105 protein-coding genes, 1 tRNA gene and 1 riboswitch (1 of these 107 only partly in view) are annotated in these 113,298 nt (G+C 57.7%); of the genes, 61 read left to right on the top strand and 45 right to left on the bottom strand.

The features are described 5' to 3' along the window. A protein-coding gene (locus ACP7AJ_RS11755; protein ID WP_426060397.1) for a M16 family metallopeptidase crosses the window boundary here: on the top strand, window positions 1-23 show its end. The gene continues 1,213 nt to the left of window position 1, outside the view; only the last 23 of its 1,236 coding nucleotides appear in the window; its start codon lies off the left edge, out of view; the stop codon is at window positions 21-23. A 98-nt stretch (window positions 24-121) separates the two neighbouring features. On the opposite strand, the gene ACP7AJ_RS11750 is transcribed toward ACP7AJ_RS11755, so the two are convergent. The 3 genes from ACP7AJ_RS11750 to ACP7AJ_RS11740 form a co-directional block, all read right to left on the bottom strand. Beyond that, window positions 122-475 carry a hypothetical protein gene (locus ACP7AJ_RS11750; protein ID WP_426060396.1) on the bottom strand — a complete coding sequence of 118 codons (354 nt, stop codon included), beginning with the start codon at window positions 473-475 and terminating at the stop codon, window positions 122-124. A 202-nt stretch (window positions 476-677) separates the two neighbouring features. Next, window positions 678-1,115, bottom strand: a complete 438-nt coding sequence (locus ACP7AJ_RS11745; RefSeq protein WP_426060395.1) for a hypothetical protein — start codon at window positions 1,113-1,115, stop codon at window positions 678-680. Window positions 1,116-1,282: 167 nt separating this feature from the next. Further along, a complete protein-coding gene (locus ACP7AJ_RS11740) occupies window positions 1,283-1,975 on the bottom strand; it encodes a hypothetical protein (RefSeq protein ID WP_426060394.1) in 693 nt (230 codons plus the stop codon). A 124-nt stretch (window positions 1,976-2,099) separates the two neighbouring features. Here ACP7AJ_RS11740 and pheS point away from each other — a divergent pair, with 124 nt between their 5' ends. From pheS to ACP7AJ_RS11700, 8 genes are all read left to right on the top strand, one after another. Beyond that, entirely contained in the window at window positions 2,100-3,149 is a 1,050-nt protein-coding gene (gene pheS / locus ACP7AJ_RS11735) for a phenylalanine--tRNA ligase subunit alpha (protein WP_426060393.1), read from the top strand. A gap of 236 nt (window positions 3,150-3,385) precedes the next feature. Beyond that, window positions 3,386-3,598, top strand: a complete 213-nt coding sequence (locus tag ACP7AJ_RS11730) for a hypothetical protein (protein WP_426060392.1) — start codon at window positions 3,386-3,388, stop codon at window positions 3,596-3,598. Window positions 3,599-3,728: 130 nt separating this feature from the next. Beyond that, window positions 3,729-5,042, top strand: coding sequence for a 30S ribosomal protein S12 methylthiotransferase RimO (rimO, locus tag ACP7AJ_RS11725; RefSeq protein ID WP_092670507.1), 1,314 nt, complete (start codon window positions 3,729-3,731; stop codon window positions 5,040-5,042). A 223-nt stretch (window positions 5,043-5,265) separates the two neighbouring features. After that, window positions 5,266-6,852 carry a bacillithiol biosynthesis cysteine-adding enzyme BshC gene (gene bshC, locus ACP7AJ_RS11720; RefSeq protein WP_426060391.1) on the top strand — a complete coding sequence of 529 codons (1,587 nt, stop codon included), beginning with the start codon at window positions 5,266-5,268 and terminating at the stop codon, window positions 6,850-6,852. Window positions 6,853-6,872: 20 nt separating this feature from the next. Then, window positions 6,873-7,289 carry an Imm50 family immunity protein gene (locus ACP7AJ_RS11715; protein ID WP_426060390.1) on the top strand — a complete coding sequence of 139 codons (417 nt, stop codon included), beginning with the start codon at window positions 6,873-6,875 and terminating at the stop codon, window positions 7,287-7,289. Next, window positions 7,286-7,879: a 5-formyltetrahydrofolate cyclo-ligase gene (locus ACP7AJ_RS11710; RefSeq protein WP_426060389.1), complete on the top strand. Its 594-nt coding sequence runs from the start codon at window positions 7,286-7,288 to the stop codon at window positions 7,877-7,879. The genes ACP7AJ_RS11715 and ACP7AJ_RS11710 overlap by 4 nt, the downstream gene beginning before the upstream one ends. Before the next feature lie 127 nt (window positions 7,880-8,006). Beyond that, entirely contained in the window at window positions 8,007-8,534 is a 528-nt protein-coding gene (locus tag ACP7AJ_RS11705; protein ID WP_426060388.1) for an ExbD/TolR family protein, read from the top strand. Continuing rightward, window positions 8,531-9,370: an energy transducer TonB gene (locus tag ACP7AJ_RS11700; protein ID WP_426060387.1), complete on the top strand. Its 840-nt coding sequence runs from the start codon at window positions 8,531-8,533 to the stop codon at window positions 9,368-9,370. Before ACP7AJ_RS11705 ends, ACP7AJ_RS11700 begins: the two co-directional genes overlap by 4 nt. A gap of 175 nt (window positions 9,371-9,545) precedes the next feature. Here the strand turns inward: ACP7AJ_RS11700 and ACP7AJ_RS11695 are convergent, their stop codons facing one another. The 3 genes from ACP7AJ_RS11695 to mnmD form a co-directional block, all read right to left on the bottom strand. Beyond that, window positions 9,546-10,118: a GDYXXLXY domain-containing protein gene (locus ACP7AJ_RS11695; RefSeq protein ID WP_426060386.1), complete on the bottom strand. Its 573-nt coding sequence runs from the start codon at window positions 10,116-10,118 to the stop codon at window positions 9,546-9,548. Between the two features lie 16 nt (window positions 10,119-10,134). Continuing rightward, complete coding sequence (locus tag ACP7AJ_RS11690; RefSeq protein WP_426060385.1) at window positions 10,135-11,397, bottom strand: DUF2157 domain-containing protein; 1,263 nt, start codon at window positions 11,395-11,397, stop codon at window positions 10,135-10,137. Window positions 11,398-11,614: 217 nt separating this feature from the next. Next, entirely contained in the window at window positions 11,615-12,337 is a 723-nt protein-coding gene (gene mnmD, locus ACP7AJ_RS11685; protein WP_426060384.1) for a tRNA (5-methylaminomethyl-2-thiouridine)(34)-methyltransferase MnmD, read from the bottom strand. Between the two features lie 11 nt (window positions 12,338-12,348). Between mnmD and ACP7AJ_RS11680 the strand changes: the two genes are divergently transcribed. The 3 genes from ACP7AJ_RS11680 (at window position 12,349) to rlmN (ending at window position 14,407) form a co-directional block, all read left to right on the top strand. Continuing rightward, a complete protein-coding gene (locus ACP7AJ_RS11680) occupies window positions 12,349-12,774 on the top strand; it encodes a thioesterase family protein (protein WP_426060383.1) in 426 nt (141 codons plus the stop codon). A gap of 53 nt (window positions 12,775-12,827) precedes the next feature. Beyond that, window positions 12,828-13,253: an energy transducer TonB gene (locus ACP7AJ_RS11675; protein ID WP_426060382.1), complete on the top strand. Its 426-nt coding sequence runs from the start codon at window positions 12,828-12,830 to the stop codon at window positions 13,251-13,253. A 71-nt stretch (window positions 13,254-13,324) separates the two neighbouring features. After that, the gene (gene rlmN, locus ACP7AJ_RS11670; protein ID WP_426060381.1) at window positions 13,325-14,407 is read left to right on the top strand and encodes a 23S rRNA (adenine(2503)-C(2))-methyltransferase RlmN; all 1,083 of its coding nucleotides are present in this window, start codon (window positions 13,325-13,327) and stop codon (window positions 14,405-14,407) included. A 106-nt stretch (window positions 14,408-14,513) separates the two neighbouring features. Here the strand turns inward: rlmN and ACP7AJ_RS11665 are convergent, their stop codons facing one another. Both ACP7AJ_RS11665 and ACP7AJ_RS11660 read right to left on the bottom strand, forming a co-directional pair. Next, on the bottom strand, window positions 14,514-15,494 hold the full coding sequence (locus tag ACP7AJ_RS11665; protein WP_426060380.1) for a hypothetical protein: 981 nt from the start codon (window positions 15,492-15,494) through the stop codon (window positions 14,514-14,516). A 219-nt stretch (window positions 15,495-15,713) separates the two neighbouring features. Then, the gene (locus ACP7AJ_RS11660) at window positions 15,714-16,682 is read right to left on the bottom strand and encodes a YihY/virulence factor BrkB family protein (RefSeq protein ID WP_426060379.1); all 969 of its coding nucleotides are present in this window, start codon (window positions 16,680-16,682) and stop codon (window positions 15,714-15,716) included. A 222-nt stretch (window positions 16,683-16,904) separates the two neighbouring features. Between ACP7AJ_RS11660 and ACP7AJ_RS11655 the strand changes: the two genes are divergently transcribed. After that, window positions 16,905-17,726 (top strand): DUF6503 family protein, encoded by an 822-nt coding sequence (locus tag ACP7AJ_RS11655; RefSeq protein ID WP_426060378.1) that lies wholly within the window; start codon window positions 16,905-16,907, stop codon window positions 17,724-17,726. Window positions 17,727-17,896: 170 nt separating this feature from the next. Here ACP7AJ_RS11655 and ACP7AJ_RS11650 read toward each other — a convergent pair whose 3' ends face one another. Further along, window positions 17,897-18,649, bottom strand: a complete 753-nt coding sequence (locus ACP7AJ_RS11650; RefSeq protein ID WP_426060377.1) for a DUF3891 family protein — start codon at window positions 18,647-18,649, stop codon at window positions 17,897-17,899. Between the two features lie 169 nt (window positions 18,650-18,818). On the opposite strand from ACP7AJ_RS11650, the gene ACP7AJ_RS11645 reads away from it, so the two are divergent. Continuing rightward, window positions 18,819-19,775, top strand: a complete 957-nt coding sequence (locus ACP7AJ_RS11645) for an alpha/beta fold hydrolase (RefSeq protein ID WP_426060376.1) — start codon at window positions 18,819-18,821, stop codon at window positions 19,773-19,775. Between the two features lie 59 nt (window positions 19,776-19,834). Here ACP7AJ_RS11645 and ACP7AJ_RS11640 read toward each other — a convergent pair whose 3' ends face one another. Beyond that, window positions 19,835-20,827: an NAD-dependent epimerase/dehydratase family protein gene (locus ACP7AJ_RS11640; protein WP_426060375.1), complete on the bottom strand. Its 993-nt coding sequence runs from the start codon at window positions 20,825-20,827 to the stop codon at window positions 19,835-19,837. 116 nt (window positions 20,828-20,943) lie between these two features. Here ACP7AJ_RS11640 and ACP7AJ_RS11635 point away from each other — a divergent pair, with 116 nt between their 5' ends. Together ACP7AJ_RS11635 and kbl are read left to right on the top strand one after the other, a co-directional pair. Next, on the top strand, window positions 20,944-22,032 hold the full coding sequence (locus ACP7AJ_RS11635; RefSeq protein ID WP_426060374.1) for a patatin-like phospholipase family protein: 1,089 nt from the start codon (window positions 20,944-20,946) through the stop codon (window positions 22,030-22,032). Between the two features lie 116 nt (window positions 22,033-22,148). After that, window positions 22,149-23,396, top strand: coding sequence for a glycine C-acetyltransferase (gene kbl, locus ACP7AJ_RS11630; protein ID WP_426060373.1), 1,248 nt, complete (start codon window positions 22,149-22,151; stop codon window positions 23,394-23,396). Window positions 23,397-23,491: 95 nt separating this feature from the next. Here kbl and ACP7AJ_RS11625 read toward each other — a convergent pair whose 3' ends face one another. The 3 genes from ACP7AJ_RS11625 to folP form a co-directional block, all read right to left on the bottom strand. Then, entirely contained in the window at window positions 23,492-23,854 is a 363-nt protein-coding gene (locus tag ACP7AJ_RS11625) for a hypothetical protein (protein WP_426060372.1), read from the bottom strand. 109 nt (window positions 23,855-23,963) lie between these two features. Then, window positions 23,964-24,797: a diadenylate cyclase CdaA gene (cdaA, locus tag ACP7AJ_RS11620; protein ID WP_426060371.1), complete on the bottom strand. Its 834-nt coding sequence runs from the start codon at window positions 24,795-24,797 to the stop codon at window positions 23,964-23,966. A gap of 105 nt (window positions 24,798-24,902) precedes the next feature. Continuing rightward, window positions 24,903-25,805 carry a dihydropteroate synthase gene (gene folP / locus ACP7AJ_RS11615; RefSeq protein ID WP_426060370.1) on the bottom strand — a complete coding sequence of 301 codons (903 nt, stop codon included), beginning with the start codon at window positions 25,803-25,805 and terminating at the stop codon, window positions 24,903-24,905. Window positions 25,806-25,921: 116 nt separating this feature from the next. Between folP and ACP7AJ_RS11610 the strand changes: the two genes are divergently transcribed. The 5 genes from ACP7AJ_RS11610 to ACP7AJ_RS11590 all read left to right on the top strand — a co-directional run bounded on the left by ACP7AJ_RS11610 (window position 25,922) and on the right by ACP7AJ_RS11590 (window position 30,302). Further along, window positions 25,922-26,458 carry a DUF1599 domain-containing protein gene (locus ACP7AJ_RS11610; protein WP_426060369.1) on the top strand — a complete coding sequence of 179 codons (537 nt, stop codon included), beginning with the start codon at window positions 25,922-25,924 and terminating at the stop codon, window positions 26,456-26,458. Window positions 26,459-26,586: 128 nt separating this feature from the next. Next, the gene (locus tag ACP7AJ_RS11605) at window positions 26,587-27,765 is read left to right on the top strand and encodes a BT_3928 family protein (RefSeq protein ID WP_426060368.1); all 1,179 of its coding nucleotides are present in this window, start codon (window positions 26,587-26,589) and stop codon (window positions 27,763-27,765) included. Between the two features lie 54 nt (window positions 27,766-27,819). Next, window positions 27,820-28,959 (top strand): ABC transporter permease, encoded by a 1,140-nt coding sequence (locus tag ACP7AJ_RS11600; RefSeq protein ID WP_426060367.1) that lies wholly within the window; start codon window positions 27,820-27,822, stop codon window positions 28,957-28,959. Window positions 28,960-29,048: 89 nt separating this feature from the next. Beyond that, on the top strand, window positions 29,049-29,597 hold the full coding sequence (locus ACP7AJ_RS11595) for a shikimate kinase (protein ID WP_426060366.1): 549 nt from the start codon (window positions 29,049-29,051) through the stop codon (window positions 29,595-29,597). A gap of 36 nt (window positions 29,598-29,633) precedes the next feature. Beyond that, complete coding sequence (locus ACP7AJ_RS11590) at window positions 29,634-30,302, top strand: sterol desaturase family protein (RefSeq protein WP_426060365.1); 669 nt, start codon at window positions 29,634-29,636, stop codon at window positions 30,300-30,302. A 78-nt stretch (window positions 30,303-30,380) separates the two neighbouring features. On the opposite strand, the gene ACP7AJ_RS11585 is transcribed toward ACP7AJ_RS11590, so the two are convergent. Then, the gene (locus ACP7AJ_RS11585; protein WP_426060364.1) at window positions 30,381-30,560 is read right to left on the bottom strand and encodes a hypothetical protein; all 180 of its coding nucleotides are present in this window, start codon (window positions 30,558-30,560) and stop codon (window positions 30,381-30,383) included. 150 nt (window positions 30,561-30,710) lie between these two features. Here ACP7AJ_RS11585 and ACP7AJ_RS11580 point away from each other — a divergent pair, with 150 nt between their 5' ends. Further along, complete coding sequence (locus tag ACP7AJ_RS11580; protein ID WP_426060363.1) at window positions 30,711-31,343, top strand: DUF1684 domain-containing protein; 633 nt, start codon at window positions 30,711-30,713, stop codon at window positions 31,341-31,343. Window positions 31,344-31,527: 184 nt separating this feature from the next. Here ACP7AJ_RS11580 and ACP7AJ_RS11575 read toward each other — a convergent pair whose 3' ends face one another. From ACP7AJ_RS11575 to ACP7AJ_RS11565, 3 genes are all read right to left on the bottom strand, one after another. After that, window positions 31,528-32,391 (bottom strand): TPM domain-containing protein, encoded by an 864-nt coding sequence (locus tag ACP7AJ_RS11575; RefSeq protein WP_426060362.1) that lies wholly within the window; start codon window positions 32,389-32,391, stop codon window positions 31,528-31,530. Next, window positions 32,388-32,846 carry a TPM domain-containing protein gene (locus tag ACP7AJ_RS11570; protein ID WP_426060361.1) on the bottom strand — a complete coding sequence of 153 codons (459 nt, stop codon included), beginning with the start codon at window positions 32,844-32,846 and terminating at the stop codon, window positions 32,388-32,390. Before ACP7AJ_RS11570 ends, ACP7AJ_RS11575 begins: the two co-directional genes overlap by 4 nt. 102 nt (window positions 32,847-32,948) lie before the next feature. Beyond that, a complete protein-coding gene (locus tag ACP7AJ_RS11565; protein ID WP_426060360.1) occupies window positions 32,949-33,527 on the bottom strand; it encodes a LemA family protein in 579 nt (192 codons plus the stop codon). 185 nt (window positions 33,528-33,712) lie between these two features. On the opposite strand from ACP7AJ_RS11565, the gene ACP7AJ_RS11560 reads away from it, so the two are divergent. The 5 genes from ACP7AJ_RS11560 to ACP7AJ_RS11540 all read left to right on the top strand — a co-directional run bounded on the left by ACP7AJ_RS11560 (window position 33,713) and on the right by ACP7AJ_RS11540 (window position 39,904). Next, window positions 33,713-34,720, top strand: coding sequence for a sugar phosphate nucleotidyltransferase (locus ACP7AJ_RS11560; RefSeq protein WP_426060359.1), 1,008 nt, complete (start codon window positions 33,713-33,715; stop codon window positions 34,718-34,720). Window positions 34,721-34,779: 59 nt separating this feature from the next. Beyond that, entirely contained in the window at window positions 34,780-35,847 is a 1,068-nt protein-coding gene (locus ACP7AJ_RS11555) for a hypothetical protein (protein WP_426060358.1), read from the top strand. Between the two features lie 126 nt (window positions 35,848-35,973). Then, the gene (locus tag ACP7AJ_RS11550) at window positions 35,974-38,205 is read left to right on the top strand and encodes a prolyl oligopeptidase family serine peptidase (protein WP_426060357.1); all 2,232 of its coding nucleotides are present in this window, start codon (window positions 35,974-35,976) and stop codon (window positions 38,203-38,205) included. Window positions 38,206-38,279: 74 nt separating this feature from the next. Next, complete coding sequence (locus ACP7AJ_RS11545) at window positions 38,280-39,359, top strand: LLM class flavin-dependent oxidoreductase (protein ID WP_426060356.1); 1,080 nt, start codon at window positions 38,280-38,282, stop codon at window positions 39,357-39,359. A 32-nt stretch (window positions 39,360-39,391) separates the two neighbouring features. Beyond that, window positions 39,392-39,904: a hypothetical protein gene (locus ACP7AJ_RS11540; protein ID WP_426060355.1), complete on the top strand. Its 513-nt coding sequence runs from the start codon at window positions 39,392-39,394 to the stop codon at window positions 39,902-39,904. A gap of 143 nt (window positions 39,905-40,047) precedes the next feature. Here the strand turns inward: ACP7AJ_RS11540 and ahcY are convergent, their stop codons facing one another. Together ahcY and ACP7AJ_RS11530 are read right to left on the bottom strand one after the other, a co-directional pair. Then, complete coding sequence (gene ahcY / locus ACP7AJ_RS11535; protein WP_426060354.1) at window positions 40,048-41,367, bottom strand: adenosylhomocysteinase; 1,320 nt, start codon at window positions 41,365-41,367, stop codon at window positions 40,048-40,050. A gap of 136 nt (window positions 41,368-41,503) precedes the next feature. Beyond that, complete coding sequence (locus ACP7AJ_RS11530) at window positions 41,504-42,265, bottom strand: DUF4397 domain-containing protein (RefSeq protein WP_426060353.1); 762 nt, start codon at window positions 42,263-42,265, stop codon at window positions 41,504-41,506. A 155-nt stretch (window positions 42,266-42,420) separates the two neighbouring features. Here ACP7AJ_RS11530 and ACP7AJ_RS11525 point away from each other — a divergent pair, with 155 nt between their 5' ends. From ACP7AJ_RS11525 to metK, 4 genes are all read left to right on the top strand, one after another. Then, complete coding sequence (locus ACP7AJ_RS11525; protein WP_426060352.1) at window positions 42,421-43,032, top strand: hypothetical protein; 612 nt, start codon at window positions 42,421-42,423, stop codon at window positions 43,030-43,032. Between the two features lie 29 nt (window positions 43,033-43,061). After that, window positions 43,062-44,273, top strand: coding sequence for a class I SAM-dependent methyltransferase (locus tag ACP7AJ_RS11520; protein ID WP_426060351.1), 1,212 nt, complete (start codon window positions 43,062-43,064; stop codon window positions 44,271-44,273). A 74-nt stretch (window positions 44,274-44,347) separates the two neighbouring features. Further along, on the top strand, window positions 44,348-45,082 hold the full coding sequence (locus tag ACP7AJ_RS11515) for an SDR family NAD(P)-dependent oxidoreductase (protein ID WP_426060350.1): 735 nt from the start codon (window positions 44,348-44,350) through the stop codon (window positions 45,080-45,082). Window positions 45,083-45,284: 202 nt separating this feature from the next. After that, window positions 45,285-46,547: a methionine adenosyltransferase gene (gene metK / locus ACP7AJ_RS11510; RefSeq protein ID WP_426060349.1), complete on the top strand. Its 1,263-nt coding sequence runs from the start codon at window positions 45,285-45,287 to the stop codon at window positions 46,545-46,547. Window positions 46,548-46,649: 102 nt separating this feature from the next. Here metK and hpf read toward each other — a convergent pair whose 3' ends face one another. The 4 genes from hpf to ACP7AJ_RS11490 form a co-directional block, all read right to left on the bottom strand. Then, entirely contained in the window at window positions 46,650-46,955 is a 306-nt protein-coding gene (hpf, locus tag ACP7AJ_RS11505; RefSeq protein ID WP_426060348.1) for a ribosome hibernation-promoting factor, HPF/YfiA family, read from the bottom strand. Window positions 46,956-46,991: 36 nt separating this feature from the next. Further along, complete coding sequence (locus ACP7AJ_RS11500) at window positions 46,992-47,870, bottom strand: tyrosine-type recombinase/integrase (protein ID WP_426060347.1); 879 nt, start codon at window positions 47,868-47,870, stop codon at window positions 46,992-46,994. A gap of 165 nt (window positions 47,871-48,035) precedes the next feature. Continuing rightward, window positions 48,036-48,230 (bottom strand): 30S ribosomal protein S21, encoded by a 195-nt coding sequence (gene rpsU, locus ACP7AJ_RS11495; protein ID WP_035564799.1) that lies wholly within the window; start codon window positions 48,228-48,230, stop codon window positions 48,036-48,038. A 237-nt stretch (window positions 48,231-48,467) separates the two neighbouring features. Continuing rightward, on the bottom strand, window positions 48,468-49,613 hold the full coding sequence (locus tag ACP7AJ_RS11490; protein WP_426060346.1) for an acyl-CoA dehydrogenase family protein: 1,146 nt from the start codon (window positions 49,611-49,613) through the stop codon (window positions 48,468-48,470). A gap of 249 nt (window positions 49,614-49,862) precedes the next feature. On the opposite strand from ACP7AJ_RS11490, the gene ACP7AJ_RS11485 reads away from it, so the two are divergent. The 6 genes from ACP7AJ_RS11485 to ACP7AJ_RS11460 all read left to right on the top strand — a co-directional run bounded on the left by ACP7AJ_RS11485 (window position 49,863) and on the right by ACP7AJ_RS11460 (window position 57,786). Then, on the top strand, window positions 49,863-50,789 hold the full coding sequence (locus tag ACP7AJ_RS11485) for a polysaccharide biosynthesis/export family protein (protein WP_426060345.1): 927 nt from the start codon (window positions 49,863-49,865) through the stop codon (window positions 50,787-50,789). Window positions 50,790-50,854: 65 nt separating this feature from the next. Next, on the top strand, window positions 50,855-53,362 hold the full coding sequence (locus tag ACP7AJ_RS11480) for a polysaccharide biosynthesis tyrosine autokinase (protein ID WP_426060344.1): 2,508 nt from the start codon (window positions 50,855-50,857) through the stop codon (window positions 53,360-53,362). 7 nt (window positions 53,363-53,369) lie between these two features. Next, on the top strand, window positions 53,370-54,140 hold the full coding sequence (locus ACP7AJ_RS11475; protein WP_426060343.1) for a tyrosine-protein phosphatase: 771 nt from the start codon (window positions 53,370-53,372) through the stop codon (window positions 54,138-54,140). A 13-nt stretch (window positions 54,141-54,153) separates the two neighbouring features. Next, window positions 54,154-55,176 (top strand): NAD-dependent epimerase/dehydratase family protein, encoded by a 1,023-nt coding sequence (locus ACP7AJ_RS11470; RefSeq protein ID WP_426060342.1) that lies wholly within the window; start codon window positions 54,154-54,156, stop codon window positions 55,174-55,176. Between the two features lie 168 nt (window positions 55,177-55,344). After that, window positions 55,345-56,742, top strand: a complete 1,398-nt coding sequence (locus ACP7AJ_RS11465; protein WP_426060341.1) for a tetratricopeptide repeat protein — start codon at window positions 55,345-55,347, stop codon at window positions 56,740-56,742. Window positions 56,743-56,955: 213 nt separating this feature from the next. Next, window positions 56,956-57,786 carry a phosphosulfolactate synthase gene (locus ACP7AJ_RS11460; RefSeq protein WP_426060340.1) on the top strand — a complete coding sequence of 277 codons (831 nt, stop codon included), beginning with the start codon at window positions 56,956-56,958 and terminating at the stop codon, window positions 57,784-57,786. Between the two features lie 83 nt (window positions 57,787-57,869). Here ACP7AJ_RS11460 and ACP7AJ_RS11455 read toward each other — a convergent pair whose 3' ends face one another. After that, window positions 57,870-60,203: a T9SS type A sorting domain-containing protein gene (locus tag ACP7AJ_RS11455; protein WP_426060339.1), complete on the bottom strand. Its 2,334-nt coding sequence runs from the start codon at window positions 60,201-60,203 to the stop codon at window positions 57,870-57,872. Between the two features lie 445 nt (window positions 60,204-60,648). Continuing rightward, window positions 60,649-60,909 (bottom strand): hypothetical protein, encoded by a 261-nt coding sequence (locus tag ACP7AJ_RS11450; protein WP_426060338.1) that lies wholly within the window; start codon window positions 60,907-60,909, stop codon window positions 60,649-60,651. 618 nt (window positions 60,910-61,527) lie between these two features. Here ACP7AJ_RS11450 and ACP7AJ_RS11445 point away from each other — a divergent pair. Both ACP7AJ_RS11445 and ACP7AJ_RS11440 read left to right on the top strand, forming a co-directional pair. After that, complete coding sequence (locus tag ACP7AJ_RS11445) at window positions 61,528-62,205, top strand: DedA family protein (protein ID WP_426060337.1); 678 nt, start codon at window positions 61,528-61,530, stop codon at window positions 62,203-62,205. A gap of 213 nt (window positions 62,206-62,418) precedes the next feature. Continuing rightward, the gene (locus ACP7AJ_RS11440; protein WP_426060336.1) at window positions 62,419-63,162 is read left to right on the top strand and encodes a shikimate dehydrogenase family protein; all 744 of its coding nucleotides are present in this window, start codon (window positions 62,419-62,421) and stop codon (window positions 63,160-63,162) included. A 98-nt stretch (window positions 63,163-63,260) separates the two neighbouring features. Here the strand turns inward: ACP7AJ_RS11440 and wrbA are convergent, their stop codons facing one another. Continuing rightward, window positions 63,261-63,875 (bottom strand): NAD(P)H:quinone oxidoreductase, encoded by a 615-nt coding sequence (wrbA, locus tag ACP7AJ_RS11435; RefSeq protein WP_426060335.1) that lies wholly within the window; start codon window positions 63,873-63,875, stop codon window positions 63,261-63,263. Between the two features lie 360 nt (window positions 63,876-64,235). Here wrbA and ACP7AJ_RS11430 point away from each other — a divergent pair, with 360 nt between their 5' ends. The 5 genes from ACP7AJ_RS11430 to ACP7AJ_RS11410 all read left to right on the top strand — a co-directional run bounded on the left by ACP7AJ_RS11430 (window position 64,236) and on the right by ACP7AJ_RS11410 (window position 70,094). After that, window positions 64,236-64,892: an RNA polymerase sigma factor gene (locus ACP7AJ_RS11430; protein WP_426060334.1), complete on the top strand. Its 657-nt coding sequence runs from the start codon at window positions 64,236-64,238 to the stop codon at window positions 64,890-64,892. Continuing rightward, the gene (locus tag ACP7AJ_RS11425; protein WP_426060333.1) at window positions 64,882-66,546 is read left to right on the top strand and encodes a hypothetical protein; all 1,665 of its coding nucleotides are present in this window, start codon (window positions 64,882-64,884) and stop codon (window positions 66,544-66,546) included. The genes ACP7AJ_RS11430 and ACP7AJ_RS11425 overlap by 11 nt, the downstream gene beginning before the upstream one ends. Before the next feature lie 169 nt (window positions 66,547-66,715). After that, the gene (gene uvrB, locus ACP7AJ_RS11420) at window positions 66,716-68,761 is read left to right on the top strand and encodes an excinuclease ABC subunit UvrB (RefSeq protein WP_426060332.1); all 2,046 of its coding nucleotides are present in this window, start codon (window positions 66,716-66,718) and stop codon (window positions 68,759-68,761) included. Window positions 68,762-68,791: 30 nt separating this feature from the next. Beyond that, window positions 68,792-69,319: a hypothetical protein gene (locus ACP7AJ_RS11415; RefSeq protein WP_426060331.1), complete on the top strand. Its 528-nt coding sequence runs from the start codon at window positions 68,792-68,794 to the stop codon at window positions 69,317-69,319. Window positions 69,320-69,386: 67 nt separating this feature from the next. After that, a complete protein-coding gene (locus tag ACP7AJ_RS11410; RefSeq protein ID WP_426060330.1) occupies window positions 69,387-70,094 on the top strand; it encodes a head GIN domain-containing protein in 708 nt (235 codons plus the stop codon). A gap of 124 nt (window positions 70,095-70,218) precedes the next feature. Here ACP7AJ_RS11410 and ACP7AJ_RS11405 read toward each other — a convergent pair whose 3' ends face one another. Beyond that, entirely contained in the window at window positions 70,219-71,469 is a 1,251-nt protein-coding gene (locus tag ACP7AJ_RS11405) for an amidohydrolase family protein (RefSeq protein WP_426060329.1), read from the bottom strand. Between the two features lie 505 nt (window positions 71,470-71,974). Between ACP7AJ_RS11405 and ACP7AJ_RS11400 the strand changes: the two genes are divergently transcribed. Further along, window positions 71,975-73,093, top strand: coding sequence for a mandelate racemase/muconate lactonizing enzyme family protein (locus ACP7AJ_RS11400; RefSeq protein ID WP_426060328.1), 1,119 nt, complete (start codon window positions 71,975-71,977; stop codon window positions 73,091-73,093). A 127-nt stretch (window positions 73,094-73,220) separates the two neighbouring features. Here ACP7AJ_RS11400 and ACP7AJ_RS11395 read toward each other — a convergent pair whose 3' ends face one another. Beyond that, window positions 73,221-75,932, bottom strand: a complete 2,712-nt coding sequence (locus tag ACP7AJ_RS11395) for a T9SS type A sorting domain-containing protein (RefSeq protein ID WP_426060327.1) — start codon at window positions 75,930-75,932, stop codon at window positions 73,221-73,223. 1,439 nt (window positions 75,933-77,371) lie between these two features. Here ACP7AJ_RS11395 and ACP7AJ_RS11390 point away from each other — a divergent pair. After that, window positions 77,372-77,617, top strand: coding sequence for a hypothetical protein (locus ACP7AJ_RS11390; RefSeq protein ID WP_426060326.1), 246 nt, complete (start codon window positions 77,372-77,374; stop codon window positions 77,615-77,617). Here ACP7AJ_RS11390 and ACP7AJ_RS11385 read toward each other — a convergent pair. Further along, complete coding sequence (locus ACP7AJ_RS11385; protein ID WP_426060325.1) at window positions 77,586-78,500, bottom strand: ATP-binding response regulator; 915 nt, start codon at window positions 78,498-78,500, stop codon at window positions 77,586-77,588. The genes ACP7AJ_RS11390 and ACP7AJ_RS11385 overlap by 32 nt on opposite strands. 228 nt (window positions 78,501-78,728) lie before the next feature. On the opposite strand from ACP7AJ_RS11385, the gene ACP7AJ_RS11380 reads away from it, so the two are divergent. Together ACP7AJ_RS11380 and ACP7AJ_RS11375 are read left to right on the top strand one after the other, a co-directional pair. Next, window positions 78,729-79,244 (top strand): SgcJ/EcaC family oxidoreductase, encoded by a 516-nt coding sequence (locus tag ACP7AJ_RS11380; RefSeq protein WP_426060324.1) that lies wholly within the window; start codon window positions 78,729-78,731, stop codon window positions 79,242-79,244. 62 nt (window positions 79,245-79,306) lie between these two features. After that, complete coding sequence (locus ACP7AJ_RS11375) at window positions 79,307-81,811, top strand: TonB-dependent receptor domain-containing protein (RefSeq protein WP_426060323.1); 2,505 nt, start codon at window positions 79,307-79,309, stop codon at window positions 81,809-81,811. A 119-nt stretch (window positions 81,812-81,930) separates the two neighbouring features. Here the strand turns inward: ACP7AJ_RS11375 and ACP7AJ_RS11370 are convergent, their stop codons facing one another. After that, window positions 81,931-83,259: a cation:proton antiporter gene (locus ACP7AJ_RS11370; protein WP_426060322.1), complete on the bottom strand. Its 1,329-nt coding sequence runs from the start codon at window positions 83,257-83,259 to the stop codon at window positions 81,931-81,933. 180 nt (window positions 83,260-83,439) lie between these two features. Next, window positions 83,440-84,414, bottom strand: coding sequence for a YitT family protein (locus tag ACP7AJ_RS11365; protein WP_426060321.1), 975 nt, complete (start codon window positions 84,412-84,414; stop codon window positions 83,440-83,442). A 431-nt stretch (window positions 84,415-84,845) separates the two neighbouring features. Here ACP7AJ_RS11365 and ACP7AJ_RS11360 point away from each other — a divergent pair, with 431 nt between their 5' ends. The 6 genes from ACP7AJ_RS11360 (at window position 84,846) to ACP7AJ_RS11335 (ending at window position 89,814) form a co-directional block, all read left to right on the top strand. Further along, entirely contained in the window at window positions 84,846-85,148 is a 303-nt protein-coding gene (locus ACP7AJ_RS11360; protein ID WP_426060320.1) for a hypothetical protein, read from the top strand. A 400-nt stretch (window positions 85,149-85,548) separates the two neighbouring features. Beyond that, on the top strand, window positions 85,549-86,916 hold the full coding sequence (locus ACP7AJ_RS11355) for a site-specific integrase (RefSeq protein WP_426060319.1): 1,368 nt from the start codon (window positions 85,549-85,551) through the stop codon (window positions 86,914-86,916). 23 nt (window positions 86,917-86,939) lie between these two features. Continuing rightward, window positions 86,940-87,938 carry a hypothetical protein gene (locus ACP7AJ_RS11350; protein WP_426060318.1) on the top strand — a complete coding sequence of 333 codons (999 nt, stop codon included), beginning with the start codon at window positions 86,940-86,942 and terminating at the stop codon, window positions 87,936-87,938. A gap of 67 nt (window positions 87,939-88,005) precedes the next feature. Then, window positions 88,006-88,296 carry a helix-turn-helix domain-containing protein gene (locus tag ACP7AJ_RS11345; RefSeq protein WP_426060317.1) on the top strand — a complete coding sequence of 97 codons (291 nt, stop codon included), beginning with the start codon at window positions 88,006-88,008 and terminating at the stop codon, window positions 88,294-88,296. 197 nt (window positions 88,297-88,493) lie between these two features. Continuing rightward, window positions 88,494-89,219, top strand: a complete 726-nt coding sequence (locus ACP7AJ_RS11340) for a hypothetical protein (RefSeq protein ID WP_426060316.1) — start codon at window positions 88,494-88,496, stop codon at window positions 89,217-89,219. A gap of 94 nt (window positions 89,220-89,313) precedes the next feature. Next, window positions 89,314-89,814 carry an HNH endonuclease gene (locus tag ACP7AJ_RS11335; protein WP_426060315.1) on the top strand — a complete coding sequence of 167 codons (501 nt, stop codon included), beginning with the start codon at window positions 89,314-89,316 and terminating at the stop codon, window positions 89,812-89,814. 381 nt (window positions 89,815-90,195) lie between these two features. Here ACP7AJ_RS11335 and ACP7AJ_RS11330 read toward each other — a convergent pair whose 3' ends face one another. Together ACP7AJ_RS11330 and ACP7AJ_RS11325 are read right to left on the bottom strand one after the other, a co-directional pair. Beyond that, complete coding sequence (locus ACP7AJ_RS11330; protein ID WP_426060314.1) at window positions 90,196-90,393, bottom strand: hypothetical protein; 198 nt, start codon at window positions 90,391-90,393, stop codon at window positions 90,196-90,198. A 97-nt stretch (window positions 90,394-90,490) separates the two neighbouring features. Beyond that, window positions 90,491-91,237 carry a DUF2806 domain-containing protein gene (locus ACP7AJ_RS11325; protein ID WP_426060313.1) on the bottom strand — a complete coding sequence of 249 codons (747 nt, stop codon included), beginning with the start codon at window positions 91,235-91,237 and terminating at the stop codon, window positions 90,491-90,493. A gap of 1,429 nt (window positions 91,238-92,666) precedes the next feature. Between ACP7AJ_RS11325 and ACP7AJ_RS11320 the strand changes: the two genes are divergently transcribed. Continuing rightward, on the top strand, window positions 92,667-93,083 hold the full coding sequence (locus ACP7AJ_RS11320) for a hypothetical protein (protein WP_426060312.1): 417 nt from the start codon (window positions 92,667-92,669) through the stop codon (window positions 93,081-93,083). A gap of 335 nt (window positions 93,084-93,418) precedes the next feature. Beyond that, window positions 93,419-94,492: an acyltransferase gene (locus ACP7AJ_RS11315; protein WP_426060311.1), complete on the top strand. Its 1,074-nt coding sequence runs from the start codon at window positions 93,419-93,421 to the stop codon at window positions 94,490-94,492. A 440-nt stretch (window positions 94,493-94,932) separates the two neighbouring features. Here the strand turns inward: ACP7AJ_RS11315 and ACP7AJ_RS11310 are convergent. After that, window positions 94,933-95,005, bottom strand: a tRNA-Gly gene (locus tag ACP7AJ_RS11310). A 103-nt stretch (window positions 95,006-95,108) separates the two neighbouring features. On the opposite strand from ACP7AJ_RS11310, the gene ACP7AJ_RS11305 reads away from it, so the two are divergent. The 3 genes from ACP7AJ_RS11305 to ACP7AJ_RS11295 all read left to right on the top strand — a co-directional run bounded on the left by ACP7AJ_RS11305 (window position 95,109) and on the right by ACP7AJ_RS11295 (window position 97,047). Beyond that, complete coding sequence (locus ACP7AJ_RS11305) at window positions 95,109-95,378, top strand: hypothetical protein (protein ID WP_426060310.1); 270 nt, start codon at window positions 95,109-95,111, stop codon at window positions 95,376-95,378. 29 nt (window positions 95,379-95,407) lie between these two features. Continuing rightward, a complete protein-coding gene (locus ACP7AJ_RS11300) occupies window positions 95,408-95,953 on the top strand; it encodes a GNAT family N-acetyltransferase (RefSeq protein WP_426060309.1) in 546 nt (181 codons plus the stop codon). Between the two features lie 158 nt (window positions 95,954-96,111). Further along, window positions 96,112-97,047 carry a hypothetical protein gene (locus ACP7AJ_RS11295; RefSeq protein WP_426060308.1) on the top strand — a complete coding sequence of 312 codons (936 nt, stop codon included), beginning with the start codon at window positions 96,112-96,114 and terminating at the stop codon, window positions 97,045-97,047. A 55-nt stretch (window positions 97,048-97,102) separates the two neighbouring features. Here ACP7AJ_RS11295 and ACP7AJ_RS11290 read toward each other — a convergent pair whose 3' ends face one another. The 4 genes from ACP7AJ_RS11290 to ACP7AJ_RS11275 form a co-directional block, all read right to left on the bottom strand. Then, window positions 97,103-99,511 (bottom strand): B12-binding domain-containing radical SAM protein, encoded by a 2,409-nt coding sequence (locus ACP7AJ_RS11290; RefSeq protein WP_426060307.1) that lies wholly within the window; start codon window positions 99,509-99,511, stop codon window positions 97,103-97,105. Between the two features lie 248 nt (window positions 99,512-99,759). Beyond that, the gene (locus ACP7AJ_RS11285) at window positions 99,760-100,332 is read right to left on the bottom strand and encodes a helix-turn-helix domain-containing protein (RefSeq protein ID WP_426060306.1); all 573 of its coding nucleotides are present in this window, start codon (window positions 100,330-100,332) and stop codon (window positions 99,760-99,762) included. Window positions 100,333-100,337: 5 nt separating this feature from the next. Then, window positions 100,338-100,697, bottom strand: coding sequence for a hypothetical protein (locus ACP7AJ_RS11280; RefSeq protein WP_426060305.1), 360 nt, complete (start codon window positions 100,695-100,697; stop codon window positions 100,338-100,340). Window positions 100,698-100,740: 43 nt separating this feature from the next. Continuing rightward, window positions 100,741-101,355: a thioredoxin family protein gene (locus tag ACP7AJ_RS11275; RefSeq protein ID WP_426060304.1), complete on the bottom strand. Its 615-nt coding sequence runs from the start codon at window positions 101,353-101,355 to the stop codon at window positions 100,741-100,743. 168 nt (window positions 101,356-101,523) lie between these two features. On the opposite strand from ACP7AJ_RS11275, the gene ACP7AJ_RS11270 reads away from it, so the two are divergent. Further along, the gene (locus ACP7AJ_RS11270; RefSeq protein WP_426060303.1) at window positions 101,524-101,802 is read left to right on the top strand and encodes a hypothetical protein; all 279 of its coding nucleotides are present in this window, start codon (window positions 101,524-101,526) and stop codon (window positions 101,800-101,802) included. Window positions 101,803-102,023: 221 nt separating this feature from the next. Here ACP7AJ_RS11270 and ACP7AJ_RS11265 read toward each other — a convergent pair whose 3' ends face one another. From ACP7AJ_RS11265 to ACP7AJ_RS11240, 6 genes are all read right to left on the bottom strand, one after another. Then, window positions 102,024-103,100: a YncE family protein gene (locus tag ACP7AJ_RS11265; protein WP_426060302.1), complete on the bottom strand. Its 1,077-nt coding sequence runs from the start codon at window positions 103,098-103,100 to the stop codon at window positions 102,024-102,026. Between the two features lie 82 nt (window positions 103,101-103,182). Next, a complete protein-coding gene (locus ACP7AJ_RS11260) occupies window positions 103,183-105,192 on the bottom strand; it encodes a TonB-dependent receptor (protein ID WP_426060301.1) in 2,010 nt (669 codons plus the stop codon). Between the two features lie 161 nt (window positions 105,193-105,353). Beyond that, a riboswitch (cobalamin riboswitch) is annotated at window positions 105,354-105,579 on the bottom strand. Between the two features lie 33 nt (window positions 105,580-105,612). Then, window positions 105,613-106,449 (bottom strand): transporter, encoded by an 837-nt coding sequence (locus ACP7AJ_RS11255; RefSeq protein WP_426060300.1) that lies wholly within the window; start codon window positions 106,447-106,449, stop codon window positions 105,613-105,615. A 167-nt stretch (window positions 106,450-106,616) separates the two neighbouring features. Then, complete coding sequence (locus tag ACP7AJ_RS11250; RefSeq protein WP_426060299.1) at window positions 106,617-107,114, bottom strand: thioredoxin family protein; 498 nt, start codon at window positions 107,112-107,114, stop codon at window positions 106,617-106,619. Window positions 107,115-107,155: 41 nt separating this feature from the next. Then, on the bottom strand, window positions 107,156-109,450 hold the full coding sequence (locus tag ACP7AJ_RS11245) for a TonB-dependent receptor (protein ID WP_426060298.1): 2,295 nt from the start codon (window positions 109,448-109,450) through the stop codon (window positions 107,156-107,158). 43 nt (window positions 109,451-109,493) lie between these two features. Continuing rightward, entirely contained in the window at window positions 109,494-110,861 is a 1,368-nt protein-coding gene (locus tag ACP7AJ_RS11240) for an Nramp family divalent metal transporter (protein WP_426060297.1), read from the bottom strand. 241 nt (window positions 110,862-111,102) lie between these two features. Between ACP7AJ_RS11240 and ACP7AJ_RS11235 the strand changes: the two genes are divergently transcribed. Beyond that, window positions 111,103-112,110 carry a cation diffusion facilitator family transporter gene (locus ACP7AJ_RS11235; protein WP_426060296.1) on the top strand — a complete coding sequence of 336 codons (1,008 nt, stop codon included), beginning with the start codon at window positions 111,103-111,105 and terminating at the stop codon, window positions 112,108-112,110. Window positions 112,111-112,747: 637 nt separating this feature from the next. Here ACP7AJ_RS11235 and ACP7AJ_RS11230 read toward each other — a convergent pair. Then, the gene (locus ACP7AJ_RS11230) at window positions 112,748-113,161 is read right to left on the bottom strand and encodes a hypothetical protein (protein WP_426060295.1); all 414 of its coding nucleotides are present in this window, start codon (window positions 113,159-113,161) and stop codon (window positions 112,748-112,750) included. Window positions 113,162-113,298: the final 137 nt, after the last annotated feature.

The following is a 113,298-nucleotide window of genomic DNA, read 5'->3' as shown; positions in this document are numbered from 1 at the left end:
CCTTATACTACGAAGCAGTATAGCTGCTGCCTAAGCCGGGCCTGAACCAAGCCCGTCCGAGCAGCAAAAAGCCCGTTGTGCTGAGCACAACGGGCTTTTTGCTGCTCGGACGGGCCGCTGCTTACTTGCGCTTGGCGGGAGCCTGGCTATCGCGGCTCAGCGAGCTATTGACGGACTTAGGCGTGGCGGGGCGACGGGCACGGTTGTCGTTGTAGCCGCCGTTGGCGCGGTAGCCTTCCTGCTTGCGCATGGGTACGCCGGGAGCCAGGTATGCGGTGCCATCCTTCATGTCCTGCGGTACGCCGGCACCGTAGGGCTTGCCCGTGTGCGGATTGATTTTTACCGCAGGCTTGGGGGCCATGCGGCTCGAGTACGGCGCGATTTTTTTGCGCGCGGCACGGGGCTTGGTTTGCGCATTAGCATCAGCCAAGGTCAGGCTGAACAGTACAAGGGAAGCAAAGAAGTAACGTATCATAGCATAGGTTTTTGAAGAACAGGACAAAACCCTGTATTGTGAATGGTGAAAAAGACAGCCACAGCTTGTTTAAACCGGGCCAAAATCTCATCGGCTTTTATCATACGCGCATTCACCAGTGGGGGTGGTCGAGCTTATAATAAAAGCCGATGAAAAGGGGTAGATACTCGTTGAGCCCGGTGCACGGCCGGACCGGTATTGACTAATTGCCGAGGGTAGTTTGGGCGCTGGTAGCGGCGGGCTTGCGGGGCGGGCGCACGCTGTAGGGCACGGGCACCTTGCTGGTGCGGATGTGCACGGGCATGCCAGGCGCAGCATAAACATTGGCGTTGTCGAGCTCGCCGCGCGAAGTAGACGCCCCGGCGTTTCCGTAGTTCCAGCCCTCATCGGCAGTTGTGGCGGTGGAGGCAACAGCCGTTTGCGATTCTTCCAGGGCCGGCCAGCCATCGTTGATAACGGGCGTAGTGGGGGCCGATTTCACAGCTACTTTCCGAGCCTTCTTGGCGGCGCGCGCCGAAGCGTTGGCCGACTTAACGGTGGTTTTAGCGGTCGATTTGGTGGTGGCTGCAGGAGCGGTCTGGGCACTGGCTTCAGCTACCAAAAACACCGATAGGGCGAGGGTAATTACGGAACGAAACATAGCTGGAAAACGGATAAGTGAGTGGATACTTATCCCAAAAACGAAAACCGTGCCGAAACCCTCTTAGCCCTCTAAAAACACGCAAAACGGCCCGGAAACCCACTTTTATCTGGGGTTTCCGGGCCGTGTAGGCACCTAGCAGCTGTTGGTAGCTCGGGGCAGTTAGCTTACCAGCCCGAGGGGGCGGCAGGAGCTTTTTTCTTGGTTTTGGCAGGAGCCGTTTTGTTGCTGGTGCCGGCGGCGGGAGCCGTGGGGGCCGCGCTCGGAGCAGCAGCACCGGCGGCAGGAGCACTCATCGCATCGGCACCAGTAGCCCCTGTGCGGGGCGCAACAGCGCCGTTGCCGGCACCAGTAGCTTGGCTAGCACCCGTCATGTCGCCACCATTTACTTGGGTCGGAACCGCGGCGGGACGGTTGAGTTTATTCATGCGGTTGAGGCGACGCTCGCGGGCAGCTGCGGCGTCGTTGGCCATTACGCTACGGCCGCTTTGCAGCATCACCGGCATGCCGGGAGCGGCCGACATGCCAGCCCGGTCATTGCCGCCATTGCCGTTTCCGCCGCTGGTAGGGCCGGGCACGAAGCTATTGTCGGGGGGCGTAGAAGCCGTATTGCCGGGGTTCACATCGGGCTGGGCCGGGGCGCTGGGGTAGGGCGACACGGTGCGGCCGTCGTTTTGCGGAGTGGCCTGATTGCCGGGGGCGCGGGTCTGGCCGCTGGTAGCAGCTTTGGTAGTAGTGGTTTTCTTGGTAGAGCTCTTTTTGGGAGCCCCCCAGGAATCGTCGGAACCCCAACCGGCTTGGGCTGAGGCACCAGTAGCCACGGCTACGGTTAAGAACAACGAAAGCAGCGTGCGTTTCATAATATCAGAGTAATTTATGCCGAGGTAGGTTAGAGTCCGTTGAAGACGAAGCGTGGCAGATAAGTTCCGAATGCATACGCTAAACGTTCGGGCAGGGTACGCCTAGTGCCCTAACTTTGTGCCTATGATGCAGGAATCTATTGCAAGCCTCGCGGCCGAAATTACGACGGCTGACTTAAGCAGCGCCGCCCACCTCGATGCGTTTCGCATCAGCTACCTTGGCCGCAAAGGTCGCTTGGCCGACTTGTTCGACCAACTCAAAACCGTGCCCGCCGACGAAAAGCGCGCCGTGGGCCAGCAGCTCAATGCCCTGAAGCAGCAGGCCCAGGCCCGCTTCGACGTAGCCCAGCAAGCCGCCGAGTCGGCTGCCGAAAACGCGCCCGCCAACCCCGATTTCGACTACACCCTCCCGCCCGTACCCAACGCCTTGGGCACCCGCCACCCGCTGAGTTTGGTGCGCGAAGAAATGATGCGCGTGTTCGCCCGCATTGGCTTTGCCATTGCCGAGGGCCCAGAGATTGAGGACGACTGGCACAATTTCACGGCCCTCAACTTCCCCGAAAACCACCCGGCCCGCGACATGCAGGACACGTTTTTTGTAGCTCCTGCTGCAGGCGCCGAAGCCGGCACCCAGCCCCACTTGCTGCGCACCCACACCAGCACCGTGCAGGTGCGCGTGATGGAAACGGAGCCCTTGCCCATCCGGAAGGTGATGCCGGGCCGCGTGTTCCGAAACGAGGCCATTTCGGCCCGGGCCCACATGATGTTTCACCAGGTGGAAGGCATTTTCATTGACGAAGGCGTGAGCTTCGCCGACCTCAAGCAAACGGTGTACTACTTCGTGCAGGAGCTGTTTGGGCAGGACATTGACATCCGCTTCCGGCCCAGCTTCTTCCCCTTCACCGAGCCCAGCGCCGAAATCGACATCACCTGCCTCATCTGCAAGGGCTCGGGCTGCAACATCTGTAAAGGCGCGGGCTGGGTTGAAATCGGCGGCTGCGGCATGGTGGACCCCGCCGTGCTCGAAAACGCTAAGATTGATTCTGATAAATATTCGGGCTACGCCTGGGGCATGGGCATCGAGCGCATTGCCATGCTCAAGTACCAAATAAAGGACCTGCGGCTGTTCACCGAGAACGATATGCGGTTCCTAAGGCAGTTTGAGGCGCTGTAGGGCCTGCAGGCTACTTTACGCCCCTTAATTATTAACGCCGCCTGTCATGCTGAGCGGAGCAGCGCATCTTGTCACGCCACAACGATTTGTTTGGCAGTAATAAGATGCTTCGCTCCGCTCAGCATGACAGGCGTCTATTTTGTTTTGCATGAGTACCGGCCTGGTATGCGCTCAACGAACTGGTGCGAGGGTTTATGGCCTGGGGGTAGTTTCGCTGACTCACGGGCTTTTCGTTTATGATTTACATGCTGCACGTGCCGTTTGTGAACTATGCCACTGAACTGGTGTTGCGCTACGGACATGGAGTTCCTCACCTTCATTTGCTTACCTACCTCGGCCTGCCGCTGTTGGTGATTATGGTGAGTGTAGCCACAGCGGCGCTGCTGCGGTGGGCGGTACCCGGCGTTTATGCCACGCTCACTGGTGGGCGGGGACTGGCTACTTCGTAATTTTGTAATCCAAAAAGAACTGCCCGCCCCCGGCGCATTTTATCCAGGCTTTTATTTCAGCCCTCCCCGGCTGCCCGCTACCCCTACGAAATCTGCCCAACGAGCGCGGATTTCGACAAAAACGTGATTCATGAAGGTTAGAAATCAAACCACCAATAAAGTAAACGTCATCACCCTGGGCTGTTCCAAGAACATCGTGGACAGCGAAGTCTTGATGGGCCAGCTCCAGGCCAACGACTTCGATGTGACCCACGAAGCGGAAAAGTCGGACGCCAACATCGTTATTATCAATACCTGTGGCTTCATCGACAACGCCAAGCAGGAAAGCATCGACACCATCCTGCGCTACGCGGATGAGAAAGAAGCCGGCCGCCTCGACAAGCTCTACGTGACGGGTTGCCTTTCGCAGCGCTACAAAGACGAGCTGGAAGTAGAAATCCCGCAGGTAGATGCCTACTTCGGCACCCTGGAGCTGCCCCAGATGCTGAAGGTGCTCAACGCCGACTACAAGCACGAGCTCATCGGCGAGCGCCTCATCACCACGCCGCGCCACTACGCTTACTTTAAAATAGCTGAGGGCTGCAACCGCCCCTGCTCGTTCTGCGCCATCCCGCTGATGCGCGGCAAGCACGTAGACCGCCCCATCGAGGACTTGGTGAAGGAAGCCAAGCGCCTGGCCGGCATGGGCACCAAGGAGCTTATCCTCATTGCCCAGGACCTGACGTACTACGGCCTACAGGCCTATGGTGAGCGCAAGCTGGCCGATTTGCTCCGTAACCTGTCCGACGTGAACGGCATCGACTGGATTCGCCTGCAGTACGCCTACCCTTCGCAGTTTCCACTGGATGCACTGGATGTGATGGCCGAGCGCGATAACATCTGCAAGTACCTCGACATGCCCCTGCAGCACGGTTCCGACAACATGCTCAAGTCCATGCGCCGCGGCATCACCAAGCGCCGCACCATCGAGTTGGTGGATACCATTCGGCAGCGCGTGCCGGGCATTGCGCTGCGCACCACGCTCATCAGCGGCCACCCCGGCGAAACCGAGCAGGACTTCCGCGAGATGTACGATTTCGTGGAGCAAACCCGCTTCGAGCGCCTGGGCATCTTCACGTACTCGCACGAGGAAAACACGCATTCGCATACCCTCGTCGACGACGTACCGGCCGAGTTGAAGCAGGAGCGCGCCGACGCCATCATGGAGCTGCAGCAGGGCATTTCGATGGAGCTGAACGAAGCCCGCGTGGGCCAGACCTACAAGGTATTGTTCGACCGCAAGGAAAGCGGCCATTTCGTGGGCCGCACGGAGTTTGACTCCCCGGAAGTTGACAACGAAGTGCTGGTGCCTGTGGAGCGCGATACGTTTGTGCGACTGGGCGATTTCGCGAATGTGAAGATTACCGCAGCGACGGACTTCGACCTGTACGGCAAGCTTGTCTAGACCGCGGATTTTCCGAATTGGTCGGATTTATCGGATTTTGTGGATGCCGCTAATTGGCATTATCACTGATGCTTATCGTCCTTTTCACAATATTTAAGTTCTCAAAAGGCAGCCGAGTGGCTGCCTTTTTTGTTAAAGCCCGACCTTCGTCCTATCAATGCCGAAACACGCGGTTTTGCGCCCTCAACAAAATCCGTGAAATCCGCTTAATCCGAATGAATCCGTGGTTCAGACAATTTCTTACGCCGAAACCGGCTCCTTCTCCGGCCTCCTAACCGATTACATTGCCCAGAAGCCAGCCCTGGCACCTTTCTACAACCGCTGGCCCTCACTGGAAAACTTTGCTGCTCAAATCGAGGAGAAGAAAGCCGCTTATACGCCCGAGGCCCGCAAGCGCCTGGTAGCCGCCCTGCGCGACCAATACGGCCTAGCGCCCGAGCCGGCCATAGAGGAAAGCCTGCTGCTGCTAGCCGAGCCCACTACGTTTACCGTGACCACCGGGCACCAGCTCAACTTGCTCACCGGGCCGCTATACTTTATTTATAAGATTGTCTCGGCCATCAAATTGGCCCGCCAGCTCAAGGAGGCTTATCCAGAGTACGACTTCGTGCCGGTATACTGGATGGCCACCGAGGACCATGACTTCGCCGAAATCAATCACTTCTCGCTGTTCGGCAAAACCTACTCCTGGGACGCGGCTAACCCTGGCGGGCCCGTGGGCCGGCTGCCCCTGGATGGATTTGCGGAGCAGCTGCTGAGTCAGTTGCCACCCGAAGTGCCGGCGGCCTTTCACAAGGCTTACACCGACTCGAAAAACTTAGCCGAAGCCACCCGCAAGCTGGCCGACGCACTGTTTGGGGAGTTTGGCTTGGTGACCCTGGACGCTGACCGGCCCGGTCTGAAGCAGGCGCTGGTGCCACTGCTGGAAAAGGAAATTACCGAGCACGTTTCCAACGGCGCCGTGCAGGCCACCAATGCGCAGCTCACGGCCGCGGGCTACAAGCCGCAGGTGTATTCGCGGCCTATCAACCTGTTTTTCATCACGGATGAAGGCAAGCGCGAGCGACTGGAGCCCGACACTAGCGGCGCCGACTGCGTGGAAGTGACCATCCGCAACACGGCCCGCTGCCACAGCCAGACCGAGCTATTGGCCTTGGCCAAGCAGCATCCCGAGCAGTTCAGCCCCAACGTGGTGCTGCGGCCGGTGTACCAGGAAATCCTGTTGCCCAACCTCGTGTACATCGGCGGCGCGGCCGAGGTAGCGTACTGGTTTCAGTTGAAGGAGGTGTTTGTGGCCTTTGGCGTGCCCATGCCCATTGTGCTCCCCCGCAACTCGGCCGAGTATATCAGCCGCGCCAATGCCGGCAAGCTTAAGAAGCTGGGTCTGACCTGGCGCGAGATTTTCAAGCCCCTGCCGGAGCTAAAGAAGCAGGTAGGTGCCGCCCTTGGCCAGGAAGAAATCAGCTTTAAGGCGCAGCAGCAGGCGCTGGCCGCCGCTTTCCAGCAGGTGCAGGAAGTGGCCCAGCGCCTCGACCCTACTTTGGTGAAAACGGTGGCCGCCGAAGCCCAAAAAGCCGCCGCTGGTCTCGCCGGCCTAGAAAAGCGCCTGAGCAAAGCGGCCGAAACCAAGCACGAAACGGCTTACACCCAGCTCACGGCACTTAAGGAGAAGCTGTTTCCGGGAGGTGGCCTGCAGGAGCGCAGCGAAAATGTGCTGAGCATCCTGATTAACAACCCGGAATTTATTCAGGACCTTTTCGAGGCCTTCGAGCCACTGAAGCTGGAGTTTACGGTGCTCGAAGAGGAATAGTCGTCTTAGAAAACCCAAAAATGGAAGCTGATTTCATTGAGAATGGTGAGTTGGTCATCCAGCATTTTGGGTACTGGCCGACCTTTCACGACGCGGAAATTTTATCTCTCTGCTATGAGCGCAATTATGCGGAGGGCTGTCCTACGCTCGTTTTGAAAGTTTACTCGTTTGAGATGACTAATAAAAGAGTTGGTCGTTATTTCAAGCTTATTAAGCACTGCTTAGTAGAATTTGAGCTTCGGGGGATATTTGACAACGAAATGGACGGATTCAATCATCAAAACGCAGTCAATGGCATCTCTTTTCGTCAAGAAAACGACTTGATAAGTTGCGATATAGACCCTACTTTTGGTATTGGTGCCACCATCGTAGCCAGACAACTAATTGTAAAAAGCTTGCTGCCTTTGGCGCACGACCCAAAGCATAGCCAAACGTGACTAAAGCTGCCCTGCGCCGTGCTGCCTTCACCCGCCGCCAAGCCCTTTCGTCAGCCGAAGTAGCGCATCGCAGCGAGCAGCTTTGTGAGCAGCTGTTCCGACATTTTCCGGTGGCGCAGTGGCGCTGGCTGCACCTGTTTTTGCCTTTGGCCAAGCAAAAGGAGCCCGACACTTGGCACATCATTCACCGCATTTGGGCTGAGAAGCTATCGGTGCGCCTGGCTGTGCCCGTGGTGCAGGCCGATGGCACTTCGCTCAAACACTACGAGCTGACGCCCGACACGCCGTTGCGCCAAAACCGCTGGGGCATTCCTGAGCCGGAGGCCGTTGCCGAAACAGAAGTTTCGCCCGCAATACTTGATGCCGTGCTCGTGCCCCTGCTGGCCGTGGACGCGACCGGCCACCGCGTGGGCTACGGCGGAGGTTTCTACGACCGTTTCTTGACGGAATGTGGCCCCAATGCCCAGTTTATCGGCCTGAGTGTGCTCGATGAAGCTCCCGTGGCGCGCATCAGCGACGTGCTTCCCACTGATGTGCCATTACACGCCTACCTCACTTCGGGGGACACTCGGCGTTTTGGGGCATCTTAAGAAAACGTATGCTAGCAGCATATTATTATGCTTATAAAATTTAATTTTTCAGGCATAATAGTCTCACAATAAGGCAATCTAGCGTTGCGTTAGCCGGGTATCTTTCACCTCATACGGTATAGAAACCATGGCAGAAATCCAGCAGAATGCGGCTGGCGCAGGCAAGCCCGGCAAGCGACGAGCGAAGAAGATGTCGACCCGCATCGACATGACCCCAATGGTGGACCTGGCGTTTCTGCTGCTCACCTTCTTCATGCTCACCACCACCTTTGCCAAGCCCTACACCATGGAGCTGGAGATGCCGGTGAAGAGCACTGAGCCCAGCAAGGTGCCCATGTCGAAGGCCATGACCATCATCTTGGGCAAAGACCACCAAGTACACTACTTCACCGGGCTGAATGCGCCCAGCGACAAAACTGTTCCGATACCCGAGCTGAAGACAACCTACTTTGCCCTGAAGGGCATCCGCGAAGTTCTGCGCAAGCGGCAGCAGGGCGAGCCCGAACTGGTCGTGCTCATTAAGCCGAGCGCTGATTCTAAGTACCAGGACATGGTGGACATTCTGGATGAGATGAACATCACCCGCCAGAAAAAATATGCGCTGGTCAAGATTACCCAAGACGATTTAACCCTACTTAAAACCGCAGCCTTATGATGACTAATTCTCAGCTGGCCACGGCCAGCCTCGACGACATCGTGTTCGATGGTCGCAACCGCCACTACGGAGCCTATGAGCTCCGCGCCCTCTACCAGCGCCACATGACCCGCGCGCTGATTATTGCGACGGCCCTGTGTGCCCTGCTGCTGGTGCTGCCGGTGGTGGCGCAGTTGCTAAAGGATAAGGCGGCGCCCGTCGCCGTCACCGAGGTGTTCATTAAACCCATCGATGTCTCCACCAAACCCGATATCGTGATAACGCCGCCCCCGCCCGCAGCAGTAAAGCCGGCCGTACAGCCACCCAAGCCACCCACCATTCAGAACGTGGCGCCGGTAGTGACAAAAGACTCTGAGGCGCCCGAGAAATCCAAAGTGCCCGACCAGGAGCAACTGATAGGCAAGACTTCCGGACTGGTAATATCCATCGGTGAGCCCGGTGCTTCGCCCGACGCTGTTCCCGAAGGCTTGACGCCCGGAGACGGCAATGGAGTTATCGAAGACGTGGTAAAAGATAGAACTTACACCTTTGTGGAGCAGATGCCGGAACTGCCCGGTGGCGGTGGCACCGCAGCCATTGTAGCGGCTATTCAGCGAGCGGTGAAATACCCGAGCCTTGCCCTAAGCAATGGAGTAGAAGGCCGCGTGTTCGTAAGTTTTACCGTGAATCCGAAGGGTGAGGTGGTTGACGTGGCCATCGTGAAAGGACTGGGCTCAGGCTTGGATGAGGAAACCATGCGCGCCATTCGCACACTGCCCAAATTCATTCCTGGCAAGCAGAACGGCCGGGAGGTGAGCGTGTCGTTCACGGTGCCTGTCACCTATAAGATTCAATAGCTCTGGCTTAGAGCCTATCCGAACATAGGCAAAAAGAACAGTCATGCAGAGCGCAGCGAAGCATCTCTACCTCAATACTAATCTCAGTTAGTTACGCGGTAGAGATGCTTCGCTGCGCTCTGCATGACTGTTCAGGAGCTATTATTGACATTTACATTAAACTCCAAATTCAGGCTCAGCGCTTGGGTTTGGGGTTTTTTGGTGGTTCTTCGACCTTGGCAATGCGGGCCTGCCCCCAAGGAGCGATGCTCACCAGCACTTTCAGCGGGTGTAGGCGGCCGGCTTTTTCCAGGCGCAGGCCACTTCCTTCGGGCACGTAGTAGCGCTCCAGGTTGAAGCGCAAGGCGAAAGAGTTACGGTACACGTGGGTAACCCAGCCACGCAGCACGGCTTGGCCAGGCCCGGCCTTCGGGGCTTTGGGGTAAACGCCTACCGCGGTACTCACGCTGTCGGGGCCGGGGGCGAGCAGCACAAACACGGCTTGGCGGCGGCTGGGGGCGCTGACGGCGTCGCGCCACAGGGGCAGAGGTACTTCGCTGATGGTGTAGCGCAAACGCACAAAATCGCCGTAGAGCAAATCGCGCGGGTCGACGGGCGTAGTGGTCAGGATAACGCTTTGGCCCAGCGCGGCGGTAGCGTAGCCGGCGCCAGCCACGCCCAGCACATAGAGTACCTGGGCAGCTACCAGCAGGCGGAGCAGTGGCCGGCGGCGCGCCGGGTTGGAGAACCATGTCAGCAAATCGGTCATGAAGAATTGCTGAAGATTAAGAATTAGGGGACGAACCAGCCGCGGGCGAGGGCTTTGGGGACACCTCAGGCGTGGTGCTAGCGGCCAGCACCTGGGCGTTGCGGCGGCGCAGGTACCAGCTCAGCCCCAGCAGCAGCACGCCGCCCAGGAGGAAGAAGAGAGACTTATCCAGAAAAGCCCAGGTGAGCTTGAAGTAGGCTACCATGGTAGCCGCCACAAACAGGATAGCGCCGATGGTGAGTTGGTTGGGGTCTTCCTGCCGATGGGCGCGGGCCAGCACCGAGCCGGCGTGCGCATACAGCACCACCAACGTGGCCACGGCCAGCGGCAGCCCGCCGGGCAAGTAAAACCCTGGCAGCAGCAGCAGCCAGTCGAGCAGGGTATCGAATCGGCCCCGCGCCCGCTTGCCGGCCACCGAAAGCGCCAGAACGGCTCCCAGCGCCCCCAAGTAGGGCAGCAGCGGCGGCCGCAGCACGTTGGCGTAGGTGTCGGTTTCGCCAAACGTAGCCAACCCAAACATGAACAAGTAGGCGGCTACCAGCGGCGGCGCCTGCAAGGCCCGGCCTCCGGCGCGCTGGGGCTGCCAGTCGCCAGCCGCGTAGATGAGCATGGCCGGCACGAAAAACCAAGTAATCTTGGCGTGCAGCACCACTATCAGCAGGCCCGCCTGCCACAGCAGCCCGGTAGCCAGTACGCTGCTGCTCACGGCATCGGGCCGGCGCCACCAGTAGTAGCCCATGCCCCCGGCCACCATCACGGCGGTGGCGTAGCTGAAGCTGCCCAGCGCCTGCACGCAATACGTTTGCACGGCCGCCCCAATCAGCACCGTCAGCAGTACCAGCAGACGCGAGCCGTATACGTAGCTGAGGGCCACGCCCGCTACTACCCAGGCCACTAGGCCACTCACGTCGTAGCCCACCAGTTGGTAAATCTGGCTGGTGAGGATGATGCTGGCCCCAAACAATATCAGCCCCAAGCCAATGAGGCCGTGGCCCAAATCGGGGTTGCCGCGCCGCAGAAAGTAGGCCCCGGCCGCGTAGGCGCCCATGAGGCTGCCCAGCATAAGGGCTAGGCGCAGGACGTCGGGCAGGGCTTGCCAGTTAGCGGCCACCACGCTCAGGGCGCTGAGGCCCACCAGCACGCTGCCCAGCAGGGGCAGTAGGCCCAGGGCCTGCGCCTGGTGCGGGTAGCGGGCCAGCAGCTTCTGGCGCTGCTCCTCACTGATAAGGCCTTCTGCTACCCAGGCGGGGCCTTCGGTTTCAAGGAATTTACGACTCATTTGTGATGCAACATACGCTACTTAGTGGGGCAAGGCATTACAGGAGCAGTTTCTGGCCCGCTATTTCGGCTAGTAATATCTTGATGACCTAGCACTAATTGTTGTGCGGCGACACCCCGCCCAACGGTCAGCGTAGCCGGGGCAGCTGGGGAAATCGGTATTGCGCCAGCTGTCCCGGCTGCGCTGACATTAACCTGCTAAACGGTAAAAAGAACACTCAACCAAGTTTGCGGGCCCGCGTCATTTCGCGTTTGCCGGGTGGCCCGGGCAGCTTTTCGGTTAGCCAGCCTGCGGCTCGCAGGTTGCGCCGAAACTGGCCTTGGGCGCAGTAGCTAACCAGCACCGCCCCCGGGACAGCGGCAGCGTACAGCTGCTCAAAGATGGCTTCGGTCCAAAGCTCGGGCTGCTTGTCGGGCGCAAAGGCATCGAAATACATTAGGTCGTAGTGGCTGGGCGGCAGGATGGCCTCCTGCAGGGGCTGATGCATTTTGGTAAGCACAATGCCAGGCAGCAACTCGGTTGGCGAGCCCCAGGCGGCGGCGTGAAGCTCTGCGAACAGCTCTTTTAGCAAGGTGCCGCGCTGGTCCCATTCGGGCTGCAGGGCCGCCACCACGGCCGCCGGCAGCAAGTAGGTCTCTAGACCATCGTACGCAATTAAGGCGCCAGCTGCAAAGGCCGAGTCCAGCGTCAACAGCGCATTCAGGCCGGTACCCAGCCCCACTTCCAGAATGCGCAACGGACGTGCCAGCCCGCCGCCGGCTTGCAGCAATGGCCACAGCCCCTGCTTGAGGAAGACGTATTTTGACTCCTGACGCGCCCCGTGCCTGGAGTGGTAATGCTCGTCCAAGACCGGCACAAAGAGCGTAACCGAGCCGTCTGCCGTGGCCCGAACTTCTACCTTTGGCTGTTCACAAAATTGCTCCTTGTCATTATTATTCATCAACTGAATTTATGGCCCGCGTAAAAGTAGCCCTGCCCGAAACCTTCTCCTGCACCGCCAAAATCCCCGTGCGCATCACCGACCTCAACTACGGCGGCCACCTCGGCAACGACGCACTACTGGGCATTCTGCACGAGGCACGGGTGCAGTTCCTGCGCTCGATAGGCATGGAAAACGACTACGACCCTGTGAGCAAGCTCGGGCTCATCATGGTAGATGTGGCCATGGAATACAAGGGCGAAGCTTTTCATGGCGACGTGCTGCACATCAAAATGGCAGCCGCCGACCCCAACAAGTACGGCTTTGATGTGGTGTATCACGTGCACAACCTGGCCGGCAAGGAAATAGCGCGGGCCAAAACTGGTATGCTGTGCTTCGACTACAACATTCGAAAGCTACGGCTGCTGCCGGAGGCGCTGGCGGCGCAGGTGAAGTGAGGATTCATACATCTAATTTTGCCATTGCATTATCAGTCAACCCTTCTACCCACATGACGTCTTCGAAAATGCTGCTAAGCAGCTTATTTGTTGTGGTACTTACTTTTCCAGCGCTGGCCCAACAAGCTGGCACACCGCCCAAAGCCATTTATACTTACATCGATCAGCCTCCCCTACTGCCCGGCAACGACGGCATAGGAGCCATCTCAAAAGCAGTTCAGCAACAACTGGCGTATCCGCCCCAGGCGCTGCGCGATGGTATGGTGGGCAAGGTATTTGTGGACGTAACAGTTGCAAAAGAGGGGTCGGTTTATGAAGCAAAAGTGGTGTGCGGCTTACGGCCCGATTGTGACTCCGCGGCGGTAGCGGCTGTTCAACGCTTGCCGCAGTTGTCGCCGCCCCGGTTCAACGGCTGGCCCGTGTATTACAGCTTCACGCTACCCGTCGTTTTCCAGGCCCCCGTGCCATCTGGCAAGTAGTATAACAAGTAGTATGATATGCCAGCTGTTCTGCGGGAACCCAACGCCCTGCCTGCTTGTATCTTTGTGCTATGCTACTGGAACTGCCCCTCGCCCCCGTCATTAAAAAGCGCGACATCCGCAAAACCTCGCCCGACGAACTCAAGACCTTCATGGTCGAGCACGGCGAGAAGCCCTTCCGCGCCAAGCAGGTGCTGGAATGGCTGTGGAAAAATACCGCCGCCACGTTTGAAGAGATGAACAACATCTCGGTAGCGACGCGCGAGCTTTTGGATAATCATTTCGTTATCAACGGCGTGACGGTGCAGAACAAGCAGCTCAGCAACGACGGCACCATCAAATCGGCCTTCAAGCTGTATGACGGCAATGTGGTGGAAGGCGTGCTCATTCCGCACGACACCCGCATGACGGCCTGCATCAGCTCGCAGGTGGGCTGCTCGCTTACCTGTAAGTTTTGCGCCACCGGCTACATGGACCGTAAGCGCAACCTCGACGCGGCCGAGATTTACGACCAAGTGGTGCGCATTCGCGAGCAGTGCGAGGCCCAATACGGCACACCACTCACCAACATCGTGTACATGGGCATGGGCGAACCCCTGCTTAACTACGCCAACGTGGTGGAAAGCGTGCGCCGCATCACCGCGCCCGATGGCCTGAACATGGCCCCGCGCCGCATTACCATCAGCACGGCTGGCATTGCCAAGATGATTAAGAAGCTGGCCGACGACGACGTGAAAGCCAACTTGGCCCTGTCGCTGCACGCGCCCACCGATGCCAAGCGCAACGAAATAATGCCCATCAACGAAGCCAACTCCCTGGCGGCGCTGAAGGAAGCTCTGCAGTACTATCATCAGAAAACCGGCCGCAAAGTCACCTACGAGTACATCGTGTTCGATGGCTTTAACGATGGGCTGGACGATGCCGAAAACCTTTTCAAGATTGCGAAGTGGCTGCCCTGCAAGGTGAACCTGATTGAGTACAACCCCATCGACAACGCCGACTACCAGAATGCGGCCGACGACAAAATCACTGCCTTCCACAAGTACTTGGCCGACCGCGGCGTGCAAACCAACATCCGCCGCAGCCGAGGCAAGGACATCGATGCCGCCTGCGGGCAGTTGGCCGTGAAGGAGAAGAAGGAAGTAGCTGCTTAAGCACTAGCCGCGGCGCTTGCCTGATATATCAAAAAGCCCAGCCATTGAGAAATGGCTGGGCTTTTTGATGCTACCGCTTTCCGCGGTGTGAGCTTATGACTGGCTTCTACTTTGTGCGCCCAAACCGGTACGTGACTTCGGCAAACGGAATGGCGCTCCCATCGGAATTGTCGCCTCCGCTGTAACGGCTACTGGAGAAACTGTAGAAGCCGTACAACAAACCCAGGCTGCCGCTTAGGCGCTGCCCGGACACGCGCAGTCCGGCAATGCCCCCGATGAGCGTAGCACGGTAACCTTGTTCCGTGATGTTGAGGATGTAGGTCTCGTTCAATAGTGAGATGCGCCTCGCCACCCGTGTGGCTCCGCCTAGCATGAAAACCGGCGTATTAAAGGACTCGCCGCTCACAAAGGCATAGCCGACCCCGGCGGTGACGTTGTTGTCGGCCGAGCCGTAGGTGGTGTTGCCGTACGCCAGGGTATAGGTGTCGCCGCCTTGAAAGGCAATCAGCGCCCCAGCTCCTACGTGCACCCTGTCGTTGCCGCTCACCGGGAAGCTTAACTTGGGCGTAAGGGCAAAAAAGTTTTCGCTGCCTGCCTCCGGTATCCAGCTAAACAGAGCCCCCATCGAGAAATTATCGGTAATGCCGTAGTTCACACCTATCAGGAAAATGTAGATGTTCTGCACGGTGCCCTCGCCGCGGCGCAGGTTGCGGGCCGTGGGGGCAAATGACAGGCGGTTGCCGTTGCCGATGTAATCGTAGCCGAGACGGGCTTGCTCCTGGGTCAGAAGGGTGATTTGCTTGATGTTGGTGCGCTTCACCGTGAGCAGGCCCAGGTCGGTGGTCTCGAACGTAAGCTCCTCAGCACTGACCGTTGTGAGCCGGCCGATGAAGGACGTACCCGAAACCAGCTCGACGGTATAGGTAAGCCCGATTACTTCTCCGGCCCCTCTGGTGGGGGCCAATGCCGGCTGCGCCGGTTGGCCGGTGGCCGTTGGGGGCACGGCGCCGGGCTGCTGAGCCATTGCCGGCAAGCTGAGAAAGGACAGCACGAGGCTGCAACGCAGCGTGTGTAAAAGTAGGGACATAAGAGAAAATTTATTTCTCCAAAGATGTTCTTTGACCCTGATAAATAGCAATCCGACTTTAGCTGTTCAAGGACTTTCTGATTTGTTGCATACTACCTACTGTCCCGATTTTTTACCGTACCCAACACACTAACTATCAATAATTAAAACCATTGCGTTGTCTGACCAGGCTTTTTAAAAAAGGATATTTCAAGCTCAGGCAAATCTTTTTTCAGCGCCCTAGCCTTTCCAGCGCCCCGTGGCACGGGGGCGGCCGGTAGCTTTTTCTTCGCGCGATTCGCCGGGGGCGTACTCCTCGAGCCTTACCCGCACGGCATGAGCTTTGGGCTGCACCTTCTGGCCAAAAGCATCGGCAAACTCCTGGGTAAACTCGGCCCCGAAAAAGATAATGAGCGAAGAATAGTTGACCCACAGCAACAGCACGATTGCCGAGCCCGCTGCTCCAAAGGCCGAGCCAGGCTCAGCCTTGGCGATGTAGAAAGCAATGAGAAACTTGCCAATTACGAAAAGCAGGGCCGTGATGAAAGCACCAATCAACACGTCGTTCCAGCGAATGATGGCATCGGGCAGGAAGCGGTAGATGAGGGCAAATAGCAGCGTGGTCACGCCCAAGGAAAGGGCAAAGTCGACTGCCCGAATGGCCACCACGCCTATCATGGGCAATATTTCCTGCAGCCAACCCGTGAAGGCACTCAGCACGGCGCTTACCACGAAGGAAATGAGCAACAGCAGGGCCACGCTAAGAATCAGCCCGAAGGAAAGAACCCTTTGCTTTATGAAAGCACCAATACCGATGCCTTCGGTTTTCACCTTCAGGTTCCAGATGTCGTTGATGCTTTCCTGCAGGGTGACGAAAAATGTGGTGGCCGCAAATATGAGCGTGCTGATGCCGATGGCCGTGGCCACGGGCCCGCGCTCCTGCAGGGTAAACTTGGCAATGCTGTCTTGCAGGAACTTGGCCGATTCGGACCCCACCAAACCCCTGAGCTGCTCGTATACCTGTCCGGTGAGGGCCTCGCCCCCAAACACTGCGCTGGCTACCGTGATGACGATAAGCAGCAGCGGCGGCAACGAAAAAATGGTGTAGTACGACAACGCTGCTGAGTGCCGAAACGAGTTGTTGTTGCTGAATTCGCCGGCCGACGACTTCAGAACAGTTAGAATGTCGGAAAACTTATAATGTGCCATGCTGCGTGGAAAAGTGACCGGCGGAAAGCGAGAAATGCCTTTCTATTACGGGCAGCCGAGAACAGCGTTGGTACCGGGCCCTCACAAATCAGGGCAGGACATGTGTTTTGCGACGCGCCCTTGCTTTCTGGCGCGCCCGTAGTCTTCTGCTTTGGCTGGGCCAACTCCCGCTGGGCTGCGCCGTATCTTGCCGCACGCTTCCGCTTTTTACTCAACTCTCTTATGCCCTCCGTCTTCCGTTTCGTGCGCGCGCTGCTTCCGATTTTTTTTGGCGTTTTGCTGCTAGCTACACCGGCGCAGGCTCAAAAGCAGAAAATCAAGGTTAAAGGGGGAGCATCGGCGTCTTACCCCGCCGCTGAAGGTTTCGACGCCGCGGGCTCCGATGCCAAAGCCATTGCCATTGCCGACCGTGCCATGCGCGAGATGGGCGGCTACGAAAACTGGAAAAACGCCCGCTACTTTGCTTGGAGCTTTTTTGGCGGCCAGTACCAGATTTGGGACAAGTACACGGGCGACTTTCATTGGGAGAAAGACACCCTGGTAGCCAACTACAACCTGAACACCAAGCAGGGCCGCGTGTACAGCCGCGGCCAGGACATTTCGGCCTCTCCCACCGGCCAGAAAGTGTTGGACCGCATGACCAGCATCTGGATAAACAACTCCTACTGGCTGTTGATGCCTTTCAAGCTCAAAGACTCGGGCGTGACGCTCGCCTACAAGGGCGAAGGCAAAACCATGGATGGTGCCGTGGCCGACGTACTCCAAATGACCTTTAAGGAAGTGGGCGTGACGCCCCAAAACCGCTACGAAGTACTGGTGAACCGCTCCAGCGGCCTCGTAGAAGAGTGGGCCTATTTCGCCAAAGCTACCGACGAGCAGCCCGGCTTCCGCCGGCGCTGGAACGAATACACCAAGCAGGGTAACCTCCTGCTAGCCGCCGGCCGCAGCGATGCCAAGCCCTCGCGCCTCGACAACATTGCCCAGTTGCAAACCTTACCCGAAGGCATAATGACCAGCACCACGCCGGTTACTAAGGTGAAGTAGCCTTTGTATTAAAGAGAACAGTCAGGCAGATCGCAGCAACTCGCTTGCTTCGCCAACAAACGTCTATCATGCTGGGCTTGCGGAGCATCTTCTCACGCCACAACGAAGTCGTTCACCAGGGATAAGATGCTTCGCAAGCTCAGCATGACAAGCGGCGCGAGCGAAGCAAGCTATTTCTTACTCCCGCTCGGCCGAATTTCCCAGCGCAGCGTTTCGATGGGCGCCTCCTTCAGGGCGGCACTCAGTTCCGCATCGTCCCGGAACTGCAACTGCGTCAGAATGCTGGCTTCTACGCTCACCGCCACTTCTGTTTCGCGAAAGGGCCACGGATTAATCACCACCGGGCCACCGGCTTCGGGCTGCGCCAGGGTATACATGGTGCCGTCGGGCCCGGGGTAGATTTCTACGGCCCGGCCCATCTCCGGTATTTCTTGCCGACACAGAATGAGCGAGAGGCGGTCGCACCAGTGCAGCAGGTCGTATGCTTGCTGGGCTTCTTTTTTGGTAAGGTGCAGGGCCCGCCGCCATTGATCCTGGCCGGTGCGAAGGTCGTCGAGAAAAGCGTCGGTCTTCTTATTCTGCCCGCGCAGGCCTTCGTAGAGCAGGCTCAGGTGCAGGCTCGTGAGCAGGCTGCGCCAACGCCCCTGGAAGCGGGCGGCCGCCAGCACGCCAGTGGCCTGCTCCAGGGAAAACTCTTTTTGGGTGAAGTTGGCCGGGGCGCCGGCGGGCGTGAGGCCGTAGTGCCCGCCGCGGCCGTGCCAGGCGGCCTGTTCGTCGTCGTGCTGCGCAATGGCGGCCAGCAGGCCCACCCAGCGGTCGGGCGCCAAGGTGTGGGGCCAGTACCAGGCCAGTTGCATGGCCAGTAAGGCGTGAGCTTGCTGGTAAATAATTTGCCAGCCAGCGGGCGTAGAGTTGACTATCATGTAGCAGAAAACCGAGCGTAGGTTCTTTCAACTACAAAGAATGCGTTGGGGTTGCCAGCGATTCCGGGGCAACGCAGCGGCAGCTACGCTCATTTTGCCCCGGCGCAGTGCCGCAAGGCTCCGGGCTGCTACTTACCAACTTCGCCGTCAAGCCGGCCGTACGGTAGCCATGCCCCACCCTTCTGGAAGCAGCGTCGCCGATGCCCTTTACACTCCCCTTACCGTGCGCCTGCCCGATGGCCGCCGCCTGGGCCTTACCCGCTACGGCAGCCCGGCCCACCAAGCCGTGGTCTTTCACCACGGCTTCGGCTCTTCCAGCCTCGAGTTGCCGCCCTCCGTGGCGCTGCTGGACCACTTACAGCTGCAGCTGCTGGCACCCGACCGCCCCGGCGTGGGCGAGTCCGACGTGTACCGTCGCCTCACCTTCCCCTCGTTTGCCCACGATGTAGCGGCCGCCCTCGACGCCCTGCATATCACGGGCCCGGTGGGCGTGATGGGCTGGTCGGTGGGCGGCGTGCACGCCCTAGCGCAGGCTGCCTGCTACCCCGAGCGGGTGGCCGCCGTGCAACTGCTCAGCACCTGCCTGCCGCTGGGGGAGCCGACCGCCTACCGCCACCTTACCCGCACCTGGAAGCTGCTGCGCTGGGGCCAAACCGGTTTCCCCTGGCTGAACCGCACCACCTTCCTGTGGCTGAGCCGGCAGTGGGCCCGCCACCCCGACCGCACCATCGACGGTTTTATCTTGCTGATGCGCCAAGCCGAACAGGACGTGACCGGGCAGCCCGGCTTCCGGGAGCTGCTGCGCGATGCGGCCGTGCACGGCTTTGCCCACCACGGCCGCGGCGTGTACGACGACGCGCAGGCGTGGTGCCGCCGGCCGGGGTTCTCAATTGAGGACGTGCGCGCCCCCACCGTGCTCTGGCACGGCACCGCCGATGGCATTTGGCACCATGGCAACATCCCTTACCTAGCCAGCCGCATAGCCAATGCCCGCGTTAGGCTGCTGCCGGACCAGGGGCATATGCTATACCTGGAGAACTGGGAAGCTATTCTAACCGAAATGCGGAAGTTGCTGTATGGAAAAACAGTAGAACAGCACGCGTCCGTCAATCGTCTGTCATGCTGAGCAGTCTTAGCATGACAGACGATTGACGGACGACGGACCTACCAAACCCTAAAAAGTGCTTACGCCGGCTGCAGCTCCTTCAGATGCACCAGCATGTCCTGAGTCATTTTGTCCAGGTCGAAATCGGGCTGCCAGCCCCAATCCTGGCGAGCAGCAGAGTCATCAATGCTGGCGGGCCAGGAGTTGGCGATTTGCTGACGGCCATCGGGCTTGTAGGCCACCTCAAAATCGGGCATGTGCTGCTGAATGCTGGCCGTAATTTCGGCCGGTGAGAAGCTCATGGCACCCAGGTTGTAGCTGGTGCGCACCTTTATTTGGTCGGCCGGGGCGTGCATCAGGTCCAAGGTGGCCTTCAGGGCATCGGGCATGTACATCATCGGCAGGTAGGTGTCTTCTTCGAGAAAGCACTCATAGCTCTCGCAGGCAATGGCTTTGTGGTAGATGTCGACAGCGTAGTCGGTGGTACCGCCGCCGGGCAGGCTCTTGTAGCCAATCAGGCCGGGGTAGCGCAAGCTGCGCACGTCGAGGCCGTGCTTGCGGTGGTACCACTCGCACCACTGCTCGCCGGCCAGCTTGCTGATGCCATACACCGTGTTGGGGTTCATGATGGTAACCTGCGGCGTGTTGTCGCGGGGCGTGTCGGGGCCGAATACCGCGATAGAGCTGGGCCAGTACACTTGGGCCACGCCGTGGGCCACGGCCGCTTCGAGCACGATGAGCAGGCCGTCCATGTTCAGCTGCCAGCCGAAGAGCGGGTTTTTCTCCGCGGTGGCCGAGAGCAGGGCCGCGAGGTGATAAATCTGCTTGGGCCGGTACTGGCGAATGAGCTTGTCGAGGCGGGTGCGGTCGAGCACGTCGAGCAGCTCGAAGGGGCCACCGGCCAGCATTTCCGGGTTTTTCGGGGGGCGCACGTCGGCGGCTACTACGAGGTTGGGCGCGTAGCGCTGGCGCAGGGCCGCTACCAGCTCCAGGCCTAGCTGGCCGCAGGCGCCAATAACCAGCACGGAGCCGGGTAAAACAGTGGTTTCAGTATCGCCGGGAGTGGTGGCCATGCGCGGAATCAGGATTGGGTGGGACGGTGGGATTCAGGTTTAGGGTGCAAAGATACCGGGCCGCCGTTGCCAAAGTGCCACTGCACTACCCAGAGCACTGCGGTACCTTTGGCCTCATGCTTATACGGTTTGTTTTACGCCGCTTCTGTTTCGGACTACTGCTCTGTGCCGGAGCTGCTACTGTTGCTGCGCAACCAGCCACCCCGCGCTACCGCAACCTGGTGATGGAAGGCGGTGGCATTCGCGGCATTGCCTACGGCGGCGCTCTGCAGGAGCTGGAGCAGCAAGGCGTGCTACGCGGCATTGAGCGGGTAGGCGGTACTTCGGCCGGGGCCATTCAGGCAGCTCTGCTGGCTGTGGGCTACTCGGCCAGCGAGATTATCGACGTGGTGAATGCCACGCCCGTCCAGCGCCTCAACGACGGCCGCTTTATCTTCTTCGGCGGCAGCCACCGATTGGTGAAGCAGTACGGCTGGTACCGAGGCGACCAATTCGCCACTTATATGAGCGAGTTGGTGGCCCGCAAAACCCAGCAGCCCAACCTCACCCTGGGCCAGTTGCACACGCTGGCCCAGCAGCAGCCTTCTCGCTTCCGCGACCTCTACACCACCGGCACCAACCTCACTACCCAGCGCGTGCAGGTGTTCAGCTACGAAACCACCCCCACCATGCGCGTGGCCGATGCCGTACGCATCAGCATGAGCATTCCGCTGTATTTCCGGGCCGTGCTGCTCGATGCGCAGAACAATGTTATTACGGGAACCCCTACCCCCGGCCAACCCGTGCAGGTACTGGTCGATGGCGGGCTGTTGGCTAATTATCCCGTCGATTTATTTGACAAACCGCGTTACTTAGCCGCAGGCAGTTCCGGCACACCCGATGCGCGCGGCAACGTCTTCAACCCCGAAACCCTGGGCCTGCGCCTCGACCGCGCCGAACAGATTCCACTGGATACGGTGGCCACTGGCCGGCGGCAGCTGGCACCGTACGACATTCAGGACTTCAATACCTACATGGGCGCCCTTTATACCGTGGCCCTCGAAAACCTTAATCCCGTACAGCCCGCAGATTGGAAACGCACGGTGAGCATCAACTTTCTGGGCTTTAGCCCAAAAATCAAGCGCGTGACGGATGCCGAAAAAAAACTGTTGATGGACAGCGGACGGCAGGGCGTGCAGGCGTTCCTGGCGCGGCATCCCAAATGAGGGAGTTGTGTTGTCAGCATGACAAGCAAGTGAATATGTAGCTGGCCGTGATACCTGTCGACACTGTCCTGTGTAATTTTGGTCCACTACATCTCATCCCACCTTACCCGCTACTTATGTACGCCACTCTCCAGCCCGACCTCGAGCAGCAGCTTCAGGAAATAAAGGATGCCGGTCTTTTCAAGAAGGAACGCATCATTACCTCGCCCCAGGGCGCCGAAATCGAAACTGACGAAGCCGGCGAAGTGCTGAACTTCTGCGCCAACAACTACCTCGGCCTGTCCTCGCACCCCGAGGTGATTGAAGCCGCCAAAGCCGCGATTGACTCGCACGGCTACGGCATGTCGTCGGTGCGCTTTATCTGCGGCACGCAGGACATTCACAAGCAGCTGGAGCAGAAGCTGGCCGAATTTCTAGGCACCGAAGACACCATCCTCTACGCCGCCGCTTTCGACGCCAACGGCGGCGTATTCGAGCCCCTGTTCAACGAGCAGGACGCCATTATTTCCGATGCCCTGAACCACGCCAGCATCATCGACGGCGTGCGTTTGTGCAAGGCCCAGCGCTACCGCTACCAGCACAACGACATGGCCGACCTGGAAAAGCAACTCCAGGATGCCCAGGCCAAGGGCTCGCGCCACCGCATCATCGTCACCGACGGCTCGTTTAGCATGGACGGCACCATTGCCCAGCTTGACAAAATCTGCAACCTCGCCGATAAGTACCAGGCCCTCGTGATGGTGGACGAATGCCACAGCAGCGGTTTCCTGGGCAAAACCGGCCGCGGCACCCACGAAATGCGCGGCGTGATGGGCCGCGTCGACATCATCACCGGTACGCTGGGCAAGGCCCTGGGCGGCGCCATGGGCGGCTTCACCTCGGGCCGCAAGGAAATCATCGACATTCTACGCCAGCGCAGCCGGCCCTATCTGTTCTCCAATACTCTGGCTCCTGCCATCGTGGGCGCCTCACTGCGCGTGCTGGAGTTGCTGACGGAAAGCACCAAGCTGCGCGACCAACTCGAAGAAAACACCAAGTACTTCCGCGAGCAGATGACGGAAGCCGGCTTCGACATTCGTCCAGGCCAGCACCCCATCGTGCCCGTTATGCTCTACGACGCCAAGCTGGCCCAGGAATTCGCCGCCAAGATGCTGGATAAAGGCATTTACGTGGTGGGTTTCTACTACCCCGTGGTGCCGCAGGGCCAGGCTCGCATTCGGGTGCAGCTGAGCGCCGGCCACACCCGCGCCCACCTCGACAAGGCTATTGCTGCCTTCAAGGAAGTAGGCAAAGAACTAGGCACGCTGAAGGACCCGAGCGCCGCGCAGTCGGCGGCCGGGCAGGTGGTGCAGAACACCCCCTGAGTTAAGCCAGCAACGAACTGCTTTAAAAACAGAAAACGCCACCCCAATAAGGGTGGCGTTTTCTGTTTTAACAGGATTATGCAAGGTTCGCCTGGTTACGCGGCGCGGAAGCCCGTGGCCTGACGGATGCTGCGCTCGTTGCCGGTAGCCGGGTCGGCGTAGGTATGGTCGCTTACTTCGATGGAAAGCTGCTTGCCTATGAGCTGCTTGGTGTCGAGGTCTTTGCCCTCCTCAGGACGAATGCCGGCGGCCGAGTACAGCTGCAAAATGATGGGATGACCGGCTTCCGAATTATAGAAGCGCTGACTGACAAACCCGTCTTCGTTTTCCATGCGAGCGGCAAAAAACGGCACCTGCTGGTGCTCACTAACGCCCTCTTCAATACCCGTAATCTTGACCGTGTGCCGGCCGTCGGGCAGGAAACCTTTGTCCTGGCCTTTTGCAACTTCGATTTTCATAACGCTAATATTATTGGGATGTTTAAGCTAAATCTATTGGCTTAAACGACCCAATTAGCACCAGGGTTATAAAAAATCTTTAGCTGATTTGTTTGGAACAACGGTGCTTCTAAGCCGCTGCTTCTGGCTTCAACGAAGAGGCGGAAGAGCTGGCGCCACTTTTCAGCAGCCACTCATTCAGGCGGCTGCGCAGCTCGGCGGTGGCCAGGTCGCGGTAGAGCACACCGTGGTACACCAAGCTGATGGCGCCGGTTTCTTCGCTCACCACCAGCACCACGGCATCGGTCACTTCGCTCAGGCCGATGGCGGCCCGGTGGCGCAGGCCCAGCGAAGCCGGCACGTCAGGGTTTTCGCTGACCGGGATGATGCAGCGGGCGGCCTGAATGCGGCCGTTGGCCACAATCACGGCGCCGTCGTGCAGGGGGCTGGTTTTGTTGAAAACCGAGAGCAGCAGGCGCTTGCTGATTTCGGCATCGAGCCGGTCGCCGGATTCGGCAAAGGGCGTGAGGTCCGAGGCCTGTGCAAAGCAGATGAGGGCGCCGGTGTACTTGTTGGAAAGACTCTTGGCGGCCTCCACAAACGGACCAACGGACAGCGGCGGCCCCACCGCCGGGCGGCCCCACTTCCAGCCGCGCACCCGCTCCAGGGCCGTGGCCTTGCCCACACTCAGCAAAAATCGCCGAATTTCCTGCTGAAATAGAATGATGCTGGCCAGCACGCCCACGCTCATAAACTGCCCCAGAATCTTGGTCAGCAGCTCCATGCCGGTGGCCTTCACCACCAGGTAGAGCAGGTATATCGAAACCAGCCCCAGCGCCACGTTCAGGGCCACCGAGCCGCGCAGCAGCTTGTAGAGCTGGTAGAGCAGCACCGTCACCAGCAACACGTCGGCCGCGTCAATCCAGCCGAATCGCAGGAAATTGATGGGGAAGGGGCCGGACATGGGCGTGTAGAAATAGAGCGGCGGGAGGCGGAGCGCCCTTATTTTAAGGAGGCGCTGCAGGGCAGCCGTGGCACGGCAAGCCTACCAATACTCAAATTACGGCCTTTATTCCCCCAAAGGAAAGGTATTGGCAAATAATTGTATGGTTTGGCGGGCCTCGGCCACGTCGTGGACCCGCAGCAGTCGGGCTCCCCCCTGCAGGGCCACCATGTGAAGGGCCGTGGTGCCGTTTAGGGCCGATTCTGGGCTGAGGCCCAGAGGGCCGTACACCATTTTCTTGCGGGAGAGGCCCGCCAGCAGGGGGCAGCCCAAGGCCTGTAGCTCGGCCAGGCGCCGCAACAACTCGTGGCTTTGGGCAGCGGTTTTGGCAAAGCCAAAGCCCGGGTCCAGAACCACATCTACCGCTCCGGCACGGCGCAGGGCGGCCAGCGAATCGCGGAAATAACGCAATAGGGTCACCACTACATCGTCTTCATAGTGCGTGAGCTGCGCCATGGTTTGGGGCGTGCCGCGCATGTGCATCAGCACGTAGGGCACGCGCAGGCGGCCCACAGTGGCAAACATTTCGGCGTCGAGGGTGCCGCCGCCCACGTCGTTTACCAGGTCGGCGCCTGCGGCCACGGTAGCAGCGGCAATGCGGGCGCGAAACGTATCGGCCGAGAGAAAAGCCTGCGGAAACTCGTGGCGCAGCAGCTCAATGGCTGGCAGCAGCCGGCGGCCTTCTTCTCCTTCCGAAATATGCTCGGCCCCGGGGCGGCTGCTGTAGGCGCCCAGGTCGAGCACGGCCGCCCCGGCGGCGAGCATGGCTTCGGCCCGTACCAGCAAGTCGCGCTCCGAAGCTACACGGCTGCCCGCAAAAAACGAGTCGGGCGTGAGGTTGAGGATGCCCATCACCTGCGGCCGGTGCAGGCTCAATAGCCGGCCGTGCGGGCTCAGGAGCGACGTGGCTACGTGCTGCGTGGGCGGAAAGGCAGATGGGCGGGCTTGGGAGGCAGTGGGTTGAAGCATGGTGAGAGACGCGGAAGCGGAGAGCAATGCCGTATGTCGGCTCAATATCCGGCTGCCCGCCCGAACTTGCAGCGGTGAGCATTACCGACCACCCCTCCACTCTCTTACCTTCTCCTTTGCAAACGCCTGAACACTACGACCTGCTGCTGGCTCGCTGCCGCACCTTGTTTCTGGCCAAAACCCACGATTACGGCACCGCGTGGCGCATCCTGCGCCTGCCCTCCGTTACCGACCAGATTTTTATCAAAGCCAACCGCATCCGCACCATTCAGGAAACCGGGGTGCAACTCGTGGCCGACGACGTGAACGAGGAGTTCGTGGCCATCATCAACTACTGCCTTATTGCCCTGATGCAGCTGCACCTGCCGCCCAACACTCCGCTCGACATGACGCCCGAGGCCGTGGCCGCCGCTTACGACCACGAAGCCGCCGAAAACCGCCGCTTGCTGCTGGCCAAAAACCACGACTACGGCGAGGCCTGGCGTCAAATGCGCGTATCAAGCATCACCGACCTGATTCTGATGAAGCTGCACCGCGTGAAGCAGCTCGAAAACATTGGCGGCGACGCTTGGGTAAGCGAGAGCGTAGAAGGCAGCTACCGCGACATGTTGAACTACGCCGTGTTTGCGTTGATTTTGAGAGGCGAAGCGTAGCGTAGCCCAAGGCGAGAACAAAAAACTTCCCTCCTCAATAAGGAAGGGAGCTAAATGTTCTCTCTTCCTTTTCCGTCTCTCAAACCCTGCGCGTTGCCTAACCGTTTGCCACCGGCTTACTTTGTCTTATGTCAAAACTCAGTTTCAGTACCGGTGCCACGCCGGCGCCCCACATGCTGCGCAACGTTACCAAGGTGTCGTGGGCTTTGCTGGGGGGCCTGTTTATTTTTTCAGGGCTTATTAAGTTGAACGACCCCGTGGGGACGGCCTATAAGTTCGAAGAATACTTCGAGGTATTTGCCGTCGACCTACCTGCCCTGGATTCCATCTTTCTGTTTTTTAGAGGGATGTCGCGCACGCTGTCCATCGTGCTGAGTTCGCTCGAGGTAATTTTGGGCGTGGCCTTACTGCTGCGCTGGCACCTGCGAGCTATCCTGTGGATACTGTTGGGCCTGCTGGTGTTCTTCACCTTCCTCACCTTCTATTCGGCGGCGTTCAATAAAGTAACCGACTGCGGCTGCTTCGGCGATTTTATCAAGCTGACGCCGTGGACGTCGTTTGCCAAAGACGTGTTTTTGTTGGTGCTGTGGGCCGTGGTGTTTTTCAACCAACGATTTTTGCGCCACTCGTTTGTGCAGGGCACGCCTGGCATCATGACCATGACCTTTGTTTCGGCCATTGCCATCGGTATTGGCATGCGGGCTCTGGGCCATTTGCCTTATTTCGATTTCCTGCCCTACAAAGTCGGCAACGATATCGGCAAGCTCATGAAGCCCGCCGAGCCGGCCCGCTACCGCTACACTATGACGCGCAACGGCGAAACCAAGGAGTTTGACGAGTACCCCACCGATTCGACCTGGAAGTACCAAGCCATGACGGCTGTGAACCCGGAGAAGTCGCGCCCCGTCATCACCGATTTTGAGGTGTCGGACATAGACGGCAATTCTTACACGCAGGAGCTGCTCAAGGGCAATAAGATGGTGCTCATTGTGCAGAACACCAACAAGGCTGACCGCGACCGGTTTGAAGCCATTAATGCCCTAATGGCCGCCACCGCCAAGTCGCGCAAAGACATCACGGCGCTCACCATCACAAGCACGAGCCCGGCCAAGTTCGACTCGTTCCGGCACGATGTGAACCTGTCGGGCCCCTACTACTTCGCCGACGCTACGGTGCTCAAATCCATCATTCGCTCCAACCCCGGCTTGGTCATTCTGAGCAACGGCGTGGTGCAGGCCAAATACCACTACCACGACATCCCCGAGCTATTTGAAGTAGAGAAAGCGCTGGCGCAAACCTTCCAGTAATCCAACGATTGGGCAGGTAGCCCAGGCCCAGTCCGGGTAGCTAGCAGCTGCCCAATGATTTTGCCTTCCGCCGCTTTTGCTGATTACTACGCGTCCTTACTTTCGCTCTGGCAGCCCTCCCGCTTACTTAACTCCATGCTCTCCTTTATCCTCCGTCGCCTGGCTCAGGGCCTGCTGGTACTAGTGGGGGTGGCGTGCACGGTATTCCTGCTGTTCAACGTGCTGCCCGGCGACCCCGCCGCCCTACTGGCCGGCCAGCGCACCGACCTGGCCACCAAAGCCGCCATCACCGCTGACCTGGGCCTCGACCAGCCCTTGCCCACCCGCCTGGCGGGCTACCTCAACGATATTTCGCCGCTGGGCCTGCACGCCCGCGACTCGGCTAGCCAGGCGCGCTACGGAGGCCTCACGCTGCTGCCGCTCGGCCCGCAGGCACTGGTACTGAAAACGCCCTACCTGCGTCGCTCCTTTCAAAGCAATAAGGACGTGCTCAGCATCCTGCTCGATTATTTTCCCGGCACCATGTGGCTGGCGCTGGCGGCCATGGTCATAGCCAGCCTGGGTGGGGTGGCTTTTGGCGTGGCAGCGGCCCTGCGGCCCCAGTCGGTGCTGGACCGCACCTTGGTAACCACCTCCGTTTTTGGCATTTCGGTGCCGTCGTTTGTGGCCGCCATTGCCATTGCCGTCACCTTTGGCTTTTATTGGAGCCACTGGACGGGCCTGAGCCTGACAGGGCAGCTTTACGAAACCGACCCTTTTTCGGGAAAAAGCCATCTGGTGCTGCGCAATCTGCTGCTGCCAGCGGTGGCGCTGGGCATCCGGCCGCTGGCCATCATCACGCAGCTCACGCGCTCGAGTATGCTCGATGTGCTCAGCCAGGACTACATCCGTACGGCCCGCGCCAAAGGCCTGAGCCGCACGGCCACCGTGCTGCACCACGCCCTGCGCAACGCCCTGAATCCGGTGGTAACGGCCGTATCGGGCTGGCTGGCCTCGCTCATGGCCGGCGCTTTTTTCATTGAATACATCTTCAACTGGAAAGGCCTGGGCACCGTGACCCTACGGGCGGTTGAGAACCTGGATTTCCCCGTGGTGATGGGCGCCACTCTTTTTGTAGCGGCATTGTTTGTGCTAATAAACATTGTGGTCGATGTGCTTTATGCGCTGCTCGACCCGCGGGTGAAAATCACCTAACCAAATATCCTACAAACAGGTATAGTAGCAATTGCACTGGCAACAGCTTTCTGACGTCCTGCAACAGCTAATAAAATATTAATTTGACTTTGAAGCTTTACCTCATTGGCATGCCGGGCTCTGGCAAAACCACGTTGGGCCACGCCCTTGCAGCGCATTATGCGCTGCCCTTTCTGGACCTAGATGCGGAGATTGTGGCCCGGGCCGGCCAGGTAATTCCGGCCATATTCCTGCAGCATGGCGAGGCTTATTTCCGTAAGCTCGAAGCCGAAGTATTGCGCGAGCTCGCGGCCCGGCCCGGCTCCCTGATATTGGCCACGGGCGGCGGCACCCCCTGCTTCCACGATAACCTCACGGTGCTGAATGCCACTGGCACCACGGTCTGGCTCGACGTGCCAGTTGAAGAACTTGCCGCTCGCCTGGCCGCTGTGGCCGAAACCGCCAGCCGCCCGCTGCTGGCCACAGCTGGCCCTAAAGTGAAGTGGCTACAGGAAACCATAGGCCACCGCAAACAGTTTTACGAACAGGCGCAGCTGCGGTGCGACACGGCCAGCTGCACCCCCGCCGCAGTGGCTGCGCAGCTAGCCGCTGCCGGAGTAAGCACGCCGCCCGCGGCCGGATTAGCTCCGGCAGCGTAATTTCGTTAATTATATAATCCAACGTTCGCTACTCCTATGCAATCTGTATCCACCGAAGAGCCCGTTGCAAGTGCTTCTCAGTCAAGCGCGCCTGTCCGTCCGAAGCACAAAGGCTCGGCTCAGCTGTTCGAGAACCCCCTGCTGGAGCGCCTTTCGCACACGCACATTGCATTGCCCGTCGGCATATTCGCCGCCACGGCCCTTCTGAGCATGTATTACGGGCTTTCCCACGGCTTTATGTCGGGGCTGTCGGCCCTGGGGCTGTTTTTGCTAGGCTTGTTTGCCTTCACCTATGCCGAATACGCGGTGCATCGCTACCTCTACCATCTGCCGGCCACTACGCCCCGGCGGGCCAAGCTTCAATACACGCTGCACGGCGTGCACCACGAGTACCCCAAAGATAAAACCCGCTTGGCCATGCCGCCCATCGTGACGGTGTTCGTGGCGTCGCTGCTATTCTTTATTTTCCGCCTCAGCTTCGGCTCGTATGCGTTCGGCTTGCTGGCGGGCTTCACGTTTGGCTACGCCATGTACCTGTTTGTGCACTATGCCACGCATGCCTACGCGCCGCCAAAGAATTTTCTGAAGGTGTGGTGGACCCACCACGCCCAGCACCATTACCGGCCCGAACCGGTTGCTTTCGGCGTGTCGAGCACGCTATGGGACCACATCAACGGCACCATGCCCAGTAAGCGGGCCGAATAGCCTTCTTAATGTCTCATAAAGCAAAAGGGCGCCTCCACTGCGGAGGCGCCCTTTTGCTTATCGGTTTATAGCTACCGGCTACCTGCGGGGGCCACGCATTTTATTCACAATAAACCACAGCAGCGCTACTATTAAAAACACGACAATGATGCCAGTGTAAGCGCCAGCTTTGAAGATACCGGCGATGGCATCGCAGCCGGTGAGGGTGGTGGCCAAAAAGCCGAGGAACAGGAATAAGGAAATACGGGAAGTTGTCATGGCATAGAGAGGAAGGGTGAAAGAAGCTCCAGCAGTATTAGCACCACCGGATACACCTGATACTGAGGCTACGTTCAAAAGGTTAAGTTTGAGCAACGCCGCGCCAGCCTCAGCTATTTGCTAACCCACTTGGCAGAGTAGCTTTGGCGAATGAAATGGTCTATCCTGTTGACGTCAATTTTAGGGTTTTTGCATCCGGCAGCTCACGCCCAGGTTGATGCTAGTCTCCAAGACAGCCTCGCTCATCGGCAGGCGGTCCTCGGCTTTCAGCAGGAGCTGAACAAGGAATTCAGCGACCCCAAGGAGTCGCCACTTAATGCGACTGAGCGCCGGGCTTTTCAAGGCTTGCCTTTCTACCCCATCCGCTACGCTTACTACGTGGCGGCACAGCTGGTGCGCGACTCTACCTCACTGCCCTTCGCCATGGAAACCAGCACTGCCCGCCGCCCACTCTACCGCAAGTATGGCGAGCTCCGCATGGTGCTACAGGGCCAGCCCGTGCGCCTGAGCGTGTACCAAAGCGCCGACTTGCTCAAGAGGCCTGGCTACGAAGACTACTTGTTTCTGCCCTTCACCGACCTCACCAATGGCCACGGCAGCTACGGTGGTGGCCGTTACCTCGACCTGCGCATCCCTCCCAAAGGCACCACAACCATGCAGTTGGATTTCAACCGCGCCTACAATCCGTCTTGCGCCTACAACCATGGCTATTCTTGCCCTGTGCCTCCCGCCGAAAACAGGCTGCCGCTGGCCGTGCCAGTTGGGGTGCGCAGCGAGCACTGAGGAAGCTTAGGCTTAGCAGAAGAACTCCAATTTGCGTCATGCAGAGCGCGGCAAAGCATCTCTACCGCGTAACTAAATGAGATTAGCATTGAGGTAGAGATGCTTTGCCGCGCTCTGCATGACGTCCTGATTTCGACGAAAACTTATCTTCTAGTACGAAGCCTTTGTTGCGTTGAGGCGGCGGCTACCAGTTGCCGCTGGCGCCGCCGCCGCCGCTGCTGCCCCCGCCGAAGCCGCCGAAACCACCACCGCCCCCGCCACCAAAACCACCGCCACCGAAGCCTCCGCCACCGCCAAAACCACCGCCGCCGAACAAGATGGGGGGCATAAAGCCGCCGCCAAAGCCACGGTTGCCACGACCGCCCCGGCCACCCCCACCGCCACGCTTACGCAGCATCACGAAGATGAGCACCAGAATGCCGATAATCAACCAGAACGACGGGCCCGAGCCCGAATTATCGCGCCGGCCGCGCGGGCGGGCATCAGCGGGGTCGGCCTTGTATTCGCCCTTGGCGAGGGCAATGAGCTGGTCGGTAGCGCGGTCGAGGCCAGCGTAATATTGGTTTTGGCGGAAAGCCGGCACCAGCGTGTTGCTGACGATGCGCTTGGCAATGGCGTCGGGCACGGCGCCCTCCAGGCCGTAGCCGGTTTGGATACGGGCCACCCGCTCTTGCTGGGCCACCAGTACCAGTATGCCGTTGTTTTTGCCCCGGCGGCCAATTCCCCAGCTTTCGTAAAGCTTCTGGGCGTAGTCGGCCACTTCGTTGCCGTCGAGGCTGGGCACGGTTACCACGGCGATTTGCGACGAGGTGCTGTCGTTGTAAGCCACCAGCTTGCGCTCCAGCGCGTCGGCTTCGCCGGGCTGCATCAGGTTGGCCAGGTCGTTTACCAGGCGCGGTGGGTTGGGCCGCGGCGGAACGTTTTGGGCCGACACTAGCCCGGCAGGCAGCAGCCACAGCAGCGCCAGCAGCAAGGGCCACCACTGAAAACCAGGGGCAACAGTGCAAAATGGCTTTACCAACTGGGCGTTAGCCTCAGAATTTTTCATGCGTCAGGAGACGGTTTTGAGCCGCCGAAAGAAATAGAATCGTCCAGCTCGTTCTGGTCGGTAGTGGCGTTGTAGGGGAAGTAGCGCTTGAGCTGTTCGCCCACTTTATTGATGCCCTCTTCGAGCCCCAGCACGTAGTTGCCGCGACGAAACTGCGCCAGCACGGTTTCCTTGGTGGTTTCCCAAAAATCGTCGGGAACCGCGGCGTTGATTCCGGCATCGCCAATTACGGCAAATTGCCGGCTCTCCCAAGCCAGGTAAAACAGCACGCCGTTGCGGGCGGCCGTCTTGTGCATATTGAGTTCGCCAAAAACCTGTGCGGCGCGGTCTAGGGGCTCGGGCGTGGGGCAAGTATCTTCCAGATGCACCCTGATTTCGCCCGAAGTCGTGACCTCTGCCTGGCGGATGGCCGCGACCAGCGCCGCATCTTGTTCGGGAGTAAGGAGAGATTTCATGTTGTTGAATTATGAGTTTTGAATCATGAATTATGAGTTAAGGACAGGACAGCGAGCTACGCAGGCCAATTCCTAACTCTTAATTCATAACTCACAATTCTTTTAAAACTGAACCGTAGGTGCTTTGCTCGCGCCCGCATCGGCTTCGAAGTAGGGCTTCTCTGAAAAGCCGTACATCTTGGCAAAGAGGTTGTTGGGAAAGGACTTCACCGTACCGTTGTAATCATTGGTAACGGTATTGAACTTGTTACGCTCGACGTTGATGCGGTTTTCGGTGCCCTCAATCTGGGCCTGCAGCTCCTGGAAGTTGGCGTTGGTTTTCAGCTCCGGGTAATTTTCGGAAACGGCCAACAGCCGGCCCAGGCCCGAAGAAAGCTGGCTTTGAGCCGCTTGAAACTTTTCGATGTTTTCAGGCGTGAGCTGATCGGCCGAAATCTGCACGCTGGTGGCCTTGGCCCGGGCTTCCATCACGCTGGTAAGGGTGGCCTGCTCCTGCTTGGCAGCTCCCTTAACAGTATTTACCAGGTTGGGAATGAGGTCGGCCCGGCGTTGGTAGGCACTCTGCACGTTGGCCCACTGGCCTTTAACAGCCTGCTCTTTCTGCGTCATGGTATTAAAGCCGCACGACGACTGGGTGAGCAACAGGGCCAGGCCCACGAAATAAAGGAGGAAGCGTTTCATGAAGGAAAATGAGGTGAAGGGGGTGAAAGAGAAGTTAGTTTTGGGAGGAGCGCAAAACCTGGCGCCGCTGGCCCGGTTTTGTTCCAGGCTTGGCGCAAAATACGTAGCTTGGCCCTAGTAGTTGTAGCTTGCCGCAAAGCGGCCCTTAGCGCCTCCCCTCCATTCCCTGCATCTCGCTCCGTTTAATGAAAGCTGTTATTCCCGTCGCCGGCATTGGTTCGCGCCTGCGCCCCCACACCCACACCCAGCCCAAAAGCTTGGTGCCGGTGGCTGGCAACACCATTCTGGGCCACATCATCGACAGGTTGCAAGCCGCCGGCATTACCGATTTTGTATTCATCGTCGGCTACCTGGGCGATAAAATTGTGCGCTACGTGCGCCGCACCTACCCTGCTCTCAAGGCCACGTTTGTGGTGCAGGAGCCCCGCGAGGGCATTGGCCACGCGCTGTGGCTGGCCCGCGAGGAGTTCCGCCACGAGCCCGAGCCACAGGGCATCCTCATCCTGCTCGGCGACACCATCGTGGACGTGGACTTGGCGGCTCTTATTGCCACGCCCGGCTCAGTGCTGGCGGTGAAGGAAGTGAAAACCCCCGGCATGTTTGGTCTGGTAGAGACCGGTGCCGGCGGGCGGGTAACCAAGGTGGTGGAGAAGCCCAAAATTCCCAAATCGAACTTCGCCATGGTGGGCCTCTACAAGCTGGCCTACCCCGAAAAGCTGGCCCGAGCCCTTGAATGGCTTTACGACACCGACGTACGCACCCACGGCGAACTGCAGCTCACCGATGCCCTCATGCACCTCATCGAGGAAGGCGAGGTGATGACGACCTGCCCCGTGGATAACTGGTTTGACTGCGGCCGCAAAGACACCCTGCTCGAAGCCAATGCCCGCCTGCTGAACCAGCCCGAATTTCTGGAACGGCGCGACTACACCGAATTCCCCGACGCCGTTATTATTCCGCCGGTGAGCATCGGCAAAGGCTGCCAGATTTCGCAGTCCATCATCGGTCCCAACGTGGCCATTGGCGACAAAACCATCATCAAAAATACCATTCTCAGCGATTCCATCATTGGTTCTTACTCCGAGCTTAGCTCGGCCGTGATGCATGACTGCATAGTGGGTTCCGACGCTTCGTTCCGTGGCATGAACCACTCGCTCAACATCGGGGACAATACTGAGATTGATTATAGCTAGGCGAAGCGGGAGTGGGCGTACGTTTCGTACTTTTCGGTTTCCAACTACTTACCTAGCGCATGATTTTCCGCCACCTGCTTTTCGCCTGCGTCACCGCCCTGCCCCTGCTGGCTTCTGCCCAAACGCCCCTGGGCCAGCCCTCGATTGACGAATCCAAGGTGCAAATCTGGTGCGCTACCGTGCGCTTCGTGTACGACGATGCCGGCCGGCCCAACCTGAAAAGCACCGTGCGCTGCAGCGGCGCCAACCTCGATGCCCTGGCCGCCAGCATACGCCCCGATAGCTTGCGCGTGTACAGCGTGCTCTACCAGCCCATTGAAGGCCGCGGCAGCATTTACGTGGGCAAAAAAGACAACCCCGCCCGGCTCGCGGCACTCACCAAGGCCATCATCAGCAAGCTGAAAGGCTCCCCAGCGCGCCGCCGCGACCCCGACCGCATGGCCCGCGTGGCCGCTCTCGAAACGGCTCTCAACAACTACGTGCTCAGTGGCACGCCTCCCGGCGACGTGCCCGCTGCCATGATGCCCGAAAGGGCCGATACCACCGCCACTGCCAGCAGCACCCTAGGCCCGGTAGAAGCGGCCGAAGCCCAGGCCGCCGCCGAACGCGACGCGGGTGGCGGCGCGGCGGCACAGGCGTCCACCGGCACGGAAAGCCTCCTCAACCGCTTTGCGGCGCCCCTCGCCCTCATTCTGGGCATCCTTAGTTTGGTGCTCTACATTATGCTGCGCGTGACACTGGGCCACTGGCGTCGGCAGCAGCGCCGCGAAACCCTCACCGCCAAGCAGGCTGCCACCGCGGCCCAGGCCGCCGCGGCAGAAACCCAGGCTGCCGTCGCCGATTCGGCTGCCCGCCTCAAGCGCGCCGAAGCGTTAGTGCTGGCCACTACCCCTGCTCCCAATGCTGGCACAGTAGCCCCCGCGGCGGACCACCTCAGCCCCGCCCAGCGCTTGGAAGTGGAACGCTTGGTCAGCCAGCGCGTAGATGAAGAGCTGCGGTGGCTACGCGCCAATCTACCCGAGCTTATTGCAGCGGCCACCACGCAACCCGCTGCTGCAGTTGCAGTTGAGGAGCCTGTCGGCAGCCACTCGCCCAAAGCCGTGGCCGACGACGTTCAGTTGGATTAGAAGCGCGCGGGCTTCATTCCGCGCATAAAATTTGCTAGATGACCTTACACACTCCGACGCTTTTTTGAGCGGCGCATGCGCCTGTGAGCGGTAATCGGTCCAACACTATTCTTATCCTCTGTGTTTATGAAAGCTGTCATTCCTTTGTTTGCCGCGCTGGCAGCCATGGCAGCCTGCCGGGCTACCTCAAAACCCGAGCACAACACGCTGCCCAGCAACCAGGCCCTCACCGAAATGACGAGCCCCGAACGCGGTGAACCCAGCCGCCGGGCTGGGCTCGCCCTCCTTGCCACTCCTCCCGTGAAATACCCCGAATCCCGCAAAGCCGACGTTGCAGATACTTATTTTGGCACCGTCGTTTCCGACCCGTACCGCTGGCTCGAAGACCTCGACTCGCCCGAAACCAAGGCCTGGGTTACGGCCCAAAACGAAATCACCTTCGGTTACCTGAACCAGATTCGCTTTCGGGACAAAATACGGGAGCGGCTCACCAAAATCTGGAATTACGAGCGCTACGGCGTGCCAGAGCAGGTGGGCGAAGAGCTGGTGTTCAGCAAAAATGACGGGCTGCAAAATCAAGCGGTGGTGTACCGCCAGCGCGGCACCGAGGAACCCCGGGTGTTGCTCGACCCCAACAAGTTCTCCAAAGAAGGCACCACGGCGCTGGCCGGTATGGAGTTCAGCAACGACCACCGCTACTTGGCCTACGCCACCAGCGGCGGCGGCTCCGATTGGCACAAAGTCCGCATCCTGGACCTGAAAACCAATGAGCTGCTTCCCGAAGAGCTGAACTGGGTAAAAGTATCGGGCACCTCCTGGACGAAGAAAGGCTTTTACTATAGCCGCTACGATGCCCCCAAAGCCGGCGAAAACAACCTGTCGGGCAAAAACGAATACCACAAGGTGTATTTCCATGAGCTGAACACAACTCAATCGGCGGATAAGCTGGTGTACGAAAACCCCAGAATGGCCTTGGGCTTCCGCATTGCCGGCGCCACCGAGGACGAACGGTTTCTGAGCCTCTACCTTACCGACGGCAAATCAGACGGCAACCGCCTGCAGGTGCGCGACCTCACCGACCCCAAGCAAGCCGCCACCTGGACCACGCTCGTCTCCTCCTACGAATTCAACAACACCGTCATCGGCAACGTGGGCGGCGAGGTGTTGGTGTATACCAACTACAAGGCCCCGAACTACCGCGTGGTGCGCATCGACCCCAAAAAGCCGCAGGAGGCTTCTTGGCAGGAGGTACTGCCCGAGAGCAAAAACAAGCTCGAGAGCGTGAGCCACGTGGGCGGCCGCCTCGTGGCCGATTACCTGCACGACGCCAGCTCCCAAGTGAAGGTATACTCTGAACAGGGTCAGTTTCAGCACGACGTGAAGCTGCCCGCTATTGGCACAGCCAGCGGCTTCGGAGGGCGGCGTACCGACAAGGTGGTGTACTACGCCTTCACCTCCTTTGCCTACCCCACCACGATTTACAAATACGACCTGGCCACCAATACCAGCACCGTATTTCGGGCCCCGAAAGTGGACGTGAACCCGCAAGACTACGTGACTACCCAAGTGTTTTACCCCAGCAAGGACGGCACCAAGATTCCCATGTTCATTGTGCACAGAAAAGGGCTGACGCGCAACGGCAAGAACCCGACGTACCTCTACGCCTACGGCGGTTTTAACGTCTCGCTCACGCCCGGCTTCTCGGTAGCGCGCATGCTGTGGCTCGAAAACGGCGGCATTCTGGCCATTCCCAACCTGCGCGGCGGCGGCGAGTACGGCGAAGCATGGCACCAGGCCGGCATGACGCCCAACAAGCAGAACGTGTTCGACGACTTCATCGCCGCCGCCGAGTACCTCAAAGCCAACCAGTACACCGACTACGACCACCTCGCCATTGCCGGTGGCTCCAACGGTGGCCTGCTGGTGGGCGCCACCATGAACCAGCGCCCCGACCTGTGCAAAGTGGCCCTGCCCGCCGTGGGCGTCATGGACATGCTGCGCTACCAGAAGTTTACCATCGGCTGGAACTGGGCTCCCGAGTACGGCACTTCCGACAACCAAGCTCAGTTCGAAAACCTGCTGAAATTTTCGCCCCTGCACAACCTCAAGCCGGGCACCAGCTACCCCGCCACCCTCATTACTACCGCCGACCACGACGACCGGGTGGTGCCCGCACACTCCTTCAAATTCGCCGCCGCCCTGCAGGCCGCCAACGCCGGCCCCAACCCCACCCTCATCCGCGTAGACGTGAACGCCGGTCACGGCGCTGGCAAAAGCACCCAGCTGCAAATCGCTGAGTGGGCCGACGTGTGGAGCTTCTGCTACGCCAACATGGGCGTGACGCCGACGGTGCAGTAATACAATCAATCAGCCACCAAGGCTAGTAACCATCAGCATTCTTTTGTACCGATAGACGGAGCTTGTGCGCCGGTATGTTTTTTCTTACTACAAAAAGCAACTTTATGGAATTAGGCATCAGCTCATTTGGTGAAGTGTCACCTGCTCATGTTTCCGGCGGCGACCACACAGCGGCCCAACGCATGCAGGAGCTACTGACCCTGGCCAAGCTGGCCGATGAAGTGGGCCTCGACGTGCTCGCCTTGGGTGAACACCATCGCCCCGATTTTATCATCTCAGCCCCGGAGGTTATCCTCGCGGCGGTCGCCGCTATCACTAAGCGCATTCGGCTTTCCAGCGCCGTCACGGTACTAAGTTCCGCCGACCCAGTGCGCACTTATCAAAACTTTGCCACCGTGGACCTGATTTCCAATGGCCGCGCCGAGATACTGGCCGGACGGGGCTCGTTCATTGAATCGTATCCTTTATTTGGCTACGACCTTAACGACTACGATGAGCTGTTTGTCGAGAAGCTGAGCTTGCTGCTGAAAATCAATGCCAGCGAAGTGATTTCCTGGCAAGGCAAGCACCGCGCCGCCATTGCTGCCCAAGGCGTATACCCGCGCCCGGTGCAGCCCAAGCTACCAGTCTGGATTGGCATTGGTGGCACGCCCGCTTCGGCCGTGAGGGCGGGAAAGCTGGGCTTGCCTCTCACCATTGCCATCCTCGGCGGGGCACCCGAACGCTACGTACCCTTCGCGGAGCTGTACCGCGAATCAGCCCAGCAAGCTGGTCACGACGCCGCTCAACTGCCCTTATGCCTCAACTGCCACTTCCACGTAGCGGACACGTCCAAGCAAGCGGCCGATGAGTTTTTTCCGCCCTACTCGCAGCTCATGAACCGCATAGGCCGCGAGCGTGGCTGGTCGCCCATGGACCGACGGCACTTTGACTTTCTGTGCGGGCCTGAAGGGCCGCTATTTGTGGGCACGCCTCAGGAAATCACCAATAAGCTCTTAAACCTGCACCAGCTCTTCGGCAACACCCGATTCTTGGCGCAGCTGGTGCTGGAAGGCATTCCCCACCAGAGCGTTCTGCGCTCCATTGAGCTGTTTGGCACCCAAGTGGCACCGACGGTGCGGGCGGAGTTGGGAGTAGCCCAACCGGCTGGCTAACTTCTTCTTTCTACTTTCTTGTCTTTGTAACTATGCTCAACATTATATGGTCAGTATTAAATGTGGCCTTGGCGTTGGGTTTCGTCTACTTTGCCTTCAGGGCCGTGCAATTGGTGAAGCAGCACATTGGCTTAGGAGCTGCCCTGTTTCTAAGTGTTACTCTTCTCATAATTGGCTGCAGCAAATCGGGCAAGCCTACCTCATCGGGCTTGCCTTCCCCAAACCTGCTGTCTGGGGTGCCAAAAGATGCTTCATTAGGTAACGCCAGCGCCATTCAACACATCAACCTAGGTGGCACCAATACATTATTCCTGCGGGCTGAGTATTGGCTTGATAATGGAATCATCCGACCGCGCGGGCTTTACGCCGGCGTATCTGGTTGGATGAGCGGACACGATTGGGAACCTGTATATGGACGGCTCGAACCACAGGGCTCACAGGTGCGGTACACGGCTATGCTACACCACCATTGGTCGTTGTTGGGCTTACGTGTGTTCACCCTAAGCAGCAAAGTGTTTGAAGGCGTTATGCCCCCAAGAAAATAGAGATAATGGGTTTGTAACCTAAGTTTTGCAGCAGGAAAATTATTGCGAATAGCCGTACGTATCGGTCAATCTGTAATTTTAAATCACAAAAAAACGCTTGGGGGTCAGCCAAGCGTTTTTTTGTGGTAAAGAGTGAAATGAACCTAGTAGCGGTATAAATCCGACTTGAACGGACCTTCAACCGGCACCTTGATGTAGTCGGCCTGCTTGGGCGTGAGCTCGTCCAGTTCTACGCCGATTTTGGCGAGGTGCAGACGGGCTACTTTTTCGTCCAAATGCTTAGGTAGGGTGTACACCTGGTTCTCGTACTGGCTGGCATTCTGCCACAGCTCCAGCTGGGCCAGGGTCTGGTTGGTGAACGAGTTCGACATCACGAACGAAGGGTGGCCGGTGGCGCAGCCCAGGTTCACGAGGCGGCCTTCAGCCAGAATGATTACCTCTTTGCCTTCGATGGTATAAATGTCAACTTGGGGCTTCACCGTGTCCTTGGTGTGGCCGTAATTGCCGTTCAACCACGCCATATCAATCTCATCGTCGAAGTGACCGATGTTGCAGACAATAGCCTTGTCCTTCAGGCTGCGGAAATGCTCTTCGGTGAGGATGTCGCAGTTGCCGGTCGCCGTCACCACGATGTCAGCCTCCTTCACGGCGTTGGTTAGTTTCTTAACCGCGTAGCCGTCCATGGCCGCCTGCAGTGCGCAGATGGGGTCAATTTCCGTCACGATAACGCGGGCACCTGCGCCGCTCAGCGAAGCGGCCGTGCCTTTTCCTACGTCGCCGTAGCCAGCCACAACAGCAATTTTGCCGGCCATCATCACGTCGGTTGCCCGACGAATAGCGTCCACAGCCGACTCTTTGCAACCGTACTTGTTGTCAAACTTCGACTTGGTTACCGAGTCATTTACGTTGATGGCCGGGAAAGCCAACGTGCCGTTTTTCACCCGCTCGTATAGACGCAACACACCGGTAGTAGTCTCTTCCGAAACACCTTTGATGCCAGCCGCCAACTCGGGGAAACGGTCCAGCACCATGTTGGTCAGGTCGCCACCATCGTCCAGAATCATGTTCAGGGGCTGGCGCTCTTCACCGAAGAACAGCGTCTGCTCGATGCACCAGTTGAACTCTTCCTCGCTCATGCCCTTCCAGGCATACACCGGGATACCGGCAGCGGCAATAGCCGCGGCGGCATGGTCCTGGGTCGAGAAGATATTGCACGACGACCAGGTTACCTCTGCGCCCAACGCCTTGAGGGTTTCAATGAGTACCGCAGTCTGGATGGTCATGTGCAGGCAGCCGGCAATGCGCGCGCCTTTGAAAGGCTGGGCAGCACCAAACTCCTCACGCAAGCTCATCAAGCCAGGCATTTCAGCCTCGGCCAAGCGGATTTCCTTGCGGCCCCATTCGGCCAGGCTCATGTCCTTTACTTTGTACGGAACGTACGTTTTCGTCGTGGTTTCCACCATGATGCAGGTTAGTTGTTAATTCGCGTTTCAACCCCAAAGGTACTGGGTTTGTTCAAAAGCGCTGACTGAAAAAAGCCCGCGTCGGTTAAACGCGGGCTTCTCTTATATTAAACAGAGCAATAAGAATTGCTTCCGATTAATTGTTCTGAATGATGACGGCCTGGGGCTGCTGAGCCACCGGAACGCCACTGCCCATAATGCCCCGCACCACAATGGTGTAGATTTTACCGGCTTCGTAATTTTTAGTACCCGTGCCAGTGCCCGTGCCATCACCTACCGTCAGCACCTGCGTCCGGGGGCCCGTCGGCAATGAACCGGCGGTAGTAATCGTCAGGTTGATGGTGCCGGCCGTTAGGTTCGTGAAGTTGGAGGCCGCCCCAAAAGCTACGTCTCCGCTCACAGGGGTACCGTTGGCAGTAGGAACTGGATTGGGAACCGTCAGCTGTACCGGGCTGGGCGCGCCTACTGCCAAATGCACCACCCGAACCTTAACCTGTCCCGTGGGCGGGGCAGTCAGGTCATCGGGAATTGTAAGCACCGCTGCACTGCCAATGGTAGCGGTAGGTGAGTAGACAAACACCGAATAGTTCTGGTCTTTGGCCACCGTTAGGCCCTGCGATGCAATTGACTGCGCGCCGTTGTTGAGGCGCAAGGTTGGGGTACCAGCATTCACGTTTAGGTAATCACTGGTTTGACCGTAATTGAGTTGGCTTACCTGCTGGTCATTCACAAACGCGGTTATCTGCGTATTAGCCGCGGCGGCGGCATGCGAAATCCGCACCTTGCCTTGGTCGGGGGCTGGAGCGGCTGGTTCGTCGTCTTTGCCGCATGCGGTCAACAACATGGTAGCCGGCAGAAGAGCCTGAAAGGCACGGCGGAGCATGAAAGATGTTTCCATAAAAAATTTCAACTGTAAGAGTGAAGCCTGCCAACCTAAAACGACCAGCCGGCCCGGCCTGAACGTACAACAGGCCTGCTTTGTTGGCTGTTAAACAAGAAAACAAGGCTTCGCCCTTGCCAACGGGGCCTTTACAGCCCCTGTATCTTTGTCCCATGCCCGAAAATTTTCAACTGCCCCTGCTCCATCGGCGACTGTGCGGCGCGGCTGTCATGGCCCTGTTTTTTTCTTCTTTAGCATCTGCTCAGGCGCCGAAATCCCCCGCTACTATTCGTCTGAGTCCAGAAGATGCCGAGCGTGGACTCAATGGCCACCAGCACAACTTCAATTTCCTACCTCCCGGCCAGAGCGACAACCAATACCAAAATGCTGGCTTTTTCGGCCAGAAGCTTAAGCCCTACCTGGCCGGTAATGCCGAGGCAGTGGCTTACCTGGACAAATACCGCCGCCAAAAAACCATTTTCCTGATTGACCGGGTAGTGGCTGTGGGTGCCTTTGGCTTATATGGCCAGCAAATTTTTGCCCACGGCGAAGCGCAGTATTTCAACAACACCCAAAAAGTGGCCATCGGGGTTTTCGCCACGAGTGTGCTGGCCACCGTTTTTATCAACCGCAACACCAATAATTACATGCAGCGGGCGGTTTCGGCGTACAATGCAGGCATTGCTCGGGGCAGCTTATGGCCGCGCTTAAAGCCCACTTCCGTGGGCCTAGGCACCTCGCCAATGGGGCAGCCGCTGCTGGCTTTGCGCTGGACAGTACGCTAAAGGCCCCGTTTCATCGTATAAGTTTATCCATGGAATACCCCTTGCCCGAAGCGGCCAGGCGCTACGTGGCCGCGCATCTGCACGACGACCCCGCCCACCTGGCCCTCCAAGCCCGTCGCCACCCCGGCCTGCCCGTACCCGAACTGGTCCGACAGATTCAGGCCCGCCAGAAGGCCCGCACCAAGCTGCCCGAGTGGGCCGATAATCCGGAGCTGATTTTCCCTCCGGCTTTGTCCGTCGAACAGGCTTCATCAGCTCGCACCGCGGCCTTCAAAGCCAACTTGGTCGATGGCGAACGACTAGCCGACCTTACGGGTGGTTTTGGCGCCGATACGGCCCATTTTGCTGCTCGGGTGAGCCAAGTCGACTACGTGGAACGCGACCCCAAGCTGGCCGCTATTGTCACCTATAATTTGGCTCAGCTTGGAGTTCAGAATGTGACAGTTCATGCCGAAGACGCGCTAGCATTTCTAAAAGGCACTCCGCATCACTACGACTGGCTTTATCTCGACCCCGCCCGGCGCGATACCGCTGCCCGCAAAATTTTCCTGCTGCGCGACTGCGAGCCCGACGTAGTGAAGCTCCTGCCTTTGCTGCTGCACAAAGCCGATAAAATCCTTCTCAAAACCTCGCCCATGCTCGACATTGAGCATGCCGTGCAGGGCCTTGGCCACGTGCGCCGCCTTTGGGTGCTGGCCGTCGACAACGAGGTCAAGGAAGTGTTGTACGAATTGGGCCAGGAGCCCGCCGTCGACCCCGAACGCTACGCCATCAACCTGCGCCGCGACGGCACCCAGCAGGAGTTTCGCCTCAACCGCGCCCGCGAAGCCCGGGCCACGCCCCGCTACGCCGAAGCGCAACAGTTTCTCTACGAGCCCAATGCTGCCGTGCTCAAAGCAGGTGCCTTTCGCAGCATTGGCACCGCATTCGAGCTTTTGAAGCTTCACCAGCATAGCCACCTTTATACTTCCGATGTGCTACGGGCCGATTTTCCGGGGCGCATCTTTCGGGTGCGGGCCGTTGAGAAGGCTGACGGTGCTGCCCTAAAAGCATATTTGGGTCCGGAAGCCCGTGCCCATGTCACCACACGCAACTTTCCTGAATCGGTGGCAGACTTCCGACGCCACACGGGCATCCGCGAAGGAGGCGAGCTTTACCTCTTCGCCACTACCGACCTGCGGGGCCGGCCCGTGGTGCTGGTGTGCGAAAAGCTGCAGCCCCCGGTGGTTGGCATTGCTTAAACCTAATCACGGTAAAGGGCTTTTCGTAAGAGAGGCCCGTTTCAGCACCGGTCTTTTTCACTAACCTTGTTACGATGCGATTTACAGACAAAGTGTGCTTGGTTACGGGCGGAACTTCTGGCATTGGCCGCGCCACCTGCGTGCGGCTGGGAGCCGAAGGAGCCATGGTAGTGGCGCTGGGACGCGACGCAGCCCATGGAGACGAAACCGTTGACATCATCACGAAGACCGGAGGAAAAGCGGTTTTCTTGGTCTGCGACTTGGCCGATTCTCAAGCCATTGCCGATACTGTGTATGAAGTAGTAGTGAAATACCATCGGGTAGACGTGCTGGTGTGCGACGCCGCCATGATGACCTTTGAACCACTCGCAGACTTACCGCTGGAAAAGTGGGATACGCTGATGCTAGTTAACCTGCGCTCATTGGCGCAGCTCACCCAACTTTGCCTGCCGCACATGCCAAAAGGCAGTGCCATTGTAGCCATCAGTTCTGTACATGCCCACCAAACTACGGCCGGTGTAGTGCCCTACGCCACCAGCAAAGGCGCCATGGAAGCATTTGTGAGGGGAATGAGCCGAGAACTGGACTTTCACCAAACCCGCATCAACGCCGTAGCGCCCGGCGCCGTGGATACGCCCATGCTTTGGAGCAACCCTAATGTAAAGAGCGGCAACGAAACCATTGACGAAGCAACGGTGGGCAAACCCGAAGAATTAGCTGCGGCCATTGCCTTTATGGCTTCCCACGAAGCTAGCTTTATCCACGGTACCACGCTGACCGTAGATGGAGGTCGCTTGGCCCAGCTCTAGCTGCTCTTTCCCAAGCTTTGCTCTTGCGCAGGGTTAACTATTTCTTTTCTATCCGCGCTGACAATGGTTGTCCTTATATGCTACAGGGTTCACCTGTAACGGTTGATAGCTTGTATTTCCGTAGTTTTGCAGCGCAACCCCTAATCCAACATGGTTCAGGCGGGGGCCTTTCTCTTTCCTCTTTGCACTTTTCGCGCTTTCAATGCCCTATCTGTTCACTTCCGAATCGGTTTCGGAAGGCCATCCCGATAAAGTCGCTGACCAGATTTCCGACGCCATCCTCGACGAGTACCTCCGCCAGGACCCCACCGCTAAAGTTGCTTGTGAGACCCTCGTAACTACGGACTTCGCCCTTGTTGCGGGCGAAATCAAGTCCACTGCCCACGTCGATGCCGAGCCCATTATTCGCGAAACCATCCGCCGCATCGGCTACAACAAGCCCGAATACCTTTTCAACGCCGAAACCTGTGAGGTGATGAACCGCCTGCACGAGCAGTCGCCCGATATCAACCAGGGCGTGGAACGCGCCAAGGATGAAGACCAGGGCGCCGGCGACCAAGGCATGATGTTCGGCTACGCCAGCCACGAAACGGCGAACTACATGCCGTTGGCCCTGGACCTCTCGCACCGCCTGCTGCAGGAACTGGCGGCCATCCGCCGCGAAGGCCGCGACATGACCTACCTGCGCCCCGACGCCAAAAGCCAGGTTACCATTCGCTACTCCGATGACCACCGCCCCGAGGCCATCGACACCATCGTTATCAGCACCCAGCACGACGAGTTCGACGGCTCCGAAAATGTGATGTTGGACCAGATTAAGTCCGATGTCCTCTCCATACTCATCCCACGCGTAAAAGCCGGGTTGAGCGCCGATGCCCAGGGCCTGTTCACAGACCAGATTACCTACCACATCAACCCCACCGGCAAGTTTGTAATCGGTGGCCCCCACGGAGACTCGGGCCTTACCGGCCGCAAAATCATTGTGGATACTTACGGTGGCAAGGGTGCGCACGGCGGCGGAGCCTTCTCCGGTAAGGATTCCTCCAAAGTAGACCGTTCGGCAGCTTACGCAGCCCGCCACATTGCCAAAAACTTGGTAGCGGCCGGCGTGGCCGACCAAGTGTTGGTACAGGTAGCTTACGCCATTGGCGTAGCCCAGCCTGTAGGGGTTTTCGTAACCACCTACGGCACCACCAAAGCCAAAGGCAACACCGGAGCAACTCTCACCGATGGTGAAATTGCGGAGAAGGTAAACAAGCTGTTTGACCTGCGCCCTTACGCCATTGTGCAGCGCTTCGGCCTACAAAACCCCATTTTTGGCCAGACCGCAGCGTACGGCCACATGGGCCGTCAGCCTGGCACCGTGCAGACCACCATGAAAGATGGCAGCGTAAAGACCTTCGAAACCTTCACTTGGGAGAAGTTGGATTACGTGCCTCAGATTAAAACCGAATTCGCCCTCTAGCCTGCGCTTCCACTCGAGCCGAACAAGGCAGGTTATAAAAAGGCCCCGTTTGCGTCGACGCAAACGGGGCCTTTTTATTGGTATACTACAGTACGCTATGTGCTACACTTTGTAACTGAGAGTTTTCTCCTTATGCCGGGTGATTTGGCGCCGCAAGCTCTCGGCAGCGGCATCAGCGGCGGCTTCAAATGAGGCGGCATCTTCTTGGCTAAAGAGCGTGCTACCGGGCACAAGCAGCTTTATTTCCACAGTTTTATTGTCAATTCCATCCTTGTTATTGAGGCGCATAATAACCTCGCCACCGGTTACCTTATCATAAAAAGTCTCGAGCTTATTGAGGCGTTGCTGCACGAAGTCAAGCAGTTTTTTGTCGGCGTCGAAGTGCACCGAATGCATCTGTACTTTCATAAAGCAGTTGGTTAAATGGTAAAAGGATAAACAAAATCAAGCCCGTGGATGGGCCTGTTCAAATACGGATTTTAGCCTGTCGACGGACAGATGCGTGTACACTTGCGTGGCTGCCAAACTAGCGTGGCCCAATAGTTCTTTGATGGAGTTGAGGTCAGCTCCTTTGCCTAACAAATGCGTAGCAAAAGCATGCCGCAGTGCATGTGGGTGTTGCTGCGCTTTCGAGGTGGTAATCTGGCTTAAGTAGCGTTGCACCGTTCGATACACGAATTTCTCGTACATCGGCTCGCCTTTGTCAGTAAGCAGCAGTGGGCCCGCAGTGGCACCAAACTCGTGTGCCCGCCGCGATTGGTAGTGCTCTATCACCAGCTTTAGCGAGGGATTTAGGGGGACCAGTCGCTGCTTGTTGCCCTTACCAGTGACGCGCACCGTGCCAGCTCCCAGGCTCACGTCTTCCGCATGAATGCCGATGAGTTCTGACAAGCGAATGCCGGTACCGTAAAGCATTTCCAGCACCAGTTGGTCGCGCTGGCCAGCAAAGTCGTCTCCGAAATCGAAAGAATTTAATAGCCCATTCAGTGCCTCCTCGGGAACAAACTCGGGCAGCTTCTTGGCCATTTTCGGCGCCTTGATGCGCAGCATGGGGTTAGCCGCGATGCTCCCGGTACGCAACAGAAACTTATAGTAGGAGCGCAAGCAAGCTACTTTTCGGTTTACAGTGCGCGGGTCCAGGTTTTGCTCCATCAGTTCAACCACCCAGCCGCGAATCAGCGGGTGCGTGGCCTGCGCCGGGTCGGCTAGTTCGAAAGCCGACTTCAGATAAGCTGCGAACTGCCCCAGGTCCGTTTGATATGAGGTCACCGTGTGCGGGCTGTAGCGCCGCTCAAAGCGCAAATAATCGAAAAAAGCATCCATACCAACACCAAATATGCCCAGCGTCTGAGCCGGGCATCCAATGTACTGGTTTTTTATTTTCCGTCAAATAAACCGCTGCCGTATGGACGCGAAAAAACCGGCCGGCTTGCTTATTAAAGCAAACCAGCCGGCTTTAGCAATGCTAACGGTATCCGAAGCTCCGGACTATTCGTTGGGCTGGCCGTAGGTGGCGAGCTTGTAAACAGCCTTCTGCTTCATTTTACGCTCCGTGATGCTGGGCTTCTGGAAGAAGGTACGACGACGCAGCTCTTTCAGCACGCCGGTGCGCTCAAACTTCTTTTTAAAGCGCTTCAGAGCGCGGTCAACCGATTCGTTGTCTTTGATTTGAATGATAATCATATCAGGGAATGAGGGAGATTTTCAGGAGGGGAGCCGAGTAAATCGGGCCGCAAAGATAAGTAGAAAAGTTTAAGATTCCGAACACTCTAACTATTTAAGAACGTCATGCTGAGCGGAGTCGATGACTTTATAGGGCATTGCCAACAAAGCGCCTGTCCCAATGAAGCACGAAACTTTTTATCGCTGCAGAACTTGTCCTTGCTTTGATAAGCAATTTCGCACCCGAGGTGTGCAAGGTTATTTCAGCAGTGCCCGGGCAATTACCAGTTTCTGGATTTCGCTGGTGCCTTCGCCGATGGTGCACAACTTGGCATCGCGGTAGTACTTCTCTGCCGGATAGTCCTTGGTGTAGCCGTAGCCGCCAAAAATCTGGACGCCTTCGTTGGCAACACGTACGCTCACTTCGGATGCGTAGAGTTTGGCCATGGCCGATTCCAAGTTCACGTTCAGGCCGCGGTCTTTCATGTCGGCTGCGCGGTACGTGAGTTGGCTAGCCGCCTCGATTTCGGTGGCCATGTCTGCCAGTTTAAAGGCAATCCCCTGAAAACTGCTGATGGGCTGGTTGAACTGGTGACGCTCTTTGCTGTACTGCGTAGCAGCTTCAAAGGCTCCTTGGGCAATGCCCAGGCTCAAAGCCGCGATGCTGATGCGGCCGCCGTCGAGCACCTTCAACGACTGCACAAAGCCATCGCCCACCTTGCCGATAACGTTCTCCTTGGGCACTTTGCAATCTGTGAAAATCAACTCGGTGGTTTCCGAAGCCCGCATGCCGAGCTTGTCCTCTTTGCGGCCGGCTTCAAAGCCCGGCGTTCCGCGCTCGATGATGAAGGCCGTCATGCCGTGCGAGTCGCCAACTTCGCCGGTGCGCACAATGACCACGGCCACGTTGCCGGATTTGCCGTGCGTGATGAAGTTTTTTGCACCGTTAATGATATAATAATCCCCGCTCTCATCGAGCACGGCCGTGGTGCGCATGTTGCCGGCGTCGGAGCCCGTGTTCGGCTCGGTTAAGCCCCAGGCGCCAATCCACTCGCCCGAAGCAAGCTTGGGCAGGTACTTCTGCTTTTGCTCTTCGGAAGCATGCTGCAGGATGTGGCCGGTACATAGTGAGTTGTGTGCCGCCATGCTCAGGCCGATGCTGCCGTCAATTTTGGCTAGTTCGGCAATAGCTGTCACGTACTCCATGTAACCAAAGCCAGAGCCGCCATACTGCTGAGGTACCAGCACGCCCATTAGGCCCAGTTCGCCGAGCTTATGAAATATATCAATGGGGAACTCCTGGCTCTCATCCCATTTCATCATGTTGGGTTTGATGTGCTGGGCGCCAAAATCGCGCACCATTTGCGCAATCATGGTTTGGTTTTCGGTGGCTACGGCTTCCATGTAAAGGGAAATAGTGGTGGGATTTGAGAGAAGTGGAGTGAAGTATGACCTTAACCACTAAATGTGGCTTTTGGCTCCGCGAAAGTACGATTTAAGCCGTTGAAAAAGACACGAGAGCTACCCCGCGTAACAAGCTGTAGTTGAATGGGCACGCCAAAAGCGTTACTTTTGAGGCTTTTTGAAGATAATCTGGCTTGAAAGGGCCATTCTTTTCATTTTTCCTCTTCGCTCCTCTTCCAATTGGCCTTCATGCCGACTTCTTTTCTTCGTCGCCTTGGGCGGCTGTGGCTGCTAGCGTTGCCTGCCATGCTGCTCTTTTCGTCGTGTGCCAGCACGAAGTATTACAACCAGCGGACCCTGTTTAGGCTCACCGATAGCCAAGGCCGACAGTTGGACAGCACCAAATTACGCATCGCGGTGAACCGCTCCGAGCGTAATTATGTCATTCAACCCAATGACTTTTTGGAAGTACGGGTGAACACGAACAAGGGAGAGCGAATCCTTGACCCCAACGGAGAGTTGCAATTTGGCCAGCCTGCTGGTGGCTTACCCAGCCGTGCCGCTGCACCACCTGTCGGCGGGCGGGGTCCCGTACGCAACACGGGCCAAGGAGCAGGTGCAGCATCTGGTGGCTCTGAGTTTTTGGTGCAGGCAGATGGGATTGTGAAACTTCCAATGGTAAATCTGGTGCGGGTGAGCGGTCTGACCCTTCTGGAGGCTGACAGTGTGTTGGCAGGGCTCTATAATGAATTTTATAAGGATGCTTTCGTAACCACTCGGGTAACGAACAACCGAGTAATTGTGTTGGGGGCTACTGGAGGCCAAGTCGTTGCTCTCACAAATGACAATATGAACCTGCTTGAAGTATTGGCATTGGCAGGTGGGGTAGACGGCAACGGTGGCGGTGGTTCTGGTTTGTATCGCAACGGTGGTCGAGCCAATAACATTCGCATTATTCGGGGCGACTTGAAGAACCCTCGCGTTCAACAAATTGATTTATCAACTTTGGACGGCATGCGAAGGGCTAATTTACAGGTGGAGCCGAATGACATTGTTTACGTTGAGCCAATTCGCCGCCCGCTTCTTGACGCCCTAGTTGACATTAGCCCTATAATTAGTTTAACATCCGTCTTACTTACCACTACTTTCTTTATTATCAGCCAAGTAAGAAGGTAATATCCTTTGGAGCAGATATGCTCCTTATCATTTTATTATAGCCTTAACTTGGCGCTATCACCACAATGGCCATAAACGAGAATACCGAATTAGAGGAACTCATCCGTAACGCGACCGGCGGAAGTGCGGCTCCCCCGGAGACTCCTGCCTCTAGCGGGGCCGACACTGAGGATGACTCGGCCAGTTTGGATATATCTACCCTTGTGCTAGTAGCTCGGCGCAGCTTGTTGTGGCTGATTTTGCTGATTGCGCTAGGCCTCACGGCTTCATGGCTGTACCTGCGATACACCAAACCCGTTTATAAGTCGCAGTCACTGCTCAAAATCGACGAGCGTAACGAAGGCAGCGCCTTAGGGCTAGCAGGTCAAATGGCACCTGTTGCGGCTGATAAAGGGCGAGGTAGCAAGCTAGCCGGTGAAGTGGAAGTAATTAAATCCAATATCATTTATCAACGGCTTAAGGATTCTTTAGCTCTTGATGTTAATTACTACGTGCAGGGTACTGTCCTTGAGTCCGAACTGTACGGCACATCGCCTTTCCGGGTATTATATAAGATTACCGACCCAGCCCTTTACAACCGCAAGTTTGATTTGAAATTCATCAATCAACAGCGGTTCACTCTTGAATTTATGGGCCAAGGCAGCTCCATAAGCGGGGAGTATGCATTAGGACAGACCGTCGACTTACCCGGTGTCACTTTGCAAGTATTCGGCACTCCGGCGCTTAAAGGAAATGTGCAAGAAGAAAACTACCACTTCACTATTCTGAGTGATAATGCCGTCAATCAGTACTTAGATAAAAACTTGGCGGTGGAAATAGTCAATCCGGAAGCGAACACTATCCAGATTTCCTTTAACGATTTCAACCCTACCAAGGCACAGGACATTGTTAATAAAATTGACTCTTTGTACCTAGTGGAGAAGGTAACGCGTAAAAATGAAGCGACGCGGAATCAACTCAAATTTCTGGACCAAATCCTCGATGAAAATGGTCAAAACCTGGAGCGAGCAGAAGACCGACTGCAAAGTTTCGTTCAGAAAACGGGCACTTATGATACGAAAGCTGAATTGGAGGCTATTTCTGGCAAAATGGAGAAGCTAGAAGCAGACCGCCTAAAGCTCACCGATAAGATGAGCTTGCTGACCGAAATAGAGCAAATGGCCCGCCAAGACCGCTTGACCCGCGACGAAACCCAAACCGTGGAGCAGAGCATGCCAGCCATCGCAGGCATTGAAGACCCGCAACTACTTCAGCAGCTCAACGAGTTGAATAACCTTCAATGGAACCTGCGACGGATTTCGCGTTCCTATACTGATAAAACTGAAACTGTACAGCGGAACAAGGCCGACATTGAATATGCCCGAACGGCCGTCAGTCGCCTGCTTAAACAGAATCAAAAGCTACTACGTAGCGAGCTTAGCCGGCTCGACCAGCAGCGAAACCGCCTTAACGGCGACCTGCAAAGCCTCCCCGCTAAGGGTACCGAACTGGCCCGTCTCCAGCGCCCTATGGGCCTGTATGATAAGTTTTTTCTGCAGTTAATGGACCGCAAAGTTCAGTTTAATATTGAACAAGCTGGTACGACAGCTGACTTTCAAATTCTTTCGCCGGCTTCGCCTCCTTCTGCGCCTATATCTCCCAATCGACTTATCGTGTATGCCTCAGGGCTTGCAGGGGGGCTGCTACTCGGCCTGGGGTTGATTGCAGTGCGCTACTTTATGCACAATACCGTTACCAATGTGCGGGAGCTAGAGCGTAACACTAAGGCATCAGTATTAGGCATTATACCAACCTACGACAAGGAGAAAATGGAAGTTTCCCGACTCGTGGTAGATAAGAATCCGAAATCGGCTATATCCGAGTCTATTCGCTCCATTCGAACCAACTTGGACTTCATTAGTTCCGCGAAGAAGAAGCGGATGATTTCAGTAACATCAACTATTTCCGGGGAAGGCAAGACGTTCGTTACTGTCAACTTGGGTGGCATTATCGCTCTTTCGGGGCAACGGGTTATTATTCTCGACCTGGACATGCGTAAGCCCAAGGTGAACCTTGCCTTTGGTGCCCAAAACGTGAAGGGAGTAAGCACTATCCTTATCGAGCGGCATAGCATTCAGGAATGCATACAGCCCACCTCCATCGAGTCGATGCAGTTTATTTCGGCGGGCCCGACTCCTCCGAATCCGTCGGAGCTAATTCTCAGCGATAAGTTCGACCTAATGATTCAGGAGTTGTTTCAGACTTACGATGTTATTCTGATTGATACTCCCCCCGTAGGTTTGGTAACGGACGGTATCCTAATAATGCGCAAGGCTGATATTCCGCTATATATTGTGCGGGCAGAGTACTCTCGCAAGGCCTTTATCAAGAACATGAACCGGCTTATGCGCAGCAATAATCTCACGCGCATGTGCACCATTCTCAATGATGCCAGCACACGCGGCTCTGGGTACGGTTACGGGTATGGCTACGGGTACGGATACGGATACGGGGCTTATGGGCAAGGGTATTACGAAGAGCCAGAGGCTCGGCCGCTGACCTTTAGCGAAAAGCTTAAGAAGTTTTTCAACTGATTAGCTAATGGCTTCGCTTCTGCAACGGCTTTTTGGTGGTAAGCCGGCAGCACCGGTGGTTCTACCTACTCTCGCGGGGCTGGAAGCCGATATGCACTCGCACTTATTGCCCGGCCTTGACGATGGAGCCGAGACCTTGGAGCACTCGCTGGACCTTCTGCGGGCCCTTCGCAGCATGGGGTTCCGTAAATTGATAATGACGCCCCACATCATGGGCGACTTTTACAAAAACACCCCCGAAGGAGTGCGGGCAGCCCTACAGGTGCTGCGCGAAGCTGCCGCAACCGCAGGGCTGGGTGACGTGGCACTTGAGTGCGCAGCAGAATATTACCTCGACGAGTTTCTGGGCCGGAAGCTGGCCGATGGCACCGAGATGCTCACTTTTGGCGGCGAAAAGCGCTATCTGCTTTTTGAGACGTCGTACATGAACGAGCCGCTCAATCTGTTCGAAATCATCTTCGAACTCAAAGCACAAGGGTATACCCCAGTGTTGGCGCATCCGGAACGCTACACGTACTTATACGGTCGCTTTGCCGAGATTGAAAAAATGCGCCGCGACTACGGTGTACTCTTACAGGTCAATTTAAATTCGCTCGCTGGTTACTATTCTCCGGCCGCTAAAAAGGTTGCTGAAGAGCTAATAGATAAAGAACTAGTGGATTTCGTAGGCACCGACACCCATCATTTGCGCCACACCGAAACCTTGCTGCACAGGACGCTTCCCCAGCCCTATATGCAGAAGCTGCTGCAACTGCCGCTGCTCAATAAAACGCTTTGAGCCAATTTATTACATGATTTTTGTTACCGGCGGTACTGGCCTGATTGGTTCTTTTTTGTTGCAGGGCCTGCGGGCACGCGGGCTTGCGGTGCGGGCTCTGCACCGGGGAGCAATCCCGGCCGATGCGGCCCCGGGTGTAGAATGGATAGCGGGCGACTTGCTTGATACCGACTTACTCCGGGCTGCCCTCACGCCCGATGTTACGCATGTATTTCACTGCGCAGGCTTGGTTTCCTATGCCCCGCAGGACGAGGATTTGCTTCTGAAAGTGAACGTGCAGGGCACCGCGGCCGTCGTTGATGCCTGCTTAGAGCGGCCGGGAATTCGGCTGGCGCACGTCTCGTCGGTGGCCGCGCTGGGTAGCCATACGGCGGGCAGCAGCGGAGGCCCCAATGACGTGCGTACTGTGACCGAGAAAAATACCTGGGACCTGGGTGCGGCCCATCCGGCTTATGCTACTTCCAAGTACTTGGGGGAGCTTGAGGTATGGCGCGGTGTGGCCGAAGGCTTATCGGCCATCATTGTCAATCCATCGGTAGTGCTGGGGCCGGGCAACTGGCATCGCAGCAGCACCCGACTGCTGCGCTATGCTCACCAGCAGCACCGCTTTTACACCCGTGGACTGGTAAATTTTGTGGACGTGCGCGATGTCGTGGCGTATCTTATTGCTCTCGCCCTCGACCAGCCACAGCTAAGCGGCGAGCGCTACATAGTGAGCGCCGAAGCCGTGCCGCTGGCCGATTTTTTTCGGCAGGCGGCCGCGGCTATGAACCGCCGGGCGCCAAGCGTAGGGGTGCCCGATTGGGCAGCCGAAATTATCTGGCGCCTAGAACACGCCCGGGCAATTATAACCGGCGCCCGGCCCCTAATCACCAAAGACACAGCCCGCGCCGGCCGCCGGCCGGTGGTATATGCGCATGCTAAAGTACAAAGCGCTACGGGTCTCGGATTCCGTCCGTTAGCCGATACTTTGGCGTGGTGCGCAGCCAAATTAGCGGCGAACACGACCATCTCCCCGGCGGTTATCGTATCTTAGCAACAACCGGATTGCACGGTTTTAGCTAAGTTTTGTTATTATTGATAGAGAACTGATAAAGTGGAGTGGAACGGCGTTTGCGTGCGAATTGGTGACCAGAATTAGCTGTCGCATTAGGCCGTCCACAAAACCAGATTAATCCACTTACCTAACTGCGGTTTTATGCGCATGAACGAACATTTTGAAAACCACCGGGCCGTGTTGGATGTCGTGCGTCGTTTTGAGCGCATGGTGGCCCAACAAGAGCCTGTTTTCTTTGATTTGGAGGACTTTGAGAACATCATTGACCACTACGTCACCAATGCAGAATTTGATAAGGCCCTGCAAGCCTGCGAAGCAGCCCTCGGCCAATACCCTTTTTCAACCGAACTCCTCATTGACCGCGCCCAGGTGACTGCCATGCGCGGCGACTACACCGAAGCCGAACGACAGATTGACGAAGTAGCGGCCCTCGACCCGACCAATGCCGATGTGGCTGTGACGCGGGGCATCATCAGCACGCAGCGGGGTGAGTTTGCGCAGGCCGTCGAGTTTTTCCGGGCCGGCCTGGAGCAGGAGCCCGAGCGCGAAGACATTCACTTCAACCTCGGGCTAGCGTTTCAAAGCTGGCAGAAATTCAAAAGCGCGGCCAAGCACTACAAGCAAAGCCTGCGTCTCAACCCCGATAATGAAACCGGCGTCCAGGAATTGCTGCACTGCCTGGATATTACCGGACGGCTGGAGGAGCACGAGGAATTTTTCAAAGGCTTCACTGACGACGACCCGTATTCTGCTACGGCTTGGTATAACCTGGGGCAGTACTGGTATCGGCGTGAGGACTTTAACAAAGCGGCCGAGGCGTTTGACTATGCGGTGGTAATCTGCCCCGATTTCCACGATGCTCACCACTGGCTGGCCGACACCTTTGTGTGCCAGCAGGAGTACAAGAAAGCTATTCAGGAGTTTGAGTTGGCTTACCCGGCGGGCGAGCCAACTGATGAGGCCCTGTGCAACATTGGGGAGTGCTACGAGAAGCTGCGCGAGTGGGAGCCCGCTCGCCGTTACTACCACCAGGCCCTTGAAATTAATCCGGAGATGGACGAGGCTTGGTTTGGGCAGGGTGTGCTGCTACAGGAGCAGGGCCGCTGGTTCGAGGCCATCCATTACTTCCGCAAGGCCACCGAACTCTACGCTGAAAGCGGTGAGTATTGGTCGGCGTTGGGCGCGGCGGAGAACCAAGTGGGGAACGTGGTTAGCGCCCTCGAGTCGTACGAGAAAGCTACTGAGGTGGCCCCTGACGATGTGCAGGGTTGGGTGAACTGGAGTGCTATTCTTTATGAACAGGGTCACTTTTCTGAAGCCGTAGACCTCGTGCGCCACGCTGTGAACCTGCACCCCCACGAGGCGCACTTTCACTACATGCTGTGCGCCTACCAGCTGGCCGACGGCCGCCTGCGTGAAGCCTACGCGACGCTTGAAACTGCACTGACCCTCAATTATGAGCAACACGTGCTGCTGTTTGACTACTTCCCTGCCCTGCGCGAACAGCCTGGCCTAAAGAAGCTGATTGAGCAGTTCCGGAAGTAATTCCGGAGAACTGAGGCACCGTTCCAGCAACCGGGTCTGTTCAGTAATACCACATTCCATTACCTTATAGGTATTGCTTTACTTTTGTAGCCGCCCGCGTCCACGCGGGCGGCTATTTTTTTTGAAGACTTTCTCCCGTTGAGGTGTCTGCGCTCATACCAGCTCCCTCCCTTCCTCACCCCATCCGTACACCCCAAATTTGCAAAACAACGCATGAATTACGACCTCTCTCAACTGCCCGAGCGCACCCCCAAACCCCGCGAGCAAGGCTACACAATGATGATGGACAAGGGCCTGAGCCTGCGCGAAGTAGAAGACTTCTTGGAAGTGGGCGGAGCCTACACCGACGTGGTTAAGCTGGGCTGGGCCACTTCCTACGTGGTGCCCAACCTCAAGCGCAAGCTTGAAATTTACCGGGCTGCCGACATTCCCGTATACTTCGGAGGTACGTTGTTTGAGGCATTTATTATTCGTAACCAGTTCGACGATTATCGCCGCCTGCTGGACACCTACGGCATGGAGTACGCCGAAGTATCCGACGGCAGCATCGACCTCGCTCACGAGCGCAAATGCGAGTACATCCGCGAACTAAGCAAGGCCGTGCGCGTGCTGAGCGAAGTGGGCTCGAAAGACGCCGAGAAAATCATTCCGCCCTACAAATGGATTGCCCAGATGGAAACCGAGCTAGCGGCCGGTGCCATCAAGGTGATTGGCGAAGCCCGGGAGGGCGGCAACGTGGGCTTGTTTCGCAGCACGGGCGAGGTCCGCTCGGGCCTGGTCGAAGAAATCCTGACCAAGATTCCTTCGGAGAAGATTCTGTGGGAGGCCCCGCAGAAAGCGCAGCAGGTGTGGTTCATCAAGCTGCTGGGTGCCAACGTGAACCTGGGCAACATAGCTCCCAACGAAGTAGTAAGCCTCGAAACTATCCGCTTGGGCTTGCGCGGCGACACCTTTTCGCACTTTCTCGACATGGACGCCGTCGACCCCATGTTCCGACCTGCGGCCAAGACGGGCAAGCCCGGCACGTCTATGCCCCGCGGTTAGCCCTTATGTTGGAGCAGCAAGCGCGCTAACAAAAAGGCCGGACTCCTGTGGAGTCCGGCCTTTTTGTTAGCGCGCTTGCTGCTTTATTGCTTCTGCACCTTGAAGCTCTGCACTTTGCCCGAAGGCATGGTCAGCTGCACTATGTATATGCCGGCTCTTAAGCCGTCAAGGCTCTTAAACGACAAGGTAGAAGCAGTGCCATCTAACTGCACTTGTTGAGTTTGAATCACCCGACCTGCCAAGTCGCTCAGGCGCAGCACGGCCACGCCACTGCCTACCACCGAGACCGAGAGGTTATCGGTGAACGGGTTAGGGTAGGCCAGCAAGGCGGCAGCCGTAGCGTGGGTGTTGCTCTCAAAGTTAACCGCTCGCACAGGCAAAATGGCATCTTTGCCGTCCAGGTCCACTTGGTGGAGGCGGTAGTAACGAATACCTGATTTGCTGGCTTCAGCATCGACGAAGCGGTAGGATTGGGCACTTGAAGCGTTGGCATTCAGGCTGGCCACAAAGCCCAGGTTGCGGAATGACTTACCGTCTGTGGACACCTGTACATTAAAGCCCTTGTTGTTTTTCTCCGTCGCAGTCGTCCACGTCAGTACCGCATCAGCACCGAAACGCTTCGCGTCAAAGGCAATCAGGGTTACTGGCAAGGGATTTTTTTTGTCGCCCAGGGTGAGGGTAAAGCGGGTTAAACTTGGCAAATCAAGACGGGTAACCGTGTTATTACCGGCATTGAGCGTACCAAAAACTGGCGTGTACGGAGGACCGTTGTCCCTAGAACGAAACATGGTCAAATTTTCTTCGGGAATTCCATTCAACTCATCTTCTGAATCGAGATAGTGAAAGACTACTGAGAGCGCTGCCCCAGCAAAGCTCGGGTTTTCACTGTCCAATGCATTGTCTACTATGTACTGGCGTTTAACAGGCTTTGCAACAATACCATTGGTGGAAGTTGGGCTTTGAAGCGGGTCTCCAACGATGCGAAAAATAATGAGACTTGGTATAGAATTGAAGTTAGCAGTAACATCCAAGCCAATATTTCCAAAAGGGGCCTTTACACCATTGGAAACCTTTTGGTCGGCACGGAGCACCCCCTTAATGTAAGAGGTCTTCGTTTCCGCATAGCCACTCTCCTGATTGATAATTGCCGACGAACCTAGGTCGATAAGTGACTGCAGAGTGGTATCAAAAACCGGTTCCAATGACCCTGAATTAGGGTCTTCAAAAGCCGACTGTATAATTACTCCTTTTTGAGCGTCAGCTGGTTGAAAAGAAATGGTATTGCCTGGAGCAAGGGTACTGGTCACAGACTTTACGCCTGAGCCTGCAACCACCACGTCTGGCACTCCCAAACGACCAGTGATAATCTGATTAGCTCCTGCTAGCACAATAGTTGAATTTTTGCTAGGATTTCTTACGCCAGGTGCCAAAGTCACGGTGCCCCGGAGGCCACCAGCGTTTTGACGTATATTACCAAAGACCGTAAGGGTGGCTTGTTCAATGGTTACTTCTCCGCGCGAGGAATTGTTCTGGCCTTGTAAAGTAAGATTATTTACTGCGTAGTAAAAGTTCAGATTATCCAAAAGAGGATATACGCGGAACACCCCAATTTCCCTTTCTGGAATGAAAGCATCTGAACTCGCCTGGGGTACACCATTGCTCCAGTTGCCCGGATTTGTCCAGTCGGTACTGCCACTGCCAACGCCAGCCGATGTGGCGGTCTGACCTACATTGGGAGCAGTGCTAATCCACGTCGAACTGCCTCCGGAAGGAGTAACCAGAGGTACCTTAACCCTAAAGAAAGCTTTGTAACCTACGGGAGGAATGTTGTTGCTCGAAGCTGGGTCTGAATACGCCCCTGTTAGGCTGCCGTCCTTCCATTCCCCTCTAAAATAAATTTCGACTGTATATGTGCCCCCACCCAGCACGGCTGGCTGATTGAGTAAATCTATTGTGGTGCTAGCCTGGTGGCTTACATTAGCATCATTGGCAGTAGAGCCTACCAAGTTGAGAAATGTCCGCGAAAATGATGGCAAGCTCGCTGTACTTGTTCCGTTAAGGTAAACCCGATAATAAACTGCATTGGAGGTGATATCAGTGCCTCCGCTGTTTGTTAAAGTTGATGCTGCCGTAAGAACCAAACTACCCTGGCCAGGACCTGCAGTCTGTTCAAACGCTGCTCCACTGCCAAAATCCGCACCCTCAATTTTTGGGCTTCCCAACAATCCATTATATGTCCTAGAAGAAGGGGAGCCGCCAGTTGGTGAGGCACTAACAGTAATATCCGTTGCTTTATATCTCTGTGCTTGAACCGTCTGTGACGTGCTCAAGCCAACAAATAAAGCAAATAGTGGAATAAGGGGACTAAGAAAGCGACGCTGCCGTAACAGCTTTTGAGTAAAGGTTAATGTTCGCATGGAATCAGGAAATTGAATGAAAATTAGAAGAAGGACGCATTTTTCGCGTACCCAATGAGGCGCATATACGCAGAAGGAAATAAAAAGTATGGCTGGACAAAAAAAATTAATTTGATTTATTAAATGGTACAAAACCGCTATCTACCTGCATTTCAGAAGTTACTATAAAGTTCTAACTGTTCTTGTTATTTTGTTGACTATCATTTCCAGTCCCGTCTTAGAGTAGCCACCTATCATGGCAAGGGGCACCATCAATCAGTTACAGGAGTCGACCAGAAGCAGCAGTATCATGATGATAAAAAATTCAATAGATAAATTTACAAAAAGGGTTTTAAGCAGAAGGAATCGAAGTTGTCTTTATTCGTTCAAATGTGCCGCTCACATCCATCATCTCGAGGTAATGTTGCTTGATATTGAGGAGGTGCATGGAGCCAAAAAATTGAACTTATCGGAGTTGCTCCATGCTCTCCATGAGCACTGCACTGGGAAAGTTGTAGATGAAGGCTGCGAAGTAGCGGCGGCTCGACTTGACCTTGCGGGGGAGCAAGGCGTTCATCTCCATGGCCAGCCCGCGACACTGCGACGCCCGAATGCCCCACACTTTGCGGTCTTCGTAGTTGCAGGCATGGGCCATGTTGGTGCCAAGCACCAGCAGCAAGCTGAGCAGGATACTCAGATTGGAAAGGTATTCGCGGCCAGTTTTCACATTAAGGGAATGAAAAAGAATGCTGGTAACCGCTACCGCCAACCAACCCGTAGGTTCCGAACAGCGCCACACACTTCAATAGCAACCGAATAACTGCGGAGGTCTGATAGTGCTGCAAGGCGCGCAACCAGTCACCATCCTAGTAAAACGTCATCTTATAAGGCGTAGAATTTTAGTCTTGCAACGGGCAATGTATTGTTTGATGATGAGGCTATCTAAGCACGACGTCAGCCCGGAACGAGTTCCATCCTGCCGCACTGTTCATAGGTCATGCCAATTTTAAACTAGGGTGTGGCCAGGCGGCTGCGGGCTAACACTAGCAGCTGCGCTATAGCAAGTAATACCGCATATATACAGACAGTTACAATATTTAATTTGAACTAGAAAAGATTTAACAAATATATTACCGCATTCTCAGAAGCAGTAAAAAACCTAAATAAAAACGGTTGAGCTTCCCAAAAATCATACCTAGCCGTGAACTTTGGAAAATCATAGCCTTGGAAGCCCACTAAGTGGCCCCAGAACCCAAGCGAAATCAGGAAGCTACGCCCAGCCGTTGGGCAGAACGCAGGCAATTCGGCCGCAGCCGGTTTTCTTTGTAGTTCACTTACGCCCGGCATGGAACTACTCAAGCATTTTTTCGACATCATCCTGCACCTCGACGTGCACCTCAAACTCCTGGTAAACGAATACGGCAGCCTCACCTACCTTATTCTGTTCCTCATCATCTTCACCGAGACAGGCGTTATCGTGTTTCCCTTCCTGCCCGGCGACTCGCTGCTGTTTGTGGCCGGCACCCTGGCCGCGCAGCCCAACCTGCAAACCGGTGAGCCCCTGCTCAACGTCGTGATACTGATTCCGCTGCTAATGGCGGCGGCCTTTATCGGCGACAACCTCAACTACTTTGTGGGCGACTACCTCGGGCCCCGCGTGTTCCGGGAAAACTATAAATTCCTGAATCGCAAGTATCTTGACCAAACTCAGGCTTTCTATGCCAAGCACGGCGGCAAAACCATCATCATGGCGCGCTTTGTGCCCATCGTGCGCACATTTGCGCCCTTTGTAGCCGGCGTGGGCACCATGACCTACCGCTTCTTTTTAACCTATAGCATTGCGGGCGCGGCGCTGTGGGTGATTTCGCTGACGCTGGCGGGCTACTTCTTTGGCAACATTGCCTGGGTGCAGAAGAACTTCACGCTGGTCATCTACGGCATCATCCTCATCTCGATACTGCCGCCGCTGTGGTCGTATCTGAAAAGTAAGCTGAGCCCTCAGCCTGTTGTCGACGGCCAGTAAAGCCCTTGAAAGGGCGTTCCTGTTGGGTTAACCAACTACCAACACACGCTCGCCAAACCAGGGCTTAGGTCAATCTTTAGCTAAGGGAGGGCTAGCAGACAGCACAGCGTTTAAAATTGTAATATGTTAGCCAGACCGCCCCACCATTTGCTTGGCTGGGGCGGTTTTTTTGTGTTATTTTGGGTCAATTTTCTTCTACCAAATTATTACAGCATGCGTCAGTTTGGGCTTATTGGCCGTACCCTCAGCCACTCGTTTTCGCAGACCTACTTCACCCAGAAGTTCTACTCGCTGCAGCTGGCCGAGCATCAATACGACCTGTTTGAGCTGGCAACCATTGGGGAATTGCCGGGCTTGGTGGCTGCACATCCCAACTTGGTGGGCCTGAACGTGACCGTGCCTTATAAGGAACAAGTGGTGCCTTACTTAGACAAGCTGGCTCCCTCTGCCAGCCGGGTCGGCGCGGTGAATGTGATTGAGTTCAGCGCAGAGGGCCAACTGATAGGCCACAACACCGATTATATTGGCTTTCGGGATTCGCTACGCACGTTTTGCCCGCTACGCGGCGAGGACGCCCGGGCCCTGATACTGGGCAACGGCGGAGCCGCCAAAGCCGTGGAGGTAGCCCTGCATGACCTCAACATTCCCTACTGGAACGTGACGCGCCAACCCTTGGGCCCCGGCCTGACCTATGAGGACGTGACCCCGGAAATACTCGCCGCGCATCCGCTCATCGTCAATACCACGCCGCTCGGCACCTTTCCCCTGACCGACGAATGCCCCTGGTTGCCCTATCAGGCACTCACGGAACGTCATTATCTGTATGACCTAGTGTATAATCCCTCGGAAACGCTGTTTATGCTGAAAGGCAAAGAGGCCGGGGCACAGGTAAAAAATGGATTTGAAATGCTGTGCCTGCAGGCCGAAGCGGCCTGGGATATCTGGAACGCGCAATAGCCCGTTTGGTGGGCGTTTTGCACTGCTAATGGGCTGCGAACCTAATAAAAAAGGCCCGCCCCGTTGTGCAGGGCAGGCCTTGTTCCGGGAAGTCGGTCTTATTTAGCCGCCAGCTTCTTGGCAATTTCGGCCGTGTGCTTGCCTTGGAAGCGGGCGCCTTCGAGCTCATTCTCGCTGGCCCAGCGCTCGCCCTGGCCGCCGGTGACGGTGCTGGCGCCGTAGGGCGTGCCGCCCGTTACGGTTTCGTGGCCCATCTGGCCCTGCCAGGCGTAGGGCAGGCCTACAATCACGAAGCCGTGGTGCAGCAGTTCGGTATGGAAAGCGCGAATGGTGGTTTCCTGGCCGCCATGCTGAGTGGCGGTGCTCACAAATGCGCCGCCTACTTTACCCACCAGGGCACCGCTGGCCCAGAGGGCGCCGGTGCTGTCCATGTAAGCCTGCATCTGGCCGCACAAGTTGCCGTAGCGCGTGGGCGTGCCGAAGATAATGGCATCGTACTCGGTCAGTTCCTGAGGAGTAGCCACGGGCAGGTGCGAAAACGCTTTTTGGGCTTCGGTGGCGCCAATCTGGTCCAGGATGGATTGGGGCAGGGTTTCGGGCACCCGCTTAATCACTACTTCGTTGCCCTCAACCTGGCGGGCACCTTCGGCGACGGCTTCAGCCAGTTTCCAGATGTGACCATAGGTGGAATAAAACAGCACAAGAGTCTTCATAAAAAAGGGGAAAGGGTTGGAAAATAAAAACAGTAAAAAGGAAGCTTTTACATACGAGCCCAGCGAAAAAGATGTGGCCAGGCAATAATCAATGTATGTACACAGGTCATACTCCGTAAAGCCTTAAATGGTTGTCGCCCGCACTGATAATATCTTCGAAGTCCTGTTTTAGCCGGGCAACAATTTTTGGATGCTCAGCATGTTTATAGAGTCCTTGCAACCTTTTGGGGCCGACCGGCATCCAAGAGCAGCAGGCCACCTCCGGGCCGGGCTGTACTCCGCTTCGATTCGCCTTTCCATGCTGCAGAAAATGACCTTCTCTACCACTTCACCTGCCGGCAGGAGCTACCGGCTTTCGGCATGAGCGCCGCAGCTACCTGGTTTGCTTTTGGCGCCGACGACGTGCTGCCCGACCAGACGCCCGTGGCTCCGCGCCTGACGGCCAGCCGCAGCGCGGCCGCCACCGGACCGCCCAGCGAGGCCGAGCTGATTGACGGCTGCCTTCGCGGCCGGCAACTGGCCCAAAAGCTTCTCTACGACAAGTACGCTGGCAAAATGATGGCTGTCTGCCTGCGCTACGCCCAGACCACTTTTGAAGCGGAAGACGTGCTGCAGGAAGGCTTCATTACGGTGTTTCGGACACTGGCCAGCTTCCGCCGGGAGTGCCCACTGGAATTCTGGATTCGTCGTATTATGATTAACGCAGCCCTACGCCAGCACCGCCGCAACGCATCGCTGGTAGCAGTGAGCGACGGGGAGTACCCCCAGAGCCTGGCCAGCGAAGAGTTTACCCTTAGCAATTACAATTTCCAGGAGCTATTGGAGATGGTGCAGGAGCTGGCTCCGCGCTACCGCATGGTCTTCAACCTTTATGCTATCGAAGGCTACAACCACAAAGAAATCGGAGAATTATTAGGTATCACTGAGGGCACGAGCAAATCACAATATTCCCGGGCCCGGGTCATCTTACAAACTAAACTGGAACGCCTCGGCACTCCAACCCGCCATGTCAGCTAATCCTATCGAGGAAAATTCTACGCCTAAACCCACCGGCAGCCTAGAGGACCTATTTCGCCACCACCTGGGCGAAGAGGCCGCCGTGCCGCCGCGTCCCATGCTCTGGGACCAGATTGATAATACCCTGCTGGTTCGCCAAAACGAAACCTACCGCCGCCGCCTTGCGGCCACGCGGTGGGTAGCAGCCGCCAGCCTGCTGCTGGCCACCCTGGCCGGCACCGGCTGGTGGGCCCACCGAGCCGCCGATATGGCTGGCTCGCAAGTAGCTACTGCTACGCGCGCGACTGGCACGGACACCGGCACTTCGGCTCAGCGCGGCCACCAGGCAAACAACTCAAGCGGCGCAGAGAATGCGGCGGACGCGCCGGTCGCTGCCTCGCCCAATGCCTCTCTGAATAGTACCGCAGCAATGCGACGCAACGCTGCGGCCGGCTCGTCCGCGGCATCGGCGGCGGTAGCTGCCAACCCGGCAAGCCGTAATCCGGGGTTTGGCCCCGCATCGGCGGGCAAAGAATTAGCCAACCGCCGCGCGACCAGCAACTCGGCCAGCGGCCTGGGCATGGGCGGCACCAGCACCACTGGCGTTGCAGGCCCAGAGTCCAGCACTTCTATCAAGCAAGCACTGGCCGCACGCCCGACACAAATTGCTGCCACAGACAACGCCGGCCTGAACAGCGCAGCCGCTGCTGAGAAGGCATTGTTTGCAGCAACTCCCGTAACTACCGGAGCAGCCGTTGCCAGCGGCACGGCCACGACTGGAGCCGCAGCTGCTACGCCTGGCACGGCATCGCTTGCGCAATCAGCTTCTGCAACGGCCCCTGAACAGGTTAGCCTACTTGCTACGCACTCCGCTGCTCTGGGGACACCCGAAGCCGCGGCGCTCCCCAATGGCCTCGCCTTTTTATCTGTCGCCGAGTCCGAGCCGGTGCTCGCTGCCCAGCAATGGCACTACGGCGGCAGCTACACCGTGGGGGCCTTCAATCCTAACATCAACTTCTCCCGCACCGGCATCGAGCCCCAGTCCGACTACAACCCCGCCCTGGGCGCCGACTCTCCGGCCCTAACCGAAGCCGCAGCGGCTCAGTACCGCGAAAACCTGCGCCCCGGCCTCAGCCAGCGCCTTGCCCTGGTGGCAAAGCGCCACTTGGCCGGCCACTGGTCGTTGAGCACGGGTGCCGAATTCACCCAGGCCACTGCCAAATCGGCCTCGTCGTCGGCTTTTGTTGGCGAACAGCTGCTCGACTTAGGCCAGCTCACCAATGGTGCGATGCGCACCACTGATTTCCGCTACCGCACGGCCGGTATTCCCGTGGAGCTAAGCTACAGCAACCCTGCCAAGCGTGGCTGGAGCCTCTACGGCCGCATTGGCGGCGTGGTGAGCGCCCTGCTCGGCGTGCGCAGTGAGGTAGACGGCTTGCCCGAAGCTACCCGCACCTATTCCGTAGCCTCGGCCGGCACGCCCTACCGCCGGCTGCTGGGCAGCGTGCGTGGCGGAGCAGGCGCGCAATACCGCACCGGCGACTGGGGCTTCACGCTGGGGCCAGTAGCCGAGCTTGGCATCGTGCCTTTGAATGCCTATCCGGCCCAGGGCTTCATGGCTCAGAGCCGCCCCTATAGCTTCGGCGTGGAGGCTGGCGTGGAGTTCGGCCGGTAGCCTGTAGTTTCGAACGACAAACTCCCCTCTTCAGCTGAGGAGGGGATGTTCGAGCTAACGGCTTGGACGGGGGTGGTTATTCTGATGGCCCATTTCACTTCCGACGAAACCCAAAAAGCTGGTTTGTGGTTAAGTTAGGCTGACCTTTTCGGCCTAACTTTCCCGTTGCATGGAGTACCAACTTACCTCTGAATTTAAGCCGACCGGCGACCAGCCCACGGCCATTGCCAAGCTCGTGGAGGGCGTAAACAACGGCGAGCATGCCCAGGTGCTGCTCGGGGCCACCGGCACGGGCAAAACCTTCACCATGGCCAACGTCATTGCTGAAACCGGCAAGCCGGCCCTGGTGCTTTGCCACAACAAAACCCTGGCCGCGCAGCTGTACGGCGAATTCAAGGCATTTTTCCCGAATAATGCTGTCGAGTACTACATCAGCTACTACGACTACTACCAGCCAGAGGCGTACATCGCCAGTACCGACGTTTTCATCGAGAAGGACCTGGCCATCAACCAGGAAATCGAGAAACTGCGGCTGCACACCACCTCTACCCTACTCAGCGGACGCCGCGACGTCGTTGTGATTGCCTCGGTATCGTGCATCTACGGCATCGGCAACCCCGAGGAATTTGCCAAAAACGTCATTTTCCTGAAGCCGGGCATGCGCTTCACGCGCAACAACCTGCTTTATCAGTTTGTGCAGATTCTGTACTCGCGCACCGAGGTGGAGTTTACCCGCGGCACCTTCCGGGTGAAGGGCGACACGGTGGACGTGTTTCCGGCGTATGCCGACCATGCCTTCCGCATCTACTTTTTTGGCGATGAGATTGAGTCTGTGCACAAGATTGACCCGGTGAGCGGCAAGAAGCTCAGCGACGAAGCCAACGGGGTGGCCCTCTACCCTGCCAACCTGTTCGTGACCGGTAAGGAAACCCTGAACTCGGCTATCAAACAGATTCAAGACGACATGGTGCTCCAGCATGCCTACTTTGAAAAAGAGGGGCGCGACTCCGAAGCCAAGCGCATCATGGAGCGCACGGAGTTCGACCTGGAAATGATTCGGGAGTTGGGCTATTGCTCGGGCATCGAGAACTATTCGCGCTATTTTGATGGGCGCACGCCCGGCTCCCGCCCCTTCTGCCTGCTCGATTATTTCCCCGACGACTACCTGCTGGTGGTGGACGAAAGCCACGCCACTATGCCCCAAATCCGGGCCATGTGGGGCGGCGACCGCAGCCGTAAGACTGCGCTGATTGAGTACGGCTTCCGCCTGCCCTCGGCCCTGGACAACCGGCCGCTGACCTTCAACGAGTTCGAGAGCATGTACCGGCAGGCCGTGTTTGTGTCGGCTACGCCGTCGGACTACGAGCTGGAGCAAAGCGGTGGCATCATTGTGGAACAGATTATCCGTCCCACTGGCCTGCTCGACCCCGAAATTGACATTCGCCCCAGCATCAACCAGATTGACGACCTACTGGACGAAGTGGACGAGCGAATTAAGCAAGGCGACCGCGTGCTGGTGACCACCCTCACCAAGCGCATGGCCGAGGAGCTGAGCAAGTACATGGACCGCTTGGGTATTAAGGTTGAATACGTACACTCCGATGTGAAAACGCTGGACCGCGTGGAAATCCTGCGCAAGCTGCGCCTGGGCGAAATTGACGTGCTCATTGGTGTAAACCTGTTGCGCGAAGGCCTCGACTTGCCCGAGGTAAGCTTGGTGGCCATTCTGGACGCCGACAAGGAAGGCTTCCTACGCGACCAGCGCAGCCTGATTCAGACTATGGGTCGGGCCGCCCGAAACGACAAAGGCAAGGTGATTATGTACGCCGACCGCATCACGGGCTCCATGCAGCGCGCTATTGATGAGACGAACCGGCGCCGCGCCACCCAATTGGCCTACAACGAGAAACACGGCATCACACCGCGCACGGTGCGCAAGAGCCACGCCGAAATCCTGGGCCAGACGGCCCTTTCCGACTACCGCATCGTCGAGACCCAAGGCTACGCTGGCCCCGACAGCGATGGCGGCACTGCTCTCGCTCTGGCCGCCGAGCCCGTGGTGGCCATGATGACCCGCCCGGAGCTGGAAAAACTAATCAAAACCACCGAAAAGCAGATGGAAGCCGCCGCCAAGGAGCTGGATTTCCTGCAGGCAGCCAAATTGCGCGACGAGTTGGCCGCGCTGAAAACCATGCTTAAGGGCAAGCGCGAGTAGCCGTTTGGCATAATATTAGAAAAAGGGTTAATGACGCAATTCCGCTGCGTCAATAATCCTTTTTCTGTATTCACTATGAAACACTGGCTACTTATTACAGGTCTGCTGATGGGCCGGATGGCTGCAGCTCAGACGGTGCCCGTGCCCGTACCGATGCCTCTTCCTGAAACCGGCTTGCAGTCGACGGTAAACACCACAACGCTTAAGAATACGCCGGGGGTGCGCTATCAATACCAATTGGTATACCCTGATACCTACTGTGTTTGGCTTGCGCCCGCGTGGCGCGGGCAAACTAAGCTGGAGCCTAAACGCTACATGTTCAATACCAATTACCGAGGAGAACTGGAAGGCATGCTAATGCAGACTATCAACGAGCTATCCGCCGACGGGTGGGAATTTGTTAAAATCCGCACGGAATCGAGAACGACCGGAGCAACGCAAAAAGTCGAGAAAGATTCACAATCAACCGACGCCAACAACCCTGTTTACAAGGCCACCACGTCTTTTCATACCTCCTCCGAGACGCGCTACCTTTTCCGCAAAGCCCTAATAAATTAGTGCGTGTCAGGCAACCCCAATGCGGGTGTCTGCATCAATGAACATGCACCTTTATTCTGCTTTTGCTATGAAAAACTTTTTCCTAACTGCGGCAGTGGCCGCTGTTTCGCTCACCTCTTGCATGGCGCAGGACAAAGTGAAGCAACCGCGCCAGCTCAGTGGCTTTGAGGTCGTCAGTTCCAGCGGCGGCATCGACGTAGTGCTTCGCCAGGGCTCCAACACATCGGTGGTTGTGGAAGCCTCGCCCGAAGCCCAAAAACACCTGGTCGCCAAAGTGGAAGGCAAAACGCTGAGAATCGGCTGGGAATCTAATTACTCCTGGCGAAACCTTCTAACCAGCGGTCGCAAGGCGAACGTTTACATTACCCTGCCGCGGCTTACGGGCCTGTCCGTAAGTGGTGGGGCAGATGCTAAGGGCGAGTCAACTTTTAGCGCTGACGACTTCCGGATTGATGCCAGCGGCGGCAGCGATGTAAAGCTTAGCATCAGTGCCAAAACCCTCTCCGTGCAGGCCTCAGGCGGCAGCGACGTCAGCCTCTCCGGTCGCGCCGAGCGCCAGAAAGCAGACGTCAGCGGCGGCTCCGACTACAACGGCTTCGATTTGCAAAGCACCACTGCTACCGTCAGCGCCAGCGGTGGCTCCGATGTCAAGGTATCTGTCAATGGCGAAATTTCCTCGGATGCATCCGGTGGCAGTGATGTGCGCTACAAAGGCAGCGCCCGAATAGCCAGTTCCAACAGTAGCGGCGGCGGCAGCGTACGCCGGGTGCAGTAGCGTTCGTTGTGCGCTTTGGTCAATTCAACTCGCCTGTCATGCTGAGGCACGAAGCAACTTATCACTGCTAAAGGATTTGTTCTGCGGGGACAGGATGCTTCGTGCCTCAGCATGACAGGCGAGTCTAAGGCTGCTTATAGAGCACGCCGCCTTTCATCACGAGCTGTACCTGGCGCACAGCACGCACGTCCTGCGTGGGGTCGCCAGTCACGGCTACCAGGTCGGCCAGGAGGCCAGGGCGGATGCGGCCGCGGTCGGCCAGATGGAAAACCTGGGCGTTGCCGCTGGTGGCCTGCCGCAGCACCTGCAGCGGGCTGAGGCCGTGGTCCTGCACGAGCTGTTCCATTTCGCGGGCATTGTCGCCGTGAGCAAACACGCCTACGTCGCCGCCCATCACCAGCGTCACGCCGGCTTTTAGAGCGACCTGGACGCTTTGGGTCTTTTGCTGAATGCGCGGTGGCGCGGGGTCCTGGCCCTTTTTCCAGCCGCGGTACTGGGCAATGGCGTCGCCGGCAGCCACGGTGGGGCACAAGGCCACGCCGCGCTGCTTCATCAGCTTGAATATCTCGGGCGTGCCGTCGTCGCCGTGCTCAATGGTTTCGACCCCGGCCAGCGTGGCGCGCCGCATGCCCTCGGGCGTGCTGGCATGGGCCACTACCCCCCGACCGGAAGCCCGCGCCGTTTGCACAATCAGCGTTAGCTCTTCCTGTGAGAACGTGGGGGCGGCCGTGCCGTTCAGGCCCCAGCGATAATCGGCGTAGACTTTGATGATGTCGGCGCCCTTGCCGATTTGCTCCCGCACGGCCCGAATAATGCCGTCCACGCCATCGGCCTCCTGGGCACCCTGGGGCACGTCGATATCGTTGGCAAGCTTGGGGCCGTAGCTGCCGGTGGCCACCAATGCCCGGGTGGCTACCAGCAGCCGGGGGCCGGGAATAATGCCTTTATCAATGGCTTGCTTCAGGCCCACATCGGTGTAGCCTGCGCCCTCTGTGCCTAGGTCGCGGGCGGTGGTGAAACCCGCCAGCAGCGTGCGTTGGGCATGCACCGTGGCCCGCGCTACGCGCAGCGCTTGAGACTCGAGCAGCACCTGGTCGTTCCAGGGCGTTTCGTTGTACGGGTGCAATAGCAGGTGCGAATGGCCTTCAATCAGGCCCGGCATGAGGGTGAGGCCCGGCAGCTCCAGGGTTCGGGCCCCGGCGGGTGGGGTGACTTTGGCCGCTGGCCCTGCCGCCGTGATTTTGTCATTCTCGACTACTACAACCCAGCCCGTGTGCAGGTCCTGACCGTCGAACACGGCAGCGGGACGGAGCAGGGTGACCGGCGTGGCCGTGGGCTGGGCGTGTAGCACACCCACGCAAAAAAACAGGAGCACGCTCACCGCAAAAAGATTAAATAACCCTCGCTCCTGCCGCATTAAGGTCGAGGCGGACCAGCAAATAGTTGACATAAGCACCTGAGGTGAATGAAATTCAAACATCAGAACGAAGCTACTGGACTTGTTACTGATTTAAGACTCAGCAGAGGAAACCTGTCACGTGTGCGGAGCTAACTGAAGGTCAGCGGAGCCAAGCATCTCGCTCGCATCATTATTAAACGTCTGTCATGCTGAGCCTGCGAAGCATCTTCTCGCCGTAGAACAAATCGTTGGACGTGAGAATATGCTTCGCAGGCTCAGATGACAACCGATAGAGTTACTATCCTATGCGAAATGCCTGGCTTCGCTGACCCGCGGTTTGCTCCGTTTTGCATGACGGACGATTTAAAGCGCGCAACACCATATGCCCGCGTCTTAAAAGCCATAGGGTATCACTAATATTGGGCCCTCCCGGATGTTTAGTCGGCCACTCTTTGTGGCGCTCCGAAGTGCCCCCAGCCTCATGCCCAACACCACCATTCGTTCCATCGAGATTTTCAAGCTTTTTCTGCCGCTGAAAGAACCCTTTGTCATCTCCCTGGGTCCCATCAACGAGGTGCAGAATGTGGTGATTCGGATTAGGACAGCCGATGGCTGCACCGGCTACGGCGAGTGCAGCCCCTACCTCACCATCAACGGTGAAAGCATTGACACTTGCTATGTGGTGGCCCAGTACCTCGCCCCGGCACTGCTCGGCCACAACGCCCTGGACATTGCCGGCGCGGTGGCCACCATGAACCGCATTATCTACGCCAACAACAGCATCAAAAGCGCTTTCGACATCGCCCTGCACGACGTGGCCGCGCAGCAGGCGGGCTTGCCGCTGTACGCTTTTCTGGGCGGGCAACGCACCAAGGTGCTCACCACCGACATGACCGTAAGCCTAGGCCCCGTGGAGAAAATGCAGGCCGACGCCATCCGGTTTCAGCAGCTAGGGTTTCCAGCCATTAAAGTAAAGCTGGGCGAAACCCTGGCAGCCGACGTGGCGCGCATCCGGGCTATCCGCGAAGGCATCGGACCTACCCACCCGCTGCGCATCGATGCCAATCAGGGCTGGTACACCGCCGATGCGGCCATTGCAGTATTGCACGCCCTGGCCCCTTATAACATCGACCACTGCGAAGAGCCCATTGCCCGCCATTTGTTCATGGACCTGGCGCGGGTTTCGGCTGCCTCACCCATTCCCATTATGGCTGATGAAACCTGCGGCGATGAGCACGACGCCGCCCGCCTGATTCAACTCGGCGCGTGCCCGCAGTTCAACATCAAGCTGGGCAAGTCGGGCGGCCTGCACCGGGCCCGCAAGATTGTGGACCTGGGCGCCGCGGCAGGCATGGTGCTGCAGGTGGGCGGCTTCATGGAATCGCGCCTGGGCATGACCGCCGCGGCGCACCTGGCCCTGAGCAGCAGTGCCATTCACCACTGCGATTTTGACACACCCTTGATGTACACGGAAGACCCCGTGACGGGCGGCATTCGCTACTTAGCCAAAGGCGTAGTTGAAGTTCCGGATACCCCAGGCCTGGGCGCCGTCATTGACGAGGCGTACTTACGCTACGCCGAGAAACGAGTGATTGAGTGAGTTGAAATAAACCGAGGGCTACAACTGCTAGGAGTAAAAGCAAATTAGGCAGCGCCCATAACGCAAAAAAGACAGCCGGGAATGTCCCGGCTGCCTTTTTAAGCAATGCGCTTAATGGTTACTGAAGCTACCGCATGATGGTGATGCGCTTGTTCTCCACTTTGCCGTTGGTAATCATACGGCAGAAGTACACGCCATCTGCAATGTTCTCGCTCGAAAGCGTGACATAGTACTCACGGCCGCCTTCTACTTCAGCGTTGTAAAGCGTGGCGACCAATGCACCTACTTGGTTGTAGAGGTACACCTGAGCCTTGCCGCCCTTCTGCGAGCGGAAGTGGATGGTGCCCTGCTTTGCCAGGGGGTTCGGGTATACTTCGAGGAGGTTGCTATCATCAGAGTTTACAGTAGCCTCATCACGAGCAACGGCGTTAGCAGTGTTGCCTTTGTTTGGTGTATGAATCACGATCGAGCCGCCGCCCAGCTCGGTGCTGGGTTGCGCGTCGTCGGCGCTGCCCTCGACGCTGCCCATGTTGTTGTCGTACACTGTGTTACCGCTGGCCTTGTTCCAGATTTTTATCCGGAATTTATCCAAGCCGCCACCGCCGGTAACCTGCCCGTCCAGGGCCGTCAGAAGGAAGCCATAGGCGCCGGACCCGTTGATCGTGCCTTCGCCTTTGTACTGAGCCTTGGCGCCAGAAATGACAAGCCACTCATAAGAGGTGCTGCTGAAGTTCATGCCCACGGCCTTGAACTCGAAGTTGGTATTGCCCGTGGGCACAGTGGCGCCTTTCTGGTACTTGGACACAAAGCCGAAGCTGGCCTTGCCCGTCGCGCTGGGGTTGGCCACGTAGGCCCCGGGCAGAGAGGTAATCCAGCCGCCGCCCGTGACAAAGCCGCCAGCGGGGTCGTACACGACGACGTACTGGTAGACAAAGGCGAGGCTCGTCTGCCCGCAGGCATCGGTCGCCGTAACGGTGACGGTGTACACGCCGGCCGCAGCGTAGGTGTGGTCGGTATAGAAGATGGTGGCCGGGTTGGCTACCTGCTGTTCCGGCGTGCCGTCGCCCCATTTGATGATGGCCTTGGTCACGTTGTTGTCCACGTAGTTCACGGCCAGGGTGATGGACGTACCCAAGCGGGTGGGATCTATCGGGGCCGTAACGGAAGTAATGACGGGCGCGGCGTTGGTCACCTTCACCGTCTGGCTCACTTGCTCGGCGGCGTTGCCGTTGGCGTCCGTTACGTTCCAGGCGATGGTGGTCGTGCCCACGGGGTAGGCCGCGCTCAGGGCCAGCCCGTCGCTGCGCACGCCGACGGGCGTGCCCACCGTGCAGTTGTCCGTGGCCGTGGCCGACACCGTTACCGCGGCCGAGCACTTAGCCGCGTCCACGTTTACTTCCTTGTTGCCGTTGGCAACAATCACCGGATTAATGTTGTCGGTCACCTTCACCGTCTGGCTCACTTGCTCGGCGGCGTTGCCGTTGGCGTCCGTTACGTTCCAGGCGATGGTGGTCGTGCCCACGGGGTAGGCCGCGCTCAGGGCCAGCCCGTCGCTGCGCACGCCGACGGGCGTGCCCACCGTGCAGTTGTCCGTGGCCGTGGCCGACACCGTTACCGCGGCCGAGCACTTAGCCGCGTCCACGTTTACTTCCTTGTTGCCGTTGGCAACAATCACCGGATTAATGTTGTCGGTCACCTTCACCGTCTGGCTCACTTGCTCGGCGGCGTTGCCGTTGGCGTCCGTTACGTTCCAGGCGATGGTGGTCGTGCCCACGGGGTAGGCCGCGCTCAGGGCCAGCCCGTCGCTGCGCACGCCGACGGGCATGCCCACCGTGCAGTTGTCCGTGGCCGTGGTGTTGCCCAGGATAACACCGGTGGCGGTGCAGCCCGTGTTCGTGGTCGTCGTTACGTTGGCAGCAGCCGTAATCACCGGCTTGACGTTGTCGGTCACCTTCACCGTGAAAGTCTTGGTATCAACGCCACAAGAATTGGTAGCTTTTACCGTTACAGTAGTGGTGCCAACCGGGAATGCGTAGGAAGCAGGGTTTATATCATCAGCACCAACGCTGTATACAATAGTTGGGGTTGGAAAGCCAGTGGCTGTAGCTGCGAAGTTTAAGGGCGAAGCGACGCATTGACCGGTGGCGGTGTTAACAGCTATGTTGTTAGGCACCGTCACCACGGGAAGAGTATTTATCGTCACGCTCACGGCCGCCGAGCGGGCGCTCTCGCAGCCGTTGGTCGTGGTCGTGGCGAAGTACGAGCCCGTGCTCAAGGCCGTGGAAGCCGCCAGGGCCGCGCCGCCCGTGGCGGCCGCGTACCAGCTGTAGCCCGTGGGCAGGTTGGCCACCGTGGCCGCGCCGCAGAAGGCCTGCGCCGCGATGCCCGTCGGCGCCGTCGTGGGGGTCACCGTCACGCTCACGGCCGCCGAGCGGGCGCTCTCGCAGCCGTTGGTCGTGGTCGTGGCGAAGTACGAGCCCGTGCTCAAGGCCGTGGAAGCCGCCAGGGCCGCGCCGCCCGTGGCGGCCGCGTACCAGCTGTAGCCCGTGGGCAGGTTGGCCACCGTGGCCGCGCCGCAGAAGGCCTGCGCCGCGATGCCCGTCGGCGCCGTCGTGGGGGTCACCGTCACGCTCACGGCCGCCGAGCGGGCGCTCTCGCAGCCGTTGGTCGTGGTCGTGGCGAAGTACGAGCCCGTGCTCAAGGCCGTGGAAGCCGCCAGGGCCGCGCCGCCCGTGGCGGCCGCGTACCAGCTGTAGCCCGTGGGCAGGTTGGCCACCGTGGCCGCGCCGCAGAAGGCCTGCGCCGCGATGCCCGTCGGCGCCACGGGTGTGGGGGTCACCGTTACCGAAGGCTGATTCCCTGAAATGCCCACGATAGTTCTAGGCTCTCCTGTACTACTCGTGTAAGCTTTTACCTCCCATGTCTTAATAACGGAAACAGAGCCAGTTATATTTACTCCAGCATTTATACTTACGGAGATAGAATTGTAAGTGGTTCCATTGACTATTCCGTTACCGCTAGTAGAAATCACAACGGGATTGCTATTGGCCGCACTAGTTATGACCCAATTTTGAGGCGGCGTGACAGAACCTATACTATAATCTGGCAAATTAATGCTCACATGTTTTATCGGGGTATTGCTAGGAACAGCGCTGTTGCTTCCATTACCAGTAGAAGTATTGGTTACAACAAGGGTGTAGTTAGTTGCTACACCCGAACAAACCTGTTGGGTGTTCAAACTAGCTGTAAAAGAATTACCATCAGTAAACGTGGTATGCGCTGTCAAGCCAGAGCTTTGGCCTGTTGCTACTAATTTAAATACCTCGCCTAAGTGAATAGGCTGAATCACGTACTGATTATTATAAATATGTCCGTTGACATCAGCAATGGCATACAAAGTCGTATTACCATGCGATACAGTAGAATGGTCAATATCTAAATTAACTTGTTCGCCTACTCTCCAACCCTCTCCTTTGATAACAACTATTTCACCGGGTAGGTAGTCATCTTTGTCCGTATAGACAGTAGCAGTCTGGGCCATTACGCCTGCCGAGGCGAACAAACTCAGCAGCAGGAACAGCAAGAACCCGTAGGCCTTGACGTATCTCCCGCTTGGTGTGGGGGGTAGGTTTTTATTCATAAAAGTGGTGGGAAAGGGTAAAAGTGGGGGTTTAGTTATTGATTAAGTTCAAGACGAGGAGAAGCTATTATAAAGCAAGCAAAAGAGATTTAAGACGTACACACATTTATAGAAGCTTGAATAAGGTTACAAATTTACACTGGACGTTTCCAATAAAAAAAGTAATTTTGAGAAAATGTTAAGGGTTTTTTACAAAAATTTCTTGAATTAAGGTGAGTGTTCAGCTTAAAAAGGACTGACTGTGCCTTTTCAGCACGCAACTGTCATTTTTCTGTGACCAACTTAGAAAATAATCCCACAATGCTTTTATATGCTTTCGTTTTTGAATAATTAATTATTTAAAAAATATTCGAACTACATCTTTAGTCAATCACCTAAACGATAGATATTTAATATAAAACTGCAATAGGTGCACTTAACCTAAACATTAAACTCGCACTTATTAAAGTGATGGGCATTTAGCTCGGTTGCTGATTGTGCGGCTTACAGTAGACTCCCCAAATACCCACGCCCACATTTTGCCATCCGAATGCCATTTAAAACCTATAGGCCCTCACCCATAGCGGAAATGTTCAATTTCATGGAATTCTGTTAAATACAGAAGTAGCAGTTGTGCAATACAACTCCGGATGTAGAGGATGCAGCCCCATCTGCTCAGTGGCTGGGTGGTCACTTACCGGAATCTGGCGCTTGCTCACATGGAATGCACGTTTGGCGACCTTTTCCAGGCTGGAATCTTTCTTACCTGTGAAGTGCTCCGAACAGAGGCCGGGATTAACAAGCCTTCTTACTCCACCGGCAGCTCGGCGGGCGCCGCCGCCACCACCCGGCTCACCGACGCCATCAGCTGTACTACCAGCAACGTGCGCTCGGCACTGGCCTGATGGGCGCCCGGAACTTTTCCAGCACGGCTACTACGTTGGTCACGCCCGCTACCCCCAGGGCCGCCAGGTTGGGCTTAATGTGGAGGGTGAGCTCGGCCACTTTGCCCCACTGGCCGGCCGCGGCCGCTTCCTGCAGCTGCACTAGGCTGGTGGGCGAGTTGGTGAGGAAGGAACGAATGATTTTCGTGACGAAGGCCTCGCGGCCGTGGGCCATGGCCCGGAGCTTGGTCAGGTCGTAGGGCGCGGCGGTGCGCGGCAGCACGCGCAGGGCGTCGAGCTTGTGGTAGAGCTCCTCCTCTTCGAAGGGCTTGGCCAGGCAATCGTTCATGCCCGCGGACCGGTAGCGCTCGTTGTCTTCGCGGAAGGCGTTAGCCGTGAGGGCCAGGATGGGCACTTGCGCCCGCACGGGGTCGGGCAGCTGGCGCACGGCGCGGGTTACCTCCACCCCGCTCATGAGGGGCATCTGGATGTCCACCAGCACCACATCGCACACGTTATCGGCGAGCAGGCGCAGGCCTTCTTCGCCGTCCACGGCTTCTTCCAGAATCACGCCCCATTCTTCCAGCATGAAGCAGGCCACTTCGCGGTTGATTTCGTTGTCTTCCACTAGCAGCACCCGCCGGCTGGTCAGGGCTCCCGTAACGAAAGTGCCTACGACATTGGGCGCCACCACGGGCGCTTCGGCTTTTGGCAAGGTCAGGGTGAAGGCGCAGGTGCTGCCCTGGCCGGGCGTGCTGCGCAACGACAGGTTGCCGCCCAGCTGCGCCACCAGCGCCCGGCTGATGCTCAGGCCCAGCCCGGTGCCCCCAAACTGGCGGGTGGTGTCGGCATAGGCCTGGGTGAAGTTCAGCCCTTTTTTGGCAGGGCTGGCCCAATGGTGCATTATCCTGTGCCAAAGGCATAGTTTGTTAGCTGAAGCTCAAACGTTGGCCTATAAAACCATTGCTTTTTTCAGCGGGGCGCTGTTTCCATGAGCCTTTGTTTATTCATCAAAATTTCTTAAATTTAATTGAATTAGTTATAAGTACTTGTGCTGTGGTCTTTGCCTATTTCGGGCATAGCTAGGGCTGCAGGACAGGTACCTCGGATTTCTGAACCAAACTTTCCAACCATGAAATATCTGTGCTTTTTCTGGTTATTACTGGGGCTGATTGGGGTAGCCCATGGCCAGAAGCGCCAAGTGAGGACCTCCGAAGAAGCCGCCGTGCGCGCCACCGTAGATGCCTGCATCCGGAGCTGGAACAAGCACGACTACAGCGACCTGTCCACTTATACCACGCCCGACGTGGATTGGGTGACCAACGTGGGCATGTGGTGGCAAGGCCGGGAAGCCGTACGCCACGCCTTGCAAACCTATCACGAGGGCATGTTTCAAAACACTTCGCTGCGAAGTGAAGAAATGAGAGTACGGTTTATGACCCCAAGTGTGGCCGTGGTGCACCAGCAGGTGTACATCGGCCGCTACTTCCCTCCCCATGGCGTAGACCACGAGTACAACCGCCAGGGCGACAACCAGGCCATGATTACTTATACGCTGGTAAAGCAGCAGGACAAATGGCTGATTTCGACGGCGCATGTATCGGACATCAACCACGCCGCCGCGGCTTACAACCCCGTGAAGCAATAGCGACCTACCAGCGTCGGAAGGGCTACTACTGAGAGTACTGGCGTGATTTTCAGGCATTAATCATGGCTTGCCGACTTACCCCTGCCCACTTTGCCTTTTGGCTGCTTGGCTGGCTGCTTCCTCTGGGGGCGCTGGCGCAAACCGGCGGCACGGTGCGGGGCACTTTGCTCGATGCGGCCAGCAGCCAGCCCGTTCCCTTTGCCGGGGTAGTGTTGTTGCGCAGCGCCGACTCGACCCTGGTAACTGCAGTGCAGACGGCCGAAAACGGCGCATTTGTAATTGGCAAAGTCCCCTTTGGCAGCTACCTGGTTCGCGGCACGGCGCTGGGCTACCGCACCGTGCGCCGCCCGGTACGCCTCTCGGCCGAGCTGCCCGAGGTGACGCTGGGCACCTTGCGGCTGGCGGCCACGGCCACGCAGCTGGGCTCCGTAACGGTGCAGGGCGAGCGTGCTGTGGTGCAGGATGGGCTCGACAAAAGAGTAGTCAACGTAGCCAAGGACCTAACGAGCGTGGGCGGCACGGCCCTGAACGTGCTGCAGAACGTGCCCTCCGTGGCCGTGGACCAGAACGGCACCGTGAGCCTGCGCGGCACGCCCAACGTCACCATCTACATCGATGGCAAGCCCACGGGCGCGGCCGGGGGCGGGCGCTCGGTGAACCTGGAGCAGATTCCGGCCAGCCAGATTGAAACCGTGGAAGTCATGACCAACCCCTCGGCCCGCTACGATGCCGAGGGCGGGGGCGGCATCATCAACATCGTACTAAAGAAGCAGAAGAAAGACGGCTTCAACGGGCAAGGCACGGGCACCGCCGGCACCGGCGACAAGTACAACACCTCGCTAAGCCTGAACCGGCGGCAGGGCAAGGCTAACTACTTCGGCGGCTACGATTTCCGGCAGGACCACTTCACGAACCGCTACACCACCACCCAGATTTCAGCCACCGACGACCGCAGCACCGATGCATTGCTGCACTACAACAACCGGGTGGGCACCCAGGTGCACGCCCTGCGCCTGGGCATAGACTACAACCCGAGCCCCGAGCACACGCTCACCTTCACGGCCGTGCCGCGCCTGAACCGCGTGCGCACCCCGGAAGAGCAAACCGGGCGGCTGGCCACTACCTTCCGCAGCACCGTGGCCGGCCAGCCCGACCGCCTGGAGGCCACCGAGGTACACAGCCGCAACTTCACTACCTCGCGCTCGACCACGGCCGACCTGTCGGTGGACTACCGCCGCACCTGGGCCAACGTAAAGCGCCGCGAGCTCAGCGCCAGCGCTATTTACACCCCCGTCGACGGCGAGCAACGGGTCGAGCAGCACCAGTTCCCGGGCCAGCCCAACAGCCTGCGGCAACAGCAGCGCACCACCTTCGCCCTCAAGCAAGGCAGTGCGCAGCTCGACTACGTGAACCCCTTCGGCGAGAAAGGCCGAGTAGAGCTGGGCCTGAAAACTACCTATCGCGGCACCGACGGCGCCTTGGCGTTTGAGCGGGCCAACGCCGATGGGGCCTTTGAGCGCCTGGCAGCGCTCTCAAACAGCTACCGCTACGACGAGTACATTCCGGCCGCCTACGGGCAGTTTCAGAACGAGTACGGGCCACTCACCTTCCAGGCCGGGCTGCGCGTGGAATACACCGCTACTACCGGGTTGCTGCGCACCACGGGCGAAGAGTTTGCCCGCTCCTACCTCAACTTTTTCCCGAGCGTTACGGTATCGAGGGCGCTGGCCGCCGAGCAGCGGCTGCAGCTGAGCTACTCGCGCCGCATCAACCGGCCCGACTTGCCCCTCCTCCTGCCCTTTCCCAACTACGGCGACCCGCGCAACTACCGCGTGGGCAACATCCGGCTGCTGCCTGAAAACACCAGCGTGCTCGAGTTGGGCCACCAGAAAAACTGGGGCAGCGCTACGCTCACCACCACCGCCTTTTTCCGCCAAACCAATAACTCCATTCAACGCTTTCGGGATGTAGACACGGCTGCTACGCGCCGCAACGTGCAAGGCAGCCAGGCCACCCAAAATGCCACCATCACGCGCACGTCCTACATCAACGTAGGCCACAACCGAACCTACGGCCTCGAGCTGAGCCTGAGCCTGCCAGTGGCCAAGTGGTGGCGCGTGGCGGCCAACGGCTCGCTCTATCGCAACGAAATTTCGTCGATGCTCAACAACGAGGCCGATAATCGCAACATCGCCTACACCGGCCGCCTCAACACAACCATCACCCCCGTGAAGCGCCTCGACGTGCAGCTAACCGGTACTTACCGCTCGCGCCAGGTGGGCCCCACACTGGGCGGACTGGCCCCCATTTACTTCGTAGACGTGGCCCTGAAAAAGGAGGTGCTCAAAGACCGGGGCTCGCTGCTGCTGCGGGTTTCGGACGTGTTCGACACCCAGGTTTTACGCGTGCAGGCCTACGCCCCAGGACTAGATTTCAACATCCGCATCAAGCGCGAAACCCGCGTAGGCTACCTGAGCTTTACTTACCGCTTCGGCAACGACCAAGCCCCGCGGCGGCGCGCACGCCCCGACCAGCCCGCTCCCAGCGGCATCGACATTGGCGGTTAGCACGGCCGGGGCCACACGGAGCAGCTGTGTCATCAGGAAAGGGCTTTCCTCTTAAATAGTTGTATGGCAGTAAGCAACCAGCCGAAACCTGGATGCCTGCCATAGGGCCGCGTGGCTGGCTATTCGGTGGCAGGAGAAGCCGCGCCCCCCGGATTCGATTTGGTATCGGCGGCCTCCTCTTCGGCTTTGCTTTCTTCAGCAAGCTCGGCAGCAATCTTTCGGCCGTGGCGCCGGTCCAGCCAGTTCATAACGGGCGTAGCCAACACGCCGTGCAGCGTAATGGATACCAATATGATGAATCCCAGCACCGCCCACAGCAATCGGGCCTGAGGAAAATTGGCGCGTTCCAAAGCGAAGGCAATGTAGAAGACTGAACCAATGCCTCGGATGCCAAAAAAAGAGATAACTGCCCGCTCAGCCACTGTCACGCGCTTGGACTGCATCAGCGTGAGCATGCCGCCCAGGGGTCGCAGCACCAGCAGCAGCAGCAGCCCTACCCCCACTCCCGCCCAGGTAAGCGGAGCCAGCAGCCCGCCCGCAATGGCCCCGCCAAAGAGAATGAGGATAATCACAATCAAGAGGCGCTCCATCTGGTCGGTGAAGGCGTGCATTTGCCTGTGATACTCGTGCTTGCGTTCGCGGCCGCGCAGCGTCACGGCCGCCACAAACACGGCCAGGAAGCCGTAGCCGTGCAGCAGCTCGGTAACGCCGTAGCTGGTGAGGGTAACGGCTAATGCCACAAAGCCATAGGCACTGGCCTTGACACTAAAGCGCTTGGGCAAATTAAAAATAAGATACGCCAGCAGCAGTCCCGACAGCCAGCCCAGCAGCACCCCCGCCGCCAAACGGTAGAGCACGTCCATCCATAGCCAGTTCAGCATGCGCTCCCCCACCGGCGTCGCTTCCGGAAGCAGGGCAATGGCCAGCCATACGAACGGAAACGCCAGGCCGTCGTTGAGGCCGGCTTCGCCCGTGAGGGAGAACCGCACGTTGTCTTCGCGGCCTTCGCCAGGGTCGCCCACCTGCACATCGCCGGCCAGTACGGGGTCGGTAGGGGCCAGCGCGGCGGCCAGCAGCACCGCCGAGGGCAGGGCCAGCCCCAGCAGCGCCAACCCCATCCACGTGATGCCGGCAATGGTGATAACCATGAGCACCAGCACCAGCAGCAGGGGCGTGCGCCAGGCCCGCACCGAAAACGGCCGATCTATTTTCAGGCCCGTGCCGGTGAGGGCCACAATTACGCACAGCTCCGACAAGTGCGTGGTGAGCTTGGGGTACTCAAAAGGGTCGGTAGAAGGAAGCCCAATTGGCAGCGAGAACACGCCCAGGCCCAGCAAAATGTAAAAAATAGGATAGGAAAGCGGGTACTTCTCGAGCAGAGAAGGCAACCATGCCACCCCCAAAATAGCCACGCCCAATAAGACTAGGGCAACGTTATAAAAAGACATAGCAACAAGTGATAGGCGTGGAAGCCACATGGCTTCTGCAAGGCAAGCCGCTTTAGCCCGCGGCTCTGAATACGTAAGAACTGCCACGGCGGCTCTGCGCGCGGTCAGGGCGAGCAGCTTGTAGTCGTTCTCAGGCCAGTTTTTATAGCGCGAGCTGCACAAACTGGCCTGAGAACAACCCTAATGCAGCGGGCGCCTTTTCACGAGGCCACCTTTGGTTTCGCGCACACTGTGCATCACCACAAAAGCCCGGGGGTCAATCTGGTCGATTTCATCTTTGAGGCGAGATACTTCCAGCCGGGTGGTGACCGTAAAAACGATGTCGATGGCCTCACGCGTCTGTCCCTCCGAGCCGTAGCCGCGCCGCCCGGCGTAGATGGTGGCTCCGCGCCCCAGCTTTTCGGTGAGCATGCGGCGAATTTTCTCGCTGTGCGCCGAGATGATGGTGACGCCCGTGTACTCCTCAATGCCTTCGATGATGAAATCTATGGTTTTAGCAGCCGAGAGATAGGCCAAGATGGAATACAACGCCGTTTCGACGGACAGCAACAGCGCCGCGGCGCCAAAAATCACCAGGTTGATGAGCAGCACCACGTCGCCGACCGACACAGACGTGCGCTTGCTCAGGTACAGGGCCAGTACCTCGGTGCCGTCGAGCACGGCCCCGCCGCGGACGGTGAGGCCAATGCCCGCCCCCAAAAAGAAGCCGCCAAACACGGCAATCAGCAACTTGTCATCGGTGAGCGAGGGCACTGAGATAACGAGCAGCACCAAGGCCAGGCTCACAATGGCCAGCAGCGTTTTAAAGGCAAACTCCTTGCCCAACTGGTAGTAGCCCATCACAATGAAAGGCAGGTTAAGCAACACAATCAGCAGCGAAACCGACACGCCTGATAGCTGATTACCCAGCAGCGAAATGCCTGTAACGCCGCCATCGATAAAGCCATTGGGCAGCAGAAACCCCTTAAGGCCCAAGGCAGCACACAGCACCCCGGTGGCCATGAAAGCAAACTGCACCAGCTGGCGCCGGACCGTCAGGCCCGTAAAAGGAAATACCCAGGCTTCGGGCGGGGGCGGGCCACTCGGGAGTTTTTCTTCCAAGGCCCGGCGATGCTTTTGGCGGTATTGGCGAATGATAAATTGAGGTAGCAACATACCGTCTGATTGGGAGCCGGGGCCCTGTGGGCGGTGCCCGCGCCACAGCCCCGACAATTTAGAAGAATACAAACAACTGGCCGCAGCGGAGCCGGTGCGCCCCAAGGCAACGCTCACTCTGCCACGGCTACACAAACCGAGTAAACAGACAGTAGAGCTAGGGAGCGTTGGGCGAGAGAGTGTCTCGAAGCAGCCGTACGCGGAAGCAGCCGAGCAGCTCCCCGACCTGCGTCCTCGGTGCCGTGCCCGCCGCCAGTATAGCGGCCTCCCGCCAAGCTGACTCATACCCCACCAAAGACCTGGGTATCGGCCCCGATAAGAGAAGGCCCGCACCCCAGCCGTTCATTGCGTTCACGCAAAGCGCTTCTTGCTGGCTAAGCAGCCAGTGGTTCCAGGAAACTACGCCCGGCTCATGGGCGCGCACCACAGCAGTGGGCGTTGCCGCAGGAGCCGCCTTCACAGACGGCACCGCACTCAACATCCCCAACAGCATTGCTGCAAGACATACCAAGCGTAGAAAGCAGGGGGCAGAAGAAATCAGCAGCACAGGCGGCAATTGCGAACAAGCATGCAATACGCTCTTAGCGAATCAACGGCTGCTGGTAAAAATAGTTGAAACCAAGGCCAGCGCTCAATGCTGTAACGCAAACATCTGCAGCCATTGGAAAGCCATTAATGCTTTTGCTTTGTTGCGGCCGAGCCGCCTGTTCAGGGTGCACCTCGGCTGCAAGTAGGTATCCTGAACAGGCGGCGCTAAGTGGTGAAGGGCTTATGGCCCGGCAGCCAAGCTAAAGTTGTGCAGTCAATATCAGTCTTCGGCTCAATCCAAATGCTGTATTCACTTTTAGCCCTGAAGAATTAGCACTTTATAGCCAACTGTTTTTCTACAAAAAAAGCCACTTGCGCTAAACAGCAAGTGGCTTTCCAACTTTTGAGCGAGAAACGAGGCTCGAACTCGCGACCCTCAGCTTGGGAAGCTACACTTTGGGGTTTATCGATAATTGCTAATATACCCTAGCAGTATAATAAACTGCGTTTACAGCGTCCCTAGCCTATTGAAGCTTATTGTCGTTACCCCCCTTTCTATTACATTTGTTTAAACCAGCGTTTAAACCAGCGTTGGAATAAGCAGATATGGCAACCACGGAGCACAAGGAAGGCAAGGCTACGGTCAAGGTCGTTTACTACACCTACAAGACGCTGGCCGATGGGTCGCACCCGTTTATGGTGCGCATCACCAAAAACCGCAAGCTGAAGTACATCGCCACCGGCCAGAGCTTGCACCCGAAGTACTGGAACCCGCTCAAAAAGGAAGTACGCAAAAGCTATCCGGACAAAGCCCGCGAAAAGCTGCTGACGAAGCTGGCCGAATGGCAAGCAAAGTACAGCGGGGCCGCCGATACGCTGGCCGAAGCCGACGAGCAACACGACGCCCCGGCCGTAGCAGCCAAAGCCATTGAGGGCCGCAAGGCAGCACGGCGGGTGAAGCTGCTGGCATACTGCGACGAGCTGAGCGCGGGCTACTTCAAAACCGGGCAAGCTGGCAATGCCACCGTGTACCGCGACCTACGCAACCAGTTGGCGAAGTTCGTTGCAGCTGAGGCCAACGCGCCCGCCCCGCCCACCGGCCGGGGCCAAGCTGACGCCTGGGCTGAATGGGTAAGCAGCTACGACGTGCCCCTTGACCGGGTAAATGTGGCGTTCTGCCACGAATGGGAGCAAACGCTACGCGCTACGGGTATCAAGGAAATAACCTTGTCGCTGCGGTTCCGCACGTTGCGGGCCGTGCTCAATCAAGCCATTGCGGCTGGGTTGGTGAAGCCCACGGCCTACCCGTTTGCCCGCACCGTGGCCGAAAAGCACAAGCTGCAAGTCGGCAAGTTTGACGTCAGCACAGGCAAGCGGGCCATTAGCCGCGATGAGTTGCGCAACCTTGAAGCCCTGCCTCCGGCCACTGACCGGCAACGGCTGGCGAAAGACGTATTTCTGTTCTCGTTCTACGGAGGCGGTATCAATTTTGTGGATTTGGCCCAATTGCGTTGGCGCGACCTTAGCGGGGCTGCCGTGGGCACCGGCCACCCCGACCGCTTGCACTACGTGCGCCAAAAGACAGGCGGTAAGTTCTCGCTGCGATTGCTGGCACCCGCCGCCGCTATTGTGGCCGCTTACCGGCCGTTCACCTTTGCCACGCCCGATAGCTACGTGTTTCCGGTGCTGGAATCTGCCAAGCACGTAAGCCCCGCTCAGGTGAGCAACCGGCTGCACAAGGTGCTGGGGCAAGTGAACAGCGACCTGAAAACGCTGGGGCAACTCGCTGGCATTGCCACGCCGCTAACTACCTACGTGGCCCGGCACACCTTCGCTACCACGCTGCGCATGAGCGGGGCGGGTACGGCGGTTATCTCGCAAGCAATGGGGCATAAGTCGGAAGCCGTTACTGCTGTGTATCTCGACAGCTTCGCTTCTGAGTTGGTGGATACGGCTTTTGAGGGCTTACTTTAATTACCACTCTGTTCATATTTAGCATGGAAACCACTACGCAACATCCGCTTTCACAGGCATTTATTCAACAAGCGAGTATCATTATAGGGCACCGCCAAGAAATAAGGGGCATTCAACCTCTTAATCAAAACGACATTCAGCGGGAATGTGATAACATCAAGGCCGTTAGCCCGCGCATTCTACAGGCTGGCTTAGACGAGGAGGACGGCGTTTATTTCTTCAAGTATCGTCTTCAAGGGCAGGAAATTCAAATTCACTGCGAGGCCGCCGATTCTCCGGCCGTGGCTCTTTACTACGGAGTAAAAGCCCTTAAATCCGATGGTATTAGCTACAAATTGTCTTTCCCTAAGCCAAACTTAAAAGACTTGCGGAAGCCGCCTTATACACTTGACCAAGAGATATCAGTACGAAGCGAGCTGAGGGGGCTTTTAAGCAGCTTTGAAGAACAAGTAGAAGAAGCCTTGGCTTCAACGCTTCATATTGAAGCCCAGTTAGACATATTACAAGCCATTCTGACTGACTTAGAAAGCGCGGATTGGGATGATGAAACTACAGGAAGTGTCATGGCACGGTGGGCAGTAAACAGAGCGGAGAAATGGGCTGAAGAAAGATATGAATTCAAGGTTCAGGAAATAGAAGCATTACCTGATGATGAGAAACAAAGAAGCTGTGCCGCTTTGCGTAACAATCCGCATACTGAGGCAAATGATACTCTCACGCACGGGCTGACACTGGCTGAGTTAGCCCTAATAGAAATTTACGAAGGCCGCTTTTTGAATATAGAGGCGGCTAACCGACTTGCTCTTAAGAACGGCCTCAGCTGTGGGCAAAGGCTTTTAGCGAAATTCAATTTATTTGATACACCCAAACAAAGAACTGGCATTGACACGTCCCGTTCACGCAACTACATGGTGAAATCCCTCAAGAGGTTATTACCGTTGCTCTCGGACAAAGGACGGCAAAATGCTGAAAAAGAGATACAAACACTCATGGCTCGCACTGACTATAAAGATTTAAACTAGTTTAAACCGGTTACGCTTTCGCTGCTGGGAGAGCTTTGCCACTGTTAAACCAAACAACAGTAGCACTATGCATAACCCCTTTGAAACCATCAACGCCAGGCTTGCCAATCTGGAAGCCTTAGCCTTGGAAGCCCTGAGCATAAGCCGGGGCTATCATGTGCCAGCCGCCGAGGTGGGCGGCATCGAATTAGCACAAGAAATAACCCGCCTGAGCAAACCCCGCATTTATGCCCTCGTTTCCGAGCGGGGTATTCCGCATGCCAAGCGCGGCAATAAGCTGTACTTCAACCAGGCCGAATTGCTGGATTGGGTTGCAACTGGCAACCGTGCCCAACGCTCGAAAGATATTTCGGAGTAGGCCCGCTGATCATGTTCGACGGCGTTGCAATACACCTGAAGTTGCCCAGCAACGACCCCGGCGCGGAACCACGGCTTGCCCGTTCTGTTGCCTTTGCTGAGGCTGACGATGAACTCGACAAAAGAGGGCGAGTTAGGGCTTCTCACCGAGGCTTTCGATTCAGATACGCAAATGGGTTTCTACAGGCTTGGGGCTCCTTGCACACCTTCGCCCACGGCCATAACCTAGGCACCTTCACCGCAACGGATGTGCGGGTCGCCATCATAGAGTTTGCGGGCGCACTTGATGTGCCACCCGAAAAGCTAACGATACATGGGCTAGAAGTGGGGGTAAACCTGCCTGTGGCCGAATCCCCGCGCCTGTTTCTGGAAAGCCTCGCCAGCCACAAAGGCAGCCCCTTAGCAGCCCTCAAACCACCCGCCGGGGCCGCCCGCCCATTGGAGTATGGGGCGCACCACTCGGAGTACCGCCTTAAATATTACAACAAATCCGAGTACAGCCGCCGAAAGGGTCGTTGCCTGCCCGATACGGTCGCCCCGCACCTGTTACGCTACGAGGTTGTTTTTGAATGCCTGCGGCCTATGCGCAAAGTAACGGGGCTGTCGGAATTGACCCTTGCCGACCTGCCTCGCCCGCCAGTAATGGCAGCCTTTGCCAACCACCTGCGCTTTCATTGGAGCGCCACCAAACGCCACCAAGCCCTGGACTACGATGACCTTTCCCTTGCCGAAGCGGCGCTTTTACACGCTGCTGCCGACCCTGCTTTCTGGCAAGCCATGAGGGCCAGCCAAGCCCGCTCTACCTACGACCGCAACAAGGCCAAAGCCACGGCACTACTACGCCAACGCACCGCGCCCCACCCTTACGACGCTGTTTTTGCCCGCGAGTTGGAGCGCCTGCTTCAACTACCTACAACTGCCTGACCAATGCCCACAAATGGGGGTGTTTACTACCCTTGTAATCATCTGGTAAACCACCCTCACAGGCAGCACCCCGGCCCCCTCATGCCCTTACCCAATGCTTATTCCCATCATCGAACACGAAGGCCATTATCTGCACCGCATGAAAGGCGTGAGCCGCTACTATATCAGTAAGTGCGGGGCCATCTACTCCACGTACAAAAACGAGTTATTAAAGCCTTCTCCGCAATCGAATGGCTACCTACAGACAGGGTTTAGACTAGATGATGGCAGCTATAAGCGGCTGTTAGTTTCCCGTTTGGTTGCTCTCCAATTCATATACAATCCCGACCCTGAAAGCAAAGTACAAGTCAATCACATAAATGGAAACAAGAGAGACTGCCGCACCCGCAACTTGGAATGGGTGACCAATACCGAGAATAACCACCATGCTAGGAGGATAGGACTGATGCCAAGCGCCGGAAATCCCGCAAACCGGTCAGTTATTCGCGGGCTCTGTGCACCTGTGCAACACGACCAGATAATATCGCGCTTTTACGACTTTGAGTCAGTGCCTACTTCCTACCCAGAATCAGACGCCAATGCTACGCGGGCCTAAGCTGTATCCCACTGGTTGGGCACTACTTATCGCTGTTTCCGAACGTCAGGCCCGCCGACGGGTCAGCAAGGCCCACGGGCTACCCAGCGGGGCCGTTATTGTGCTGGTTACAGTGGCCGCGCTGCACGAATTGGGCGGAATTATCGCCCCAAAGCAGCTACACGAGGCCCGTTTAATGTCCCCGAGTCTGCTACGAAAATATCTAGCGCGTCTGGTAAAGGCAGGGCTGGTCGAACGCTACACCTCCCGGGGCCGCGCCCGCCTACGGCTTACCCTGACCGTAATGGGAGTGACTACCCTCTATCAGCGGCACCTTTTGGGTGGGGCACGACAATACGAGCGCAAGCAATCAATCGAGTGACTAAAGAAAATAATGGATAATTAACCGCACCTATTTTCAAGAGAAGTGGATATTTGGAATCCATTTCCAACCCACCAATTTATAGCTTTATCCTGAATTTTATCATCATATTCAACTTCGACAATAGAAGCTAATTCTTTTCCGATTTGCGTTAGAAGCACAGCACCTATTGGAAGCGAAATGCGATTTTCTACGGGGTCTAATTTTTCAAGATGCATTTTTTCCCATTGTATGTTACATCAATTGAATCATCCTTTTCAAACTCTAATGCAAACCCAGAAGTCATAGAATCAAATTCTATGAGTCCGATGCTTGCTAAATGTTGTAGGCAGTCAAAAGTGAAAGCATTTTTTTATTTAGTTCACTTTGAGCCGAATGTTCAAGTGCAATGAAAAGGCCCTCTGTCTTTTCTTTCCACAGATATGAGCACAAGCGTTGGAAGTCATTAGCTTCAGACTGGGTGAGGGTTGATAAAAAACCTATCGTACGTAAAGAGAAACTTCCGGGCTGCTTAACCTCACCCGCAAGAATTCGCCCCCATATGGCCTGAATTTCCGGCTCTGAAACATCTCCTCCTGTACGATAAAAGCGGTTAATCCAAGTCTGGCTAACCGGTTCATCTGAAACCTGAGTTTCATTCTCCAATGCATTAGCAGCAAAACCGTTAATAGCTTCAATGTTTAGCTGGCTCATTGCATTTTGATATGCAACCCGATTATTGCCTCTTTCAATTAGTGTTAGCGGTTTATAGGAGTCCTGTGTGAGTTGCGCCTGAATGCTACCAGATGCAATGTTCAGTTCTGCTAAATGCTGCCCGCCTGTTGTCAGCTCACCAATTGCCCGTGCCCGCTCAACTAAAACCTTTGTTTCGGCAGTTCCTGTTTTTTCGATTCGGTAAACTTCATTATCTACATCCTTCTTATTAAGCCAAAGTGCATTTGCCAAGCGTCCGCACCCTGCCTCGATTGTTGTTATAAGTTTAACGAATGGCTTGCTCAGTCCGGCAAAATCACCGACGTTGATGAGCGAGTCTTTGGACTCTGGGCTTGGTGCGTCTGGCATGGTATAGAATTACGGGTAAGTGTGCCTCTAAACTACGGCGACGCATTCGCTTCATAGCCTGTACAGCCCTTCTTCGGGCAGATGGCGCAACGGCAATACTTGGAGAACTTTACCAAAGTAGTTCAGCGAGCTCCAAAGGCTGAGTAATAAAAAGCCCCGCCAATTGACGGGGGTTTTTAGTGCCCCCTTTGCGGCCACTCTCAACATACATAAGAGAGTACTTCTCACAAGGCCGGGGCTGCTGAGCAAAGCCATTAGGGCGATGCTGGAAACCGAGAGCCTCGAACAACCAGGCCGTTCCCCCCATTTCGCGGGTTTCAAAAAGAGCATTGTATAAGCTCAGATTGGCCTACCAAGGTTGCTGTGAGAGGCCGGGCACAATGGGAACGTGAAACCATTCAACCCGGTGGCCATCCATCGAGCCCCACCGCCCCCCACTGAGCACACCCTGACTGAAGCCACGCCACCGGCTGCCAGCAGCGGGCAAGGGCAACGGAGAAAGGAAGCGAAACAAGGGGAGCGCCACCGCAAAAGGAAACAGAGCAACCCCTTCGCTACTGTACTCCAACCGAAGCCACGGGCACTCCAACCGCCTCCGATTACCAGTTGCTAGGCTTCAGCGGCCCCGACCCTATCTGTAGCCGCTGCGCTCAGGATGCCCACCGCGCCGCCAATAAGTCAACGCCTGATTACATAGCCCCCAACTTCGATTTAGATTTACTGCGCTCCCGCATCTCTCCAATCCAACCACGCTTTACATGGCCGCCTGCTGGGCTTGCGGCGACTTAACTGGCCTGTTGCCCGCCCACGAGTTTGGTGTTTCCGCCCCGCCCAAAGCCGCCCATCGATTCGCCGCTGCGGTGCTCAGTGCTTGGCTAAGCGGGGAGCTGCCAGCAGGCCGGGTAGGGCGGGTTCGGGCATAGTATCACGCGAGGCGTTACTGTGTAGAATTCAAGCCCGCTAACTCCTTATTTATCCATACCGAGGCCACTCGCAACCCAACCGAAGCCGTTGCCCGTTTCATACAGGCCGCTTCCTGTTAGATTAACCAACCGAAGCAAAATGCCCCGGCCTCACGGTTCGGGGCATTTTCGTGTCCATCACCTTGCAATAACTTGGCAATATTCTATATTCGGGGCGAGGTTCTATCCTGCCTCCCAACCAATGAAGTGGTTACTCCTGGCCCTGCTGCTGCCCATCGTGGGCACCATCACCGCCGCCCCCGTCCCAGCCCATAATTCCACCTCTCAGCGAGTAGAAACCCACCGCGCTACGGCCGTATATCTATGTGCTAATGGCAAGACCGTGGTCTACCATAGTAGCCGAAGCTGCGCGGCCATGCGCCGCTGTTCGCATACCATGCAAGCTGTTTCAATCAAAGAAGCGACAGCTACAGGGCACCGCAAGTGCACGAAATGCTATTAGAACAATGAAACACATATTCATTATATCAGTGCTGACTCTGCTTTGCAGAACATCGTTTGCACAGGCCGGGCTACCAATTCGGGGCAGTGATTGGGGGAAAAGCGATGAACACATAAAGAGCCGACTACTCAGCGAGCCGGGGTTTGAGCGATACCGCGTTAATGATGGCGATGGAACTAGGATAGTAATTTATCGAAGTGTTGACGGAATGCGTGAAATGCTTGCTTATAGTTTCAGAAATGACTCACTTGTTGCCGTGACAAGGTCGATGCCTTTGCAATATGCTCGATATATCACTCCAAGCACTAGCTGGAAGCAAGTTGAAATTAATCAATGGCTAATAGAAGGGGAAAACATTTGGATTAAACGCTATTATAACGGACAGTTCATAGAAGACCGGATTCATCGCATTCACCTTTAATGCAAAGCCCCGACACATTACGCGCCGGGGCTTTTCGCATCAGTGGCTGAGCTGGCAACTACAAACCTTGATGACTAGATAAAGATAAGCACAAAGCCCTTCACCTCGATAGCGTTATTACCACGAAAAACACTGGTGACATACAGAAAAGCTAGGGTGTGTCCCCAGATGTACCCCCAACAAAGAAAAAGACCGTTCTCCCTATGAAAAACGCGGGGCTTTGTCGTAAAGAGAGCTAGCAACTACAACCTCTCGGGTAAGAATACGGACACCAGCTGCTGGCCAGGCTCAGGAAATACCAGAGGCTCGATATGGGCGGGCTTACATTTGCATGTTTGGCTTTGACTGGCTATACTTTTACGGGTCCATTTTCTACTTTTTATCAAAATATGCCTCAAGCGCACGCTTCTTCTCTGACAATAACTCCCACTGTCACGCCACGCAACTATTCCATCGATGCCTTTCGATTGCTAGGCGCTATCGCTGTTATCCTGCTGCATGTGAAATACAGGGGGCTTTCAAACGAAGTCGTTCTGCCGCTGCGGTGGTTTGGCCGGTTTGCTGTCCCCTTTTTTTTTATGGCAAGCGGCTATTTCTTTCAAAAGAATTATGCCAAACAAGGAGATGCAGCGGTCATGAAAAGCTTACTGAACCTGCTCCCCATCGCTTTGGTGGCCAACTTGGTTTTTATCCTCTTCGAAACGAGCCAATCAGGCGGGGACTTAAGTAAAGTCTTCTCGGTTCGCCTTTTCACGATGAGCGGACACTTGTGGTTTCTTAATGCCTTGATTGGGGCTTATCTCATGCTGTGGCTGCTGCTGGAGCGGAAGGCCGACGCGTGGCTCTTGCCGCTCGCCCACGCTATCGTAGCCTTTTCGCTAATCACCAACGCGTACTCGTTGCTGCTGGGCCTGAAAGCAGAGAAAGCATTTGCAATGATGATTCTCTCGCTGCCCTTTCTGATTTATGGCTACAAGGCATCGCAGACTGATTTTGTGGCAAAGCACATCAGCGTGTGGGGAGCAGTCTTGTTAATTATAGGTGGGCTTTTCCTGCAAACGGCCGAAATTCTTTTTCTGTACAAGCACAGTGGGTACAGCCCACATAACCAGGAATTCCTCCTTGGCTCGTTATTCTATGCCGGTGGCATATTTGCATTGGCACTGAAACTATCAATGCCACACGACACAGTATTCTCCGAGTACGGCCGTAAATACTCCCTGACAATTTATTTATACCATCCGCTCATTGTGGCCGCAGTATCCTATGCGATGAGCCAGTTACCTGCCGCTTCCCTCCCCATAGGGTTGTGGCTAAACCCGGTTCTATGCGTTGCCCTGACGTTGCTCATCATCCGGGTGCTGAGTGTAAAAACGCCGCGTGTATTTCGCTTTCTCAACGGCATTTAAGGGAGGACTCAGTCGGTTCTCTCCTGCCCGGCGGTTTCATTTGCTACGAAAGCAAAGTCACCAGCTGTTGGCGAAGCTGAGAAAATACCAGAGACATTACGAAAAAGCCCCAGCCTTTGTAGGTCGGGGCTTTTGTTATTGGGTTGATAACGCTCATTAATAGAATTATCCTTAGAGCCTTATTCGTTAGTGCCGAGCCTGAAAGGCCAAGCGGCTATTCCGACCAACACGGATTGAAACAGGCTGGCCGGGCCTCCGCTGGAAGAATTCGAACCTTCGACCTCTTGCGTGTGAAGCAAGCGCTCTAAACCAACTGAGCTAACATCCCGAAGAGAAAACGCAAACACAAACCACACGTGCGGCGTAGTTGTTTAAACCATCGTTTAAACCAAAAGCAGAACAGCCACCTAGCAACGAAGCTAAATGGCTGTTAATCAATGAGCGAGAAACGAGGCTCGAACTCGCGACCCTCAGCTTGGGAAGCTGATGCTCTACCAACTGAGCTACTCTCGCGGGGACTTGGTGGCACGAAATTACGCCAAAGAACTGGATAAGCAACCGGCTTTTGAGGCAACCTCAACCCGGCCTTTAGCGGGCTCGTATTAACGGAGCACCTATGGCTACTCGTCCTCTTCCTCCCATTACGCGCCGTCTGATAGGCTTTATGCTCATGCTAAGCGGCGGGATGATGGGGGTGGGGCTGTTGCTGAAAGTATACGTGGCAGTGTATAGTTGGAGCACTGTCGGCTATCAGCACCCCTTGGCATTAAAGCTGTCCGTCAACTTGGTGGGCTTGTTGGCCAGTGGGCTGCTGATGCGAATTGGACTGCGCATGCGCCGCGGCGACAACGCGCCACGCGGCCCCAACCCCAACGAAATGCTGTAAATCGGCCGGCCCTGCTCGACCTTTGCCTTATGTCATCACCCCTGCGCATTTCCTTGGCCAAGGCCAACGCCGTAACCGCCGCCCAACTCGCCGACCTGGGCCGGCGCACTTTTCAAGACGCATTCGCGGCCGCCAACACCGCAGCCGACATGGAAGCCTACCTAGGCAAAACCTTCGGCCCCGATATTCAGCTGGCCGAGCTGCAAGGCCGCGAAAACACCTTCTTGCTAGCGCACATGCAGTCCGAGCTGGTAGGCTACGCCAAGCTGCGCGACAACTCGGCCCTGGGCCTGCCCGAAGGCCAGGACCCCGCCGGCCGCCTCGAGATAGAGCGCCTGTATGTGCGCGACGACTGGCAAGGCACTGGCCTGGGCGCCGCCCTTATGCGGGGCATCCTGGCCCTGGCCGAGCAGCTGCACTGCTCAGCGGTGGTGCTGGGCGTGTGGGAAAAGAATGAGCGGGCCCGCGCCTTCTACCAGCGGTTTGGCTTTCGCGAAATCGGGCAGCATAACTTTCAACTGGGCCAGGACGTGCAAATTGACCTGATTTTGCGGAAAGGCATGGCGGGGCGCTAAACCGGCTACTTTTGGGAATGCCTATGCCTGGAGTAACGCTTTTCACTAATCGCCGCGGCCGCCTGTTGAGCTGGGCTGCGGGGCTGTTATACACGGTACTGCAACTAGCAGGTTGTCAAGCCAATACTGACAAAAACAAGGCAACCACTCCCCCGCCAGTGGGCCATTACGAAGGCAGCATCGCGCTGGCCGGGCAGCCCGAAATGCGCGCCGCCCTCGACATTCGCCACCCCAGCCCCGGCCACTACGAAGCCGAGCTTACCGTGCCCACCGCCACCGCACTGAACTTCGTGGCCGACACCATCTTGTTCAGCAACAATCAGCTTCGCCTCACTCGCCCCGGGCGCGCCGGACAGGTTCTCACCCTCACGCAGGAAGGCGATTTCTGGCGCGGTTCCCTGGCGCTCGACTCTGCCAAAGCCGAGGCCATTTTGCTGAAGCGCGGGGCGCCCACACCCAGCACCTACCGCGTAGAGGAAGTGGCCCAAACCGAGGGTTCAGCCTGGCTTTTCTCTCCATCCGATACGGGCACGCCCGGGGCCGCCATTGTGCTGCTGCCCGATGCCGCCGCTGCGCCCGCCGCCGCGCTGTGGGCCGATGCCCTGGCCCGCGAAGGAATCATTGTGCTGGTGCTGCCCGCTGCCGACTCCGCGACGGCTGCCACCGAAACACCACGCCTACAAGCAAGCCTGCGCCTGCTGCACAGCACGCCAGGCACTGATACGGCCAGCATTGGGGCCTGGGCTTCGGGCGTGCGAGCAGTAGTTCTAGCCCAGGTGCTGGCGGCAAGTTCAGATGGCCCCCGGCTGGCGTTCTTCATGGCTCAAAATGCTGAGTTTAGTCCCGCCGACCGGGCAATATTTCGGGAGTTAAAGCGGCGCAAGCTGCCCTTGTTGGGGCTGTATAGCGGCGCAACTTCGGCGCGCCAGGCCACGGCGCTGCGCAACGCACTGGGCGGCTCGCGGGGAGCCACGGTGCGCACCTACCGCGCCGCGGGCCCCGACCTGCTTGTGCCGGGTGGGCCAAGCCCACGCTTCGGCGCTGGCCTGCCGGGCGAAGTGGTAGAGTGGCTGCGGGGCGCAACAACCAAGTAAAAGACCGTCCCAAACCCACTGGCCAAGTCAGGACTTCCGCCCTCTTCAAACGCTGTTAGAGCACCAACAACCCTTTTTCGCGCAGCAACAGCCACGCCGGGCTTTGCAGAAAGGCCTCAAATGTCCCCTCTCCAGCCGGGAAAGTAGCGGCAGCTTCTTTCACGAGCACCTTGGTATCGTAGTCGTGGGTGAGCTGGGTGAGCAGCTGGTGCAGCCATTGGCCGGCGGCCGCGCTGGTTTTTACTTCGAAATCCTCGGCCTGCTCGTAGCAGGTGAGCACGGAGCGGATAGCTTTTTTACCCTGCTCAATGCGGATTTCGGGGGCGTTGCCGAGCCAGAACAAGCGTTGATTTTGCTTGGCGAAATCGGGCTTTTCGGGAGCTTGCAGGGCTTGCTGCACTAAGTGCCGGGGCGTGGTGGGCCGGGGCGTTTTGAAATCGAACCAAAAGCTGAGCGGCTCGTCCAGGGCCACGCCGTGCAAGTAGTTGTAGAGCGACTTGGCCAAGCCGGGACCGAAGGCTTCATGGTCGGTGCCGAGGGGGTCGTCGTGCCATAGGTCGTTCCAGGCGAAACCGGCGGGCTCGGGGCCGATGGCAACTACCTGGTACTTCGCGGGGTTCTTGCCCACGGGCGAGTGCGCCGTCATAGAGAAGCGATGCCAGTAGCCGCTTTGCACCACTCCGGCTGCGAACAGCTGCCGCACCACTTCGAGGCTGTCCACGGTTTCTTGAGCAGTTTGGGTGGGGAAGCCGTACATCAAGTAGGCGTGCACCATGATGCCAGCCTGAGTGAAGCCGTCGGCCACGCGGGCCACCTGGGCAATGGTCACGCCCTTTTCCATCAGGGCCAGCAGGCGATCGGAGGCCACTTCCAAGCCACCTGACACTGCGATGCAGCCCGAGGCCGCCAGCAGCCGGCAGAGGTCTGGCGAGAAGGTTTTTTCGAAGCGAATGTTGCCCCACCACGTGATGGCTACGCGGCGCTTGAGCAGCTCCACCGCCAGGTCGCGCAGGGCCAGGGGCGGCGCAGCTTCGTCGACGAAATGAAAGCCGGTTTGGCCGGTTTGCTGAATAATTTGCTCGATGCGGTCGACCAGCAGCGTGCTGGGCGCAGTTTCGTAGCGCGAGATGTAGTCCAGCGTCACGTCGCAGAACGAGCAGCGCTTCCAATAGCAGCCGTGGGCTACGGTGAGCTTGTTCCAGCGGCCATCGCTCCAGAGGCGGTGCATAGGGTTCAGCACTTCCAGCACCGAGAGGTACTCGGTCAGGGGCAGGTCGGAGTAGTCGGGCGTGCCCACTTCGGCGTGCGGCACGTCGGGGTACGGGTGGTTGACGTACTCTATTTGGCCTTGTGCGTTACGCAGGAAAGTGCGCTGGAGCAGGCTGTTGGTATCTGGCGCGTAAAGGATGGTTTGCAAAGCACAATGCACTTCGTCGGCGGGCTCGGGACTGTCCCCACCCAGCATGTCATGCTGAGCCTGTCGAAGCATCTCGCTCGCTTCGTTGAACTTCATCCCGGACCCAGCCGAGTACGACCCCTCTCCCGCAGAGAGGGAAGCCTGACGGAGCGGTAGAGATGCTTCGACAAGCTCAGCATGACGTTCCTTTTTCTTGCCCAGGTACTCCAGCAGCCGCAGCCAGGGGCCTTCGCCATCATCCAGAGTCAGGTAATCGATGTAGTTGAAAAAGCGCGGCTCTTGGATAGTGCGCAGCTCAGTGTTCGGATAGCCACCGCCCATGATGGTATGCGTGGCCGGGTTAATTTCTTTAATGCGCTTGGCCAGCCGCAAAGCCCCGTAGAGGTTGCCAGGGAAGGGCACGGTGAAGCCCACCACATCGGGCTGCACGCGGGCCAGTAACTCGTCTAACTCTTCGAGCAATAGGCGGTCGAGCAGGTTGGGGGCGGCTTCCAGCGCCTCGTGTAAGGGAGCGAAGCTGGTGGCCGATAACGCCAGCTTCTCGGCGTAGCGCGAGAAGCCGAAGTGTGGCCCCACAGTTTCTTTAATGAGGTCGGCGAGGTCTTCGAGGTAGAGCGTGGCCAAGTGGCGGGCCTGGTCGGTGAGACCCATGGTGCCGAAGGCGGCTTCCAGGTCGGCTACGTTGTCGAAACGGCTGGCTTCGGGCAGGAAACGGCCGTGGCAGATGCGCGGGGCTAAGGTCAAATCCTTGTTCTGCAGGAAGCGAATGACAGGCGTGATGGTGGCCAAGTAGCGGTTTTGCAGGCGCAGCATGCGCTTGGCGTTGTCGCTTAGGTCGAAGTTGCCAGCCTCGATTTCAGCAAAAACCTGCTTCAGGCCTTCTACCGAAAACAGGCGTAACACCAGCTGCAGGCCCATGTCGGCCTGCGTCACGGCATAGCCCCGCCCGCCCAAAAAGCCCTTGATATAGGCCGTAGCCGGGTACGGGGTATTGAGCTGCGTGAGCGGCGGGGTAAGCAGCAGGATGCGGGGAGAGACAGACGACACGGCAGCAACTAACCCGGCAAAGGGGGCCGGGGTTCATTTCGGACACAAAGGTCGGGCCTAAAAGGCAAGAATGTGGAAGCGCCTGTCATTGCGCGCGCAGCGAAGCAACCCGTCCTATTAAAGTCAAATAGTGTAATGAAACGAAAAGCCCCGGTACCGAACAGTACCGAGGCTTTGTCAAATTATTAGGCTGGTCGCTGAGAACAGGGCGGATTGCTTCGCTGCGCTCGCAATGACAGGCGCTTGCCTTATGCCAGCGCGTCGAGCGACACCCGCTCGGGCAGCATCAGGCGCCGGAATTCGCTCACCGAATAGCCCGTTACCTGGCGGAACTGGTTGCTCAGGTGCTGGCCAGAGCTGTAGCGCATCTGGTCGGCTATCTGGTTCAGGGTCAGCTCACCATAGCTGAGCATTTCTTTAACACGCTCAATTTTGAGGCGAATGAGGTATTTCTCGATGGTGAGGTGGGCCGTGCGCGAAAACACCTTGCTCAGGTGCGAGTAGGTGGCGGCAAACCGGTCGGTGAGAAAGGCCGAGGTGGTGAGCGGCGAGCGGGCCGTGCGCAAATGCTCGAGGTAATCGGCCAGCACGGTTTTTATTTGCTCGGTGAGCTGCTCGGCGCGGCCGTGCAGGAGCTCAAAGCCGGCAGCCTGCAGCAGCGGGGCCAGCTCTTCGGGGTTGGCGGGGGTGGCTTCGTCGAGCTCGGCCACTCCCAAGGTCACAACCTTGGGACGATAGCCGGCCCGCTCCAACAAGTTGTGCACGGCTTCGACGCACCGTGGGCACACCATATTTTTGATATGCAGTAGGTTGGTTTTCAAGGGCTTTAACGAGTTTCGGGCCGCCGCGAGGTGGCCGGTGAAGAAAAAGAACGAGTTGCTGCTGGACTACCCCCAGCTCGGCGCGGACGCGGTGCCGGAGTAGAAACCTCCGCCCAACCACGACCAAACCAATGCTCGGTGGCCCAGGTCACGAAAGGCACAACGGCCAAGAACGTAACAGCCAGCAGCCAGAACAGTACGATAAACGCAGAAAAAAGTCGACTAAAAAAATGGTCGCTGATTCCAAACAAATAAACCACCAGCGTTAGTGCCAGCACCAAGCTCACGCCCGCCAGCACGCCCACACGCCGCCAAGGCCAGTCAGCAACGTGTTTTTGGAGGCGATTGAGCAGGGGAGGCGGCATAAATCCTGGGAGTTGAGAAAGTGAAAATACGGCAAAATTTGCTTTAAGCCACGGGCTTACCCAACAACGCCAACAACTCTTGTTGCATGGCCCGGCCATTATCCGCTTCGTACCACGCATTCATGGTTTTTATTATTTCATTGACATGCAATGATTTGTCTTTGTGCAATTGCTGGGCAAGGACCTGAGCTATGGCCGGACGCGGGCCCCAATCGCCCAAATCGTTCCCTGAGCCCTGCTCGCGCCGAATGAGCTTGGGGATGCTGTTGGAGCCATTGGTTTGGTGGGCTGCCATCAATTCGGGATGCTCGGAGCGGAGCAGCACGTGCAGCTCGACTTTGCCAGCACTTTTTTCGGCCAGGTGCGCCAAGATGGGGAGCAGGTGGGCCGTGTCACCGCACCAAGCTTCGCCCAGCACCAGCCAGTGCTCGGGCCGGGGCAAGTGGGCCAGCTTTTCCACCAGCTCGGGCAGCAGGGGCATGGCATGGGCCCGGTCGAGGTGCACCCGGTTCTGGTCGGTGTAGCGGATGAGACCGGGGCTTTGGTCGGGACCAGTGGTGCGGCGCTTGGCAGTAAGCGTGTCCATCAGGACCCGAAACTGGGCGTAGGTATAGGCCGGGGTGGGAACCGCTGCGGGCAAGGGAATGGAGTTAGACATCAGCACAAAAGAGAGAATGACGGCTCGGCGCGCAACCAAACAGGCGCGGCTCACGCTACAACCGTACCCGCGCTTCAGAGTTCGGGTTGCGCGGCAGCAAGTTATTTTTCTACCTTGCGGCCACGCTCATTCTCACCTCCTCACCTCCGCTTATCCTCTTTCATGCTGTTGAAAAATCTCCTCCGTCCCTTAGCCGTGGCCTGCGCCCTCACGGCCACGTTAAGTGCATGCAGTTCGGGCACCAAAGAAGGCGACACCAACGTAGAGCGCGGTCATAACAAAATCAGGCCCATGGTGGCCGGCGACGGGTTGCCCGGCAACACGGCCAGCGACTCGGCCACTTCCGGTATGACCCGCCAAACCGGCCCCCGCCAGCCCACCGGCAAGGAGGTGTATAAAGCTGCAGCCGATGCCAAAGACCGCAACCACGACGGCATTGCCGATTAAGTAGGAAGCTTCAAACCGGCATTTTGATGAGCAACCCGTTGCGGCTGAAACAGCTACACCGCACAAGCTCATCATAACGTGCGGCTTATGTGTGTGTACCATTTCATTGCTTTGCCACAAAAAAAGCCCCTACCGTGCAGTAGGGGCTTTTCTTTTTTGCAGAATTCAGGAGAGGTTTGGTAGAGGGGAAATTGGTAGAGGGAGTTGGTAGAAGAGTAGGCCTAGTAGAACACGAATCCGTTGGGGCCCACTTTCACTTCGAAAGAGTCGATTGCTACGCCCGTAGGCTGGTACCGAATGAAACGGCCGTTGCGGTTGAAGCTGGGCGAAACGCCGGCGAAAACCGTGTTGTCGCGCGGGTCGATGGCAAAGCCCGTGAAGCTGCGGCGGATGAAAGGCGTGGTGGGCAGCGCCGTGGCGGCGATGCTCATCTGGTACTCGGCGCCCCCAAAGGCGTAGTACAGCTGGTCTTTGGCCGGGTTGATGCGCAGCTTGCTAGGACCACCGGTAGATGGGAACGTGAGCTTGAACTGAGTAGCCGGGGTGTTGGGGCTGAAGCGAACGAGAGCACCGTTCGACACCCGGGTGGCTGTGTAAGGCGGCACGCTCAAGTAAGTCACGAAGCCCGAGCAGAGCACCCACACGTTGCCGTCTTTGTCAGCCACCATGCTCGAGGGGCCATCGGATACGGTGACAGTGGACGACACGGCCGCCGAAGCCTCATCTACTATGGAAACAGTGTTATCGAGGCTGTTGGGCACGTATATTTTGCCGCCCAAAGCCAGCAGCTGCTCCGGGTTGCGGCCCACGGCCACGCTCCGAATTACGGCATTGGTGGTGAGGTCGAGGATGCTGAGCACGCCCGGCAGGTAGCCCGTGAAGGGCCCGCGCCACTCGGTGACGTAGCCCCGGGTAGCCGAAGTGGAAGTGAAATAGCGCGGCTGGTCGAGCCCGCTGATGGTGCCAGCCGTCTTAAAATCGGGCAGGCTTACAACCTCGATTTTTTTAGAAGCATTGACCACGATGTAGCCGCGGTTGCCCTGCACGCCCATGCTCTGCACCACGTCGCCGAGCTTGGCGCCGTTGTTGGCGCTGCCAAAGGCATCCACGGTCAGGCTCTTGGTGGCTTTGTCGAATACGCTCACGGCACCATCGCCAGCGCCAAACTGGCCTTCACTGAGCACGAACACGCCCGTGGTGGGCGCAGGCTCTGGCGCCGGGACAACTTCGGCACCTTTGGGGTCACACGCAGCCAACAAGGCCAGCCCCGCGAGAAAGGGAACAAACTTTTTTTCCATGGAATGAAGCACCGGCCTTGGCCGGCAGTAAAAAATAAGAAATGAAGAAGTTTAGATAGAAGAACAAGGGCCCGCAAGCGGCTTAATTCCAGTTTAGACGCAGGCTGCCGCCCACGGTGCGCGGCGGCGCCGGCCGGCCGGGGTAACTGTCGTAGGCTTGATTGAGCAGGTTGGCGGCCTGCACCAGCACCAGCAGGCTAGTGTCCGCCGGCCCGTGCAGCGTGCGTCCCACCGTGGCCCCGAGCAGCCCGGTGCCGGGCAGGAAATCGGTGCCCGAAGCGTTGATGTAGCGAAAGCTGGTGAATACGAACGTGCCGCTTGCCAGCCAGTCGCGCCAGTGGTGGTCTGTGCTAAAGCTGGCCTGATGCTGGGGCACAAACGCCAGCTGCACGCCCACGGGGTCGGAGTCGGCCGCGCTGCCCTGGGTTTTGCGGGTGTCGGTGAAGTGATAAGCCAGCTGTGCGCTGCCGGTGTAGTGGCCCTGGCGCCGGCGCAGCGCCGTGCTGGCTTCCAGGCCCTGGCTGCGCACTTGGCGCAGGTTGCGGGGACTCCAGATGCCGGTGCCGGCCATGGGCAGCCACTGCACCCAGTCGTCCACGTCTTGCCGGAAGGCCGTCAGCTCGGTTTCCAGGGAGGTGCGGCGGTCCCAACTTAGGCGGTGGCGCAGCCCGGCCTCGGAGCCGAAGCCCGACTCGGGGCGCAGCAAAGGATTGCCGCCCAGCAGCCAGTACCGCTCGTTGAGAGTGGGCGCCCGGTAGCTGCGCGCCACACTGGCTTTAGCAGTAATTTGGTGAATTAATGAGTTGGTGAGCGTATCAACTGGAGCAGGCAGCAGGTCCCATTCCAGGCCCACCGTGGGCGTGAGCGGGGCCAAGCCGGCGGGCAGGGCGGCTTGGCGCAGGTTGGCCGAGAAGCGCAGGGCCGGGCGAGGGTCGTAGCGCAGCAGGGCAAAGGCCGCTGCGCGGTTCTCGGCAATAATTTCGGAACCGTAGCCGCCCACCAGCGCGGCAAAGTGCTGGGCTTCGGCGCCCACGCGCAAGCTGCCGCGGGCGCCAAGGGCGGAAGTGTGTTCGGCCTGGGCTTGGGTGGTGCGAACGCGCGAGTTGCTGGGGGTGCCGCGGTCGCGGTAGTTGATGATGTCTTCGAACCAGGCGCCGCGCACGGCCCACTGCTGACGGGCAGCCACGTGGCGGTAGCCCAGCACCAAGCGGCGGCTTTGGTCGCGCTCGCGGGCTTCGCTGCCCACCACGTTCACACCAGACTGGATTTCCCGGTCGGCATCGGTGAGCCAAGCGGCAGCGGTGACCTCGCCGGCCGTGCCCACACGCCAGGCCACGTCGGGGCTGATGCTCCACTGGTGGCGCAAGGCGGCGTTTTGGAGGGTGTAGCGCACGGGGCCGCGGGCTTCGCGCAGCACGTAGGAGTAGTTGTTCTGGGCTTCGCGGTAGCTGGCGGCCACGCGCACGGCCACGGCTGAGGTAGTGGTACGGGCCTCGAGGCTGCCGCCCAGCAGCCCGAAGCTGCCAGCATCGAACTGAGCGCTGCCACGGGAGCCGGGCCGCCAGTCGGGGTCGTTGTTGAGGAGCACGGCGCCGCCCACGGCACCGCTGCCGTAGAGCGCCGCGGCCGGGCCGGGCTGCACCGATACGCCGGTATTGGCCCCCACCGGCAGCAGGGCAAAATCGTTCTGGCCCAGGGTGGGTAGCATGATGTTCAGGCCATTCCAAAGTACGGCGGTGTGCTGCGCCGAGGTGCCGCGCAGAGCAATGGTGGCCAACTGGCCGGGGCCGTAGCTTTTCAGAATGAGCGGCGTGCGGGCCTGCAGCACATCGGCGAGGTTGCCCCCGCGGTACTGGGCGAGCACGGCCGAGTCGAGCTCGAAACGGCGGCTGCCCACGGCAAACCGTTCGGGGCCCACGGCGCGCACCTGCACATCGGACAGACGGTGCTGGCGCTGGCTGAGGCGGGCCGAGTCGGGCGGAGCGGCAGCCGGGCCGGGCAATTGCTGCCCCATGGCTACGCCCGGGACCGCCAGCAGCGACCAGAGTAGGCCGCGGCGCCAGACAGCGCGTCCGGAATTAAAAAAAAGCATCCGAATCAAATTTTCGACGAAGAAAATTCGATTCAAAACCCGTCGTAGTGCTCTTCAAGTGAAGAAAAACCACTGTCGGGCCGAGGCCGAAAAACAGTTGTAAAACCAACCACCCGAAGGCAGCTGCTGCTCTCTTTCTCCATCCGTCCTCCGCGAATGCTGAACCTGTGAATGTCCGGGCAGGTCTCCTGGCTTGCTCCGCCGGGTGGGTCGCCTTCCCATTCCTTGCCCTGGTTTTCGAGAAGAAAACCAGCGGCGAACAGTGGCATGTGGGCCCACCCCGATGTGGAGCGTACAGTTGCGGGGACAGCTCCGGCCTTGAACCGGATTCCCTTTTCAGCCGCGCCCCGCGATTGGGGGGTTGGCACCTTGACGGGGCAAAGATAGCAACATAGCACGGACTACCGATGCGGCTCTGGTTTATCGCCGCAGGGTAAACCCCACGAAAAACTCGCGGTCCATCAGCCGGTCCAGGGCCAGGTGGGTACCTATATCAAGTTGAAAATTGTCGGTGACGTTGAAGATGGAGGCGAGGTTAAAGGCACTTTGCCATTGCTTTTGCTGGGTGTCCCATTGGGAGACGCCTTCTACCAGCAAACTAATTTTTTTGGTGAATTTGTAGTCTACCGCCACCGAGGGGGAGAAAAGCAGAAAGCGTTGCCCCTCCTGGCGGTCATACTTCAGCTCTGATGCGGCCTGTGCTTCCAGGGTCCATCGGTCGCCCACAGCTACGTTCACTGGCACCAGCAGGCCGTACTCGGTCCCGCCGCTGCCGCCCAGGCCACCGGTGGGTAGCCGCACGTAGCCGAGGGTAGCCACCGCTACGGGCACTTTCTCGTCGTTGCCACCCCAGTTGTGCTTCAGCCGAATGGCCAGGTCTCCAAAGCCAGCATTACGCTCCTGCCACTCAGGGGCACTCCTCGGCCGCTCCGTTACTACGCTGTAGAGCGGTACCTCGACCTGAATATCCGTGTAGCGGCTCAGGCCCAGCTTCACGTTGCTATATGCCACGCGTAGGTCGCGGGTGCGGGCTTCCTCGTTTTTGCCGCTGTTAATCAACCGAAAACCATCTACTTCTATCTGAGCGTGGCCGGCATCCACGGTAAACGGGCTTTCGGTTACCCCCGGCCGGTCGGGCCGCAGCTCCCGCAGGCGGTTGCGCGGTACAGGCTTGCGCCAGCTGTAGTGGGCCGAGTCGTAGGGCGAAATCGCGGGGGCTTGCTGGCCCCAGCCAAGAATGGGGCATAATAGAAGCAAGAGGCAGAAAAATTTCATTGCCGCTTTTACGTGGCCATTTCTGAAATAGCCACTACAGCAACGGCAATAGAATTTTTTATTTGCAGTTACCTCAAATGATGACTGCCGCACTTAACCTGCACCTGATACGGCAACCACTCTGGCTCATTCTTGCTTGCCTGACCAAGCTACGGCTGCGACGCTTTGCTAAGCTTCTCAAGGGCAACGACTAGCTCCGAGGGTTTAAGCAACCCCGCCCAGCGGCCCCGCACCTGCAGGCGCTCGTCCAGCAGCACGGTGGTTGGATAGGCCAGCTGTCCTTGTTCGTCGCGGGCCAGGGCCAACGCCAGCGTATGGACCCCGGTAGTGGGTCCAGTGGCCTTGAATCCAAAAGTTTCACCGCCCAGCCGGATGGGCGCGCGGCTTTCGGCATCAAGCGAAACGGCGTAATAGCCCGCGTTCAGGCGGCGAGTCACCTCCCCATGACGAAAAGTGGTCATTTCCTGTAGCTTGCAGTACTGGCACCACGTGGTGTGGACGAACACCAGCACCGGCCGGGGCCGCACGCGCAGGCTGTCGGCCAGGGCCTGGGGCGTGACCCAACGAACAAGGCTTGGTTTGGGCCGGCTGCTGCTGCCCAGGGTCAGCATCAACAGAAGCAGGAAAGAGGAGCTGATTAATGACATTAACGGTAGCTGACTAATTGTGCAGACTATGTCCAGGCTGCTTATTTGCCCTTAGTAAGGGTGTAGCGCACCCCCAGGAAGCCCCGGATGCCCTGGTTGGAAGCGTAGACGTAGCTGGGGTCGAAGGTGAGGCCGTTGGGGTTGCTGGCCGTGGGCACCACCCGGCCGTCGCCGTCGAAAACCACCTGCTTGTCGAAGGGGTCGAAGGAGCGGGCGATGGAGCGGCGGTCGGGGCGGAAGTTGAGCAGGTTTTTCACCCCGCCGTACACTTCCAGCTGCGAACCCAGGCGCTTGGTCACCTGAATGTTCTGGATGCTGAACGTGGGCGAATACGCCGGGCGCGGGTCCAGCGGGCCCAGCAGCGGCAGCTTCATCGGGCCGTACAGGTTGCCGGTGTAGTCGACACTCAGGCCGGCCCGGGCAAAGGTATAGCTCAGGGCAAACGTGCCCGAAAACTGCTCGGTGAGCAGCTGCCGGCTGCGCTCGAGTGCGCCCTCCTCGTTCTGCCCTGTCTGGTACACGTCGAGCAGCGTCACGCCTAGAATGGCCTTGAGCGGAAAGCCGAACGTGAGGTCCGTATTCAGGGTGAGCCCGCGCGACACGGCGTGGCCCCGCAGGTTGTCGTAAATCAGCTGGTTGGGGTTGGTGGTGTAATCGGGCGTGATTTTGTTGGTGAAGTAGGTGTAAAACGCGCTGGCATCGAAGCCCAGCAAGCCCTGGCCCACCGGAATCAGCCGCTGGTAGTTCAGGTTCACGTTGTAGCTGCGCTCGGGCCGGAGCTGTTCGGCAAACACCACCTGGCGGGCTCCGGTGAGGGCAGCGTGGTCTTCCGTGAACACGTTCACGACCCGGTAGCCGTTACCGGCGCTGAGCCGGAACGTCTGCTGGGCATCGGGCGAGAACTTGTAGTTGAAGCGCGGCGTGAAAATGTTGCCGTGGCGCGAATTGTAGTCGTAGCGCACGCCCAGCAGCAGCGTGTGGTGCTCATTAAAGCGCAGCTCGTTTTGGGCGAACAGCCCCGGCAGCCAGATTTGGGAGGCCAGATTGCCCGGGCGCAGCGTGTCGGCCGTGGCGGTGGCCGGGGTGTTGTCGTCGTAGTAGGTATAGCGCAGGGCGGTGCCGAGCAGCAGCTGGTTGCGGCCCAGCTGGTGGGTGCTGGTGAGCTGCCCAAAGGCGATGTTCTGCTGCGCCCGGTACACGGTGGTGCCGTACACCGAGTTCTGGTGGTGGGTGTTCAGCGACGTACTCAGCTGCACGTTCTGCCCCGGAATGGGCAACTGGTAAGCCCCGATAATTTCGGCTCGGTTGGTATAAATCGACTCGGCGTAGATGCTGTCGCCGCCCCGAAACTCAGGGGTCCACTGCATTTGCCCGCCCCAACGGTTCTCGTAGAGGTAGCGCGCGGCCAGCGACGCCACCCGGCCTTCGGGCCGGGCCAGCGTCAGCTTGTCGAACACGGAAATGCGCTTGGATAGCGTCATGTCGGTGAAGCCGTCGCCGTTTTTGTCCAGCGGCCGGTCATACACGAAGCCGTTCACGCCGAATAGCGAGGTTACCGCGCCCTTCTTGGCTTTCAGGGCCAGGTCCATGTTTAGCTCCCCCCAGCCGGTCACGAAGGCGTCGGCGGCCACGTTGGCGGCTTTCTCGGGGTTCTTGGTGATGATGTTAATCAGCCCGCCCACGGCCTCCGAGCCGTAGAGCGTGGAGGCCGGCCCTTTCACGATTTCGATGCGCTCGACCAGGCTGTTGGGGATGCCCGTGAGGCCGTACACCGTGCTCAGGCCGCTCACAATGGGCATGCCGTCCAGCAAAATCATGGTGTAAGGACCTTCCAAGCCGTTGATGTGGATGTCGCCGGTGTTGCACACGTTGCAGTTGAGCTGTGGGCGCACGCCGTTCACGGTTTGCAGCGCCTCAAACACCGACGGCGTGGGGTTCTTCTTAAAATAAGTGGGGTTGTATACCTCCACCGGCACGGCCGATTCGAGCCGGGCCACGGGGTTGAGCGTGCCGGACACCACGACTTCGCCCAGCTCCTGGCCACCGCCCAAAGTGAGCGTCACGGTTTGGGTTTGGCCGGCTACGGCGGTGAGGGCGCGCTGGGCGGGCTGGTAGCCTACTGCCGAAGCCACCAGCGTAAGCGGACCGGCCGGCAAGTCGGGCAGGGTGAAGGTGCCGGTTTCACCGGCCGTGGTGCCAATGGGCGCGCCGGTCACCGCCACGCTGGCGAAGGGAACGCCCTTGCCGTCGCGGTCGCGCACGGTGCCGCGCACGGTAGCCGTTTGGGCCCAAAGCAGGGCGGGGAAGAATAGAAGAAAGAGGGATAATGTTTTCATATATATAAGTACTTATAAATAAATCCTATTCTTGCGTTACCTCCTATGCCCCTTCGGTGAAAGTTTGCCAGAGCAGAAAAACGTTGAGCGCAATGATTATCCCCGATATCACCCAGGCCACGACCTTCACCACCGGCTTGTTCACGAACACACCCATCTTGGCTTTATTGCTAGTGAAAAGCACCAGCGGCACCACCGCGAAGCTGAGCTGAAACGACAGTATAACCTGGCTCAATACCAGCAGTTGGCCGGTCCCTTTTTCGCCGTAGATGATGGTCACGAATAGGGCTGGCACCACTGCAATGCTGCGCGTGATGAGCCGCCGCAGCCAGGGCTTGAGCTTGAGATTTAGGAAGCCTTCCATCACAATCTGGCCGGCGAGGGTACCGGTGAGCGTCGAGCTTTGGCCCGAGGCCAGCAGCGCCACGGCAAACAGCACGCTGGCCGCCCCGGCACCGAGAACGGGCGTGAGCAGCTTGTGAGCATCGGTGATATCGGCCACGTTTTCGTAGCCCTTGCCGTGGAAGGCCGCGGCGGCCGTGACAAGAATGGCCGCGTTCACGAAAAACGCCAGAAACAGCGCCACCGTGGAGTCGATGGTGGCAAACTTGATGGCCGAACGCTTACCCGGCTCGTCCTGCGGGAAAGCTCGGGTCTGGACGATGCTGGAGTGCAGGTAGAGGTTGTGCGGCATCACGGTAGCGCCCAAAATGCCGATGGCCACGTACAGCATGGCGGGGTTGGTCACGATTTCGAGACGGGGCATCAAGCCCTTGCTCAGGGCCACCCAGTCGGGATTCGACGCCACGATTTCGTAGACGAAGCACCCAAAAATCAGAAATATGAGGCCCGCCACAATGCTCTCGATGATTCGAAAGCCTTTGTTCTGAAAGTAGAGCACCACCAGCACGTCGAGGGCCGTAAATACCACGCCCCACGCCAGCGGCAACCCAAACAACAGGTTGAGGGCAATGGCGGAACCGATAACCTCGGCCAGGTCGCAGGCGGCGATGGCAATTTCGCACAGCACCCAGAGCACCAGACTCACGGGGCGCGAGTAATGGTCGCGGCAGGCCTGGGCCAGGTCGCGGCCGGTCACAATGCCCAACTTGGCTGCCAGGTGCTGTAGCAGCATGGCAAACAAGTTGGAAATCAGCACCACCGAGAGCAGGGTGTAGCCGTAGCGGGCGCCGCCGGCAATGTCGGTGGCCCAGTTGCCAGGGTCCATGTAGCCCACGGCAATGAGCAGGCCAGGACCCCAAAAGGCCATCAGCTTGCGCCAGAACGAGGCATCGGCGGCCGGCACCCGAATGCTGGCGTACACCTCGCTCAATGAGTTGCCATGGCGGGCGCGGCGCCAGCCGGCCTCAGGCACGGGCTGCTTGGTATCAGTAACAGTAAAAGGAGGCACGTTAAGCAATTGGTTCTAAGCAAAGATACTCTATTTTTAGGCTAGCCTAAAAATATTTTTCGACTGCCTTAAATACAGAAAAATTAAAAAAAGGTTTCAACGTTGGGCTATGTTTTTAGCTACTGGTGTTACGGTTAGCTCTTCACTGTGCAAATGGAGCTCGTCAGGGCCTGAGCAGTTCAGGTTGTTGCCCGATTTACTTAGCCCTAATGCCCGACCTTTGCCCTGTAATCCGCTTTGCATGACGCCCACTCAAATCAAGCGCCGCCTTGGCCTGCTGTCCCTCGTTGTCAGCGTGGTTCTGGTGGCTATAAAATTCTACGCCTACTACCTCACCCGTTCGCAGGTGGTTCTCACCGATGCGCTCGAGAGCATCATCAACGTATTCACCAGCGGGTTTGCCCTCTACAGCATCTATCTGGCCAGCCTGCCCAAGGACGAAAACCATCCCTACGGGCACGGCAAGGTCGAAAACCTCTCGCTGGGCTTTGAGGGCGGATTGATTTTTATGGCCGGTGCCTACATCCTCTACAAGTCTGGCTTGGCCATGCTCAACCCGCAGCCCGTGGCCCGGCCCGACTGGGGCGTGCTGCTGCTGGCCAGCACCGCCGTGGTGAACTTAGGCGTGGGCCTGCTGCTGGTGCGCAACGGTAAGAAGCTGAAATCGTTGGCGCTGGTGGGCGACGGGCAGCACCTCTACATCGATGCCCTCACGTCCATTGTCTCCTCGGCAGCCCTGCTGCTGGTGGCTGCCACTGGCGAGGTTCGATTTGATGCCGGCGCCGCCTTGCTGCTGGGTGGCTTCATCCTAGTGAATGGCGGGCGCATGCTTCGCCGCTCCATTTCGGGGCTAATGGACGAAACCGATACCGCCACCGTGACTGAGGTAATCGCGGAGCTGCAAGCCCAACGCCGCGCCCCTTGGATAGACGTGCACAACCTGCGCGTACAGCGCTACGGCGCCAACCTGCACATCGACTGTCACATGCAGATGCCTTACTACTTCACCCTGGAGCAGGTGCATACCCAGTTGCACGACATCGAAGAGCTCATCCGAGCCCGCTTTGCGGTGGAAGTAGAGATGTTCGTGCACGCCGACCCCTGCACGTTTGCCGCGTGCTCTTTGTGCCTCATGCCCGACTGCCCCGTACGCCAACATCCCCTCAAGCACGAGGTGAAATGGGACTTGCACAACGCCGTGAAGAACCAGCGCCACACGCTGGAAGAAGGCGTTAGGGTGAGCTGGTAGAGGCTATAGGCGGGTTCAGATAAACGAGCGTGGCTGTTGCAGAAGTCGTGAAAGAGCGACAGGATGCCGTTAACCAGTGAATCCGTGTTCAAAATGACCGTCCAACCGCTCTTTAGGTCCTTGTTTACAGGCGCCACTACTCTTGGGCCTTACGATGGGGAGTTCTGCAACAGCCACGAGCGTTTTGCCTAAAAAAAGTAAACTACCATACCTGCCTTCACAAGGACATTTTTCGCTTGAGTTGCAATCAGGTGCCGATTAGCCGCAGGTATAGCGGATTTATCTTCTTTGTCCCAGGGGCTTTACTGAGTCTTTGTACAGGGCCAGATTCGGCGTTTCCCCGATGCCCATTTCCGAATCAATATAGTATTCTCCAGTATGCGTTTTAAAGTATAGGCCTGTCCGGCCTAGTATTTTAACGATGCCTTCTTCAGCGTGGAATTCATCCATCATGTTTTAAAAGATTAGTCCGATTAGCAAAACGGGCGTTATTTATGACTTAATAGACCACCGCGCTTCAATTCCAACGGGGGTTCATGGGCAAGGGCTCCGGCTCGCCGGAATGTCGCTTGTTAACCACGGGAATGCAGGGGACTCCACTGATACTGGTCGGGTTGCTTTCCCCGTAGCCCTTTCCCTACTTATCGGCACACCGGAGTAGTTTGATTTTAACGTCCGCCCGCTGGTTGACGACGCAGTTCATCTCCTCGAGCATCGCTGCATCCCACGTCGTCAAGGTGTAGCCGAAGGTGAGGGTTTGCCCCCGTCGCAGCAGCACCCCGCAATCGGAAACCATTACGTCCGCCCGCTCGGGATGACTGAGGTCCCAGTTGATGCAAGTCCACCTTTTACTTCCTTTGGCACGACTAAACAATTGCGCCTCGATGCGTTCTGTCGGGCCATGGCTTTGCACGGTGAACACAAACGGCTGCTGGGCTGTCGCGGGGTAGGAGAGAAACGTAATGGTGGGTGCCGTGGCGGGAGGGAGCGTTCGTGGAGTCGGGGCGGGCACGAAGGCGAAAAAGAGCGAGAGCAGCGGGGACACCATCACGCAAGTTAAAATAGTGGGTAAAAGAAACCGGTGAGTTTCCAGTATCTCTCCCTACCCTATTCCACCACGAGTTGGCGGGTGGCCCTGCCCGCCGCGGTTTGGGCCTGCAGCAGATACGTGCCGGGGCGCAGGGTGCT

The organism is Hymenobacter sp. B1770 (assembly GCF_049896385.1).
Lineage (GTDB): Bacteria > Bacteroidota > Bacteroidia > Cytophagales > Hymenobacteraceae > Hymenobacter.
Note: the sequence above shows the minus strand (reverse complement) of the source record. Positions and strands in the feature narration are given on the sequence as shown.

Bases quoted from the DNA above. Each gene is read 5' to 3' on its own strand.
- ACP7AJ_RS11750 (WP_426060396.1), bottom strand. From the start codon at position 475: ATGATACGTTACTTCTTTGCTTCCCTTGTACTGTTCAGCCTGACCTTG.
- ACP7AJ_RS11745 (WP_426060395.1), bottom strand. From the start codon at position 1,115: ATGTTTCGTTCCGTAATTACCCTCGCCCTATCGGTGTTTTTGGTAGCT.
- ACP7AJ_RS11740 (WP_426060394.1), bottom strand. From the start codon at position 1,975: ATGAAACGCACGCTGCTTTCGTTGTTCTTAACCGTAGCCGTGGCTACT.
- pheS (WP_426060393.1), top strand. From the start codon at position 2,100: ATGATGCAGGAATCTATTGCAAGCCTCGCGGCCGAAATTACGACGGCT.
- ACP7AJ_RS11730 (WP_426060392.1), top strand. From the start codon at position 3,386: ATGATTTACATGCTGCACGTGCCGTTTGTGAACTATGCCACTGAACTG.
- rimO (WP_092670507.1), top strand. From the start codon at position 3,729: ATGAAGGTTAGAAATCAAACCACCAATAAAGTAAACGTCATCACCCTG.
- ACP7AJ_RS11715 (WP_426060390.1), top strand. From the start codon at position 6,873: ATGGAAGCTGATTTCATTGAGAATGGTGAGTTGGTCATCCAGCATTTT.
- ACP7AJ_RS11705 (WP_426060388.1), top strand. From the start codon at position 8,007: ATGGCAGAAATCCAGCAGAATGCGGCTGGCGCAGGCAAGCCCGGCAAG.
- ACP7AJ_RS11700 (WP_426060387.1), top strand. From the start codon at position 8,531: ATGATGACTAATTCTCAGCTGGCCACGGCCAGCCTCGACGACATCGTG.
- ACP7AJ_RS11695 (WP_426060386.1), bottom strand. From the start codon at position 10,118: ATGACCGATTTGCTGACATGGTTCTCCAACCCGGCGCGCCGCCGGCCA.
- ACP7AJ_RS11690 (WP_426060385.1), bottom strand. From the start codon at position 11,397: ATGAGTCGTAAATTCCTTGAAACCGAAGGCCCCGCCTGGGTAGCAGAA.
- mnmD (WP_426060384.1), bottom strand. From the start codon at position 12,337: ATGAATAATAATGACAAGGAGCAATTTTGTGAACAGCCAAAGGTAGAA.
- ACP7AJ_RS11680 (WP_426060383.1), top strand. From the start codon at position 12,349: ATGGCCCGCGTAAAAGTAGCCCTGCCCGAAACCTTCTCCTGCACCGCC.
- ACP7AJ_RS11675 (WP_426060382.1), top strand. From the start codon at position 12,828: ATGACGTCTTCGAAAATGCTGCTAAGCAGCTTATTTGTTGTGGTACTT.
- rlmN (WP_426060381.1), top strand. From the start codon at position 13,325: ATGCTACTGGAACTGCCCCTCGCCCCCGTCATTAAAAAGCGCGACATC.
- ACP7AJ_RS11665 (WP_426060380.1), bottom strand. From the start codon at position 15,494: ATGTCCCTACTTTTACACACGCTGCGTTGCAGCCTCGTGCTGTCCTTT.
- ACP7AJ_RS11660 (WP_426060379.1), bottom strand. From the start codon at position 16,682: ATGGCACATTATAAGTTTTCCGACATTCTAACTGTTCTGAAGTCGTCG.
- ACP7AJ_RS11655 (WP_426060378.1), top strand. From the start codon at position 16,905: ATGCCCTCCGTCTTCCGTTTCGTGCGCGCGCTGCTTCCGATTTTTTTT.
- ACP7AJ_RS11650 (WP_426060377.1), bottom strand. From the start codon at position 18,649: ATGATAGTCAACTCTACGCCCGCTGGCTGGCAAATTATTTACCAGCAA.
- ACP7AJ_RS11645 (WP_426060376.1), top strand. From the start codon at position 18,819: ATGCCCCACCCTTCTGGAAGCAGCGTCGCCGATGCCCTTTACACTCCC.
- ACP7AJ_RS11640 (WP_426060375.1), bottom strand. From the start codon at position 20,827: ATGGCCACCACTCCCGGCGATACTGAAACCACTGTTTTACCCGGCTCC.
- ACP7AJ_RS11635 (WP_426060374.1), top strand. From the start codon at position 20,944: ATGCTTATACGGTTTGTTTTACGCCGCTTCTGTTTCGGACTACTGCTC.
- kbl (WP_426060373.1), top strand. From the start codon at position 22,149: ATGTACGCCACTCTCCAGCCCGACCTCGAGCAGCAGCTTCAGGAAATA.
- ACP7AJ_RS11625 (WP_426060372.1), bottom strand. From the start codon at position 23,854: ATGAAAATCGAAGTTGCAAAAGGCCAGGACAAAGGTTTCCTGCCCGAC.
- cdaA (WP_426060371.1), bottom strand. From the start codon at position 24,797: ATGTCCGGCCCCTTCCCCATCAATTTCCTGCGATTCGGCTGGATTGAC.
- folP (WP_426060370.1), bottom strand. From the start codon at position 25,805: ATGCTTCAACCCACTGCCTCCCAAGCCCGCCCATCTGCCTTTCCGCCC.
- ACP7AJ_RS11605 (WP_426060368.1), top strand. From the start codon at position 26,587: ATGTCAAAACTCAGTTTCAGTACCGGTGCCACGCCGGCGCCCCACATG.
- ACP7AJ_RS11600 (WP_426060367.1), top strand. From the start codon at position 27,820: ATGATTTTGCCTTCCGCCGCTTTTGCTGATTACTACGCGTCCTTACTT.
- ACP7AJ_RS11590 (WP_426060365.1), top strand. From the start codon at position 29,634: ATGCAATCTGTATCCACCGAAGAGCCCGTTGCAAGTGCTTCTCAGTCA.
- ACP7AJ_RS11585 (WP_426060364.1), bottom strand. From the start codon at position 30,560: ATGACAACTTCCCGTATTTCCTTATTCCTGTTCCTCGGCTTTTTGGCC.
- ACP7AJ_RS11580 (WP_426060363.1), top strand. From the start codon at position 30,711: ATGAAATGGTCTATCCTGTTGACGTCAATTTTAGGGTTTTTGCATCCG.
- ACP7AJ_RS11575 (WP_426060362.1), bottom strand. From the start codon at position 32,391: ATGAAAAATTCTGAGGCTAACGCCCAGTTGGTAAAGCCATTTTGCACT.
- ACP7AJ_RS11570 (WP_426060361.1), bottom strand. From the start codon at position 32,846: ATGAAATCTCTCCTTACTCCCGAACAAGATGCGGCGCTGGTCGCGGCC.
- ACP7AJ_RS11565 (WP_426060360.1), bottom strand. From the start codon at position 33,527: ATGAAACGCTTCCTCCTTTATTTCGTGGGCCTGGCCCTGTTGCTCACC.
- ACP7AJ_RS11560 (WP_426060359.1), top strand. From the start codon at position 33,713: ATGAAAGCTGTTATTCCCGTCGCCGGCATTGGTTCGCGCCTGCGCCCC.
- ACP7AJ_RS11555 (WP_426060358.1), top strand. From the start codon at position 34,780: ATGATTTTCCGCCACCTGCTTTTCGCCTGCGTCACCGCCCTGCCCCTG.
- ACP7AJ_RS11550 (WP_426060357.1), top strand. From the start codon at position 35,974: ATGAAAGCTGTCATTCCTTTGTTTGCCGCGCTGGCAGCCATGGCAGCC.
- ACP7AJ_RS11545 (WP_426060356.1), top strand. From the start codon at position 38,280: ATGTTTTTTCTTACTACAAAAAGCAACTTTATGGAATTAGGCATCAGC.
- ACP7AJ_RS11540 (WP_426060355.1), top strand. From the start codon at position 39,392: ATGCTCAACATTATATGGTCAGTATTAAATGTGGCCTTGGCGTTGGGT.
- ahcY (WP_426060354.1), bottom strand. From the start codon at position 41,367: ATGGTGGAAACCACGACGAAAACGTACGTTCCGTACAAAGTAAAGGAC.
- ACP7AJ_RS11530 (WP_426060353.1), bottom strand. From the start codon at position 42,265: ATGGAAACATCTTTCATGCTCCGCCGTGCCTTTCAGGCTCTTCTGCCG.
- ACP7AJ_RS11525 (WP_426060352.1), top strand. From the start codon at position 42,421: ATGCCCGAAAATTTTCAACTGCCCCTGCTCCATCGGCGACTGTGCGGC.
- ACP7AJ_RS11520 (WP_426060351.1), top strand. From the start codon at position 43,062: ATGGAATACCCCTTGCCCGAAGCGGCCAGGCGCTACGTGGCCGCGCAT.
- ACP7AJ_RS11515 (WP_426060350.1), top strand. From the start codon at position 44,348: ATGCGATTTACAGACAAAGTGTGCTTGGTTACGGGCGGAACTTCTGGC.
- metK (WP_426060349.1), top strand. From the start codon at position 45,285: ATGCCCTATCTGTTCACTTCCGAATCGGTTTCGGAAGGCCATCCCGAT.
- hpf (WP_426060348.1), bottom strand. From the start codon at position 46,955: ATGAAAGTACAGATGCATTCGGTGCACTTCGACGCCGACAAAAAACTG.
- ACP7AJ_RS11500 (WP_426060347.1), bottom strand. From the start codon at position 47,870: ATGGATGCTTTTTTCGATTATTTGCGCTTTGAGCGGCGCTACAGCCCG.
- rpsU (WP_035564799.1), bottom strand. From the start codon at position 48,230: ATGATTATCATTCAAATCAAAGACAACGAATCGGTTGACCGCGCTCTG.
- ACP7AJ_RS11490 (WP_426060346.1), bottom strand. From the start codon at position 49,613: ATGGAAGCCGTAGCCACCGAAAACCAAACCATGATTGCGCAAATGGTG.
- ACP7AJ_RS11485 (WP_426060345.1), top strand. From the start codon at position 49,863: ATGCCGACTTCTTTTCTTCGTCGCCTTGGGCGGCTGTGGCTGCTAGCG.
- ACP7AJ_RS11480 (WP_426060344.1), top strand. From the start codon at position 50,855: ATGGCCATAAACGAGAATACCGAATTAGAGGAACTCATCCGTAACGCG.
- ACP7AJ_RS11475 (WP_426060343.1), top strand. From the start codon at position 53,370: ATGGCTTCGCTTCTGCAACGGCTTTTTGGTGGTAAGCCGGCAGCACCG.
- ACP7AJ_RS11470 (WP_426060342.1), top strand. From the start codon at position 54,154: ATGATTTTTGTTACCGGCGGTACTGGCCTGATTGGTTCTTTTTTGTTG.
- ACP7AJ_RS11465 (WP_426060341.1), top strand. From the start codon at position 55,345: ATGAACGAACATTTTGAAAACCACCGGGCCGTGTTGGATGTCGTGCGT.
- ACP7AJ_RS11460 (WP_426060340.1), top strand. From the start codon at position 56,956: ATGAATTACGACCTCTCTCAACTGCCCGAGCGCACCCCCAAACCCCGC.
- ACP7AJ_RS11455 (WP_426060339.1), bottom strand. From the start codon at position 60,203: ATGCGAACATTAACCTTTACTCAAAAGCTGTTACGGCAGCGTCGCTTT.
- ACP7AJ_RS11445 (WP_426060337.1), top strand. From the start codon at position 61,528: ATGGAACTACTCAAGCATTTTTTCGACATCATCCTGCACCTCGACGTG.
- ACP7AJ_RS11440 (WP_426060336.1), top strand. From the start codon at position 62,419: ATGCGTCAGTTTGGGCTTATTGGCCGTACCCTCAGCCACTCGTTTTCG.
- wrbA (WP_426060335.1), bottom strand. From the start codon at position 63,875: ATGAAGACTCTTGTGCTGTTTTATTCCACCTATGGTCACATCTGGAAA.
- ACP7AJ_RS11430 (WP_426060334.1), top strand. From the start codon at position 64,236: ATGAGCGCCGCAGCTACCTGGTTTGCTTTTGGCGCCGACGACGTGCTG.
- ACP7AJ_RS11425 (WP_426060333.1), top strand. From the start codon at position 64,882: ATGTCAGCTAATCCTATCGAGGAAAATTCTACGCCTAAACCCACCGGC.
- uvrB (WP_426060332.1), top strand. From the start codon at position 66,716: ATGGAGTACCAACTTACCTCTGAATTTAAGCCGACCGGCGACCAGCCC.
- ACP7AJ_RS11415 (WP_426060331.1), top strand. From the start codon at position 68,792: ATGACGCAATTCCGCTGCGTCAATAATCCTTTTTCTGTATTCACTATG.
- ACP7AJ_RS11410 (WP_426060330.1), top strand. From the start codon at position 69,387: ATGAAAAACTTTTTCCTAACTGCGGCAGTGGCCGCTGTTTCGCTCACC.
- ACP7AJ_RS11400 (WP_426060328.1), top strand. From the start codon at position 71,975: ATGCCCAACACCACCATTCGTTCCATCGAGATTTTCAAGCTTTTTCTG.
- ACP7AJ_RS11390 (WP_426060326.1), top strand. From the start codon at position 77,372: ATGCAGCCCCATCTGCTCAGTGGCTGGGTGGTCACTTACCGGAATCTG.
- ACP7AJ_RS11385 (WP_426060325.1), bottom strand. From the start codon at position 78,500: ATGCACCATTGGGCCAGCCCTGCCAAAAAAGGGCTGAACTTCACCCAG.
- ACP7AJ_RS11380 (WP_426060324.1), top strand. From the start codon at position 78,729: ATGAAATATCTGTGCTTTTTCTGGTTATTACTGGGGCTGATTGGGGTA.
- ACP7AJ_RS11375 (WP_426060323.1), top strand. From the start codon at position 79,307: ATGGCTTGCCGACTTACCCCTGCCCACTTTGCCTTTTGGCTGCTTGGC.
- ACP7AJ_RS11370 (WP_426060322.1), bottom strand. From the start codon at position 83,259: ATGTCTTTTTATAACGTTGCCCTAGTCTTATTGGGCGTGGCTATTTTG.
- ACP7AJ_RS11365 (WP_426060321.1), bottom strand. From the start codon at position 84,414: ATGTTGCTACCTCAATTTATCATTCGCCAATACCGCCAAAAGCATCGC.
- ACP7AJ_RS11355 (WP_426060319.1), top strand. From the start codon at position 85,549: ATGGCAACCACGGAGCACAAGGAAGGCAAGGCTACGGTCAAGGTCGTT.
- ACP7AJ_RS11350 (WP_426060318.1), top strand. From the start codon at position 86,940: ATGGAAACCACTACGCAACATCCGCTTTCACAGGCATTTATTCAACAA.
- ACP7AJ_RS11345 (WP_426060317.1), top strand. From the start codon at position 88,006: ATGCATAACCCCTTTGAAACCATCAACGCCAGGCTTGCCAATCTGGAA.
- ACP7AJ_RS11335 (WP_426060315.1), top strand. From the start codon at position 89,314: ATGCTTATTCCCATCATCGAACACGAAGGCCATTATCTGCACCGCATG.
- ACP7AJ_RS11330 (WP_426060314.1), bottom strand. From the start codon at position 90,393: ATGCATCTTGAAAAATTAGACCCCGTAGAAAATCGCATTTCGCTTCCA.
- ACP7AJ_RS11325 (WP_426060313.1), bottom strand. From the start codon at position 91,237: ATGCCAGACGCACCAAGCCCAGAGTCCAAAGACTCGCTCATCAACGTC.
- ACP7AJ_RS11320 (WP_426060312.1), top strand. From the start codon at position 92,667: ATGAAACACATATTCATTATATCAGTGCTGACTCTGCTTTGCAGAACA.
- ACP7AJ_RS11305 (WP_426060310.1), top strand. From the start codon at position 95,109: ATGGCTACTCGTCCTCTTCCTCCCATTACGCGCCGTCTGATAGGCTTT.
- ACP7AJ_RS11300 (WP_426060309.1), top strand. From the start codon at position 95,408: ATGTCATCACCCCTGCGCATTTCCTTGGCCAAGGCCAACGCCGTAACC.
- ACP7AJ_RS11280 (WP_426060305.1), bottom strand. From the start codon at position 100,697: ATGCCGCCTCCCCTGCTCAATCGCCTCCAAAAACACGTTGCTGACTGG.
- ACP7AJ_RS11275 (WP_426060304.1), bottom strand. From the start codon at position 101,355: ATGTCTAACTCCATTCCCTTGCCCGCAGCGGTTCCCACCCCGGCCTAT.
- ACP7AJ_RS11265 (WP_426060302.1), bottom strand. From the start codon at position 103,100: ATGGAAAAAAAGTTTGTTCCCTTTCTCGCGGGGCTGGCCTTGTTGGCT.
- ACP7AJ_RS11260 (WP_426060301.1), bottom strand. From the start codon at position 105,192: ATGCTTTTTTTTAATTCCGGACGCGCTGTCTGGCGCCGCGGCCTACTC.
- ACP7AJ_RS11250 (WP_426060299.1), bottom strand. From the start codon at position 107,114: ATGTCATTAATCAGCTCCTCTTTCCTGCTTCTGTTGATGCTGACCCTG.
- ACP7AJ_RS11245 (WP_426060298.1), bottom strand. From the start codon at position 109,450: ATGAAAACATTATCCCTCTTTCTTCTATTCTTCCCCGCCCTGCTTTGG.
- ACP7AJ_RS11235 (WP_426060296.1), top strand. From the start codon at position 111,103: ATGACGCCCACTCAAATCAAGCGCCGCCTTGGCCTGCTGTCCCTCGTT.